Origin of the sequence: Burkholderia puraquae (genome assembly GCF_002099195.1) — a bacterium.
Lineage (GTDB): Bacteria > Pseudomonadota > Gammaproteobacteria > Burkholderiales > Burkholderiaceae > Burkholderia > Burkholderia puraquae.
The window spans coordinates 342,034-451,994 of the sequence record NZ_NBYX01000001.1; the positions used below are offsets into that span (position 1 = coordinate 342,034).

The 109,961-nt window shown below is 67.9% G+C and carries 111 protein-coding genes, 2 pseudogenes and 1 riboswitch (2 of these 114 only partly in view); of the genes and pseudogenes, 71 read left to right on the forward strand and 42 right to left on the reverse strand.

Features of this window, described 5'->3' with window-relative positions:
* Positions 1–701: the 5' portion of an SDR family oxidoreductase gene (locus B7G54_RS01495; RefSeq protein WP_085037434.1), read on the reverse strand. 76 nt of this gene lie to the left of the window's left edge; only the first 701 of its 777 coding nucleotides appear in the window; it begins with the start codon at positions 699–701; its stop codon lies beyond the left edge, outside the window.
* Positions 702–705: 4 nt separating this feature from the next.
* Positions 706–1,143 carry a GlcG/HbpS family heme-binding protein gene (locus B7G54_RS01500; protein ID WP_085037435.1) on the reverse strand — a complete coding sequence of 146 codons (438 nt, stop codon included), beginning with the start codon at positions 1,141–1,143 and terminating at the stop codon, positions 706–708.
* Between the two features lie 95 nt (positions 1,144–1,238).
* Here B7G54_RS01500 and B7G54_RS01505 point away from each other — a divergent pair, with 95 nt between their 5' ends.
* The 4 genes from B7G54_RS01505 to B7G54_RS01525 all read left to right on the forward strand — a co-directional run bounded on the left by B7G54_RS01505 (position 1,239) and on the right by B7G54_RS01525 (position 6,970).
* Positions 1,239–2,153, forward strand: coding sequence for a LysR family transcriptional regulator (locus B7G54_RS01505; RefSeq protein WP_085037927.1), 915 nt, complete (start codon positions 1,239–1,241; stop codon positions 2,151–2,153).
* Positions 2,154–2,233: 80 nt separating this feature from the next.
* Positions 2,234–2,668 (forward strand): hypothetical protein, encoded by a 435-nt coding sequence (locus B7G54_RS01510; RefSeq protein WP_085037436.1) that lies wholly within the window; start codon positions 2,234–2,236, stop codon positions 2,666–2,668.
* Between the two features lie 427 nt (positions 2,669–3,095).
* Entirely contained in the window at positions 3,096–5,690 is a 2,595-nt protein-coding gene (mprF, locus tag B7G54_RS01520) for a bifunctional lysylphosphatidylglycerol flippase/synthetase MprF (protein WP_085037437.1), read from the forward strand.
* Entirely contained in the window at positions 5,687–6,970 is a 1,284-nt protein-coding gene (locus B7G54_RS01525; RefSeq protein WP_085037438.1) for a virulence factor family protein, read from the forward strand. The genes mprF and B7G54_RS01525 overlap by 4 nt, the downstream gene beginning before the upstream one ends.
* A gap of 78 nt (positions 6,971–7,048) precedes the next feature.
* Here the strand turns inward: B7G54_RS01525 and B7G54_RS01530 are convergent, their stop codons facing one another.
* The 6 genes from B7G54_RS01530 to uxuA form a co-directional block, all read right to left on the reverse strand.
* Positions 7,049–7,480, reverse strand: a complete 432-nt coding sequence (locus tag B7G54_RS01530; RefSeq protein WP_085037439.1) for a DUF934 domain-containing protein — start codon at positions 7,478–7,480, stop codon at positions 7,049–7,051.
* Positions 7,477–9,261 (reverse strand): nitrite/sulfite reductase, encoded by a 1,785-nt coding sequence (locus B7G54_RS01535; protein ID WP_085037440.1) that lies wholly within the window; start codon positions 9,259–9,261, stop codon positions 7,477–7,479. The genes B7G54_RS01530 and B7G54_RS01535 overlap by 4 nt, the downstream gene beginning before the upstream one ends.
* Positions 9,262–9,440: 179 nt before the next feature.
* Entirely contained in the window at positions 9,441–9,836 is a 396-nt protein-coding gene (locus B7G54_RS01540) for a hypothetical protein (RefSeq protein WP_085037441.1), read from the reverse strand.
* A gap of 102 nt (positions 9,837–9,938) precedes the next feature.
* Complete coding sequence (locus B7G54_RS01545) at positions 9,939–11,372, reverse strand: aminotransferase-like domain-containing protein (protein ID WP_085037442.1); 1,434 nt, start codon at positions 11,370–11,372, stop codon at positions 9,939–9,941.
* A 129-nt stretch (positions 11,373–11,501) separates the two neighbouring features.
* The gene (locus B7G54_RS01550) at positions 11,502–12,812 is read right to left on the reverse strand and encodes an MFS transporter (RefSeq protein ID WP_085037443.1); all 1,311 of its coding nucleotides are present in this window, start codon (positions 12,810–12,812) and stop codon (positions 11,502–11,504) included.
* Positions 12,813–12,883: 71 nt separating this feature from the next.
* Positions 12,884–13,948 (reverse strand): mannonate dehydratase, encoded by a 1,065-nt coding sequence (uxuA, locus tag B7G54_RS01555; RefSeq protein WP_175130429.1) that lies wholly within the window; start codon positions 13,946–13,948, stop codon positions 12,884–12,886.
* A gap of 268 nt (positions 13,949–14,216) precedes the next feature.
* Here uxuA and B7G54_RS01560 point away from each other — a divergent pair, with 268 nt between their 5' ends.
* The 3 genes from B7G54_RS01560 (at position 14,217) to B7G54_RS01570 (ending at position 18,017) form a co-directional block, all read left to right on the forward strand.
* Entirely contained in the window at positions 14,217–14,939 is a 723-nt protein-coding gene (locus tag B7G54_RS01560; RefSeq protein WP_085037929.1) for a FadR/GntR family transcriptional regulator, read from the forward strand.
* A gap of 160 nt (positions 14,940–15,099) precedes the next feature.
* Complete coding sequence (locus B7G54_RS01565) at positions 15,100–16,230, forward strand: extracellular solute-binding protein (RefSeq protein ID WP_085037444.1); 1,131 nt, start codon at positions 15,100–15,102, stop codon at positions 16,228–16,230.
* The gene (locus B7G54_RS01570; protein WP_085037445.1) at positions 16,227–18,017 is read left to right on the forward strand and encodes a sensor domain-containing diguanylate cyclase; all 1,791 of its coding nucleotides are present in this window, start codon (positions 16,227–16,229) and stop codon (positions 18,015–18,017) included. Before B7G54_RS01565 ends, B7G54_RS01570 begins: the two co-directional genes overlap by 4 nt.
* A gap of 99 nt (positions 18,018–18,116) precedes the next feature.
* On the opposite strand, the gene B7G54_RS01575 is transcribed toward B7G54_RS01570, so the two are convergent.
* From B7G54_RS01575 to B7G54_RS01585, 3 genes are all read right to left on the reverse strand, one after another.
* Positions 18,117–18,416 (reverse strand): DUF4148 domain-containing protein, encoded by a 300-nt coding sequence (locus B7G54_RS01575; RefSeq protein WP_085037446.1) that lies wholly within the window; start codon positions 18,414–18,416, stop codon positions 18,117–18,119.
* A gap of 279 nt (positions 18,417–18,695) precedes the next feature.
* Complete coding sequence (locus B7G54_RS01580) at positions 18,696–18,950, reverse strand: hypothetical protein (protein WP_027791787.1); 255 nt, start codon at positions 18,948–18,950, stop codon at positions 18,696–18,698.
* Positions 18,951–19,003: 53 nt separating this feature from the next.
* A complete protein-coding gene (locus B7G54_RS01585; protein ID WP_425266443.1) occupies positions 19,004–20,329 on the reverse strand; it encodes a D-serine ammonia-lyase in 1,326 nt (441 codons plus the stop codon).
* Between the two features lie 103 nt (positions 20,330–20,432).
* Between B7G54_RS01585 and B7G54_RS01590 the strand changes: the two genes are divergently transcribed.
* Complete coding sequence (locus B7G54_RS01590; RefSeq protein WP_165765543.1) at positions 20,433–21,389, forward strand: LysR substrate-binding domain-containing protein; 957 nt, start codon at positions 20,433–20,435, stop codon at positions 21,387–21,389.
* Between the two features lie 380 nt (positions 21,390–21,769).
* On the opposite strand, the gene B7G54_RS01595 is transcribed toward B7G54_RS01590, so the two are convergent.
* Complete coding sequence (locus B7G54_RS01595) at positions 21,770–22,618, reverse strand: sulfite exporter TauE/SafE family protein (protein WP_085037449.1); 849 nt, start codon at positions 22,616–22,618, stop codon at positions 21,770–21,772.
* 321 nt (positions 22,619–22,939) lie between these two features.
* Between B7G54_RS01595 and B7G54_RS01600 the strand changes: the two genes are divergently transcribed.
* Together B7G54_RS01600 and B7G54_RS01605 are read left to right on the forward strand one after the other, a co-directional pair.
* Complete coding sequence (locus tag B7G54_RS01600) at positions 22,940–23,836, forward strand: LysR family transcriptional regulator (protein WP_085037450.1); 897 nt, start codon at positions 22,940–22,942, stop codon at positions 23,834–23,836.
* A gap of 135 nt (positions 23,837–23,971) precedes the next feature.
* Entirely contained in the window at positions 23,972–24,604 is a 633-nt protein-coding gene (locus B7G54_RS01605) for a LysE family translocator (protein ID WP_085037930.1), read from the forward strand.
* A gap of 72 nt (positions 24,605–24,676) precedes the next feature.
* Here the strand turns inward: B7G54_RS01605 and yddG are convergent, their stop codons facing one another.
* A complete protein-coding gene (gene yddG / locus B7G54_RS01610; RefSeq protein WP_165765529.1) occupies positions 24,677–25,621 on the reverse strand; it encodes an aromatic amino acid DMT transporter YddG in 945 nt (314 codons plus the stop codon).
* A 203-nt stretch (positions 25,622–25,824) separates the two neighbouring features.
* Positions 25,825–26,112, reverse strand: coding sequence for a hypothetical protein (locus tag B7G54_RS01615; RefSeq protein ID WP_085037452.1), 288 nt, complete (start codon positions 26,110–26,112; stop codon positions 25,825–25,827).
* Between the two features lie 159 nt (positions 26,113–26,271).
* On the opposite strand from B7G54_RS01615, the gene B7G54_RS01620 reads away from it, so the two are divergent.
* On the forward strand, positions 26,272–26,460 hold the full coding sequence (locus tag B7G54_RS01620; RefSeq protein WP_133059133.1) for a hypothetical protein: 189 nt from the start codon (positions 26,272–26,274) through the stop codon (positions 26,458–26,460).
* A 66-nt stretch (positions 26,461–26,526) separates the two neighbouring features.
* On the opposite strand, the gene B7G54_RS01625 is transcribed toward B7G54_RS01620, so the two are convergent.
* Entirely contained in the window at positions 26,527–28,212 is a 1,686-nt protein-coding gene (locus tag B7G54_RS01625; RefSeq protein ID WP_085037454.1) for a purple acid phosphatase family protein, read from the reverse strand.
* 323 nt (positions 28,213–28,535) lie between these two features.
* Here B7G54_RS01625 and B7G54_RS01635 point away from each other — a divergent pair, with 323 nt between their 5' ends.
* The 4 genes from B7G54_RS01635 (at position 28,536) to B7G54_RS01650 (ending at position 30,775) form a co-directional block, all read left to right on the forward strand.
* The gene (locus B7G54_RS01635; RefSeq protein WP_085037456.1) at positions 28,536–28,835 is read left to right on the forward strand and encodes a YXWGXW repeat-containing protein; all 300 of its coding nucleotides are present in this window, start codon (positions 28,536–28,538) and stop codon (positions 28,833–28,835) included.
* Positions 28,836–29,097: 262 nt separating this feature from the next.
* Positions 29,098–29,862: an RNA polymerase sigma factor gene (locus B7G54_RS01640; RefSeq protein ID WP_085037457.1), complete on the forward strand. Its 765-nt coding sequence runs from the start codon at positions 29,098–29,100 to the stop codon at positions 29,860–29,862.
* A complete protein-coding gene (locus B7G54_RS01645; protein WP_085037458.1) occupies positions 29,859–30,275 on the forward strand; it encodes a hypothetical protein in 417 nt (138 codons plus the stop codon). The genes B7G54_RS01640 and B7G54_RS01645 overlap by 4 nt, the downstream gene beginning before the upstream one ends.
* Positions 30,272–30,775, forward strand: coding sequence for a periplasmic heavy metal sensor (locus B7G54_RS01650; RefSeq protein ID WP_085037459.1), 504 nt, complete (start codon positions 30,272–30,274; stop codon positions 30,773–30,775). The genes B7G54_RS01645 and B7G54_RS01650 overlap by 4 nt, the downstream gene beginning before the upstream one ends.
* Before the next feature lie 146 nt (positions 30,776–30,921).
* Here the strand turns inward: B7G54_RS01650 and B7G54_RS01655 are convergent, their stop codons facing one another.
* Positions 30,922–31,779 carry an alpha/beta hydrolase gene (locus B7G54_RS01655; protein WP_244289237.1) on the reverse strand — a complete coding sequence of 286 codons (858 nt, stop codon included), beginning with the start codon at positions 31,777–31,779 and terminating at the stop codon, positions 30,922–30,924.
* A 581-nt stretch (positions 31,780–32,360) separates the two neighbouring features.
* Between B7G54_RS01655 and B7G54_RS01660 the strand changes: the two genes are divergently transcribed.
* The 4 genes from B7G54_RS01660 (at position 32,361) to B7G54_RS01675 (ending at position 35,787) form a co-directional block, all read left to right on the forward strand.
* Positions 32,361–33,755, forward strand: coding sequence for a DUF1800 domain-containing protein (locus B7G54_RS01660; protein ID WP_085037461.1), 1,395 nt, complete (start codon positions 32,361–32,363; stop codon positions 33,753–33,755).
* A gap of 2 nt (positions 33,756–33,757) precedes the next feature.
* Positions 33,758–34,915 carry a DUF1501 domain-containing protein gene (locus B7G54_RS01665; RefSeq protein ID WP_085037462.1) on the forward strand — a complete coding sequence of 386 codons (1,158 nt, stop codon included), beginning with the start codon at positions 33,758–33,760 and terminating at the stop codon, positions 34,913–34,915.
* A gap of 61 nt (positions 34,916–34,976) precedes the next feature.
* Positions 34,977–35,195 carry a YXWGXW repeat-containing protein gene (locus tag B7G54_RS01670; protein ID WP_085037931.1) on the forward strand — a complete coding sequence of 73 codons (219 nt, stop codon included), beginning with the start codon at positions 34,977–34,979 and terminating at the stop codon, positions 35,193–35,195.
* Between the two features lie 193 nt (positions 35,196–35,388).
* Complete coding sequence (locus B7G54_RS01675; protein WP_085037463.1) at positions 35,389–35,787, forward strand: lysozyme inhibitor LprI family protein; 399 nt, start codon at positions 35,389–35,391, stop codon at positions 35,785–35,787.
* A gap of 46 nt (positions 35,788–35,833) precedes the next feature.
* Here B7G54_RS01675 and B7G54_RS01680 read toward each other — a convergent pair whose 3' ends face one another.
* Together B7G54_RS01680 and B7G54_RS40175 are read right to left on the reverse strand one after the other, a co-directional pair.
* Positions 35,834–37,027 (reverse strand): tyrosine-type recombinase/integrase, encoded by a 1,194-nt coding sequence (locus tag B7G54_RS01680; RefSeq protein ID WP_085037464.1) that lies wholly within the window; start codon positions 37,025–37,027, stop codon positions 35,834–35,836.
* 139 nt (positions 37,028–37,166) lie between these two features.
* A pseudogene (locus B7G54_RS40175) lies at positions 37,167–37,317 on the reverse strand (helix-turn-helix transcriptional regulator); the annotation flags it as partial.
* 163 nt (positions 37,318–37,480) lie between these two features.
* Between B7G54_RS40175 and B7G54_RS01690 the strand changes: the two are divergent.
* Positions 37,481–37,861 (forward strand): DUF4377 domain-containing protein, encoded by a 381-nt coding sequence (locus tag B7G54_RS01690; protein WP_085037466.1) that lies wholly within the window; start codon positions 37,481–37,483, stop codon positions 37,859–37,861.
* A 9-nt stretch (positions 37,862–37,870) separates the two neighbouring features.
* Here the strand turns inward: B7G54_RS01690 and B7G54_RS01695 are convergent, their stop codons facing one another.
* Positions 37,871–39,259, reverse strand: a complete 1,389-nt coding sequence (locus tag B7G54_RS01695) for a DHA2 family efflux MFS transporter permease subunit (RefSeq protein WP_085037467.1) — start codon at positions 39,257–39,259, stop codon at positions 37,871–37,873.
* A gap of 158 nt (positions 39,260–39,417) precedes the next feature.
* Here B7G54_RS01695 and B7G54_RS01700 point away from each other — a divergent pair, with 158 nt between their 5' ends.
* A complete protein-coding gene (locus B7G54_RS01700; RefSeq protein ID WP_085037468.1) occupies positions 39,418–40,278 on the forward strand; it encodes a LysR family transcriptional regulator in 861 nt (286 codons plus the stop codon).
* Between the two features lie 51 nt (positions 40,279–40,329).
* On the opposite strand, the gene B7G54_RS01705 is transcribed toward B7G54_RS01700, so the two are convergent.
* Entirely contained in the window at positions 40,330–40,680 is a 351-nt protein-coding gene (locus tag B7G54_RS01705; protein ID WP_011355015.1) for a VOC family protein, read from the reverse strand.
* 258 nt (positions 40,681–40,938) lie between these two features.
* Between B7G54_RS01705 and B7G54_RS01710 the strand changes: the two genes are divergently transcribed.
* The 30 genes from B7G54_RS01710 to infA all read left to right on the forward strand — a co-directional run bounded on the left by B7G54_RS01710 (position 40,939) and on the right by infA (position 72,749).
* Positions 40,939–42,078 carry an LLM class flavin-dependent oxidoreductase gene (locus B7G54_RS01710; RefSeq protein ID WP_085037469.1) on the forward strand — a complete coding sequence of 380 codons (1,140 nt, stop codon included), beginning with the start codon at positions 40,939–40,941 and terminating at the stop codon, positions 42,076–42,078.
* Between the two features lie 163 nt (positions 42,079–42,241).
* Positions 42,242–43,435, forward strand: coding sequence for an acyl-CoA dehydrogenase family protein (locus B7G54_RS01720; RefSeq protein WP_085037470.1), 1,194 nt, complete (start codon positions 42,242–42,244; stop codon positions 43,433–43,435).
* Positions 43,436–43,445: 10 nt separating this feature from the next.
* The gene (locus tag B7G54_RS01725) at positions 43,446–45,203 is read left to right on the forward strand and encodes an FAD-dependent oxidoreductase (protein WP_085037471.1); all 1,758 of its coding nucleotides are present in this window, start codon (positions 43,446–43,448) and stop codon (positions 45,201–45,203) included.
* On the forward strand, positions 45,203–45,721 hold the full coding sequence (locus tag B7G54_RS01730) for a flavin reductase family protein (protein ID WP_085037932.1): 519 nt from the start codon (positions 45,203–45,205) through the stop codon (positions 45,719–45,721). The genes B7G54_RS01725 and B7G54_RS01730 overlap by 1 nt, the downstream gene beginning before the upstream one ends.
* Before the next feature lie 15 nt (positions 45,722–45,736).
* Positions 45,737–46,783, forward strand: coding sequence for a ferredoxin--NADP reductase (locus B7G54_RS01735; RefSeq protein WP_085037472.1), 1,047 nt, complete (start codon positions 45,737–45,739; stop codon positions 46,781–46,783).
* 39 nt (positions 46,784–46,822) lie between these two features.
* A complete protein-coding gene (locus B7G54_RS01740; RefSeq protein WP_085037473.1) occupies positions 46,823–48,409 on the forward strand; it encodes a FadD3 family acyl-CoA ligase in 1,587 nt (528 codons plus the stop codon).
* 32 nt (positions 48,410–48,441) lie between these two features.
* Positions 48,442–49,215 (forward strand): SDR family NAD(P)-dependent oxidoreductase, encoded by a 774-nt coding sequence (locus B7G54_RS01745; protein ID WP_085037474.1) that lies wholly within the window; start codon positions 48,442–48,444, stop codon positions 49,213–49,215.
* Positions 49,216–50,005: 790 nt separating this feature from the next.
* Positions 50,006–50,683, forward strand: a complete 678-nt coding sequence (locus tag B7G54_RS01755) for a hypothetical protein (RefSeq protein ID WP_085037933.1) — start codon at positions 50,006–50,008, stop codon at positions 50,681–50,683.
* Positions 50,684–51,094: 411 nt separating this feature from the next.
* Positions 51,095–51,331, forward strand: coding sequence for a FitA-like ribbon-helix-helix domain-containing protein (locus tag B7G54_RS01760; RefSeq protein WP_039351245.1), 237 nt, complete (start codon positions 51,095–51,097; stop codon positions 51,329–51,331).
* Positions 51,318–51,734, forward strand: coding sequence for a type II toxin-antitoxin system VapC family toxin (locus tag B7G54_RS01765; RefSeq protein ID WP_244289238.1), 417 nt, complete (start codon positions 51,318–51,320; stop codon positions 51,732–51,734). The genes B7G54_RS01760 and B7G54_RS01765 overlap by 14 nt, the downstream gene beginning before the upstream one ends.
* Before the next feature lie 190 nt (positions 51,735–51,924).
* Positions 51,925–52,821 carry a VOC family protein gene (locus B7G54_RS01770; protein ID WP_085037476.1) on the forward strand — a complete coding sequence of 299 codons (897 nt, stop codon included), beginning with the start codon at positions 51,925–51,927 and terminating at the stop codon, positions 52,819–52,821.
* A 9-nt stretch (positions 52,822–52,830) separates the two neighbouring features.
* Positions 52,831–53,724 (forward strand): CoA transferase subunit A, encoded by an 894-nt coding sequence (locus B7G54_RS01775; protein WP_085037477.1) that lies wholly within the window; start codon positions 52,831–52,833, stop codon positions 53,722–53,724.
* A gap of 10 nt (positions 53,725–53,734) precedes the next feature.
* Positions 53,735–54,532, forward strand: a complete 798-nt coding sequence (locus B7G54_RS01780; protein ID WP_085037478.1) for a CoA-transferase subunit beta — start codon at positions 53,735–53,737, stop codon at positions 54,530–54,532.
* Between the two features lie 8 nt (positions 54,533–54,540).
* Positions 54,541–55,521, forward strand: coding sequence for an enoyl-CoA hydratase (locus tag B7G54_RS01785; protein ID WP_085037479.1), 981 nt, complete (start codon positions 54,541–54,543; stop codon positions 55,519–55,521).
* Positions 55,518–56,618: an NAD(P)H-dependent flavin oxidoreductase gene (locus B7G54_RS01790; RefSeq protein ID WP_085037480.1), complete on the forward strand. Its 1,101-nt coding sequence runs from the start codon at positions 55,518–55,520 to the stop codon at positions 56,616–56,618. Before B7G54_RS01785 ends, B7G54_RS01790 begins: the two co-directional genes overlap by 4 nt.
* Before the next feature lie 25 nt (positions 56,619–56,643).
* On the forward strand, positions 56,644–57,453 hold the full coding sequence (locus B7G54_RS01795) for an enoyl-CoA hydratase family protein (RefSeq protein ID WP_085037481.1): 810 nt from the start codon (positions 56,644–56,646) through the stop codon (positions 57,451–57,453).
* Positions 57,450–58,619 (forward strand): acyl-CoA dehydrogenase family protein, encoded by a 1,170-nt coding sequence (locus tag B7G54_RS01800; protein ID WP_085037482.1) that lies wholly within the window; start codon positions 57,450–57,452, stop codon positions 58,617–58,619. The genes B7G54_RS01795 and B7G54_RS01800 overlap by 4 nt, the downstream gene beginning before the upstream one ends.
* A gap of 35 nt (positions 58,620–58,654) precedes the next feature.
* Positions 58,655–59,722 (forward strand): acyl-CoA dehydrogenase family protein, encoded by a 1,068-nt coding sequence (locus B7G54_RS01805; RefSeq protein WP_085037483.1) that lies wholly within the window; start codon positions 58,655–58,657, stop codon positions 59,720–59,722.
* Positions 59,722–60,873, forward strand: a complete 1,152-nt coding sequence (locus B7G54_RS01810) for an acetyl-CoA C-acetyltransferase (protein WP_085037484.1) — start codon at positions 59,722–59,724, stop codon at positions 60,871–60,873. Before B7G54_RS01805 ends, B7G54_RS01810 begins: the two co-directional genes overlap by 1 nt.
* A 33-nt stretch (positions 60,874–60,906) precedes the next feature.
* Complete coding sequence (locus B7G54_RS01815; RefSeq protein WP_085037485.1) at positions 60,907–61,797, forward strand: SDR family oxidoreductase; 891 nt, start codon at positions 60,907–60,909, stop codon at positions 61,795–61,797.
* A 3-nt stretch (positions 61,798–61,800) separates the two neighbouring features.
* A complete protein-coding gene (locus B7G54_RS01820; RefSeq protein ID WP_085037486.1) occupies positions 61,801–63,036 on the forward strand; it encodes an acyl-CoA dehydrogenase family protein in 1,236 nt (411 codons plus the stop codon).
* Positions 63,033–64,235, forward strand: coding sequence for an acyl-CoA dehydrogenase family protein (locus tag B7G54_RS01825; RefSeq protein ID WP_085037487.1), 1,203 nt, complete (start codon positions 63,033–63,035; stop codon positions 64,233–64,235). The genes B7G54_RS01820 and B7G54_RS01825 overlap by 4 nt, the downstream gene beginning before the upstream one ends.
* Complete coding sequence (locus B7G54_RS01830) at positions 64,232–65,032, forward strand: SDR family oxidoreductase (RefSeq protein ID WP_085037488.1); 801 nt, start codon at positions 64,232–64,234, stop codon at positions 65,030–65,032. The genes B7G54_RS01825 and B7G54_RS01830 overlap by 4 nt, the downstream gene beginning before the upstream one ends.
* Positions 65,032–65,517, forward strand: a complete 486-nt coding sequence (locus tag B7G54_RS01835; RefSeq protein WP_085037934.1) for a MaoC family dehydratase — start codon at positions 65,032–65,034, stop codon at positions 65,515–65,517. The genes B7G54_RS01830 and B7G54_RS01835 overlap by 1 nt, the downstream gene beginning before the upstream one ends.
* A gap of 18 nt (positions 65,518–65,535) precedes the next feature.
* Entirely contained in the window at positions 65,536–66,741 is a 1,206-nt protein-coding gene (locus B7G54_RS01840) for an acetyl-CoA C-acyltransferase (RefSeq protein WP_085037489.1), read from the forward strand.
* A 145-nt stretch (positions 66,742–66,886) separates the two neighbouring features.
* Complete coding sequence (locus tag B7G54_RS01845) at positions 66,887–67,858, forward strand: WD40/YVTN/BNR-like repeat-containing protein (protein WP_085037490.1); 972 nt, start codon at positions 66,887–66,889, stop codon at positions 67,856–67,858.
* A gap of 55 nt (positions 67,859–67,913) precedes the next feature.
* On the forward strand, positions 67,914–70,376 hold the full coding sequence (locus B7G54_RS01850) for an efflux RND transporter permease subunit (protein ID WP_085037491.1): 2,463 nt from the start codon (positions 67,914–67,916) through the stop codon (positions 70,374–70,376).
* 68 nt (positions 70,377–70,444) lie between these two features.
* Positions 70,445–71,524 carry a 3-ketosteroid-9-alpha-monooxygenase, oxygenase component gene (locus B7G54_RS01855; protein ID WP_085037492.1) on the forward strand — a complete coding sequence of 360 codons (1,080 nt, stop codon included), beginning with the start codon at positions 70,445–70,447 and terminating at the stop codon, positions 71,522–71,524.
* Between the two features lie 290 nt (positions 71,525–71,814).
* Complete coding sequence (locus tag B7G54_RS01860) at positions 71,815–72,018, forward strand: cold-shock protein (RefSeq protein WP_006483056.1); 204 nt, start codon at positions 71,815–71,817, stop codon at positions 72,016–72,018.
* A gap of 467 nt (positions 72,019–72,485) precedes the next feature.
* Positions 72,486–72,749, forward strand: coding sequence for a translation initiation factor IF-1 (gene infA, locus B7G54_RS01865; RefSeq protein WP_027780754.1), 264 nt, complete (start codon positions 72,486–72,488; stop codon positions 72,747–72,749).
* A gap of 179 nt (positions 72,750–72,928) precedes the next feature.
* Here the strand turns inward: infA and B7G54_RS01870 are convergent, their stop codons facing one another.
* Positions 72,929–73,726, reverse strand: a complete 798-nt coding sequence (locus B7G54_RS01870) for an alpha/beta fold hydrolase (RefSeq protein ID WP_085037493.1) — start codon at positions 73,724–73,726, stop codon at positions 72,929–72,931.
* Positions 73,727–73,839: 113 nt separating this feature from the next.
* Positions 73,840–74,619 carry an SDR family NAD(P)-dependent oxidoreductase gene (locus B7G54_RS01875; RefSeq protein ID WP_085037935.1) on the reverse strand — a complete coding sequence of 260 codons (780 nt, stop codon included), beginning with the start codon at positions 74,617–74,619 and terminating at the stop codon, positions 73,840–73,842.
* 167 nt (positions 74,620–74,786) lie between these two features.
* Here B7G54_RS01875 and B7G54_RS01880 point away from each other — a divergent pair, with 167 nt between their 5' ends.
* The 3 genes from B7G54_RS01880 to B7G54_RS01890 all read left to right on the forward strand — a co-directional run bounded on the left by B7G54_RS01880 (position 74,787) and on the right by B7G54_RS01890 (position 77,343).
* Entirely contained in the window at positions 74,787–75,683 is an 897-nt protein-coding gene (locus B7G54_RS01880; RefSeq protein WP_085037494.1) for an AraC family transcriptional regulator, read from the forward strand.
* 167 nt (positions 75,684–75,850) lie between these two features.
* Positions 75,851–77,098 carry an alkaline phosphatase family protein gene (locus B7G54_RS01885; RefSeq protein WP_085037495.1) on the forward strand — a complete coding sequence of 416 codons (1,248 nt, stop codon included), beginning with the start codon at positions 75,851–75,853 and terminating at the stop codon, positions 77,096–77,098.
* Positions 77,095–77,343 (forward strand): hypothetical protein, encoded by a 249-nt coding sequence (locus tag B7G54_RS01890; protein WP_085037496.1) that lies wholly within the window; start codon positions 77,095–77,097, stop codon positions 77,341–77,343. The genes B7G54_RS01885 and B7G54_RS01890 overlap by 4 nt, the downstream gene beginning before the upstream one ends.
* A gap of 233 nt (positions 77,344–77,576) precedes the next feature.
* Here the strand turns inward: B7G54_RS01890 and dmpG are convergent, their stop codons facing one another.
* The 6 genes from dmpG to B7G54_RS01920 all read right to left on the reverse strand — a co-directional run bounded on the left by dmpG (position 77,577) and on the right by B7G54_RS01920 (position 84,348).
* The gene (gene dmpG, locus B7G54_RS01895; RefSeq protein WP_085037497.1) at positions 77,577–78,608 is read right to left on the reverse strand and encodes a 4-hydroxy-2-oxovalerate aldolase; all 1,032 of its coding nucleotides are present in this window, start codon (positions 78,606–78,608) and stop codon (positions 77,577–77,579) included.
* A gap of 15 nt (positions 78,609–78,623) precedes the next feature.
* Complete coding sequence (locus B7G54_RS01900) at positions 78,624–79,523, reverse strand: acetaldehyde dehydrogenase (acetylating) (RefSeq protein ID WP_085037498.1); 900 nt, start codon at positions 79,521–79,523, stop codon at positions 78,624–78,626.
* A gap of 13 nt (positions 79,524–79,536) precedes the next feature.
* Positions 79,537–80,319, reverse strand: a complete 783-nt coding sequence (gene dmpE, locus B7G54_RS01905) for a 2-oxopent-4-enoate hydratase (protein ID WP_011355062.1) — start codon at positions 80,317–80,319, stop codon at positions 79,537–79,539.
* Between the two features lie 105 nt (positions 80,320–80,424).
* Positions 80,425–81,807, reverse strand: coding sequence for a DUF1329 domain-containing protein (locus tag B7G54_RS01910; protein ID WP_085037499.1), 1,383 nt, complete (start codon positions 81,805–81,807; stop codon positions 80,425–80,427).
* A gap of 40 nt (positions 81,808–81,847) precedes the next feature.
* Complete coding sequence (locus B7G54_RS01915; RefSeq protein ID WP_085037500.1) at positions 81,848–83,413, reverse strand: DUF1302 domain-containing protein; 1,566 nt, start codon at positions 83,411–83,413, stop codon at positions 81,848–81,850.
* 155 nt (positions 83,414–83,568) lie between these two features.
* Positions 83,569–84,348, reverse strand: coding sequence for an SDR family oxidoreductase (locus B7G54_RS01920; protein WP_085037501.1), 780 nt, complete (start codon positions 84,346–84,348; stop codon positions 83,569–83,571).
* Between the two features lie 138 nt (positions 84,349–84,486).
* Here B7G54_RS01920 and B7G54_RS01925 point away from each other — a divergent pair, with 138 nt between their 5' ends.
* From B7G54_RS01925 to B7G54_RS01965, 9 genes are all read left to right on the forward strand, one after another.
* Positions 84,487–85,323 (forward strand): alpha/beta fold hydrolase, encoded by an 837-nt coding sequence (locus B7G54_RS01925; RefSeq protein WP_085037502.1) that lies wholly within the window; start codon positions 84,487–84,489, stop codon positions 85,321–85,323.
* Between the two features lie 67 nt (positions 85,324–85,390).
* A complete protein-coding gene (locus B7G54_RS01930) occupies positions 85,391–86,179 on the forward strand; it encodes an SDR family NAD(P)-dependent oxidoreductase (protein ID WP_085037503.1) in 789 nt (262 codons plus the stop codon).
* Between the two features lie 38 nt (positions 86,180–86,217).
* The gene (locus B7G54_RS01935) at positions 86,218–86,967 is read left to right on the forward strand and encodes an electron transfer flavoprotein subunit beta/FixA family protein (protein WP_085037504.1); all 750 of its coding nucleotides are present in this window, start codon (positions 86,218–86,220) and stop codon (positions 86,965–86,967) included.
* A gap of 16 nt (positions 86,968–86,983) precedes the next feature.
* A complete protein-coding gene (locus tag B7G54_RS01940; protein ID WP_085037505.1) occupies positions 86,984–87,928 on the forward strand; it encodes an electron transfer flavoprotein subunit alpha/FixB family protein in 945 nt (314 codons plus the stop codon).
* A gap of 3 nt (positions 87,929–87,931) precedes the next feature.
* The gene (locus B7G54_RS01945) at positions 87,932–88,459 is read left to right on the forward strand and encodes an acyltransferase (protein ID WP_085037506.1); all 528 of its coding nucleotides are present in this window, start codon (positions 87,932–87,934) and stop codon (positions 88,457–88,459) included.
* 95 nt (positions 88,460–88,554) lie between these two features.
* Positions 88,555–88,803 (forward strand): hypothetical protein, encoded by a 249-nt coding sequence (locus tag B7G54_RS01950; protein ID WP_085037507.1) that lies wholly within the window; start codon positions 88,555–88,557, stop codon positions 88,801–88,803.
* Between the two features lie 257 nt (positions 88,804–89,060).
* The gene (locus B7G54_RS01955; protein WP_085037508.1) at positions 89,061–89,360 is read left to right on the forward strand and encodes a hypothetical protein; all 300 of its coding nucleotides are present in this window, start codon (positions 89,061–89,063) and stop codon (positions 89,358–89,360) included.
* Positions 89,361–89,550: 190 nt separating this feature from the next.
* Positions 89,551–90,195: a DUF1326 domain-containing protein gene (locus B7G54_RS01960; RefSeq protein WP_085037509.1), complete on the forward strand. Its 645-nt coding sequence runs from the start codon at positions 89,551–89,553 to the stop codon at positions 90,193–90,195.
* Complete coding sequence (locus tag B7G54_RS01965) at positions 90,192–90,983, forward strand: DUF2182 domain-containing protein (protein ID WP_085037510.1); 792 nt, start codon at positions 90,192–90,194, stop codon at positions 90,981–90,983. The genes B7G54_RS01960 and B7G54_RS01965 overlap by 4 nt, the downstream gene beginning before the upstream one ends.
* A 94-nt stretch (positions 90,984–91,077) precedes the next feature.
* On the opposite strand, the pseudogene B7G54_RS01970 reads toward B7G54_RS01965, so the two are convergent.
* A pseudogene (locus B7G54_RS01970) lies at positions 91,078–91,531 on the reverse strand (cupin domain-containing protein).
* Positions 91,532–91,843: 312 nt separating this feature from the next.
* Between B7G54_RS01970 and B7G54_RS01975 the strand changes: the two are divergent.
* Positions 91,844–93,076 carry a collagen-like triple helix repeat-containing protein gene (locus tag B7G54_RS01975; protein ID WP_085037511.1) on the forward strand — a complete coding sequence of 411 codons (1,233 nt, stop codon included), beginning with the start codon at positions 91,844–91,846 and terminating at the stop codon, positions 93,074–93,076.
* A 122-nt stretch (positions 93,077–93,198) separates the two neighbouring features.
* On the opposite strand, the gene B7G54_RS01980 is transcribed toward B7G54_RS01975, so the two are convergent.
* Positions 93,199–93,660: an Lrp/AsnC family transcriptional regulator gene (locus B7G54_RS01980; protein ID WP_085037512.1), complete on the reverse strand. Its 462-nt coding sequence runs from the start codon at positions 93,658–93,660 to the stop codon at positions 93,199–93,201.
* A 116-nt stretch (positions 93,661–93,776) separates the two neighbouring features.
* Between B7G54_RS01980 and B7G54_RS01985 the strand changes: the two genes are divergently transcribed.
* Positions 93,777–94,409 carry a LysE family translocator gene (locus B7G54_RS01985; RefSeq protein ID WP_085037513.1) on the forward strand — a complete coding sequence of 211 codons (633 nt, stop codon included), beginning with the start codon at positions 93,777–93,779 and terminating at the stop codon, positions 94,407–94,409.
* On the opposite strand, the gene B7G54_RS40180 is transcribed toward B7G54_RS01985, so the two are convergent.
* The 6 genes from B7G54_RS40180 to B7G54_RS02005 form a co-directional block, all read right to left on the reverse strand.
* Positions 94,402–94,602, reverse strand: a complete 201-nt coding sequence (locus B7G54_RS40180; protein ID WP_425266446.1) for an alpha/beta hydrolase fold domain-containing protein — start codon at positions 94,600–94,602, stop codon at positions 94,402–94,404. The genes B7G54_RS01985 and B7G54_RS40180 overlap by 8 nt on opposite strands.
* Before the next feature lie 11 nt (positions 94,603–94,613).
* Positions 94,614–95,459, reverse strand: a complete 846-nt coding sequence (locus B7G54_RS01990; protein WP_085037514.1) for a GNAT family N-acetyltransferase — start codon at positions 95,457–95,459, stop codon at positions 94,614–94,616.
* Positions 95,460–95,842: 383 nt separating this feature from the next.
* Positions 95,843–96,412 (reverse strand): YdeI/OmpD-associated family protein, encoded by a 570-nt coding sequence (locus B7G54_RS01995; protein ID WP_085037936.1) that lies wholly within the window; start codon positions 96,410–96,412, stop codon positions 95,843–95,845.
* A gap of 236 nt (positions 96,413–96,648) precedes the next feature.
* Positions 96,649–98,577, reverse strand: coding sequence for a TonB-dependent receptor domain-containing protein (locus B7G54_RS02000; RefSeq protein ID WP_085037515.1), 1,929 nt, complete (start codon positions 98,575–98,577; stop codon positions 96,649–96,651).
* An 82-nt stretch (positions 98,578–98,659) separates the two neighbouring features.
* On the reverse strand, positions 98,660–98,827 hold the full coding sequence (locus B7G54_RS38900; RefSeq protein WP_165765532.1) for a hypothetical protein: 168 nt from the start codon (positions 98,825–98,827) through the stop codon (positions 98,660–98,662).
* Between the two features lie 91 nt (positions 98,828–98,918).
* Positions 98,919–99,111, reverse strand: a riboswitch (cobalamin riboswitch).
* 89 nt (positions 99,112–99,200) lie between these two features.
* Entirely contained in the window at positions 99,201–100,259 is a 1,059-nt protein-coding gene (locus tag B7G54_RS02005) for a helix-turn-helix transcriptional regulator (RefSeq protein WP_085037516.1), read from the reverse strand.
* Positions 100,260–100,426: 167 nt separating this feature from the next.
* On the opposite strand from B7G54_RS02005, the gene B7G54_RS02010 reads away from it, so the two are divergent.
* Genes B7G54_RS02010 through B7G54_RS02030 form a run of 5 tightly spaced genes read left to right on the forward strand, consistent with a single transcriptional unit; the run spans position 100,427 to position 104,167 of the window.
* Positions 100,427–100,771: a hypothetical protein gene (locus B7G54_RS02010; protein ID WP_085037517.1), complete on the forward strand. Its 345-nt coding sequence runs from the start codon at positions 100,427–100,429 to the stop codon at positions 100,769–100,771.
* The gene (locus B7G54_RS02015; protein ID WP_085037518.1) at positions 100,761–101,393 is read left to right on the forward strand and encodes a Dabb family protein; all 633 of its coding nucleotides are present in this window, start codon (positions 100,761–100,763) and stop codon (positions 101,391–101,393) included. The genes B7G54_RS02010 and B7G54_RS02015 overlap by 11 nt, the downstream gene beginning before the upstream one ends.
* Before the next feature lie 44 nt (positions 101,394–101,437).
* Positions 101,438–102,430: an NADP-dependent oxidoreductase gene (locus B7G54_RS02020; RefSeq protein WP_085037937.1), complete on the forward strand. Its 993-nt coding sequence runs from the start codon at positions 101,438–101,440 to the stop codon at positions 102,428–102,430.
* Between the two features lie 31 nt (positions 102,431–102,461).
* On the forward strand, positions 102,462–103,337 hold the full coding sequence (locus B7G54_RS02025) for an SDR family NAD(P)-dependent oxidoreductase (RefSeq protein ID WP_085037519.1): 876 nt from the start codon (positions 102,462–102,464) through the stop codon (positions 103,335–103,337).
* Positions 103,338–103,342: 5 nt separating this feature from the next.
* Positions 103,343–104,167, forward strand: a complete 825-nt coding sequence (locus tag B7G54_RS02030; protein ID WP_085037520.1) for an SDR family NAD(P)-dependent oxidoreductase — start codon at positions 103,343–103,345, stop codon at positions 104,165–104,167.
* A 22-nt stretch (positions 104,168–104,189) separates the two neighbouring features.
* On the opposite strand, the gene B7G54_RS02035 is transcribed toward B7G54_RS02030, so the two are convergent.
* From B7G54_RS02035 to B7G54_RS02050, 4 genes are all read right to left on the reverse strand, one after another.
* Entirely contained in the window at positions 104,190–104,438 is a 249-nt protein-coding gene (locus B7G54_RS02035; protein WP_085037521.1) for a hypothetical protein, read from the reverse strand.
* A 118-nt stretch (positions 104,439–104,556) separates the two neighbouring features.
* Positions 104,557–105,531 (reverse strand): threo-3-hydroxy-L-aspartate ammonia-lyase, encoded by a 975-nt coding sequence (locus B7G54_RS02040; RefSeq protein WP_085037522.1) that lies wholly within the window; start codon positions 105,529–105,531, stop codon positions 104,557–104,559.
* A gap of 61 nt (positions 105,532–105,592) precedes the next feature.
* The gene (locus tag B7G54_RS02045) at positions 105,593–106,231 is read right to left on the reverse strand and encodes a helix-turn-helix transcriptional regulator (RefSeq protein WP_085037523.1); all 639 of its coding nucleotides are present in this window, start codon (positions 106,229–106,231) and stop codon (positions 105,593–105,595) included.
* Between the two features lie 62 nt (positions 106,232–106,293).
* Positions 106,294–106,797, reverse strand: a complete 504-nt coding sequence (locus B7G54_RS02050; protein WP_085037524.1) for a YbaK/prolyl-tRNA synthetase associated domain-containing protein — start codon at positions 106,795–106,797, stop codon at positions 106,294–106,296.
* A gap of 563 nt (positions 106,798–107,360) precedes the next feature.
* Here B7G54_RS02050 and B7G54_RS02055 point away from each other — a divergent pair.
* Positions 107,361–108,425, forward strand: coding sequence for a TetR/AcrR family transcriptional regulator (locus B7G54_RS02055; RefSeq protein ID WP_133059134.1), 1,065 nt, complete (start codon positions 107,361–107,363; stop codon positions 108,423–108,425).
* Between the two features lie 284 nt (positions 108,426–108,709).
* Here the strand turns inward: B7G54_RS02055 and B7G54_RS02060 are convergent, their stop codons facing one another.
* Both B7G54_RS02060 and B7G54_RS02065 read right to left on the reverse strand, forming a co-directional pair.
* Positions 108,710–109,426: an EthD domain-containing protein gene (locus tag B7G54_RS02060; protein WP_085037526.1), complete on the reverse strand. Its 717-nt coding sequence runs from the start codon at positions 109,424–109,426 to the stop codon at positions 108,710–108,712.
* 51 nt (positions 109,427–109,477) lie between these two features.
* A protein-coding gene (locus tag B7G54_RS02065; RefSeq protein ID WP_085037527.1) for a nuclear transport factor 2 family protein crosses the window boundary here: on the reverse strand, positions 109,478–109,961 show its 3' portion. Its footprint extends 29 nt past the window's final position; 484 of the gene's 513 nt are visible here — the last part of the coding sequence; its start codon lies off the right edge, out of view — the gene reads right to left on this strand; its stop codon occupies positions 109,478–109,480.

Sequence of the window (109,961 nt, forward strand, 5' to 3'; positions counted from 1 at the left end):
AACGCGCCGCCGTCGCTGTCGATCACGTCGACCATCTTCGCGATCATTTCCTCGGGGTCGTGCTGTTCGAGCGGGAACGTCAGCCGCTCGGGCGTCACCGTATGCACGGCCGGATCGTGCCAGCGCCGGATCGTTTCCATCATCCGGTCGTTGAAGCCCGTGCGATACGGGCCGGGGTTCACGACCGCGACGCGGATGCCGTGCGGCGCCAGTTCCGCCTGCATCGCCTCGGCCACCGATTCGACTGCGTGCTTCGACGCGCAATAGGCGCCGGTGAACGGCCCCGTGATCAACCCGGCGATCGACGACACGAACACGATCTTGCCGTGCCGGCGCGCGAGCATCCCGCGCGCAATCTGCTGCGTGAGTTCGAGCGGCCCGAACAGGTTTACATCGAACAGTTCGCGGACGATCTCGATCGGCAGGTCCACCAGCGCGCCGGCTTCACCGACGCCCGCGTTGTTCACGAGCACGTCGATCTCGAGATCGGCCGCGCGGGCGCGATCGTGAGCCGACGTGACGTCGAGCTTGATCGCACGCAGCGCGGTGCCGCGCTGCGCGGCGGCGGCCGTCAGAGCGTCGATTTCAGCGGTGACGCGTACGCCGGCCGTCACGTCGTGACCGCGTTCGGCGAGGCGCAGCGCGACTTCGCGGCCGAAGCCGGTGCCCGCGCCGGTGATGAGGATGCGTTTCTGTGCCATGTGCTTACCTTGTGGAGTGGAACGTTGCCGGAAAGCGGTCGCGGCAGTGCTGCGCGATCGCGGTGTCTTCGTCGACGCTGCCGCCCGAGATGCCGATTGCGCCGACGCAGCGCCCGTCGCCGTCGACGAGCGGTTCGCCGCCGCCGAACGTGACGAGCCCGCCGTGGCTGTGCTCGATGCCGCGCAGCGGACCGTCGCCCGACATTGCACCGAGGGCGCCGGTCGATGCGCGGAAGCGGACCGCCGTCAGTGCCTTGCGCTGCGCGAGATCGATCGCGCCGAGAAAGCAGTCGTCGGTGCGTGCGAACGCGAGCAGGTTCGCGCCGGCATCGACGATGGCGACGGCGATGCCGGCAACCTGCAGCGATGCGGCATGCGCAAGTGCCGCGTCGATCGTGCGGCGGGCGGCCGCGAGCGGCAGCGGGGCGGTAAGCGGATTCATGCGAGGCTCCGGTAGGGCGACAGTGCCAGTGTAGGCAGTTGCGGTATATGGGAGAATCCGTATTCCGCTCGAAGGAGTTTCAAGTTTTTTTAATGATGAGCAGACGCGATCCGATGGCCGGGCTGCACGTGTTCATGACCGTCGCGACGGCCGGCAACTTCACGCGTGCCGCTGCCGCGCTCGGCCTGACGCCGGCCGCCGTCAGCCTGGCGATCGGGCAGCTCGAGGGCGAGCTGAACGTGAAGCTGTTCAACCGCAGCACGCGCGGTGTGAGCCTGACGGAAGCCGGCCAGGGCTACTGGCGGCAGACGGAGCCTGCGTACCGGCAGGTCATGCAGGCACGCGACGAGCTGAAGGATGCGCGCAGCGAGCCGAACGGGCTGTTGCGCGTGACGGCGCTGCCGCTGGCGCGTGCGCGCGTGATCGCGCCGGTGCTGGCCACGTTCCGCGAACGCTATCCGAAAGTCCGGCTCGAGATCCGCTACGAGAACGAGCTGGTCGATATCGCGAAGGACGGGTTCGATGCGGGGATTCGCCTGGCCGACCGGCTGCAGCCCGGCATGATCGGCGTGCGGATCGCGCCGGCGTTGACGTGTGCGCTGGTTGCGTCGGCCGGTTACGTGGCACGGCATGGTGCACCGGCGTCGATTGCCGAGCTCGAGCGGCATGCGTGCATCCGTTTCCGGTTCTCGGAGAGCGGACGCCTGCACAAATGGCTGTTGCACGACGGGCAACGCGACGTCGATCTCGATCCGGACGGCGTGTTCGTGACGAACGATGCCGACGCGGTGATCGATGCGGCGCGCGCGGGCATCGGCATCGCGTTCGCGTTCATGCGCGAGCGGATCGAGCAGGACTTGCGCGACGGCACGCTCGTCGAGGTGCTGCCCGGTGCGTGCCGCACGCTGCCGCCGATGTGGCTTTACTACGTGAATCGAAAACACGTGCCGGCCAAGTTGCGCGCGTTCATCGACGTGCTGCGCGAGCGAGAAGGCACGGACGCGGCGTAACCGCATCGTCCGGCCGGCTGCAGCGAATTGCACGGCGGCGCATGATGGCGGCTCCAGCTACGAAGCCATGGAGTCGCGTCATGACGGTATTCCTGCATTTCCCGATTCGAACCTTTGCAATTGCCGCAGCGCTGGCCGGCGCCGCGATCTGCAGCGCACCGGCCATCGGCCAGGCGTCGACCGTGCCGGCCGGTTCGGCTGCCGCGACGCCCGACAACGCGGTACTGCTCACGGTATTCCTGAAACACGACCAGTCGCGCCCGCTGGCCGAGCTGAATGCGCAGCTCGCGAAGCAGGGGTTCTACAAGGCGTTTCCGCCGCCGGGCGTGGAGGTGGTGAGCTGGACCGTGACGATGGGGATCGGGCAGATCGTCGTGCTGCGGCTGCCGGCGTCGCGGCTGCGCGAGGTCAATCGCGTGCTCGAGGATACGGCATGGGGCGCGTACCGGACGGAGTTCTATCCGACATACGACTACAAGGCGATCGGTTTGGGGGAGCATGCGCGGGCGGAGTAACCGAGGCCATGTGTTCCTGGAGTGGGGCACGGTGGGCGCCTGTCGCGCAGTTCAATCAGTCCCCATTTCAGAAGGCTGTTCCAGTCCGTGAATTCGTCCTCGCCCGCGCCGCCCGGCCGGGAGAATTTTCCCCAATTCCGCTATTGGCTATTCATCCGATGAAAAAACCCCGCCGGTTCCCGGTATGATGCGCACCTTGCGTTTGTCGGACGCACTATTTTTTATGCGATTTTGATGTGCAAAGCGCCACAAAACCGCACAATGCGAACCCGAAAGATTCTGTAATATAAATTCCGTATACTCGTAAGTTCTGATCCAGGCGCCGCCTGCCATTTCCTTCGGCCGGCCGCCCACGCAGAACAACCAGATACGTCGCCGCCTGGCCGTCTTGCGCCGCGACACGCTATGCACCACCACTGAACAATCTATGTCTTCCCGCCACTCTGGTTCGCCCGGCCGCGCCGCGGCGGTGATCGCCCGTGTCCGGGCGCTGATCCGCAACGAGCGTGTGCTGTCGCCGCTGCTCGCGCTCGGCATCGGCCTGCTGCTGATCGTGGTTTTCCAGCACCTGTCGGAATCCGTCGACTACCGGTCGGTGATCCGCCAGTTGCGTCACATGTCCGCCGGCGAGTGGGGCGCTTCGCTGGCCGCGACGGCCCTCAGTTATCTCGCGCTCGTCGCACGCGACGCGGTCGGCCTGCGCTATGTCGGCGCGAAGGTGCCGCGCGTCGCGTTGTGGATCGGCGCGATCGCCGGGTCCGCACTCGGTAACGCGACCGGCTTCGGCGCGCTGACGGGCGGCGCGGTCCGCGCCCGCGTGTACGGCGTGTCGGGCGTCACGCCTGCGCAGATCGGCCGGATGACGGTGTTCACGAGCGGCACGCTGGCGCTCGCAATGGTGTTGATGACGGCGATCGGCATGGTTTGCGTGCCGGAGGCGCTCGCCGCGATGCTGCACGTCGCGCCCGGCGTGCTGACGTGGACCGGCGCGGCGCTGCTCGTGGTGCTGGCCGCGATGGTCGTGATGTGCGGCAATACCGCGCGCCCGGTCGTCACGCGCTTCAAGTGGCTGTCGTTCGACGTGCCGGCACGGCGCGATCTCGTCGCGCAGGTCGTCTATGCGGTGCTCGACGTCGTCGCGGCGGGCCTGACGCTCTGGGTGCTGCTGCCGGTCGCGCCGGTCGGCTTCCCGACCTTCATTACCGTTTATGCCGCGGCGTTGCTGCTCGGGATGATCGGCCATACGCCGGGCGGGATCGGCGTGTTCGAAGCCGCGATGGTCTTCACGCTTGGTCGTGAAGTGCCCCCGCACGCGATGGTCGCCGCGCTGATCGCGTATCGCGCCATCTATTTCGGCGTGCCGCTCGTGCTGTCGGCCGGCCTGCTGGCGGGCTTCGAAGGCCGCGCGCTGCGGCGCCGGCTCGTGACGCGGCAGGCCGTGCGCGTGTCGCAGCTCGCGCCGGTGTTCCTGAGCCTCGTGACGTTCGCGGTCGGCGGGATGCTGGTGATCTCGAGCGCGACGCCTGCGTTCTGGCACCGGATCGCGATCCTGCGCCACCTCGTGCCGCTGTGGGTGCTCGAAGGCTCGCAGGTGATCTGCAGTGTGCTCGGCGTCGCGCTGCTGTTCGTCGCGCGCGGGCTGCTGCGGCGCCTCGACGGCGCATGGTGGATGACTTTCGCGCTGACGCTCGCCAGCCTCGCGCTGTCGCTGGCGAAGGGCCTCGCGTTCGTCGAGGCCGGCGTGCTCGGCACGCTGCTGGTGCTGCTGCTCGTCAGCCGCCGCCGCTTCAACCGCCATTCGTCGTTGCTTGCCGAGCGCTTCACGGTGAGCTGGTTCGTGTCGGTCGCGATGGTGCTGATGCTGGCCGTGTGGGTGCTGTTCTTCGCATTCCGCGACGTGCCGTACACGCGCGAGCTGTGGTCGCATTTCTCGTTCGACGCGCGTGCGCCGCGTGCGCTGCGCGCAACGCTCGCGGCCGGCGTGTTCGTCGCGCTGTTCGCGCTGTGGCAACTGCTGCGCCCGGCGCCCGGCCGTTTCGTGAAACCCGCGGAGCAGGACCTGTCGGATGCCGAACGGATCATCCGCGCGCAGGAATGCAGCGACGCGGGCCTCGCGCTGATGGGCGACAAGTCGTTCCTGTTCTCGGAATCGCGCCAGGCGTTCCTGATGTACGCGAAGTACGGTCGCACGTGGGCCGCGCTGCACGACCCGGTCGGGCCGCGCGAGGAATGGCCGGCGCTGATCGGCAAGTTCATCGCGCTCGCGCACGCGCACAGTGGCCGAGCGGCGTTCTACCAGGTGCGTGCAAATGCGCTGCCGCTGTATCTCGACGCGGGGCTCACGCTGATGAAGCTCGGCGAGGAGGCGCATATCGCGCTCGACCAGTTCGACCTGAAGGGTTCGAACCGGTCGCACCTGCGCTACGCGCTGCGCCGTGGCGACAAGGACGCGCTGACGGTCGAGGTGATCCCGCCGAGCGACGTGCCGGCCACGCTGCCGTCGCTGCGCGACATCTCGGACGGCTGGCTCGACAGCCGCGACGCGCGCGAGAAGAGTTTCTCGGTCGCCGCGTTCCACGACGGCTATCTGGCGACGCAGTCGGTGATGCTCGTGCGGCAGGCCGACAAGCCGATCGCGTTCGTCACGTTCATGACGACCGACCTCAACACCGAGGCGACGGTCGGCGTGATGCGCCACCTGCCGGACGCATCGCCGTACGCGATGGAATATCTGTTTACGCAGCTCGCGCTGCATTTGAAGGAAGCGGGCTTCCGCAAGCTGAGCCTGGGCATCGCGCCGTTCTCGGGGATGGGGGCGGCGAAGATGCCGTCGCCGTTGCACCGGGTCGGGTTGATGGTGTGGCGCTTCGGCGGCCGCTTCTACAACTTCCGCGGCTTGCGTGCATTCAAGAGCAAGTTCGAACCGCACTGGGAGCCGCGCTACCTCGCGGCCTCGGGTTCGGTCGGCATGTTCGTCACGCTCGCGGATCTGTCATTGCTGGCTGGAGGTCGGCGTTCATGATGTTGACGAAGGGTATCGCGCGGGCGGCAGCCGCCTGCGCGGGAATGATGCTGGCCGGCGCCGCGTGCGCCGCGCAGCCGGCCGCAGTGAAGACCGAAACCGTATCGGGCGGCCGCTATGGGCCCGTGACCGTGACCCAACCCAGCGGGCCGCTGCGTGGCTTCGTCGTGCTGTTCTCGCGCGAGGCCGGCTGGAATGCGGCCGACCAGCAGGCCGCCGATGCGCTCGCCAAGGCCGGCGCGATGACGGTTGGCGTCGATTCGGAGCGTTATGCGACGAATCTCGCCGCGAAGCAGGAGACCTGCCACCACCTCGACGGCGACGCCGAAGCGGTCAGCCACCAGCTCGAACGCCTTGCGCAATCGTCGCGCTACTTCACGCCGATCGTCGCGGGCGTGGGCCAGGGCGGTGCGATCGCGAAGCAGATCCTGTCGATGGCGCCGGAGAACACGATCGCCGGCGTCGTATCGGTCCAGCCGGCGGCGAAGCTCGATGCGCGCTTCAAGCCGTGCCCGCCCGATCCGACGATCGTGCGCCGCGCGATGCCGGGCTTCGTCGAAACGGCGGCCGCGGGCGATTCCGCGAAGCTCGTGTCGCTCGTCACGTCGCATCTGCGGGACGCCACCAGCAGCGGCGACGAGCTCGACGTGTCGGACCTGCCGCTCGTCGAGCTGCCGGCCAAGGGCGGCAGCGGCCAGCTTGCGATCGTGATCTCGGGCGACGGCGGCTGGCGCGATCTCGACAAGACGATCGCCGAGGCGCTGCAGCGCGACGGCGTGTCGGTGGTCGGCATCGACAGCCTGCGCTATTTCTGGAGCGAGAAGCCGCCGGCTCAGGTGAGCCGCGATCTCGCGCGCGTGATGCGCACCTACATGGCGCGCTGGCATGCGAATCGCGTGGCGCTGGTCGGCTACTCGTTCGGCGCCGACGTGATGCCGTTCGCGTACAACCGGCTGCCGGCCGACCTGCGCGACAAGGTCGCCGTGATGTCGCTGCTCGGCTTCGCGCCGTCCGCCGATTTCCAGATCCGGGTGACGGGCTGGCTCGGCATGCCCGCAAGCGACAAGGCGCTGAAGGTCGCGCCGGAAATCGCGAAGGTGCCGCCGCAGCTCGTGCAGTGCTTCTATGGCGCGGAAGAGAAGGACACGATGTGCCCGGCACTCGTGAATACGGGTGCGGACGTGATCAAGACGCAGGGCGATCACCACTTCGGCCGCGACTACATCGCGCTCGAGAAGAAGATTCTCGGCGCGTTCGGCAAGCCGGTGGCGGCGCGCTGAACGCCGGCGCCCGCTTCGCGGCGGGCGCCGGCCGGCAGCTTCCGGATCATCTTGCGGGCGGCCTGCGGGCCGCCCGTTTCATTTTCCGGCTGGCGTTGCCGCGTTCGGCTGCGGCATCGCCGTTCGTGCATCGTGCTGATAGAAGCCCGGGAACCGGTCGAGCTGCCGCCGCGCGGCAGCGATGTCCGTGCCGTCACCGAGCACCGCGCTCGAAAAGCCCGTGCGCTCCATCAGCAGCAACTGGTCGACCAGCACGTCGCCGGTCGCGCGCAGGTCGCCGGCGAAGCCGTAGCGCTTGCGCAGCAGGTACGCCTGACTGTACGCGCGGCCATCGGTGAACGACGGAAACGCCAGATCGATGCGCGCCGCCTGCGCGATTCGAGCAGCGAGCGGCGGCAGTTCCTCGTCGTTGCCGATCGTCAGCGTCGCGGCATCTTGCTGCTGTGTGTCGCCGGTGTGTTCGGCCGGCGTCAGCAGCCGGATGCGTGCGGTCGGGTGCGCTTGGTTCATGCGTGCTCCATCTGATGGCGCGCGTCGTTCGCGGCGGCCTTGAAGGGTTCCGTGCCGATGCGGCGGACGGTGTCGATGAATCGCTCGCTGCGGCCGTCGTCGTCGATCCGTGCGTCGAGATACGCGTTGACGATCGCATCGACGACATCGACGATCTCGTCCGCCGAAAACGACGGGCCGATCACCTTGCCCGGCCGCGCGGGGCCGCTTGCGGTCGAGCCGTCCGAGCCGCCGAGCGTGACCTGGTACCACTCCGCGCCGTCCTTGTCGACGCCGAGGATGCCGAGGTGGCCGCTGTGATGGTGGCCGCACGAGTTGATGCAGCCGCTGATGTGCAGGTCGATGTCGCCGACGTCGTGCAGCATGTCGAGATCCTGGAAGCGCTCGGCGATCGCATCGGCGATCGGGATCGAGCGTGCATTCGCGAGCGCGCAGAAGTCGCCGCCCGGGCACGCGATCATGTCCGTCAGGAGTCCGACGTTCGCGCTGGCCAGCCCGATCGCACGCGCGTTTTCCCACAGCAGGAACAGGTCGTCGACATGCACCCACGGCAGCACGACGTTCTGCGTATGCGTGACGCGCGCCTCGCCGGCCGAGAAGCGGTCGGCGAGATCGGCGAGCGCGTCGAGCTGGTCGGGCGATGCGTCGCCCGGTGCCTGCAAGCGGCGCTTGAACGACAGCGTGACGATGCGCAGCGCCGGGTCGCGGTGGCCGGCGACATTGCGTGCGAGCCAGCGCGCGAAAGCCGGATGGCGGGCCGCCTGGGCGGACATGCGCTGGTTCGCATCGCGCAGGCTGGCCGTGCGCGGCTTGAGCCGCGGCGGGACGAACGACGCGGCGACGCGGTCGAATTCGACCTGCGGAATCGTGTGCAGCCCGCCGTCGTGATCGACGATCTGGCGGAACTCCTCCTCGACGTCGTCGATGTAGCGCTGCCCCTCGGTCTTCACGAGGATCTTGATGCGCGCCTTGTACTTGTTGTCGCGCCGTCCGTAGCGGTTGTACACGCGGACGATCGCCTCGATGTAGTTCATCACGTGCTGCCAGGGCAGGAACGCGCGCAGCAGTGTCGCGATCATCGGCGTGCGGCCCATCCCGCCGCCGACGCTCACGCGAAAGCCGAGTTCGCCCGCGTCGTTGCGCACGAGCTTCAGCCCGACGTCGTGCCAGTCGGTGGCCGCGCGGTCTTCGGCCGCGCCGGTGATCGCGATCTTGAACTTGCGCGGCAGGAACGCGAACTCGGGATGCAGCGTCGTCCACTGGCGCATCACTTCGGCGAACGGGCGCGGATCGGCGATCTCGTCCGGCGCGACGCCCGCGCGTTCGTCGCACGAGATATTGCGAATGCAGTTGCCGCTCGTCTGGATCCCGTGCATGTCGACGGTCGCGAGCAGGTCCATCACATCGGCCGCTTTCGTGAGCGGAATCCAGTTGAACTGCACGTTGGTGCGCGTCGTGAAGTGCGCGCTGCGGGTCGGCAGGCGCAGCGTGCCGAGCAAGGCCTGCGCGTCGGATGCGGCGCGGTAGGTGGCGTCGTCCGGCACGTCGTAGTCGCGGGCGATCCGCGCGAGCACGCGCAGCTGCGCGCTCGACAGTTCCCCGTACGGTACGGCGACGCGCAGCATCGGCGCGTGGCGCTGCACGTACCAGCCGTTCTGCAGGCGCAGCGGCCGGAACGCGTCTTCGCTCAGCGTGCCGTGCTGCCAGCGTTCGAGCTGGTCGCGAAACTGGGCGGCGCGGCTGTGCACGAGCGCCCGGTCGAAAACGGTATATCGATACATGACGTGATACGCGAGAGGAGCCGCGGCTGAAGCGCGCGGCTCGGGAGAGACGTTGCGACGGATGTCAGGCAACCGGAGACAGCGTAGGGAACGCGGTGCGGCGGGACAAGCAGCAGATCGGGACGAAAAAGGCGCAGCAGATGGCCAGCGTGACGCCGGCGCGGGTGCGTGGCGGGTGTTTATGCGTCGGCGTCGACGACGAGCGCCGGATCGAGCGCGCGGATGCGCTGGTCGATGAAGTAGCCGCCGCCTTCCTGGTAGCGCAGGAACAGGCGGCCGCACGAGCGGCAGCGGTTGACGGTGCAGCGGTTGTACGGGAAATGGCGCAGTGCGATCGGCGCATCGTCCGACGCGTAGCGCGTGCCGCCCGGATGATATTCGGCGTAGGTCGGCTCCGTTTCGCCGGGCGGCGCGAGCGTGGCGATTTCGGTCAGTTGCGCGTCCTGCAGCGACAGCGGCAGGGTCGTCCATCCGGCGAGCGGCGTTTTCGTGCAGGTGCACGGCTGCGTGACGTGCGCGGCTTCAGCCGTCAGTTTCAGCAGCGCGTCGTGATCGAGGTAGGGCAGTTGACTCATGGGAAACCGTGAAGGGGCGGCGGGATCCGCACTGTAACCCGCGCGTGGATTGCGTGCATCGCCGCAACGCAGGCAGTGCACACCATCGACATCGTGCGCGATTCAACCGCCCTTGCGGACCGAAGGCTGCGCGACGAGTTCGCCGAGCACGCGGATCGCGCGCTCGATGTCGCCGCTCCACGGATGGCCGAAGTTCACGCGCACGCACCGCTCGAAGCCGTGCGCGGCCGAAAACAGCGGCCCCGGCGCGAAGCTGATCCCGCGTGCGATCGCCTGGCGATGCAGCTCCATCGCGTCGATCGCGTCGGGAAACGCGAGCCACAGGAAGTAGCCGCCTTCGGGCCGCACCCACTCGACGCCGGCCGGCAGCCAGCGCCGCAGCGCGTCGTCCATCCGGTCGAGCTGCGTGTGCAGCGCACCGCGCAGCTTGCGCAAATGCCGGTCGTAGCCGCCGTGCTCGAGATAGTTCGCGATGCCGGCCTGCGCGGGAACGCTGGCCGACAGCGTCGTCATCAGCTTGAGCCGCTGCACCTTCTCCGCGAACCTGCCGGCGGCGGCCCAGCCGATCCGGTAGCCGGGCGCGAGCGTCTTCGAGAACGAACTGCAGTGCATCACGAGGCCGTGCCGGTCGAACGCGCGCGCGGGCAGCGGATAGTCGGGGCCGAAGTGCAGCTCGCCGTACACGTCGTCCTCGATCAGCGGCACGTCGCGCGCCGCGAGCAACTCGACGAGCGCGCACTTTTTTTCGGTGGATAGCGTGACGCCGGTCGGATTCTGGAAATTGGTCATGAACCAGCACGCGCGGATGTCGTGCCGGTCGAGTGCGTTCGCGAGCGCATCGAGATCGAGGCCCGTGCGTGGGTCGACGGGAATCTCCACCGCGCGCAGGTCGAGCCGCTCGATCGCCTGCAGCGCCGCATAGAAGCCGGGCGCTTCGACGGCCACGACGTCGCCGGGCCGCGTGACGGCCATCAGGCACAGGTTCAGCGCTTCGAGCGCGCCGTTCGTGACGACGATCTCGTCGATCGGCTGCGAGATGCCCGTCGCGAGATAGCGCCGTGCGATCTGCTGGCGCAGCGCCTCGTTGCCGGGCGGCAGGTCGACGACCGTGCTCCACGGGTTGACGAGCCGCGTGGCCTGCGCGAGCGATTTCGCGAGACGCGGCAGCGGAAACAGTTGCGGCGACGGGAAGGCGGAGCCGAGCGGCACGATGCCGGGTTGCGTGGCCGCGTCGAGGACGGAGAACACGAGGCTGCTGATGTCGACCTTGCGCGTGGCGCCGGCCTGTCCCGCGCGGCGCCTGGCAGCCGGGCTCGCCTCCGGCGTTGCGCCCGGCGCGACGTAGTAGCCCGAGCGTTCGCGTGCGCGGATCAGCCCCCACTGTTCGAGCAGGTAGTACGCGCGAAACACCGTCGACTGGCTCACACCGTGCTGCGCGATGATCTGCCGCAGCGACGGCAGGCGCGTGCCGACGGCAAGGTTGCCGTTGCGGATGTCGTCGGCGATCGTGTGGGCGAGGGTTTCGTAGCGTTTCATCGGCGAGGGTGGCGCGTGCCGTCGCCACGCGCGGGCCGGAGTGGCGCCGCGCCGGCGGGCGCGGCTCATTGTCCGATGCGCGGCCCGAAAAGGAAAGCGCAGGCGCGTCGGCCGCGCTTTCCTGCTGCGTCAGGCCGCGTTCGGCTCGACGTTCTGCGGGTTCGCACCGCCGCGCAGCGGCGGCAACGGCTCGACCTTGCCGACGATGAACAGGTACGACAGCGCGCCGACCACGCACAACGCGCCGGCCACCGCGAGCGGCACGACGAACGAGCCCTTCGTGATCGACAGCATCACGCCCGTGAACGTCGTGATGAAGATCCCCGCGAGATTGCCCGCGAAGTTCTGGATGCCGCCGAGCGACGCGACATGCGCCGGTGTCGGCGCGACTTCGCCGACGAGCGTCCACACGTTGGCGCCCGCGAACGACAGGCTCGCATAAGCCAGCGCGAACAGGCCGAGGCAGGCCCACACGTTCTCGACGAACGCGGACAGCGCGATCGACGAAGACAGCAGCATGCCGATCACGAGGCAGGTCTTGCGCGCGGCGGTCGCGCTCCAGCCGCGGCGGAACAGGCTGTCCGACACGTAGCCGCCGAGCCAGCCGCCCGGAATCGCGAGCAGCGCGGGCAGCATGCCCCACGTGCCGAGCGACGTGAGCGAGAAGCCGCGCGACTGCAGCAGGTAGCTCGGGAACCACGTGATGAAGAAGTAGATCGCGAAGTTCAGGCAGAACAGGCCGATCATCATGCCCCACACGGTGCGGTAGCGGAACAGGTCGAGCCACGACACCTTCGGGCCATCGGTTGCGGCCGCAACGGTCGGCACGCCGCGCTGTGCGAGCAGTGCATCGACGGCATCGGGCGCGATCGCGCGATAGCGTTCCGGGTCGCGATAGATGAACCACCATGCCAGTGCCCACACGATGCCGATGCCGCCCGTGATCACGAACGACCCGCGCCAGCCGACGATCGAGATCAGCCATGCGACGAGCGGCAGCGACAGCGCGGAGCCGACCCGCGAGCCGCTGTCGAAGATGCTGCTCGCGAGCCCGCGTTCGCTGCGCGGGAACCAGTTGAACGCGACCTTCGCGAACGACGGGATCGCCGCCGCTTCGCCGACGCCGAGCATCAGGCGCACGCCGACGAGCTGCGTGAGGCCGCGCGCGGCGCCCGTCGCGACGGTGAACACCGACCACCAGCCGACCGCGAGCGCGAGGCTCACGCGCACGCCGACCTTGTCGATGAACCAGCCGGCCGGCAACTGCAGGAACGCGTAGGTCCAGAAGAACGCGCTCAGCACGAGCCCCATGCCGACCGCGTCGAGGCCGAGGTCGGCGCGGATGCTGGGTGCTGCGATCGCGAGGTTCGCGCGGTCGATGAAGTTGATGACGTTGGCCAGGAAGCACATCAGGATCATGGCCCATCGGATGCGTGGCATGGAGGGTCTCCGCGCGGAATGTCGTGACGGGCGGCCGGCGATCCGCTGCGCCGGCCGCCGCGATGGGCGGGTTATCGCGTGGCTTGCGACGGCGTACGGTCGAACCTTGCGAGCGCTTCCCACAGGCCGTTCAGGTAGACCGCGCCGAGCGCGCGGTCGTAGAGGCCGTAGCCGGGCTTGCCCGTCTCGCCCCAGATCATGCGGCCGTGGTCGGGGCGCACGTAGCCGGTGAAGCCGGTGTCGTGGTACGCCTTCACGATCGCGGCGATGTCGAGCGAGCCGCAGCTCGACAGGTGGGCGGTTTCCTCGAAATCGCCGTTCGGGTCGACCTTCACGTTGCGGATGTGCGCGAAGTGGATGCGGCCCATCGCGCCGAATTCGCGCACGAGTGCCTCGACGTCGTTCTGCGGGCCCGCGCCGAGCGAGCCCGAGCACAGCGTCAGCCCGTTCGCGGGCGTGTCGACGATGCGCACGATCCGCGCGAGATCGTCGCGGTTCTTCACGATGCGCGGCAGCCCGAAGATCGGGCGCGGCGGATCGTCGGGGTGGATCGCCATCTTCACGCCGGCTTCCTCGGCGACGGGGATGATCGCCTTCAGGAAGTATTCGAGGTTCGCCCACAGCGCCGCTTCGTCGACGTTGCGATACTCGGCGAGCAGCGCCTGCAACTGTTCGGGCCGGTAGCTCGAATCCCAGCCCGGCAGCGCGATGCCGTCGTTCGGATCGATCCGGTCGACGGCGTCGGTGCTGAACGCGAGGCAGGTCGAGCCGTCGTCGAGCGTCTTCGACAGCTCGGTGCGCGTCCAGTCGAACACGGGCATGAAGTTGTAGCAGATGACGCGGACGCCGGCCGCGCCGAGATGGCGAATCGTCTGACGGTAGTTGTCGATCAGGCGGTCGCGTCCCGGCTTGCCGAGCTTGATGTCCTCGTGGACGGGCACCGATTCGACGACTTCGAACTGCAGGCCGGCGCGTTCGATCGTCGCCTTCAGCGCGTCGATCTTGTGCGCGGGCCAGACTTCGCCCACCGGTTCGTCGTAGATCGCGGACACGACATGCGTGATGCCCGGGATCTGGCGGATGTATTGCAGCGAGACCGGATCGGACTCGCCGTACCAACGGAAAGACATCTTCACTGGAGCGGCTCCTGGCTGGCGGTTGATGCATCGGGCGGACGGGCAGCGGCGTGCCGGCCCGTCTCCGGTGTGCGGATTATGATTGGTATGCCAGTTGCGCGGGATAGTGGTTTACCAGTTGTCCGGATTGGAGCCGGCCGGCCTGATGAATCAGGAAACACCACGCCACGCTGGCCCACACGCCGAATCGGACGCGGGTCGGAATTGGTGTACCATTTTGGCGATCCGGCGCCGCGACGGCGCCGGCCAGCCTGTTGCGAGCCTTTCGATGACCGATCTTTCCAGCCTGCCTGCCAGCCGCGATACCGATGCCGCGGACCGCTCCTATATCGGCCTTGCGCGGCAGATTCACGCGATGGTGGCCGCCGGCGCGTTCGAGGCCGGCGCGCGGCTGCCGTCCGAGCGCAGCCTGGCCGACCAGTTCGGCGTGAGCCGCACGCAGGTGCGCGAGGCGATCATCGCGCTCGAAGTGCAGGGGATCGTCGAGGTGCGGATCGGTTCGGGTATCTATGTATCGGCGGCCGATGCCGCGCGGCCGGTGACGTTCGAGGTGCCGCGCGGCCCGGGGCCGATCGAGACGCTGCGCGCACGCGGGCTGATCGAGGCGGAAGTCGCGGCGCTCGCGGCGACCGAACGCAAGGATGCGGATCTCGACCGGCTGTTTTTTTCGCTGACGACGATGCGCGAGCAGATGGACGACAAGGCCGCGTACGACGCGGCCGATCGCCAGTTTCATCTGCGGATTGCCGAATCGACCGGCAACACGGTGCTGCTGCACATGGTCACTGCGATGTGGGACTGCGCACGCAGCGATCCGCTGTGGGACAAGATCGAGGAGCATTTTCACTCGACCGCGCTGCGCGAGGCGTCGCAGGAGGATCACCAGCGGATCTTCGCGGCGATCATGGCGGGCGACGCGGCCGCTGCACGCGATGCGATGCGTGCGCACCTGTCGCGCGTGATCGCGGAGTTCACGCAGGCGTGGCGCTGACGTTCGTTCCGGCAAACGTAAGCGGGCCGGCGTAACGGCGCCCGCATGCGGCGTCGATGATGCGGGCGCGTGCGCCGTATACGGCTTCTTCCGATTGCGCGACCATAGGTTTTATGGTCTCGTTGCGGGATATCGCATCGACTCGAAAAAGGACAGTCGAATGCAGCCGGGCGATTCACACGGGGATCGATTAATCAGGGGAATCGGCGCACGTACACGCGTACGTATCGCCGTGCGCAGGCTGCTCATCATTTTGACAGTGGGCTTGCTTGCCGCTGCGCTTCCGGTTTTCTCCGCTTCTCCCGAAGCCGTCAACGACAACGTGCTGCGCGTGCTCGCATGGCCCGGCTATGCGGACAGCGACGTCGTCAACGCGTTCGAGTCGCACTTTCACACACGTGTCGAAGTGACCTTCGTCGACTCCGACGAAGCACTGTGGACGCGGATGCACAGCGCGGCGCCGCCGCCCTTCGACGTACTGGCCGCGAACACTGCCGAGATCCAGCGCTACGAGCACGAGCGTTTGCTCGCGCCGATCGACTTGGCGCGCATCCCGAACCGGCGGCGGCAGTTGCCGAACTTCCAGCAACTCGCGACGATCGATGGGCTCGTCGAAGATGGCGCCACGTATGCGATTCCGTTCACGTATTCGTCGATGGGGCTGATCTACGACCGCAAGCAGGTTGCGGCCGCGCCGCGCTCGATGCGGGAGCTGTGGAATCCGCGCTACCGCGGCAAGGTGCTCGACTTCAACAGCGCGCAGCACAATTTTTCGTTCACGGCGCTGGCGCTCGGCTATCCCGATCCGTTTCGACTGTCGCCCGCGCAGACGCTCGCCGTCGCGCACAAGCTGATCGACCTGCGCCGCAACCTGCTGACGTACTACACGCTTCCTGAAGAGGCGACCGCGCTGTTCGTCCAGCATCGCGCGGCGCTGATGTTCGGCAACTACGGCACGCAGCAGGTGGAACTGCTGCGGCGTGCCGGCGCGGACGTCGGCTACGTGATCCCGGATGAGGGCGCGCTCGCGTGGCTCGACTGCTGGGCCGTCACGCGTGGCACGCAACATGCCGAGCTCGCGTTCGCATGGATCAACTACATGCTCGAGCCGGCGATCGGTGCGCTGCTGACCGAACGCCAGGGCCTCGCGAACACGCTCGCGCCGTCGCCGGGCCTCGACACCGGGCACCAGCATCTCGTCTGGCTCCAGCCCGTCGAAGACATCGCGCGGCGCGAATCGCTGTGGAGCCGCATCGTGTCGGGCGACCGTCCGGAGCGGTTCGGAAAATGATCCGGCTCGGGCTCACGTCGAAACTGTCGATGCTGTTCGCGTGCATCGGCGTGATCGCGTCCGGCACGACCGGCTATTACACGTATCGCGCGAACCGCGCGATGCTCGTGCAGGAAGCGCAGCACAGCCTGCTGATGTCGACGCAACTGCTCGGGCAGCGCTTCACCACCGCGCTGTCCGACGTCGCGGACGATGCGCTGGTGCTCGCGCAGTTGCCGTCGTCCGCGCTGGTCTCGGGCGGCGGCAACCGGGATGGCGCGCCACGCGCGCGGCTCGAGCAGGTGTTCTGCAGCTTCATGAGAAACCACCCGGAATACCTGCAGGTCCGGCTGATCGCGCGCGGGGATTTCGGGCTCGAACGCATTCGCGTCGATCGCGATGCGCACGGCATCGTCGTGCTGCCGGACAGCGTGTTCCAGGAGAAAGGACAGTTTTCCTACGTATTCGATACGCTCGCGACGGCGCCCGGCCATATCTACCTGTCGCCGATCGTGATCAACCACGAGACGGGGTCGCACGCAGCCGAAGGGCTGCCGATCCTGCGCGTGGGCACGCCGGTGGTCGATGCGTCGGGCCAGACGGTTGGGGCGCTGGTCGTCGACGTCGAACTGTCGCGCGTGTTCGACCGGCTCGAACGCGATCTGCCGGACGACTATGCGGTGTATCTCGCGAACGAGTGGGGCGACTTCCTCGTGCATCCCGATCCGTCGCAGACGTTCGGCTTCGATCGCGGGCGGCGCGTACTGATGCAGGATCGCTTTGCCGTCACGCGCGCACTGTTCGACAGTACACGCTCCAACGTGACGCTCAATGGCCTCGCGGAGCCCGACGCAGCGCCGGGCCAGATGTTCGCATTCGCGCGCACGCCGTTCGGGCACGACGAGGGCAACCGTTTCGTCGTGCTCGGGATGGCGCGCCCGCTGGCGGACGTGCTGGCACCGGCCGGCATGCTCGGCGAACGGATCGTCCGGATGGTGCTCGTGTCGAGCTTGCTGGCGGTGATTCTCGCGATCCTGTTCGCGCGCGCGATTACACGGCCGCTGCAGATGCTCGCGCGCGCCGCGACGCACGTGTTCGACGATCCGGTCGCCGAGCAGTTGCCGGTCGGGCGCGCCGACGAGATCGGCGTCCTTGCGCGCTGTTTCGACAGCATGCGCGTCGAGATCCGCACGCAGGTCGCGATGCTGCGCGCGAAGCAGCTGGAGCTCACGCACCTCGCCGGCCACGATGCACTGACCGCGCTGCCGAATCGCCTGCTGTTCATGGAGCATCTCGATGCCGCGATCCGGCGTGCGGCCGCGATGCACGAAGGGCTGGCCGTGATGTTCGTCGATCTCGACCGTTTCAAGCAGATCAACGACCAGCACGGGCACTCGGCCGGCGACCGCACGCTCGTCGCGGTCGCCAAGCGGCTGAGCCTCGCGCTGCGCAGCGGCGACATGGTCGCGCGGCTCGGCGGCGATGAATTCATCGTGCTGATTTCCGACGTGCGTTCGCCGTCGGTGATCAGTGACGTGGCGTCGCGCATCCAGCTCGTAATGGCCGAGGAACTGGAGTTCGGCGACCGGCGCGTGGCCGTCGGTGCGAGCATCGGCGTCAGCGAGTTTCCGGCCGACGGCGCGTCGGCCGAGGAACTGCTCGTCAAGGCCGACGCGGCGATGTACGCGGCGAAGGCGGCCGAGCAATGTGCGTACGTGCGCTACCAGGAACTGGTTGGCAGCGGGAGTGGCAGCGGCAGCGGTACGGACGAAGCCGCCGGCCGTGTCGCGTCGGGCGGCAGCCGGTGACGGCCGGCCGCCGATACGCGCGGCGCAAACGCAACGAGCCCGTCGCGGGACGGGCTCGTTGCCGGTGCTGACTGCGCGCGAAGGCGCGCAGCGGCAGGCTTAGTGGCCGAAGTAGATCGAGTCGCGCGGGTTTTGCACCTTGGCGGCAGGTGCGCCACCCTGGACGGACGCGGCCGGTTGCGCACCGTAGCCGCTGTTGTCGGCGGCGTGCACGCGGGCTTGCGCGGCCTGGATGTCGGCCGGGTAGTACGGGCTCGACTGGCTCGGCTTGTAGCCGGCGTTTTCGAGCTGGACCAGCTCGCTGCGTACTTGAGCGCGGGTCACGGTGCTTTGGGCGAATGCGCCGAACGAGGCGGACAGGGCGACAGCGGCAACGACTGCGGAAACGAGCGATTTCATGATGACCTCCGATGTTTATTGGCTTTCCGCGTTCGACACCATGTCGTAAGCGGTTGATTACATCGTAGGCGTCGGTCGACCTAGGGTAAACGTGAGTTTTGGCGAAAGATCGTTGCGGCCTGGACAATAATTTCCCGGGAAATACCTTCTGTCCCTATTCGGTCTTGCCGGATTTGCAAGGGTGACGGGGGCGGATACGCGCGACGGGGGGGCACGACCGGGCACCCGGCGGCGAAGGCGCGGGCGGAGGGGGGCGGACTGGGCTGCGACGCTGCCGGCTCAGACGTCGTCGTCGATTTCCTTGCGCTCCCGGCGTTCCTCGTTGCCGCGGCGCGCACGCAGGCGCTGGCGCGACAGCACGGCGATCACCTGCTGGGTCGGCGCGCCGGACGGCAGTTCGTTGCGGATACGATCGGGCACCATCGGCAGGCCCGCGCGCTGCCGGCGCAGCGCCTTGGCGATTGCCCGGCGGCATTCGTCACCGTGGCAATCCCATTCATCGCGGATTCTCTGGCAATAACGGCATTGTTCCATCCGGACAGTCTAACGCGTCTTCGGGAACGGGGCCGGACGCCGGCCCCGACCTGTCATGCGCCGGCTGCGGCACCGGCGAGCGCGTGCGCATGGGACTGGAAGCGGCGGTGTTCTTCCGGCGGCACGAGTGAGCCGCCCGTCGCCCAGATGACGTGCGTCGACCGGCGCAGGTCGAGCGCGTGGCGATGTACGTAGTCGTGGCCGGCCGGGGACTGCGTCAGCCAGCCGGGACCGCCGACGGCAGCAGCGGCCGACGGCTCGAGCTCCACGCCCGTCGCGCGCTGAACCGCGAGCAACTGGGCATAGAGCTGCATGTCGCTGACGGTGAAGACGCCCGACAGCAGCGACGCCATCAGCGGGCTGACGAGGTGCGATGCCTGTGCGACTGCCAGGCCATCGGCCTCTGTCCGGTTGTCGAGCCCTGCGTCGTAAACGGACACGGGCTTCCCGGGGCCGGCGGCCAGCTGGACCAGCATGCACGGCGAAGCGACGGGTTCGGCGAAGAAGCAATGCACGTGCTCGCCGAAAAGCGCCTTGAGACCATACGCGATGCCGCCCGGTGCACCGCCGACGCCGCACGGGATATGGACGAACAGTGGATGTGCCGCGTCCACGCTGCAGCCCGCCGCGGCGAGCTGCGCGGCGAGATGCCGGGCGCTGGCCGCGTAGCCCAGGAACAGCATCAGCGAGCCTTCGTCGTCGACGAAGTGGCTGCGCGGCCGATTGCGGGCCTGCGCGCGCCCGGCCGCGACGGCTTGCGCGTAGTCGCCGTCGTGTTCGATCACGCGAACGCCGCGCTTTCTCAGGCGCGCCTTCTTCCACGGCTTCGCGTCGGTCGACATGTGGACGACCGACTCGAACCCCAGCGCGGCGGCCATCACGCCGATGCTCAGGCCGAGATTGCCGGTGCTGCCCACGATGACGGTGTGCGCGGCAAACAGTTCGCGTGCGGCGGTCGATGCGAGGGTCCGCCGGTCGCCCGCGGGTGCGAGCAGCCCGTGTTCGATCGCGATCGACTCCGCGAGCGCGAGCACCTCATGAAAGCCGCCGCGCGCCTTGATCGAACCGGCGACCGGCAATGCATCGTCGCGCTTGATGAACCACGCGCCGTGTGCGTCTGCCGGGAGCGACAACAGGCGTTGCAGGCTGTCTGCCGGCATCAGCGGCGACTCGATTTTTCCCGCGCTCGCCGCGAGTTCGGGAAACAGCTCGGCCATCAGCGGTTCGCAGCGCGCCAGCCGCGCTTCGGCCGTCGCAATGGCGTCGAACGCCGGCGCGTCGCGCGGCAACGGGCTGCCGGCATGGGGGTTCAGCCACAGCAGCGGGTGGCGGGATTGCAGTCTGGCTAATAGATCGGCAGGCTGGAGCGTGAGGGTCATGGGTTGGCCTTGCATCGGATAATCGGAAAATCCGGCTGGAATGCTACGATTCCGGAAGTCCGCGCAAAAGCGCCGATTTCTAATGAATGCATTAGCCTGACTTATATCTATGCGACTCGACGGTTCGATCCTTGGGGCGTTGCTCTGCTTTGAAACGGCCGGCCGGTTGCTGAGCTTCACGAAGACGGCACAGGCGTTCAACCTGACGCAAAGCGCCGTGAGCCAGCAGATCCGGCACCTGGAGGACCGGCTGGGTTATCCGCTGTTCGTGCGCCAGGCGCGCGGGCTGAAGTTGACCGAGAAGGGCGGGATCCTGCTCGGGACGATGTCGAGCGCGTTCGTCGACATCAATCGCACGCTTCAGGTGCTTGGCATGTCGGGCGCGCCGCTGCAGGTAAGCTGCCTGCCGTCGCTTGCGCTGCAATGGCTGATGCCGCGCCTGTCCGAATTTCACCGGCAACAACCGAACGTGCCGGTTCGCGTGAAGGCCGAGTTTCAGGTGCTGGATCGTCAGGCCATGGACACCGACGACATCGATGTGGCCGTGCGTTACGACCCGGTGCAATACGATCGGCTGCATGCCGAGGCCATTCTCGACGAAATCCTGTTTCCGGTCGCCACGCCGGCGTATCTGGCGCAGCATCCGTTCTTTGCCAGCGGGGAATCGCTCGACGGCGTCGTCCTGCTGCACGACGCCGCTCCGTGGGGCGGCGCACCCGAGTTCGTGGAGTGGCGCACCTGGCTGGATGACGTCTGCCCCGCGTGGACGTCGCATCTTGACGGCCCGCAGTTCAATTTTTCCAGCCTTGCCATCACGGCCGCACTGAATCATCAGGGTGTCGCGATGGGGCGCGCCGCGCTGGTGCATGACGAGATCGCGAGCGGACGGCTCGTGGATGTCTTCGGCCGGCATGTGCGTGCGCCGGCGCGCTACATGCTGTTGTCACGCAACCCCGACGATCCACGCACCACGGTTTTTGCGGACTGGCTCAAGGCCGAGTGCGCACGCTTCGATGCGGCTCGATCGCGCTTGCTTTCGAATGGAAGCCGGCACGGATAGCCGACGATGCCGGATGGATGAATCGGAATGCGAAGTAGTTTGGCGGCGAGTTGGGCGACGAATGCAGCCGCAAATGACAAATCCCGGTCCGTCCCCATACGGATTGCTTGCAAGCGGCCCGGCCGGCGAGCGTTACTTGAGCTGCCAGATGCCCCAGACGGCGATCAACAGGCCGAGGCCGAATCCGCAGCCGAGCAATACGTAGGTTTCCATGTCATGCCTCTGAAAGCGTGGCTGCGCCGATGTCGGCATCGGCGTGCAAGCAGCAATGTCGGTGGCGTATCGTCCACCCCGTCGCGCGGGGCGGTACGCCGGGTCCGCGAATACTACGCCTGGCAGCTTTCAGAACGCATGCGCGATCGACGGCGGTGCGCCGCCTGCTAGTTCTTGCCCGCGGGTACGTTATTCATCCGGGTTACGTGCGATTCATCGTGGCGGAACACACCCGATTTCCAGATCATCTGCGACGCCGCGACGAGCACGAACAGCAGCACGACCATCCTGAAGACGCGGGGCGACATCTTGTCCCGCAGCGGGCGAACGAGCCACATGCCGGCAATGGCCGGCAGGCTGGCCGCCGCCGAGATCGCGAGGTCGGCGCCGCTCGCGTGCGCGGCGCCGCTGAACGTCGTGATCAGCGTGACGATCGATACCACGAGGATGATCGCGATCTGCTTCGTGAAGACGCGCCCGGTCGCGCCGGACGAAATCAGGTAGGTGGCGAGCAGCGGGCCGGGAACCGACGCGATGCTCTCCATCAGCGCCGCACCAAAGCCGAGTGCGAAGCCGACGGGCTTCTGCCACGCGTTCGGCAGATTGAGTTTCGGCGCGGCGAGCATCAGCGCCGCGGCCACGATCAGCAGCGCACCGGATGCCGCCTGCGCATGGCCCGGATTGAGCGAGAGCAGGATCGCGACACCGACGATATTGCCGATCACGGTGCCCGCGATCGGCGCGGCGATCTTGCGTGCCGTCGCCAGCACCTGGCCGCCTTCGAGCGCCTGCGGAATGTTGCCGAGGATGATCGGCATCGACAGCAGCAGCACCGCATGCCGGATCGGCAGGAACTGGCTGAGTATCGGCATCGCGATCAGCGGCACGCCGATGCCCGTGATCCCCTTGGCCATGCCGCCCAGCAATAGCGCGACGGCGATGCCGGCCAGATCGAACGCGCTGAGCCCCTGCAGGCTGGAGACCAGCACACCTTCAGTCAGATTGAAATGCATCATGGAATGGCATGTCGCGGCATATCGGCAGGCAGCGAGCGCTGTCGATGGAGCCCGTTGCGGTCGCGTGCGTGTGGCACGCGTGTTCTGGATCGGCATGGACCGGAAGTCGATCGCATGGCGCCGCACCGTCGTGCGGCCGGGGCCGCAGGCAATCGGCACGCGGTTCGAGGATGCATCTTACCTGAGCGTTGCGGCGGACATTCGACGCTGGCCGCGGTGCGTCAGCGGTATCGTCGGCGTGAGCATTTCCACGGTTCAATATAATTCATGCCAGTGTGCCGCCTCATGTACGACATACATACTCTGGAACAAGGAAACTCCATGACGCTTGCCCAGTTGCAGGCCCTGGCGGCCGTGGTCGAACTCGGCTCGCTCACGGCCGCGGCCGACCGGTTGAGCCGCAGCCAATCCGCGATCAGTCATGCACTGACCGAGCTGGAAGACATCACGGCGGTCAAGCTGCTCTGGCGCGACCGGCAGCCGGTCGTCCTGACGGCGGCGGGCGAACGCCTGTGGCCGTACATCCAGAGCGTGGTGCGCGAAGCGCAGCTGCTGCGCCAGCAGTTCAGCCTGTCGCGCGGCAAGCTCGAAGGGAAGCTGGTGGTCGCGTCGCTGCCGAGCGTGTCGCTCGCGTTCGTCGTGCCTGCACTCGAGGCGTTGAAGGAGATGCACCAGGGCGTATCGGCGGTGCTGCTCGAAGGCACGGACAGCGAAGTCGAAGGGTGGATCGACGACGGTACGGCCGACGTCGGCGTGGTGGCCGGCACGAAGACGTTCGCGCACAATCTGCCGCTGCTCGACGAGGATTTTGTCGCGGTGGCGGCGGACGGCATGTTCGCCGGCCGCAAGAGCGTGTCGGCGAAGCAGTTGTCCGCGGCGCCCTTCATTTTCTCGAAGGCAGGATGCGGGCCGGTGATCGCGGATTACTTCGCGCGCGGCGGCACGCCGCTGCGCGCCGCGTTCAACGTGGTCGAGATGCGCACCATTCTGTCGATGGCGGAGGCCGGCATGGGCGTGTCGATCGTTCCGCGCATCACGCTCACGTACACGCCGTTCGGCGGCCGCGTGCTGGAGCTGTCGCCGCGGTTGCGTCGTTCGGTGCGGCTGTCGTGGAGCGCGGCCGGCAACGCGATCACCGACGCGTTCGTGCGGCTCGTCGATGCGCAACGCGCGAAGGCGGCGAAGGCGATTCATACGCGTGCGAGAAAGGGCCGGTAACGAACGGCGGGTGGAACGGCCGGTGCGATGAATCGTGCTCATGGGCAGCTTGCAGTTTATTCATGCTGACGGCGGTGAAGATGCAATACATTGTTCGAACCCGCCCTTTATCGCTTCACCTCGCAGGAGATTGCCGTGCCGGCCTTGCCCACCTTGCTTGCTTTCGGACTCGTGTCGCTCGGCATGGTGCTGACGCCCGGGCCGAACATGATCTACCTCGTTTCCCGCTCGATCTGCCAGGGTCGCGGTGCTGGGCTGGTGTCGCTCGGCGGCGTCGCGCTGGGGTTCGTCTTCTACATGGTGTGCGCGGCGCTGGGCATCACCGCGCTGGTGATGGCCGTGCCGTTTGCGTACGATGCGTTGCGCTTTGCCGGCGCGTTTTATCTGGCGTACCTGGCGTGGCAGGCGCTGAAGCCGGGCGGCCGATCTGCGTTTCAGGTCAGGCAGTTGCCGCACGACAGTCGCACCCGGCTCTTCACGATGGGCTTCATCACGAACCTCGCGAATCCGAAGATCGCGGTGATGTACCTGTCGCTTCTGCCGCAGTTCATTTTGCCGGGGCATGGCAGTGTGCTCGCGCAATCGCTGGCGCTCGGCTGCGTGCAGATTGCGGTGAGCGTCAGCGTGAATGCGCTGATTGCCTGCATGGCCGGCGCCATCGCGGGCTTCCTGGCGGGGCGGCCGGTCTGGGCGTCGGTCCAGCGCTGGTTGATGGGCACGGTGCTGGCCGGGCTCGCCGTGCGTATTGCGCTGGCGTCGCGCAGCTAGCGCGAGTCGTTGACGGTTTGCAGGAGCGTTGGGTGCTTTCGATCTGCGTCACGACGAAAGCGGCCGGCATCGTCAGCCCTGGCAATTGCCCCGCGCTTCGTTGCCGACCCGAACCGGCGCGGCTTTTCCGCTGCGCCGGCTGCGCGTCGCGAGCCAGCACAGGATCGACCCGCCGCATACCATCGATGCACCTTGCCAGAACTCGATCGACAGCGGCGCACGCAGCAGCGTCGCGGCAAGCAGGGCGGCGAGCACCGGGGTGAAGTACGACGCGCCGACGATGACCGTCACGTTGCCGTGCATGATGCCGGTGTTCCAGGCCGCATAGCCGAACCCCAGCGCCGATGCCGCCAGCACGATGTAGATGACCGCATGCAGGCTGAACGTCATGCCGCTGCCGCCTTCGATCGCGAACTTGATCCAGAGTGCCAGGGCCACCAGCATGAAGAACGGCGTGACGCCGTTCTTGCCGTCGGCGATGCGCGCCGTCACCGTGCAATAGCCGGCCCAGATCAGCGCGCCGAAGAACGCGAGGCCGTAGCTCAGCGGATTGTCCGCGACGTTGTGCAGCATGCCGGCCGGATCGAGGCCCCGGTCGCCGCCGAGCACCCGGCAGATCCCGAGCATCGACAGCAGGACGCCGGGCACCACCAGCAGGTTGGCGCGCTGCTTGTTGAACACGATCGCCGCGACCAGCGTGAAGCTCGGCCACAGATAGTTGACCATCGCGACTTCGATCGCCTGTTGGCCGTTGCTTGCATAGCCGATCGACAGCGACAGGCACAGCTCGTACGCGACGAACAGCAGCCCGCCCCAGAGCAGGTAGTTTTTCGGAAACCGGCTCAGATCGGGGAAGCCGATCGTAAACAGCAGAAGCACGGATGCCACCGTATAGATCATCGCGGCGCCGCCGGTTGCGCCGAGGCTTTCGCTGACTCCGCGAACGAGGGCGACCACGGAGGCCCACAACAACACCGCGCCGAGCCCGGCGAGCGTTGCCTTGTTCTTGTGCTTCATGCGTCCTGCCAGTTTCAACATTCAAATTCGATTTCAGATGATTCGGTTCCGTCCGCACGAGCCGCGCTCGCGATCCCCATGCGATACGGCCATTGCCGACGGAAACGCGTAGTTTATCGGAGCGAGGGCGGGCACCGGTGTTGGCGGCGATCGGCCCGGCGCTTGCGGCCGATCAGGGAGAGCGGGTGTCACGTGGCAGCCGGTCATGCGTCGACGATGCGCCATGCCGCGCCGATTGCCGACAATGCGCGCCCGATCGAGTCGAGCATCGCGTCCCGCGTGGGTCCGAGCGTCGTGACAACGAAGAAACCGTCTTCGTCGGTCGACAGGCCGATCAGTGGCCAGCCGCCGGCGTCGCCACGGACTTCAAGGTGCCGCATGACGGGATCGATATCGATGTCGTCATGCGCTTGCCGCAACGCATTCGCGATGGCATCGAATGCGTCGGCCGACGGGATCGTGTGGATACGGTATTCGAAACTCATCTTCATGGGCCGGCGTGCGAGGCGGGCAGTCTAACGCGTGTCATGGCGCAATGCCACGCGATGAGGGGGCAGGCGCCTGCGTGCCGTCGCGGTATGGTCACGCAGCCGTCGTCGCATGCATCGAATTCCGGAAGAGCTATGAGAGGGCCGACGTTGAATCGCTCGATGCGCGTATTGTCGGCCGCTGCCTTCACCGTGCTTGCCGGCGTCGCGCGCGCCGACGCGCCCTACGTCAATGCACAAGGAGTCGCGCGCTGTACGCGGCTCGACGTGCGCACCCAGCAGAGCGTGGCGATGCCGCGCGCGACGTTCGACCGCTATTTCGCGAACCGCGGCATCCTGATTGCCCCGTAACGTTGCGTATGCAACGAGTCGTGCGCGTGCAGCATCAGGCGCCCGTCGCAACGGGCGCCTGCCCGATCACCGGTCGTTCCGCTTCTTGCTCAGCTCGATCGTCTCGAACAGCGCGTAGTCGGCGGTCGGGTGCTGGTCGGCGCCCGGCGCGTGGTAATAGCGCATCGTGATCGTCGTGTGCCCGCCCGCCTCGCCCGGGTCGTGGTCGAACACCGCGATCCCGTAGCCGGTGCCCGTATCGCGGCGCGCGGACCAGATCGCATCCTCGAGCGCATCGGCCGGCTGGCGCACGAACGTATTGGGCGCCGTGCCCGGTACCGGCCGGTTCGGCTTCGTGAACACCTTCGCCCGCGCAAAGCCGGTCGCCGGGTTCTCGCCGTACACGTCGAGCGGCGCGCTGGTGCCGCCGCCGCCGAGGATCAGGTGGATCGTGCCGTGGCTCGTGTCGAACTTCGTGCGGTCCGGGTCGTTCGAGCCGACCGGGCGCGGCTGCAGCGTCTCCACGACTTCGCCGGTGGTCGCATCGACACCCGCGCGGTGATTGCAGCCGCGCACCGGGTAGCTGCGCTCGTAGTCGTGATCGTGGCCGCACAGCACGAGGTCGACGCCGTAACGGTCGAACAGCGGCAGCCACGCTTCGCGGATGCCCTTGTCGGAACCGTTGCCCGTCTTTGACGAACTGAGCGCGTCCTGGTGCATCTGCACGACGATCCAGTCGATGTCGTCGTCATGCGCGGCATGACGCAGCGTGTGTTCGAGCCAGCGCGTCTGCTCGCCGTTGCTGTAGCCGCGCACGTAGAACGACGTGCCGGGCTCGATCGGCGGGCGGCCCGTGCTCGCGGCCGGCACGAGCGGCGCGGGGCCGCCGACGAACGCGGCGGCGTCCTGGTACACGACATCGTCGGCGTCGAGCGAGATGAACAGCACCGAGCTCACGCGGAAGCTGTACCAGCGGCCCGGGAAGCGCGTGCCGTTCTCCGGCAGCGTATAGCGCGCGAGATACGAGTCGAGCCCCTGCGGGCCGTTGTTGAACTCGATCTCGTGATTGCCGGGGCACGGCATCCACGGACGATTGGCGGCTGACGTCTGGTTGTTGTTGCCGAAATCGCGCCACACCTCGGGCTGGTGCGCGGGGTTCAGGTTCGCGTAGCAGAGGTCGCCGTTCAGCAGGTGGAACAGCGGCTGGAACTGCTCGACGGCCTGCACCGCGAAGCGGCTCTGCGGCGACGACAGCACCCACGCGCCGTTCGGCGTCGCGAGATCGCCATAGCTCGTGAAGCGGAACGGCGCGCGGCCCCGCGGCGCGGTCGAGAAATTCGCGGCGAACGGCTGCGCGGCATTGCTGTCGTTGTCGGCCGTGATCTCGTAGCGGTAGCGCGTGTTCGGCTTCAGCCCGTGCACGCGCGCGTGGTACGCGAACACGGTCTCGCCGTTCAGGCCGTCGGTGTACAGGCGCTGGACGCCGTGCACGGTGCGCGGCGGCTCGCCGTCGGCGACGATGCGCGCGCGCGGATTGACGGCCGACGCGAGCGAAGCCCACGAGATCACGACTTCCGACGCCGGGTCGTTGCCCCACGTCAGGTGGACCTGTTCGGGCGTGCCGTCCGGGTTCGGCGCGGCGGCCCTGGCTGCCGCGAGGCCGCCGGCGGCGGTGGCGAGGCCGGATACGCCGGCGAGTTTCAGGAAGCCGCGACGCGAGACGGACGCGGCCGGCTCGTTCGGCTGGATCGGGGAGTTGTCCTGGTTCGACATGGTCGGTGTTTTCGTGGGTGGAGACGCGAAATGCGGAACCGCCCGGCCGTGCGTGTGCGCGGCCGGGGCGTGGGCCGGAAACGAGCGGGATCCCGGTGGCAAGCATTGTCGGAGGGCAGTTTTGCCGGGTTGTGACAGCACGGCGACCCCGCGCGAGCGTTGGCATATGCCCGGGCTTGCGCATCGCGGCACCCGGACTGCGCGGACGCGCATCCGAGGCGGCTGAAATTTATTTGCCGGCATCGCGACGGATTCGGTTCTCCCGCGCCGTTTAACGCATGAACGGCCGCCTCCGGTCGATACTTGCTACTTCGGAGTCTTTCATGAAGCTTTCCACTCCATTGCGGTTTGCCGCGGCATGCGTGGCCGCGCTGGCTGCGTCCGCCGCCTTTGCGCAGGCCGTCATCGTCGCGCCTTACGCGCCGCCGGCGCCTCGCGTCGAAGTGATGCCGGCGCCGCGCGCGGGCTACGTGTGGGACCAGGGCCACTGGCACTGGCGGCAGGGCCGCTACGTCTGGATTCCGGGCCACTGGCAAGTGGTTCGCGTCGGTTATCACTGGGTGCCCGGCCACTGGGCCGCGCGCGGCCCGGCCTGGCGCTGGGTTCCGGGCCACTGGGCCTGATGCGCACGCCGCCGCACGGCACGCGGTGCCGGCGCGGCGGCGCCTTTCCGCAACGTCATGAGTCGCAGCCATGCCTTTTCGAACCGTGGTGATACTGGCGGCCGCAGCCATCGTGCTGGCCGGCTGTGTCGTGGTGCCGGCGCGTCCGGTGTATTACCGGCCCGCGCCGGTCGTCGTATATTGAGCGCGCCGGCTGCCGGTCACGCGAACGCGAACGCGAGCGGGCAGCCGGCACCCTACCGAAACGATCGACACGATCGCCATGCGGCCTGAAACGGATGCCGATGAAACGGACCTTGCCGAGGCCGTGCGCGATGCGTGCGGCAATCCCGAACCGCCGGTGCGGCGGGGCCGGGTAATGGCGCGGCGCATGCAAGGAGAGCACGACGATGAGCTTCAGTCTGCCGGCGGGCGCATCAACGATCGCGCCGCGGCACAGACGCGCGATGCGCTGGAGCGCCCCGCGTTGAGCGAAGGCGATCCGGACGCGGCACTGGTCGCACGGGTCGGCGCGCGCGACGCGTCGGCCGTGCGCATGCTCGTCGCGCGCAAGCTGCCGCGGCTGCTCGCACTCGCGACACGCATGCTCGGCGACCGCACGGAAGCCGAGGACGTCGCACAGGAGACGTTCTTGCGGATCTGGAAACAGGCGCCGGGCTGGCGTGAAGGCGAGGCACGGTTCGACACGTGGCTGCATCGCGTCGTGCTGAACCTGTGCTACGACCGCTTGCGCGGCCGCCGCGAGGAACCGGTCGACGTGTTGCCCGACGTGCCCGATCCGCAACCGGAGCCGGCCACCCGTGCGGAGGCCCGCTCGCGCGACGCGCGCGTGCGGCAGGCGCTCGCGGCGTTGCCGGCGCGGCAGCGCGAAGCGCTCGTGCTCCAGTACTATCAGGAAATGTCGAACGTGGAAGCGGCCAACCTGATGGGCATTACCGTCGACGCGCTGGAAAGCCTGCTCGCGCGTGCGCGGCGAAACTTGCGCGCGCAACTGGCTGGCGACTCACCTAGCGAGGACATCCGATGACACCCGAACGATTTCGTACCATCGTCGCCGCGTACGGCTCGGATGCGCGGCGCTGGCCGGACGGCGAGCGCGCGGCCGCCGAGGCATGGGCGCGTGCGCATCCGGGCGATGCATTGGCAGCGCTGGACGATGCCGCCGAACTCGATGCGTGGCTCGCCAACGATACGGTCGCACCGCCCGCACCGGCGCTCGTCGAGCGCATCGTCGCGACGGCGCCCGCACCGCGGCGTGCGCGGCGGCGGGGCGCCGTGTGGTGGTCGGGCGCGGCATTCGCGGGCGTGGGCCTGGCCGGCGCGCTCGCGGGCGCGGTGGCCGTGTCGATGCTGATGCTCGGCAGCGTGCCGCCTTCGCACGAGCCGGGCTATCTGACAACGACGTTCGGCGGACCGAGCGTGGACTGGAGTGATGAATGAGTGAGCGTGGCTGGAAATTCATCCTCGTCGGTTCGGTCGTGCTGAACGTATTCATGCTCGGCGCGATCGGCGGCGGCGCGTATCAATGGTTCTCGACGCATCGTGACCTGCGGGCCGCGGGCGGACCTGCGTCGCACACCGCGTTGCGTTTCGCCGCGGACGAATTGCCGGACGCGCGACAGCAGGAATTCGTCGCGGCACTGAAGGCGGCGCGCAAGGACGGCCGCGATTTCGTGCGGGAAGCGCGCGACGACCGGATCACCGTGCTGGATCTGCTCGCCGCGCCGCAATTCGATCGTGCGGCGATCGACGCCGCGCTTGACCGCACGCGCGCGGCCGATACCGCGCTGCGTGCGCAGGTCGAGCGCAGCGTCGTCGATTTCGCGGCGACGCTGACGCCGGACGAACGTGCGAAGTTCGTCGACGGGTTGCGGCGCAGCGGTAACTGGCGGCTGCCGCCGAAGTGGCAGAAGAAGCAGGGCGACACCGGGCGTCAGTAGGCAAACGCCGCGTGGGCGACGCGCGGCAGCGTGGCTTTTCAGCGATGCGCAACGCATACGCTGAAGGCTGATCGATTACGCTTGCAGGCAGGCTTCAGCGAGGGATCGCAAGGGGCAACCGCGACTGCGTTACGCGGCGGGCAGGTTCAACGTGCAAGCATCCACGCGGAGATCGCGTCGACCACGCCGTTCTCCAGGCCATTGAAGCCGTGATAGGCAAACGCTTCGCATGGATCGCCTCGCGACGTGCCACCCGACACGATCATCAGGTCGGCCTTCGGCGACTGGTCGAGCTTCTTCATCAGCGTATCCGTTTCGGATACCGGACAATGCCTGCAGCCGTCTTTCTCGTGATGAACGACGAGTACCGGAATCCTGAGGCTGGCAAGGTTCATGTCCGTGACCGCGGTCCCCCCTCGATCTTCGCGGAGGATGGTGGATGTCAGCACGATACCGTCGGGCCCGCCGCCACCGGCCAGCGCAATGGCGATTGCAGCGGCGGACTGGGTGCCGCGGCTCGTCCCGACCAGCCAGACCGGTACGTGCAGTTGCTCCCTCAACCACGCGATCACGGCACGTGCATCGTCGGCATGTTCCTTCGAGAGCCGAAAGCCGTTGAGATAGGGCGCGGATTGCCGGTCGCTCGGTGCGTCGACGACCGCGACGGCGATGCCGTCATTCACGAACTGCTGTCGGGTGCGGACGAGAAAGTTGCCGGCGCCCCATCCGAATTGTCCGGACGGGGCCAGTTGCAGCCCGCCGTGTCCGCCGGCATAAAGAATGGCCGCGACCTTCGGCGCATCCGGCGCGATGAAGAGAAACCGCTGAGTGACCCCGGGACGGGTCGGAATGTCGACGATCCTGGGCTGACGCTGCGCGTGAGCGGGATAGCCGTGCAGCGTCAACGCGACGGCAAGCAGCCACGCGGTTGTCCAGCGCGAAGGCGGGCGCATCGAACGGAAGAATCGAAATCGCGCGCGCAAGCTGACGGGAGGATGGGTCATCGTAGCGGTGGCCGGCGCATTCCACGGTGGCAGGCCGGAATGCGGCAGCTTCTCCTGGTCATGGTAGTGGCGCCACGTCGACGCGATGCGTGACGAGCGATGGCCGCCCGAACGGTCGTCTTCCTGCCGGCGCAGCGCTCAATGCGATTCGACGAACTGAACGATTTCGCCGTGGTCCCGCATGAGGTTGAGCGCGTCGCCCTTCAGGCGAACGTCGTTACACGAGTCTAGATCGCTTTCCGGGAAGGGCAAGGTCGTGGCGGCGTCGTTGCAGCAAGCAGGGATTCACCGATTCCGGGTTTCCGTCGGCGATCGTGCTCGATCCGGGCCGGTCAGGTTGGCGAAAGCCTTTCATCTGGATTTCGACGCATGCCCGGCCTCCGGCAACGCACGAGGCCGCGATACGGCGGCGGAGCGATCCTCCGATTCGCTGCATTCGCCGGTCGAATTCGCGATGGACGTTCAAACGACAACACGCAGGCATTCAAGGCCGCGCGAAACCCCCGAAATATTTGCCTTCCCGGCGACGGATTTTCCGCCGACCGACGTTAAACACGGGTACGCATCGCGAGAGCCCCGTCATGGACCACCCGAACGACATCACACCGGCCGCCATCGCACTGAACCGCTTCGGCCTCGGCGCGCGGGCCGACGAAGCGCCGCCTGCCGACCCGAAGGCGGCGCTCGTCGCGCAATTCGACCGTTACGACGCGCGGCCGGCCGCGTGGGCCGGCGAGCCCGACGCGGTGGCGCTCGCAACGCGCTTCGCGGACATACGCAACGCGATGACCGGCAACGATCCGGCAACGAAGCGCGCGACCGGGCAGTCGATCCGGCGTGACGGCAACGACACGTATCGCAGTGCCGTCGTCGCGCGGCTGAACAGTGCGCTGAACACGCCCGCGCCGTTCGTCGAGCGTCTCGTGCATTTCTGGGCGAACCATTTCGCCGTGTCGGTCGACAAGGGGCCGGTGGCCGCTTACGCAGGCGCGTTCGAACGCGACGCGATCCGTCCGCACGTGCTCGGCCGTTTCGAGGACATGCTGGTTGCCGTCGAGCAGCATCCCGCGATGCAGTTCTTCCTCGACCAGGCGCGCTCGGTCGGCCCCGACAGCCCGGCCGCGCTGCGTGCCGAAGCACGCAATCCGTCGGCCAGGCGCGGGCTCAACGAGAATCTCGCGCGCGAAATCATGGAACTGCACACGCTCGGCGTACGCACGGGTTACACGCAGGCCGACGTGACGGAATTCGCGCGCGCGCTGACCGGCTGGAGCATCGCCGGCGGGCGCGGCCCGCAGCCCGGCGATGCGGCGCCCGGCGCGTTCGTGTTCCGCCCGAAACTGCACGAGCCCGGCGTGCGAACCGTGATGGGGCGCAGCTACGATCAGCCCGGCGAAGCGCAGGCGCGCGCGATCCTGCACGACCTCGCGCGTTCGGATGCGACCGGCCGGCATATCGCGTTCCAGCTTGCCCGTCATTTCGTCGCCGACAATCCGCCGCCCGCGCTGACCGACCGGCTGGCCCGCGCGTTCGACGCAAGCGGCGGCGATTTGCCGACCGTCTATCGCGCGCTCGTCGATGCGCCCGATGCGTGGTCGCCGGTCAACCGCAAGTTCAAGACGCCGTGGGAGTGGGCCGTGTCGTCGCTGCGCGGACTCGGCTGGCACGACACGGGGGACCTGAAGGCCGCGCCGCTGCTTGCGCAGCTCGGCCAGCCGGTGTGGCGGCCCGGCTCGCCGGCCGGTTACGACGACGTTGCCGCGAGCTGGGCCGCGCCCGACGCGCTCGTGCGCCGCGTCGAGCTTGCGCAGCGGCTGGCCGCGCGCACGGGCGACCGGCTCGACCCGCGCACGCTCGGCAACACGCTGCTCGCCGGCTCGTTGAGCGCACCGACGGCGACCGCGCTGTCGCGCGCCGAAAGCGCGACCACGTCGCTCGCGCTGCTGCTCATATCGCCCGATTTCCAACGGAGATGACCATGGCCCTGTCCCGCCGACAATTCCTGAGCGTGGCCGCCGCCGGCGCAGGCGCGATCCTCGTCGCGCCGCGGATCGTGTTCGCGAACGTCGAGACCGATCGGCGCTTCGTGTTCGTGATCCAGCGCGGCGCGGCCGACGGCCTGAACATCGTCGTCCCGTATGCCGAGCCCGCGTATGCGTCGCTGCGCGGTTCGCTCGCGATCGACACGGCGGCTGCCACGCGGCTCGACGGCACGTTCGCGCTGCATCCGTCGCTCGTGCAGACCGCGCAGTTGTACCGCGACGGGCAGGCGCTGTTCGTCCACGCGATCGCGTCGCCGTATCGCGACCGCTCGCATTTCGACGGCCAGAACGTGCTCGAGACGGGCGGCCGCACGCCGTACCAGGTGAAGGACGGCTGGCTGAACCGGCTCGCCGCGCTGCTGCCGGCCACGCGCGAAAGCGCGATCGCGTTCGCGCCGACCGTGCCGCTCGCGTTGCGCGGCACCGTGCAGGCCGCGTCGTACGCGCCGTCCGGTTTGCCGGCCGCGCCCGACGACCTGCTCGCGCGTGTGTCGGCGCTCTACGAGGCCGACGCGCAGCTCGGCCCGCTATGGCAATCGGCGATGGACGCGCGCGGCCTCGCCGGCGATGCGCATGCGCGGCAGGATCCGGCGGGCGTCGGCAAGCTCGCTGCGACGTTTCTCGCGCGCGCCGACGGCCCGCGCATCGCGATGATCGAGACGGGCGGCTGGGACACGCACAGTGCGCAGAATGCACGGCTCACGAATCAGCTGAAGGCGCTCGACACGATGCTCGCCGCGTTGCGCGACGGCCTCGGGCCCGCATGGCAGCAGACCACGGTCCTGGTCGCGACCGAGTTCGGCCGCACGGCCGCCGCGAACGGCACGGGCGGCACCGATCACGGGCAGGCGTCGGTCGCGATGCTCGCGGGCGGCGCGGTCGCCGGCGGCCGCGTGATTGCCGACTGGCCCGGGTTGCGGCCGGGCGACCTGTACGAAGGGCGCGACCTGAAACCGACCGCGTCGCTCGACGCGCTGATCGCGGGCGCTGCCGCCGAGAGCCTGCGGCTCGATCCGCACCGCACCGCGTCCGCGCTGTTCGCGGAAAGCGGGGCGACGCGGCCGATGAGCGGTTTGATTCGCGGCGCCGCATGACGTGAAGCGTTGCCGCATCGGCAGGGACCCATCCATTACACAAAAGGGAGGATGCAACATGATGAAGATCCGCTCCGTTTCGCTCGCCGTGCTGGTCGCGGCCAGTGCGACGCTGATGTCCGCGTGCGTGGTCGAACCCGTGCGGCCGCCGCAGCCGGCGCCGGTCGTCGAGACGCCGCCTCCGATGCCGGCGCCAGGCTATCGCTGGGCGAAGGGGCATTACCGGTGGGCCGGCAATCACTGGGCGTGGGTGCCCGGGCACTGGGTGGCCGTGTACTGATCGGGCTTGATGTGCCGTGCCGTGCCGTGCCGTGCGGCGCGGGTGCCGGGACGCGGAGCAGCGTATTGAATTGCGATGCGCGTTGACCTAAGCTGCGGGGTCCCGGCGACGGGCGTCCGGCAACGGGCGTTCCCGTTCGACCATTACGGCGAGCCGATCCGCGGCCGCCGTTTTCTTCGTTACGGCACCCCCCATGAAAGCATGGCTCGTTGCGCTGGCCGTCGCGGCCGGCATCACTGGCGCACACGCTGCGTCGTTCAATTGCGCGAAGGCGTCCACGTTCGTGGAGCACGAAATCTGCGCCAATCCGACGTTGTCGCGTCTCGACGATGCGCTCAACGCGGATTACCAGCACATGCTCGACGATTTCAGCAACTATCCGGTCGAGGATCCGCCCGAATATCACCAGTTCATGGCGACCCAGAAGGCGTGGCTGAAGACGCGCAACCGCTGCACCACGACGCAGTGCCTGATCGACAGTTATCGCAAGCGCATCGACGTGTTGTGCAGCCAGATCGACGTGCCCGTGCAAAGCGACCGCGCGAAATGCCGCAGCAATGGCGGCCTGGGCGGGCTCGAGCTCGCTCGCTGAGCGCGGGCGCGTTGCGCGAGCCGGTATCTGTCAGGCCGGTGCGCGCCTACCACCCGATCCGGTGCTTTTCCTCCGTCTCGCGATGCCGCCAGTCGTCGTCCGCGTGCAGGTACTGGCTCGTCGTCGTGAGCGACACGTGGCCGAGGTTGTCGCGCACGAGCCGCAGGTCGACGCGGCCGTCGGCCATGTGCGAGCCCGCGCTGTGGCGCAGCCAGTGCGCGGACGCCTGTTCGAGCACACGCGCCTGCTGTTCGCCGGCTTCGCCGTTCGCGCGCAGCCGGTCGGCTGCGTGCCGGAACACCTGCTTCACGATCCGGTGCAGCGCCGCGCGCGTGAGCGGCTTGCGCGCCTGGCCGACCGGCAGCACGAGCGGCGTGGGTTCGCCGTCGGACGGCAATGCAGGCAGGCCATGCGCACGCCGGTAGCGCGACAGCTCGGCCATCATTTCGTCGGTGGCCGGCACGAGCCGCTGCCGGCCGCCTTTGCCCGTCACGTCGAGCCACCAGCGGTCGCGCCCGTCCGCGTCGCGCCGGCAGAAGAACTGGCCCATCGTCGTGTCGGCCGCTTCGGTGATACGCAGCCCGCCGAGATACAGCAGCGTGAACAGCCAGCGCGCGCGATCCGCATGGAAGCGCGTACGCGCATCGTCGCGCGGCATCGCGGCGATCGCATCCTTGACCGACTGCCACAGCGGTTGCCCGAGATGGCGCGTGACGCGCGGCGCGGGCCGGCGCTGCCGCTGTCGCGACAACGCGAGCGGATTGCCGGCCAGGTAGCCGGCCTGCACGAGCCACGAAAACATCACGTTCAGGATCACCAATGCCTGCCGCTGGCTGGCCGCCGACAGCGGCCCGTAGAACGGCCGCCAGCGCGGATCGTCACGCGGATGCTTGCGCCCGCCGTTCGCGCACCACAGCTCGGCCGGCGCGGGCGCGAGCAGGAACTGCCGGTAGACGACCAGATCCTCGTGCGTGAGCGACGACAGCGGCTTGCCGCACGCGATCACGGCCCACAGCAGCAGGCGTTCGGCTTCCTTGCGATAGTTCTGGAACGTGGTCGGCGTATCGACGAAGCGTGCGAGCCATGCGCGCACCGCGTCGAGGTCGTTGGTCGCGGCAATCTGCGGATGCACGCTGTTCGAACGGTTGGTGCCCGTGCGTCCGTCGAGCGCGGCCGGCACGGTCAGCGCATCGATCGGCAGCGGGCGCAGCGCGGTGTCGGACGGAACGGATGAGGTCATGTGAAGCGGGGTGCGCTGCGCGGATCGTACGCGTGGAGCCGGGCGGACGAACGGAGCGCGACCAGGCAGATCGGGAAGCGCCGATGGTACACGATCACGATGCGGTGAATTCGCCGTCGTGACGACGGCAATGCGGACCTCACCCCGGCGACAGCACGCTGTTCAGCACCATCCGGACGAGCGTCGCCCGCCCCGTGACACCCGTCTTCGAAAAAATCGCGCGCAGGTGCGAGCGCGGGGTTCTTGCTGATGGCGAGCTCGTCGGCCGCTTCCTCGAGCATCTGACCGTTGACGAACGCGATGCGCGCGGCCGAACCGGATCACGGTAACGTACCGGCTCGCGCGCGACGTCCCACGAATGAACGTGGCGGATCGCATTCTGTAAGCTATTTGTGAACTTTCCTGCCGTGCGGGTTTCTAATCGGCCCTCCAACGCTTCCTGAGGAACACCCGATGATTCGCCAATCCAGAACGCTGCTCGGCGCGGCCGTCATTGCCGGCAGCACGCTCCTCGCCGGATGCCAGACCGACGCAGTCGCCACGGCGCCGAACGCAGTGCGTCCGGCCGATGCCAAGCCGGTGACCAGGACCGTCTATGTCGCACCGCAATCCGCGCGCTGCACGGGCGTCGCGCCGATGGAATGCCTGCAGGTGCGCAACGGCCCGAACGAGCCGTGGAGCCTGTGGTACGCGGGCATCGAAGGCTTCGCGTACCAGCCCGGTTACCTGTACACGCTCGAAATCGACGAATACCGCGTCGCGCAGCCGCCGGCCGACGGATCCTCGATCCGCTGGGTGCTCAAGCGCGTTGTGGAGCGGCGGCAGGCGAACTGACGGCCGCGCTCACGCGGACGGGCGCGCGGCCGCACCGGCCGGCGGCGCGGCCGTATCGATCCGCCGGAACACGACGGACGACAGCAGCGTCACCGCACCCATGCACGCGAAAGACAGCATGAACCCGTGCGCCATCGAGCCCCGATAGGCGGCAAACAGGTTGACGAGGCCGCCGCCGATCGACACGCCGAGCCCCATCGCCAGCATCTGCATCATTGTGAACAGGCTGTTGCCGCTGCCGGCATCGGCATGCGACAGCCCCTTGAGCGTCACGCCGTTCATCGCCGCGAACTGCATCGAGTTCGCGGCGCCGAACACGATCAGCAGCACGCCTTCCAGCACCGGCGCGGGCCGCGCCGACACCAGCGCGAACCCCGCGATCGCGCACCCGACGATCCCCGTGTTCACGACCAGGAACGCCGCGTAGCCGAAGCGCTTCACGAGCGGCGCGATCCAGCGTTTCGCGATGACGCCTGCGATCGCCGCCGGCAGCATCATCAGCCCCGACTGCAGCGGCGTGTAGCCGAGCTGCACCTGCATCAGCAGCGGCAGCATGAACGGCACCGAGCTCGTGCCGATCCGGCACAGCAGGTTGCCGAGCAGCCCCGAACCGAAGTTCGGCTCGCGGAACAGCCCGAGCCGGAACAGCGGCTGTGCGCGCCGCCGCGCGTGCGGCAGGTACGCCAGCGCGCTTGCCAGGCCGAGTACGGCGAGCCCGGCCGCCCACGCGGTGCGATGCGCGGGCATCGGCGGGTCGATCGCGAGCGACAGCGCGATCATCGCGACCGACAGCAGCGTACAGCCGACGAAGTCGAACGGCGGCGGCTGTTGCGCCTGGTCGTGCGGCAGGTAGCGCTGCACGGCGAGGAAGCCGACCACGCCGACCGGCACGTTGACGATGAACACCCAGTGCCACGAAATCGCCTGCGTGAGCCAGCCGCCGAGCGTCGGCCCGACGATCGGGCCGAGCTGGCCGGCGATCGACACGAACGCGATCGCCGCGACGTACTGTTCGCCCGGCACGCGGCGCAGCACGGCGAGCCGCCCGATCGGCAGCAGCATCGAGCCGCCGATACCCTGCAGCGCGCGCGCGGCGACGAGCTGGCCGAGCGTATGCGACGCCGCGCAGCCGATCGAGGCAAGCACGAACACGAGAATCGCGAGCGAGAACACGCGGCGCGTGCCGAACCGGTCGGCCAGCCAGCCGGACGCCGGCGTGAGCATCGCCATCGTCAGCGTGTAGACGACCACGACGGGCTGCATTGCGAGCGGCGACGCGTGCAGGCTTTGCGCGATCGAAGGCAGGGCGGTGTTGACGATCGTCGTGTCGAGCGACTGCATGAAGAACGCAGCGGCGACGATCCAGAGCAGTGCGGAGTGTGTGGGTTCCCGGGACATGGCGAAATCGGTGGTGCAAAGGCCGGCGCGGGCGGCGCCGTTGCGCGGTCGCGCGGCGCCTGCCGATTCTCAAGCGCACGATGGTACCGATTCCGATGGTCATCGGGAAGCCGCCTCAAGGCGTTGACTGTCATCGGCAACGTCGATGACAATGCGGGATGCTCAATCCCGTCTGGCTCAAGACGTTCGCGACCGTCACGAACTGCCGCAGCTTCACCGAAGCGGGCCGGCAGCTCGGGCTCAACCAGTCGAGCGTCAGCGAACACATCCGGCGCCTCGAGGAGAGCGTCGGCCGGCGGCTGTTCGTGCGCGATACGCATTCGATCGCGATGACGGCCGACGGCGAGGCGCTGCTCGTGCACGCGAACGTGATCCTGCAGGCGCTGAACCGCGCGGAATCGCAGTTCCGCAAGCCGCGGCTGCAGGGGCTGGTACGGCTCGGCGCGCCGGACGATCTTGCGCTCGTCGCGCTGCCGGATGTGCTCGCCGGGTTTCGCGCTGCGCACCCGGACGTCGCCCTGGAGATCACCACCGGCATGACGAGCCGGCTCTGCGAAGGGCTGGACGCGGGCGCGCTCGACCTGATGATCGGCAAGCGGCGGCTCGGCGAGCGGCGCGGCACGCCGCTCTTGCGCACGCGGCTCGAATGGGTCGCGCGGCCCGGCACCGTCGTCGATCCGGAGCGGCCGCTGCCGCTCGTGCTGGTCGCCGAGCCGAGCGTCACGCGCTCGATCGTCCTGAACGCGCTTGCGGAGAAGGGGATCGGCTGGGAAGTCGTGTGTTCGAGCAGCAGCCAGCCGGGCTGCATCGCGGCCGCGCGCGCCGGGCTCGGCCTGACCGCGACGTCGCACTATCTGTCGACGCGCGGGCTTGCGCCGCTGGTCAATGGCGGCGCGCTGCCCGTGCTGCCCGACATCGAGTTCATCGCGCTGGCCGCGAAGCGGCTCAGCCAGCCAGCGCGCACGCTGCTCGAATTGCTGGAAGCGAGCGACCTGAGCACGCCGGGCGCGGATGCGTAACTGGCTCGCCGCGCGGGCGGCACCCGCATCCAGCACCCGCGCGGCGCGCTGTCACGCGGCCCGTTTCTGCGAAATCACGAGCAGCGCACCGTTCTTGTCCTCCAGCACTGCGCGGTATTCGTGCGGCCCGGCCTGCACGGGCACGCGCACCGACGCGCCGGCCTTCACGACCCGCGCCATCGCCGCATACAGGTCGTCGTCCTCGTCGACGCGCAGCGTGAGCGCCGCGCGCTCGACGATCTGCTCGTCGCCCGCGACCAGCGCGATCGTCAGCGGGCCGCCGTCGAGCGCGCAATAGCGGTCGCCGTCGCGGAACTTCACGTTCAGGCCCAGCCCGTCGACGAACAGCGGCAGCGCCGTGTCGATGTCGTCGACCGGATACAGCAGCATCGATACCTTCATTCCCTCTCTCCCTTGTCGTTGGTCGGCGAGCGCAACGTGCCGCCGTTCGATGCTAGCGCGCCGTTCGCGCGCTCACGCAGTCCGATCGGATGACGGTGAAACCCCTCTGTCCCCGCAGGCGCGCCGGTACTCCGAACAGACGATGCCCGCGTCCGTCCGCGCGCCGACACTCCCAATCGTGGACCGTCGCGCTTCGTCCGTATCGTGCGGGCGGGCTGCACGACCCGGACTCGTCCAACATACATGGAGACGCACGCAATGAAGTTTTCCCTCATCTACGAAGCCCAGACTACCGACGCATCGCGCGAGGGCGACCACCGGGTATTCAAGGAGACGGTCGAACAGGCGCTGCTCGCCGAGCAGGTCGGCTTCGACACGATCTGGTGCGTGGAGCACACGTCGCTGACCAACTATGCGCACATGAGCGCGCCGGAAACCTTCCTTGCGTACCTGGCCGGCCGCACGACGCGCATCGGCCTCGGCCACGGCGTCGTGTGCCTGCCGCCCGCGATGAACCACCCGATCAAGGTCGCCGAGCGCGTCGCGCTGCTCGACATCCTGTCCGGCGGCCGTGTGCATTTCGGCGTCGGCAAGGGCGGCAGCCAGCAGGAAGCCGGCGCGTTCGGCTACGACCTCAACGAACTGCAGCCGATGATCGACGAATCGATGTACCTCGTGCCGAAGATGTTCGTGCAGGACGAGATCGAGCACGACGGCAAGTACATCAAGATTCCAAAGCGCCCGATCCACCCGAAGCCGTTCCAGGATCCGCACCCGCCGATGTACCTCGCGTGCACCAACACCGACGCGCTGCTGCGTGCCGGCCAGCGCGGGATGGGCGCGCTGGTGCTCGGTTTCGGCGGCCCGGACGAAGTCGCGAAGAAGAACGCCGTGTATCGCGAAGCCTGGGCGAACCGCAAGCCGGAAGACCAGGTCGGCTTCCGCCCGACCCAGCACCTCGCGGCACTGTGCCCGACGGTCGTGATGGCCGACGGCCAGGCCGCCCGCAAGATCGGCATCCGCGGCCAGCGCTATTTCATGGAATCGCTCGCGTACTGGTACACGGGCGGCGAGCGTCCGGACCCGGCGAAGTGGGGCGACGATCTCGTGCAGGCCGAGAGCGGCGAGATGGTGATCCGCTCGCGCTTTGCATCGGAGGAAGTCGTCGTGAACTTCGCCGATCCGGCGCTCGCGATGATGAACCCGAACCACGCGTACGGCACGGTGGACGATTGCATCGGCTATGTCGGCCGCCTGCAGGAAGCGGGCGTCGACGAAGTGCTGTTCCTGTGCCAGATGGGCACGGTGCCGCATGAAGCGCAGATGGAGACGATCCGCAACATCGGCGAACACGTGATCCCGTTCTTCAACAACGAGAAGGCGCGCGCCTGCGCGTGATGCACCGGGCCGCGCCCGTCGTCCGGTCGGACGATGCGGCGCGGTCGCGCGAAGCCGACCATCGACGATGGCGAGCATCGCCCGCGGCCAGGCCGCGCCGAACAACTTTGAACGAGAGCGGGGCAGGCGCCGCGGCGCATCACCCGCTTCACAGGAGACATTCGTGCATCGCGACAACGATTCGAACGCACTGGCCGCCACGCTGATCGCCCGGGCCGAGGCGCTGGCGCCGACGCTGGCCGGCCGCGCCGCGCAGGCGGAAGCGCAGGGCCGCATCCCGGCCGAGACGATCGCCGACATGCAGGCCGCGGGCTTCTTCAAGGTGCTGCAGCCGAAACGCTACGGCGGCTACGAGCTCGATCCGCAGGCCTTCTTCGACATCCAGATGGCGCTTGCGCGCGGCTGCATGTCGACGGCGTGGGTGTATGGCGTCGTCGGCGTGCACAACTGGCAGCTCGCGCTGTTCGACGAACGCGCGCAGCAGGACGTGTGGGGCAAGGACCCGGCGACGCTGATTGCGTCGACCTACATGCCGGTCGGCCGCGTGAGCCCGGTCGACGGCGGTTTTCGCCTGTCGGGCCACTGGAAGTTCTCGAGCGGCAGCGAACTGTGCGAATGGGTGTTCCTCGGCGCATTGGTGCCGCCGGCCGAAGCCGGCCAGCCGCCCGAATACCGCACCTTCCTGCTGCCGAAATCCGATTACCGGATTCAGCAGGACTGGGACGTGCTCGGCCTGCGCGCGACGGGCAGCCACGACATCGTCGTCGACGACGTGTTCGTGCCCGCATACCGCACGCACAAGGCAATCGACGGGATGATGGGCACGAGCCCGGGCCTCGCCGTCAACGACGCGCCGCTGTTCAAGCTGCCGTTCGCGCAGATCTTCGTGCGTGCCGTGTGCACGTCGTGCATCGGTGCGCTGCAGGGGGCGCTCGACGATTTCACCGGTTATGCGGCCACGCGCGTGTCGGCCAACAGCGGCGCGAAGACGACCGACGATCCGGGCGCGCAGAACGCGTGCGCGAACGCGGCCGTCGCGATCGACGAGATGAAAGTGCTGCTCAAGCGCAATTTCGCGGAACTGATGGCGTCGGTCACCGGCGGCCCGGCCGTGTCGATCGAGCGCCGCGTGCATTTCCGCTACCAGTCCGCCCAGGTCGCCGAACGCTGCGCGCAGGCCGCGAACGCGCTGCTGCGCTACGCGGGCGGCAACGGCATCTATCACCGCAACCCGCTGGTGCGCCGCTTCCTCGACCTGCATGCGGCCCGTGCGCACTACGCGAACAACGTGGACCGTTTCGGCCAGAACCTCGGCGCCGTGATGCTCGGCCGCGAGAACACCGACTTCTTCATTTGACGAGGCCGCGATGAACGACCCTCAAGCACAGCAATACGTGTTCGACGTGGTGGTCGTCGGTTCGGGCGCGGGCGCGCTGCTCGCGGCGTGCCGCGCGGCCGACCGCGGCCTGTCCGTCGTCGTGATCGAGAAGACGGCGCTGTACGGCGGCACGTCGGCTGTTTCAGGCGGCGGCATCTGGGTGCCGTGCAACCACCATATCGCCGAACTGGGCGCGACCGATTCGCGCGCGGCCGCGCGCGGCTACATCGAAGCCTGCGTGGCCGGCGCATCGACACCCGAGAAGCTCGATACGTATCTCGACCGCGCGCCGGAGATGCTGCGCTACCTGGAATCGAAGACGCCCGTGCGTTACCAGTCGCTGCCGAAGTACGCGGACTATTTCCAGAAGGTGCCGGGCGCGATGCCGGGCTATCGCGCGCTCGATCCGCTGCCGTTCGACGGCGGGCTGCTCGGCGACGAGTTCGACCGGCTGCGGCCGCCGTCGCCCGGCACGCTGATCGGCGGGCGCGTCGCGGTGACGTCGAAGGAAGCGCACACGCTGTTCTCGCGCGGGCCCGGCTTCATGAAGCTCGCGATCGCGCAGTTCGGCCGCTACTGGCTCGATATCGGGATGCGCCGCCGTACGCGGCGCGACCGGCGCCTGACGCTCGGCAATGCGCTGATCGGCGGGCTGCGCCGTGCGCTGCTCGACCGCAACGTGCCCGTGTGGCTCGATACGCCGATGCGCGACCTGCTCGACGTGGACGGCCGCGTGACGGGCGTGCGTGCGCAGCGCTTCGGGCAGCCCGTGACGATCGCCGCGCGGCGCGGCGTGATCCTCGGCGCGGGCGGCTTCGAGCGCAACCAGCCGATGCGCGAGCGCTACCTGCCGCAGCCGACGCAGGCGCAGTGGAGTGCGACGCCGCCCGCCAACACCGGCGACGCGATCGCCGAAGGCCATCGGCTCGGCGGCGCGCTGGCGCTGATGGAGCATGTGTGGGGCGCGCCGACGGTCGGAGTCGCCGGAGAGGAAAAGCAGCGCGCGCTGTTCGTCGAACGCAACCTGCCGGGCTGCGTGATCGTCAATAGCCGCGGCAAGCGCTTCGTCAACGAAGCCGCACCGTATTCCGAATTCGTGCCGGCAATGTATCGCGACCACGCGCGCACCGGCGCGAGCGTGCCCGCATGGATGGTGTTCGACGCGCGGTTTCGCCGCAAGTATCCGTGCGGGCCGATCATGCCCGCGTCGATGATGCCCGATTCGCGGATTCCGGCCGCGTTCCGGGACGTGATCGTGAAGGCCGACACGATCGACGCGCTGGCCGCACGCATCGGCGTCGACGCGGCCGGCCTGCACGGCACGCTGCGCGACATGGCGCGCTATGCGGTCACCGGGATCGACGAAGCATTCGGCAAGGGTGACAACCTGTTCGACACGTACTACGGCGATCCGCAGAACAAGCCGAACCCGTGCCTCGGGCCGGTCGACCAGGCGCCGTTCTACGCGGTGCGGATCGACGCGGGCGACATCGGCACGAAGGGCGGGCTCGTCACCGACGTGCACGCCCGCGTGCTGCGCGCCGACGGCGAGCCGATCGACGGCCTCTACGCGATCGGCAACACCAGTGCATCGATGATGGGCGCGAGCTACCCCGGCGCGGGCTCGACGCTCGGCCCGGCGATGACCTTCGGGTATCTCGCCGCCGACCACCTGGCCGCGCAGGCGGCCGACGCCGGCGGCCGGCCAGCCCGGCCATCCACGACTGAACTTGACGGAGTCCAATGATGAGCGATCTCACCACCCATCCGCTGCGCACCGACATGCTGCTCGCGATGCGCCGCCTCGCGCGCTCCGTCACGGTCATCAGCAGCGCGCACGACGGCCGGCGCTACTCGATGTCCGCGACGGCGGTCGATTCGCTGTCGACCGATCCGCCGTCGCTGCTGATCTGCATCAACCGCACCGCGTCGCTGTATCCGCCGCTCGACGCGGGCGCCGGATTCTGCGTGAACGTGTTGTCGGCCGCCCACGAAGGCATTGCGATCGACTGCAGCGGCCGGCTGAAGGGCGAGGCGCGCTTCACGACCGGCGACTGGCATACGTCGCCGCACGGTGTCCCGTATCTGCGCGACGCGCAGGCGAGCCTCGTGTGCGAGCAGGACGGCCGCTTCGAGTACGGCACGCATACGGTGTTCATCGGGCGCATCCGCGAGGTGCTGATGAGCGGCGACGTCGATCCGCTCGTCTATCTCGACGGTGCCTATACGACGCCCGGCGCACCGGTGGCCCGTGCGGCCGCGTGACGTGAGGAGCCGGCCATGAGCGATTCGCGCTTCCATCGGCTGACCGTTGCCGAAGTGATTGCCGAAAGCGACGATGCATGCTCGTTCGTGTTCGACGTGCCGGCCGCGTTGCGCGACGCATTCGCGTACCGGCCCGGGCAGTTCCTGACGCTGAACGTGCCGTGCGCGGACGCAACCGTCGCGCGCTGCTATTCGCTGTCGAGCGCGCCCGGCATCGACGCTGCGCCGAAGATCACCGTCAAGCGCGTGCGCGACGGCCGGGCGTCGAACTGGCTGTGCGACCGCGTGCAGGCGGGCGACACGCTCGACGTGCTGCCGCCGGCCGGCGTGTTCACGCCGCGCACGCTCGACGGCGACCTGCTGCTGTTCGCGGGCGGCAGCGGCATCACGCCCGTGCTGTCGATCCTGAAATCGGCGCTCGTGCACGGGCGCGGGATGCTGACGCTGGTCTATGCGAACCGCGACGAACGCTCGGTGATTTTCCGCGACGAGCTGCAGCAGCTCGCGCAGCGCCATCCGGGCCGTGTGCGCGTGATCCACTGGCTCGACAGCGTGCAGGGCATCCCGCAGCAGCGCCATCTCGAGGAACTCGCGCGGCCGTTCAGCCGGCAGGAGACGTTCATCTGCGGGCCCGCGCTGTTCATGGAGAACGCGCTGGCCGCGATGCTCGGCCTCGGGCTGCCGCGCGCGCGCGTGCACGTCGAGCGGTTCGCGTCGCTGCCCGATGCGCCGGCGCAGGCCGATACGGCGGCGTCAAGCGCAGCGGCGGCGGCTGCATCGGGCGACGGCGCGGCGATCGAGACGGTGCTCGACGGCGACGCGTTCGCATTCGACAGCGCCCCCGGCGAAACGCTGCTCGACGCGATGCTGCGCGCAGGCGTGCCGGCGCCGAATTCCTGCCGGATGGGGCAATGCGGCGCGTGCATGTGCCGGATCGAGCGCGGCGCGGTCGCGCTCGACAGCAACCACGTGCTCGACGACGACGAAATCGCGGCCGGCTGGACGCTCGCCTGTTGCGCCCGGCCCGCGAGCGATGCGCTGCGCGTGGTGTTTCCCGACTGAGCCGCGGCGCGCCGGCGGCGCGCACGGCCACCCTGATCTATGACGATGGACAACGAAATCCTCACCACGCCCGCGCTGATCGCACGGGCAGCCGCGCGCCACGGCGCGCATCCGGCGATCGAGTCGGCGCATGGCCGGCTGACCTACGCGGAACTCGACGCGGCACGGCTCGACGCGGCCCGCGCGCTGCTCGCAAGCGGCATCGAGGCCGGCGACCGCATAGCGATCTGGGCGCCGAACCTGCCGCAATGGATCGTCGCGGCGCTGGCGATCCACACCGTCGGTGCAATCCTCGTGCCGGTCAATACACGGATGAAGGGGATGGAGGTGGGCGGCATCCTGCACGACGGCGGCGCACGGCTGCTGTTCTGCTGCGGCACCTTCCTCGGCGAATCCTATCCGGCGATGCTCGCGCCGCACCGGCCCGCGACGCTCGAGCGCGTCGTCGTGTTCGACGGCGAGCCGCCTTCAAGCGCGTGCGACGAGACCTGGAACGCGTTCCTCGCACGCGGCGCCGGGGTGCCGCTGGCCGCGGTGCGCGAACGCGAGGCACAGGTGACGCCCGACACCGTGATGGACCTGATGTTCACGTCCGGCACGACGGGCCGGCCGAAGGGCGTGATGACCGCGCACGGCCAGAACCTGCGCGCCGCGCAGGCGTGGGCGGCGATTGCCGGCGTGCGCGCCGACGACCGCTACCTGATCGTCAATCCGTTCTTCCACACGTTCGGCTACAAGGCCGGCTGGCTCGCCGCGCTGTCGAGCGGCGCGACCGTGCTGCCGCATCTCGTGTTCCAGCCGGACGACGTGCTGCGGCGCGTTGCCGACGATCGCGTGTCGGTGCTGCCCGGGCCGCCGACGCTGTATTACGCGCTGCTCGACGCGCCCGACCGCGCGACGCGCGACCTGTCGTCGTTGCGGATCGCGGTGACGGGCGCAGCGGCGATCGCGCCGAGCCTGATCGAGCGGATGCGCGCGGAGCTCGGCTTCGAGACGGTGCTGACCGGCTACGGGCTGACCGAATCGTGCGGCTTCGCGACGCTGTGCCGTCGGGGCGACGAAGCGGAAACGGTTGCCTGTACGTCCGGCCGGCCGATGCCCGATGTCGAATTGCGCATCGCGGGGGCGGGGGGCGAGGCGCTCGGGCCGGACGAGACCGGCGAGATCTGGGTGCGCGGCTACAACGTGATGCGCGGCTACTTCAACCTGCCGGACGCGACGCGCGAGACCGTCGATGCCGATGGCTGGCTGCATACGGGCGATCTCGGCTGCGTCGACGCGAACGGCAACCTGAAGATCACCGATCGCATCAAGGACATGTTCATCGTCGGCGGCTTCAACTGCTATCCGGCCGAGATCGAGCGGCTGCTCGCCGCGCATCCGGCGATCGCACAGGTTGCGCTGGTCGGCGTGCCCGATACGCGGCTCGGGGAGGTCGGGCACGCGTATGTCGTGCTGCGGCCGGGCGCGCATGCCGACGCCGACGAACTGAACGACTGGGCCCGCCGCAACATGGCGAACTACAAGGTGCCGCGGCATTTCACGTTCGTCGAGCAGCTGCCGACGAGTGCCGCGGGGAAGGTGCTGAAGTACCGCCTGCGGGCGGGGACCGAGGCGGCAGCCTGAGTGCAGCCGCATCACACGAGCGGGATGAACGCATGAACGACAACGGGTTTCCGCAGGGCGCGGTGCTGGTATTCGGCGGCAGCGGCGGGATCGGGCAGGGTGTCGCGCTCGAGTTTGCGCGTGCCGGCGTGCCGGTCGCGGTGGGCTACCGCAGCAAGGCCGATGTTGCCGAGCGTGTCGCGCGCGACATTCGCGGCGAAGGTGTCGCGGCCAGCACGCACTGCGTCGACGTGACCGATTCCGCACAGGTCGACGCCGCGCTCGCGGCGGCGATCGACGTGCATGGCCGTGTGCATACGGTCGTCTGGGCGGCCGGGCCGTTCGTGAACCAGCGCCATATCGGCGACATGACGCACGACGACTGGCGCCGCGCGATCGACGTCGAGACGATCGGCTTTTTCGCGGCAGCGAAGGCCGCGTTGCCGCACTTCCGCGCGTCGGGCGGCGGATCGTTCGTGACGCTCGGGTCGGCCGGGCACCTGCGCTGGCCCGACCGCGACGGGCTGTCGGTCGCGCCGAAGGCGGCGAACGAGGCGCTGGTCAAGGGGCTGGCACGCGAGGAGGGACGTTACGACATTCGCGCGAATTCGATCCTGGTTGGCGTGATCGAGGCCGGGATGTTTCCGGTGCTGCTCGAACAGGGGCAGTTCGACCAGACGTGGATCGACGAGACGCAGAAGATGCTCGCGCTCAAGCGCTGGGGGAAGGCGCACGATGTCGGGCGGGCGGCGGTGTTTCTGGCGTCGGACCGGGCCAATTACATTACGGGGCAGCAGTTGAATGTTTCCGGGGGATATGGGTTGTAGCGGGGTGCAGAAAAGCCTGTTCGGGCGAGCGCGCTCGAGCGCCGGTCGTCATCGGCGCTGACATCGCCCGCCTTAACTCCCTCGTCAGATCGTCGACGATGCCGGTCGACATGCCGATCGGTTCTCGACAATCGCTTCGGCTTGCATAACGCGCCCGGTGCGCAACGCGGACAAGATGCATGCGCACGCATCGGTATTCACCCTGCATCGCCACGCGCGATCGTGCATCGGCCTCGCGCTCGACCGGCGCGAGGTCACATCCTTGCAACGCATTCTTCAATGCATTGCGCCGCACACCCTTGATGGCAACGACGACTCTCAAGCGCTGAAGGCCGTCCCGTCTCGTTCGACGCGCGTTGCGGCATCGATGCCGACACATCGGATCGCGTGCCCCGGCCTCGTCTGCCGAATAACGATGCGTTCCTGAAACATTTCCTCCGATTACAACCCGCGTAAGCGCCCGTGTTTTGCGGTGACGCTTGTCCCGCTTCGGTTTGCGCCGCATGGCATGCGCTTTGCGGTTGACCCGGTGCCGCCGGTGCAAACGAAACGTGCAAGAACGATGGACGCATCGACGGCATGCAACGACATCGAAACAAACGGGGAATCGGATCGGGCCGTGGGCGCCGCCTGGAGCGGCGTATATGCCGCGCATGTCGTATCGGTCATGCGCACGGGGCAACGCGTGCCCGATCCGTCGAACAGCAAGCGTGCTTGCAAGGTGTCGTGCCGGGGTTCGCATCACGCAGGGCGGCGCAGGCCGCATGCGGTGGCGAGGCGCACCCGGCACATGTCGGGGGAGGCGCCCGTGAAAATGACGGTGAACCAATGGGCCGCGGTCGCGGTGATGTGCGCCGCGAGCGCGCATGCGCAGGAAATCTACCTGCAGGGCGGCACGCAGGGCGTCGGCATCGGCGCGGCCGTGAGCTTCAATTCGATGCTGGGCGCGCACGCGGACTTCAATGCGATCGATCTTTCGCATGACTTCACGGTGGCCGGCAATCGCTATCAGGACGACCTGAAGCTGCGCCAGGGCGGCCTGTACGCGGACATCTTTCCGTGGCGAGGGAGCGGCTTCCGGGCGACGCTCGGCCTGCGTTTCAACGATGACACGCTCCGCGGCGTATCGGTGCCGACCAATGGCACCTATGTGTTCGGCGGCAAGCGCTTTCCGGCGATGCCGGGGATGTATGCGGTGGCGGAAGCGCGCTATCCGACCGTGATGCCGTACTTCGGGATCGGCTACGGGCATCGGCCGGCGTCGAAAGGGCTGGGATTCGTCGCCGACCTCGGCGTGGCGTACGGGATACCGAAATGTTCGTACACGCTGTCGCCGGAACTGGCGGCCGCGGCGGGGCCGGCGAAGAGCCAGATCCTGGCCGCGAGCGGGCTGGATTCGCTGCGGCAGGTGATGTCGCGCTATCGGTGGTATCCGGTTTTGCAGATCGGGATTTCGTATCGGTTCTGAGCGGCCGGGCTGTCGTGAAGTGTGCCGGGCGGGGGATTGCCGGTAGCGCCGATACGGGCGTGACAACGGGTGTTGGCACGGGCGCCGGCTGACGAGCGTCGCGAGCACCGTCGCGAGCATCGTGCACGGCGGCGGTGACTGCAGTCGCCCCGCTTCGATCGGGGCGCGCCCGCGCAGGCCGTTCAGCGGTGAATGGCCGATTGGCTGTCTTTTCCGCCGTTCCGATCCGGCTTACCTTGCAGGCAGCAATTCGACGTGTCGGGCGAGCGGCGCATGCCGACAGGATTCATGCGGCCCGCTGCCGTTCGCCGACGCCAACCACCGTCCTCCTTCCGTCAATGGCGATGATAGCAATGATTGCAATTTGCGGTCATGGCGCTATCATTGATATCAACCTGGATGGAGGGAATCATGGCAAATCTACTGGTGCGTAACGTGGATGACAGTATCGTTCAGAGCCTGCGCGAGCAGGCGGCGGCAAATGGCAGGAGTGCCGAGGCCGAACATCGGGCCATTCTGGCCGATGCGCTCGGCCGGCCGAAGCGAAAGACCTTTGCACAAGTGCTGATGAGCATGCCTGATGTTGGCGACGACGCGGATTTTCAACGTGTTCAGGATTCGGGCGAGGCCAGGCGTGTATTTGATTGATACGAACGTCATCAGCGAAATCAGGAAGGGCAAGCGAACCAACCGTGGCGTGCGGGCGTTCTTCAGGCAGGCAGCGGCGGACGCAAGCCCGCTTTACCTGTCCGTCGTGACGGTTGCTGAACTTCGCCGCGGCGTCGACCTGATCCGTCATCGCGGCGATCATTCGCAGGCGTCGGCGCTCGAGGCATGGATGGCGACGATCCTGTCCGGCTATGCACCGAATATCCTGTCGGCCGACATCGAGATCAGCCAGATGTGGGGGCATTTGCGCGTGCCCGATCCGACGCACGAACTCGACAAGCTGATCGCGGCCACTGCGCTGATCAACGATCTCACCGTGGTGACGCGCAACGTCGCGGATTTCGCGCGCACCGGTGTCAGGTTGCTGAACCCGTTCGACTGATCCGGGTTGCCGCGCCGCGGCAACTTGCACCGGCTCCCCGTCTCCTCCCGCACGCTCGGTCCCTCCGGCCGGGCTTCCCGCGTCGCTTGATTTCCCCGCCGCCTCTCGTCCCAACAGACGATGTAACACCACCCCCGACCGGCCAGAATCCTTTCACGAACAACGGATTCTGAACCAGGAGGAGGCCGACATGATCGATGTCCGTGCGCTTGGCTATGTCGTCGTCGAGGCGACGCGCGTCGATGCGTGGCGCCGCTACGCGGAAGACGTGCTGGGCATGCAGGCGCTCGACGCGCCCGACGGCGCGCTGTACCTGAAGATGGACGAGCGCGATTTCCGCTACGTGATCGTCCCCGGCTCGATCGACCGCTATTTCGCGTCGGGCTGGGAACTGCCCGACGGCGCCGCGTTCGACGCCGCGCTTGCGGCACTGCAGCGTGCGGGCGTCGAGCCGGTGCGCGCCACCCGCGACGAAGCCGCGCTGCGCCGCGTGCAGGCAATGGCATGGTGCACCGACCCGTCCGGCAACCGCCACGAACTGTACTGGGGCGCGCGCTGCGACTTCCGCCGCTTCGTGTCGCCGCTGGGCGTCTCGCACTTCATTACCGGCGACATGGGGCTCGGCCACGCAGTGCTGCCCGCGCCGCAGTTCGACGCGACCGACGCATTCGTGCGTGGCGTGCTCGGCTTCGAGCTGTCCGACATCTATCGCGTGAAGTTCACGCCCGATCCGGCGGAACCCGAGAAGCGCATCCATTTCATGCACTGCCGCAACGCACGCCATCACAGCCTCGCGCTGTTCGAGATGGCCGTGCCGTCGGGCTGCGTGCACGTGATGGCCGAAGTCGATTCGATGGACGAAGTCGGCCGCGCGCTCGACCGCGTGGCCGCGCACGACGTGAAGCTGTCGGCGACGCTCGGCCGTCACTGCAACGACCAGATGATCTCTTTCTACATGAAGACCCCCGGCGGCTTCGATCTCGAATACGGCTTCGGCGGCCTCACGGTCGACTGGTCGAAGCACGCGGTGTTCGAGGCCACCCAGGTGAGCCAGTGGGGCCACGATTTCAGCATCGGATACCGGTAAGCCAGCACGATGACGATGAAACCTCTCGACAAGACGATGTCCGCGCGCGACGTGGTCGCGCAACTCGCCGACGGCATGACGATCGGCATCGGTGGATGGGGGCCCCGGCGCAAGCCGATGGCACTGGTGCGCGAGATCGCGCGCTCGAACCTGAAGGACCTGACGGTGGTCGCGTACGGCGGCGCCGATGTCGGCCTGCTGTGCGCGGCCGGCAAGGTGCGCAAGGTGGTGTTCGGCTTCGTGTCGCTCGACGTGATTCCGCTCGAACCGCATTTCCGCCGGGCTCGCGAGCAGGGCCGCGTCGACGTGCTCGAACTCGACGAAGGGATGCTGCAGCTCGGCCTGCGCGCGGCTGCCGCCCGCCTGCCGTTCCTGCCGACCCGTGCCGGGCTCGGCACCGCGCTGCTCGATCACGCGCCGGAACTGCGCACGGTGAGATCGCCGTACGACGACGGCGAAATGCTGCTCGCGATGCCCGCGATCGAACTCGACGTCGCGCTGCTGCACGTGAACGCGGCCGACCGGATGGGCAACACGCGCATCGACGGCCCCGATCCGTTCTTCGATGCGTGGATGGCGCGTGCCGCGAAGCGTTGCTATGTGTCGGCGGAAACGGTCGACGCGTCGCTCGCGAGCGAAGACCTCGACGCCGCCAAACGCAACCCGTTCGAGCGCTCGCTCGTCACCGGCGTCGTGCATGCGCCGGGCGGCGCGCACCCGACGTCGTGCGGGCCGGCCTATGGCTGGGACCTGCCGCACCTGCGCGCGTACTGCGCGAGCGCGGAAGACGATACGAAGACGGCGGCATACCTGCGCGACGTGGTCGGCCAGGACGAACGCCAGTACCTCGAAGGCGTCGGCGGCCTGTCGCATGTGACAACGCTGCCGTTGCCGATTCTGTAAAGGAGCGCCTGTGAGCGAATCTCTCGACCATTCCCTCGCGGAACTGATGATCGTCGCGTCCGCGCGACTCTGGCGCGACGACGGCGAAGTGCTGGCGACCGGCATCGGCACGGGCCCGCGGCTCGCGGCCGGCCTCGCACGGCTTGCGTACAACAACGGGCTGATGCTGACCGACGGCGAAGCGTATCTCGTCGAGGAGCCGGTGCCGCTCGGCTCGCGCCCCGACGGCTATCGCGTGAAGGCGAGCGGCTGGATGACCTACGAGCGCGTGTTCGACTGCCTGTGGCACGGCCGTCGCCATGCGCTCGTGATGCCGACGCAGATCGACCGTTTCGGCCAGGCCAACATCTCGTGGCTCGGCGACGACTACGCGCGGCCAAAGACACAACTGCTCGGCGCACGCGGCTTCCCCGGCAACTCGACGAACCATGCGAACTCGTTCTTCGTCAGCGGCCACGGCAAACGCACGTTCGTCGACGGCGAAGTCGACATGGTGTGCACGGTCGGCTACAACCCGGCGCGCCGGCTGCCCGGCATGAAGACCTTCGTCGACCTGCGCTGCATCGTCACCGATCTGTGCGTGATGGATTTCGGCGGCCCGGACCACGCAATCCGCGTGCGTTCGCTGCATCCGGGCGTGAGCTTCGACGAGGTGCAGGACGCGACGGGCTTCCCGCTGGTCGCTGCGCCGGACCTCGGCACGACGGCCGCGCCGAACGCGGAAGACCTGCGCATCGTGCGCGCGCTCGATCCGCACAACCTGCGCGCGACGATCGTGCGCAACAATCCGGCGCCGCGCCGGGGATGAGGTCCGACATGGAAGCGACCCAGGTGACCTTCGGCGACGGTGTCGTCGGCTACGCGGTTGACGGCGGCATCGCGACGATCACGATGAACCGCCCCGAGTATCACAACGCGCAGAACTCGAAGATGACGTATGCGCTCGACGCGGCGTTCCGGCGCGCCGCACACGACGACGCGGTGAAGGCGATCGTGCTCGCGGGCGCCGGCAAGCATTTCTCGGCGGGCCACGACATTGGCACGCCGGGCCGCGACATCCACGAGTCGTTCGACCGCGCGTCGCTGTGGTACGACCACGCCGACAAGGAAGGCGGCGAATTCCTCTATGCGCGCGAGCAGGAGGTGTATCTCGGGATGTGCCGGCGCTGGCGCGATTTGCCGAAGCCGACGATCGCGATGGTGCAGGGTGCCTGCATCGCCGGCGGGCTGATGCTCGCGTGGGTGTGCGACCTGATCGTCGCGTCGGAGGATGCGTTCTTCGCCGATCCGGTCGTGCGGATGGGCATTCCGGGCGTCGAGTATTTCGCGCATGCGTACGAGCTGAACCCGCGTATCGCGAAGGAGTTCCTGTTCCTCGGCGAGCGGATGCCGGCCGAGCGCGCGTACCAGATGGGGATGGTCAACCGCGTGGTGCCGCGCGAGCGGCTGCACGACGCGACCTACGCGATCGCCGCGAAGATCGCGACGATGCCGCGCCTCGGGCTCACGCTGACCAAGCAGGCGCTGAACCATGTCGAGGAACTGCAGGGCAAGCGTGCGGCGATGGACGCGGCATTCGCGTGGCATCACTTCGCGCATGCACACAACGAATTGGTGAGCGGCGATCGCCTCGGCGGCTACGACGCACGCAGCATGGCCAGTTCGCAGCGTCAACCGAACGGCGCGGAGGCACAGACGGCGGGCAGTGGCGCGGCCGTGTCCGTCAATGGCACTTCGTCGGCCGCGCCTGCGCTGGACGTGCTCAAGCCGGCCGCCGTGAACGGAGCCGCCGTATGAGCACGACGCATCAACGCACGCTGCATACGCCGCTCTGCGACCTGCTCGGCTGTCGCTATCCGATCGTGCAGACCGCGATGGGCTGGGTGGCCGACGCGCGGCTCGTCGCGGCCACGAGCAATGCCGGCGGCTTCGGCTTCCTGGCCGGCGCGACGCTCGAACCCGAGCAGGTCGAGGCCGAGATCCTGAAGGTGAAGTCGCTGACCGGCCAGCCGTTCGGCATCAACTTCCACATGTTCCAGAAGAACGCGCAGCAGGTCGTCGAGCTGGCGATCGAGCACAAGCTGCGCGCGGTGAGCTACGGCCGCGGGCCCGATGCGAAGACGATCCGCCGCTTCAAGGATGCCGGCATCGTCTGCATGCCGACCGTCGGCGCGCCGAAGCACGCGGCGAAGGCGGTCGAACTTGGCGCCGATATCGTCACCGTGCAGGGCGCGGAAGGCGGCGGCCACACGGGCTCGGTGCCGACCACGCTGCTGCTGCCGAAGGTGCTCGACGCGGTGCGGGTGCCGGTGGTCGCGGCCGGCGGGTTCTTCGACGGGCGCGGGCTGGCTGCCGCGCTCGCGTACGGCGCGGCCGGCATCGCGATGGGCACGCGCTTCCTGATGAGCGCCGAATCGCCGGTGCCGCGCGAGACGCTCGACCGCTATGTCGCGGTCGGCGACCCGGCGCGGATCCGCGTGTCGGATGCGCTCGACGGGCTGCCGCAACGGATGATCGACAACCCGTACCTGCTGAAGCTCGAACGCTTCGGCCCGCTGCGCCGCACGTGGTTTGCGTTGAAGACCGCCGAAGCGTGGCGGCGCCAGAACGGGCTGAGCACGGGCGACATGCTCGGCCTCGCGATCAAGGCGCTGCGCTCGCACGACTACACCGCGAGCCAGACGTTGATGGCCGCGAACGCGCCGTTCCTGATCCAGCGCGCGATCGTCGAGGGCCGCCCGGATGAAGGCGTGCTGCCGAGCGGCCAGGCGGCCGCGATGATCGGCGCGATCGAATCGTGCGATGCATTGATCGCGCGGATCGTCGTGGAAGCGAGCGAGCGGCTCGACGCACTGGCCGCGCTGCGCGGCGCGCCGGCAGCACAGGCCGCGTGAACACAATCACAGGGAGGCAACGGACATGACAGCATCCACCCAGCCGGCCGGCGCGACGCCGTTCCGGATCGATCGCGCCGACGGCATCGCCGAACTGGTGATCGCCCATCCGCCCGTGAACGCGCTCGACGCGCAGGGCTGGCACGCGCTCTCTCGCGCGCTCGACGCGCTCGGCGAGGACGACGACGTGCGCGTGATCGTCGTGCGCGGCGAAGGCCGCGGCTTCTGCGCGGGCGTCGACATCAAGGAACTGGCTGCGCATCCGGAGCGGATCGTGGCAGTCAACGCGGGCAACTACGAGACGTTTCGCGCGGTGCACCGCAACCCGAAGCCGGTGATCGCGGCCGTGCACGGTTTCGTGCTCGGCGGCGGGATCGGCATCTGCGGCGCGGCGGACATCGTCGTTGCGGCCGACTGTGCGCGCTTCGGCGTGCCCGAGATCGACCGTGGCGCGATGGGCGGCGGTGCGCATCTGCAGCGGCTGTTCGGCGTGCAGAAGGTGCGTGCGATGTATTTCACCGGCGACATGATCGACGCGGCCGAAGCGTACCGGCTCGGCGCGGTCGAGCAGGTCGCGACGCGCGACACGCTGCGCGACGCGGCGCTGGCGATCGCCCGCAAGATCGCGGCGAAGAGCCCGGCGATGGTGCGGCTCGCGAAGGAGGCGCTGAACGGCGTCGAGGACGGCGATCTCGAGGGCAAGTACCGCTGGGAGCAAGGCTTCACGCTGCAGGCGTACATGACGAACGACTCGACGGAAGCGCGCGCTGCGTTCGTCGAGAAGCGCGACGCGCGTTTCGACGCGCCGGCAACCGCCGAGGAGGCACGCGCATGAACCTGACCTATACGCCGCAACAGCAGGCGTTCCGCGCGGAGATCCGCGAATGGCTCGCCGCGCACGTGCCGCGCGAGCGGCTGCCGAGCTTCGATACCGGGGAAGGCTTCGCCGCGCACCGCGAATGGGAGCGCACGCTGCACTCGGGCCGCTGGAGCATGGTCACGTGGCCGCGCGAGCTGGGCGGGCGCGGCTGCGACCTGATCGAGTGGCTGATCTTCGAGGAAGAGTACTGGCGTGCCGATGCGCCGATGCGCGTGAACCAGAACGGCATCTTCCTGCTCGGCCCGACGCTGATGGATTTCGGCACCGCGGAGCAGAAAGCGCGCTTCCTGCCCGCGATGGCGGCCGGCGAACACGTGTGGGCGCAGGGCTGGTCGGAGCCGAATGCAGGTTCCGACATGGCCGCGATCCGCACGACGGCCGCCCGCATCGGCGACGAATACGTGCTGAACGGCCAGAAGATCTGGTCGACACGCGCGGTGTGGGCCGACTGGCTGTTCGGCCTGTTCCGCAGCGATCCCGAATCGTCGCGCCACCACGGGCTCACATTCCTGATGGTGCCGCTGTCCGCGCCGGGCATCACGGTGCGGCCGATCCGCCAGCTGAACGGGCAAACCGGTTTCGCGGAGATCTTCTTCGACGACGTGCGCGTGCCGGTCGAGAACCGGCTCGCGGCCGAAGGCGCGGGCTGGCAGGTCGCGATGGCGACGGCCGGCTTCGAGCGCGGGCTGATGCTGCGTTCGCCGGCACGGTTCCAGCGCACCGCGCAGGCGCTGCGCGACCTGTATCTCGCACACCGCGACAGTGCCGACCGCGACCCGACGCTGCGCGAGCGCGTGGTGCAGGCGTGGATGGATGCGCAGGCCTATGCGCTGTCGACCTACGCGACCGCGAGCCGGCTGCTGAAGGGCGGCCATATCGGCGCGGAGTCGAGCACCAACAAGGTGTTCTGGTCGGAACTCGACCTGCGCATGCACCAGACCGCGCTCGACATCCTCGGCGCGCACGGCGAGGTCGTCCCGCAGACGGCCGCGCAGCACGCGGCGCTTGGCCACTGGCTCGACGGTTTCCTGTTCGCGCAGGCCGGCACGATCTACGCGGGCACCAACGAGATCCAGCGCAACATCGTCGCCGAACGGATGCTCGGCATGCCGCGCGCGTAAGCGCGCCGGCGCCACCCTTACAGAACGGACATCGTATGGATTTCGTATTCGATGAAGACCAGGAAGCGCTCGCGGACAGCGTGAAGCGCCTGCTGATGACCGAGATGACGCCCGAGCTGATCCGCGAGCTCTGGGCCACGCCGACCGGGCGCTCGGACGACCTGTGGGCGCTGTTTGCGTCGCAGGGGCTGACGGCCGTGTCGGTGCCCGAGGCGGATGGCGGCCTCGGCCTGACCGAGGCGGAATGGGCGCTGCTCGCGCAGGCCTACGGTTATTTCGGCAGCCCCGAGCCGCTGCTCGACACGGCGCTCGTGTCGGCCGGCGTGCTCGCGCGGCTGCCGGCGAGCGGCTGGCGCGACGCGCTGCTGCGCGACATCGCCGAAGGGCGCGCGCGCGTCGCGCTCGTGCATCCGGTGAACCCATATGCGGCCGACGTTCACGTCGCGCAGACACTCCTGTGCGAGCACCGCGGCGAGCTGCACCGCGTCGATCCCGCGCAGTGCGCATGGCGCGCGGTCGACAGCGTCGACCCGTCGCGGCGCCTGTTCACGCTCGACTGGGAGCCGTCGGCGGCCACCCGCATCGCGAGCGCCGACGAAGCCGCGCCGCTGCTGAACCGCGCGCTCGACCACGGCGCGTTCGCGGTGGCCGCGCAGTTGCTTGGCCTGACGCAGCGCGTGCTCGACGTCGCGATCGACTACAGCGCGCAGCGCAAGCAGTTCGGCAAGGCGATCGGCTCGTACCAGGCGCTCAAGCATCTGCTCGCGGATGTCGCGATCCACTACGAGTTCGCGCGGCCGGTGGTCGCGCGCGCCGCGCAGGCGATCGCCGACGATCACCCGCAGCGCGCGGTGTTCGTGTCGCACGCGAAACTCGCGGCCACCGCCGCCGCACAGCTCGCCGCACGCCATTCGATGCAGGTGCACGGCGCGATCGGCTACACGTGGGAACTCGACCTGCAGATCTTCATGAAACGCATCTGGGCGCTTTCCGGCAGCTGGGGCGACAGCGCGTTCCACAAGGCCCGCGTGGCCGACGCGATCCTCGGCGACGCGTTGCCGATCGGCCCCGCGCAGACCTTCGACCTCGAGGAATCCAACTGATGAAACAAGCCTATATCGTCGACGCGCTGCGCACACCGACCGGCCGCCGCAAGGGCGGGCTCGCGCACGTGCATGCGGCGGACCTCGGCGGCTTCGTGCTGAAGACGCTCGTCGAACGCAATGCGATTCCCGCCGACGAATACGACGACGTGGTGTTCGGCTGCGTCGACACGATCGGCCCGCTCGCGGGCAACATCGCGCGCACCTGCTGGCTCGCGGCCGGGTTGCCGCTGCAGGTGCCGGGCGTGACGGTCGATCGCCAGTGCGGCTCGTCGCAGCAGGCCGTCCACTTTGCTGCGCAGGCCGTGATGAGCGGCGTGCAGGACGTGGTGGTGGCAGGCGGCGTGCAGACGATGACGCAGATCCCGATCTCGTCCGCGATGACTTGCGCGGCGCCGCTCGGCTTCAACGACCCGTTCTCGGGCAGCGCCGGCTGGCGTGCGCGCTTCGGCGATGCGCCGGTGTCGCAGTTCGTCGCCGCGCAGCGGATCGCCGATCACTGGAACCTGTCGCGCGACGCGATGGAGCGCTATGCGCTCGAAAGCCACCGCCGCGCGGTTGCGGCCATCGAGGCCGGGCATTTCAAGCGGGAAATCGTGCCGCTCGCAGGCGTGATGCACGACGAGACGCCGCGCCACGACACGTCGCTCGAAAAAATGGCGACGCTCGAACCGCTCACGCCGGGCGGTTCGCTGACGGCAGCCGTCGCGAGCCAGACCTGCGATGCGGCCGCGGCGCTGCTGATCGTGTCGGAGGATGCGTTGAAGCGCTACGGGCTCACGCCGCGCGCACGCATCCATCACCTGAGCGTGCTCGGCGACGATCCGCTGTGGATGCTCACCGCGCCGATTCCGGCGACCAAGGCCGCGCTCGGGAAGGCCGGCCTCGACTGGTCGCAGATCGACGTCGTCGAGATGAACGAGGCATTCGCATCGGTTGCACTGGCATGGCTCGCCGACACGCGTTTCCCGCACGAAAGGACCAACCCGAACGGCGGCGGCATCGCGCTCGGCCATCCGCTCGGCGCGACCGGTGCGCGGCTGATGACGACGCTGCTGCACGAACTGGAACGCACGGGCGGCCGCTACGGGCTGCAGACGATGTGCGAAGGCGGCGGCCTCGCGAACGTCACGATCATCGAGCGCCTGTGAGCGCGTCACCTTCACGATCCACGAGGCACCAGCATGGGAATCTGTAACGGACGCACCGTCATCATCACCGGCGCGGGCGGCGGGCTCGGGCGCGAATATGCGCTCGCGTTCGCGGCCGAAGGCGCGGCGGTCGTCGTCAACGACATCCGGCGCGACGCTGCGCAGGCCGTATGCGACGAGATCGCCAGTCGAGGCAAAAGCGGCGGCGGCCGCGCGCTCGCGAATGCGGACGACATCACGCGCGTCGAAACGGCGCAGCGGATCGTCGATGCGGCACGCGAAGCGTTCGGCGACGTGCACGTGCTCGTCAACAACGCGGGCATCTGCCGCGACAAGATGTTCACGAGCATGACCGAAGCCGACTGGGACGACGTGATGCGCGTGCACCTGCGCGGCCACTTCTGCCTGTCGAGCGTGCTGGCGCGCGTGTGGCGCGATGCGGCGAAAGCGGGCCACCCGGTCGACGCGCGGATCGTCAACACGAGTTCGGGCGCCGGGCTGCAAGGCTCGATCGGCCAGTCGAACTACGGCGCGGCGAAGGCCGGCATCGCCGCGCTCACGCTGATGCAGGCGGCCGAGCTGCAGCGCTACGGTGTGCGCGTGAATGCGCTCGCGCCGGCCGCGCGCACGTCGATGACCGAAGGCGTGTTCGCCGACATGATGAGGAAGCCCGAGGACGGCGGCTTCGACTATTTCGATCCGGCCAACGTCGCGCCGCTGGTCGTATGGCTTGGCAGCGCACTGTCGGCCGACGTGACGGGCCAGGTGTTCGAGGTCGCGGGCGGGATGATCGCGGTCGCGGAAGGCTGGCGCACAGGGCCGCGCGTCGATCGGGGCGCGCGCTGGGCGGCGGCCGAGGTCGGCCCGGCGGTCGCGCAACTGCTCGCCGATGCGCGCCCCGCGCAGCGCGTGTACGGGAGCTAGGTGATGGATCTGGCGCTCACCGACGAACAGGCGATGATCCGCGACGCGGCGGCCGATGTGCTTGCCGAACGCAGCGCGTCCGCCGACGTGCGCCGCGCGCTCGAGCAGTCGGCCGGCCGCGACGACGCGCTGTGGGCCGCGCTCGCGGGCGAACTCGGCTGGAATGCACTCGCGCTGCCCGAGGCGGCCGGCGGGCTGGGGCTCGGCGCGGTCGAGCAGACGGTGCTGATGGAGCAGCTCGGCCGGCGCGTCGCATGCGTGCCGTACTTTTCGACGGCGTGCCTCGCTGCGACCGCGCTCGCGGGCTGCGCCGGCATGCCGCCGGCAAACGGCTGGCTCGAGAAGATCGCCGAAGGCGCGTGCAGTGCGACGCTGGCGCTGCCGTTCGACCTGCCGGCCGGTGCGTGGCAATTGCCGGTCGCGGCGGAAGAAACGGCGGGCGGCTATGCACTGTCCGGCATGATCGAGCAGGTGATCGACGGCGTGCGTGCCGACCTGCTGCTGGTGCCCGCACGGATCGCAAACGAAGGGCAGTCGATCGGGCTGTTCGCGATCGACGTCGCCACGGCATCGGGGCTCGAAGTCACGCCGCTCGACACGCTCGACGCCACGCGGCCGATCGCACGCGTGGTGCTCGACGACACACGCGTGAGCCGCGACGCACTGCTGGCCGGCCGCCGCGCCATACAGGTGCTGGAACGCACCGCCTGGTTCGCCGCACTCGCGCTGGCGGCCGAACAGCTCGGCGGCGCACAGCAATGCCTCGACCTGACGCTCGACTACACGAGCCAGCGCGTGCAGTTCGGCCGTGCGATCGCCTCGTTCCAGGCCGTCAAGCACCGCTGCGCACAGATGATGGTGCTGATCGAGTCGGCGCGCTCGGCCGTGCTCGGTGCCGCGCATGCGTGGGACGCGGAAGCCGGCAATGTGGTGCCGAGCGACGCATTGTGCGCCGACATCGCCGCCGCGAAATCTGCTGCGAACGACGCGTATGCGTTCTGCGCACAGGAGGCGATCCAGTTGCACGGCGGCGTCGGCTTTACGTGGGAATACGACCCGCATCTCTATTTCAAGCGCGCACAGGCGTCGGGTGCGCAGTTCGGCAGCACGCCGCAACTGCTCGAATGGATCGCAGCCCATGCGATCGGCGGCGGCGCATCGCATCGCGGTGAAGCGTTCTCGCCATCCGCTGCGGCGGCATCTCGTCCATCGGCCGCACGCGCAGGAGCCCTGCAATGAACAGCGAAACGCGCGAACAGCAATTGCGGCACGAAGTGGCCGACTGGGTGCAGTCGCATCTGACCGGCGAATTCGCCTGCCTGAAATACCGCGGCGGCCCCGGCGACGAGGAAGCGTGGCCCGCGCTGCGCAAGGCGTGGGAGCAGGAGCTGGCGAAGGGCGGCTGGACCGGGCTCGGCTGGCCGACGGACGCCGGCGGGCGCGGCTTCTCGGTCGCCGAGCAGGTGATTTTCCACGAGGAATATGCACGCGCGGGTGGCCCCGGGCGAATGGGCCATATCGGCGAAGGGCTGCTCGGGCCGACGCTCGTCGCATGCGGCACCGACGACCAGCGCGCGCGCTTCCTGCCCGGCATCCTGGCCGGTACGCAGTTCTGGTGCCAGGGCTATTCGGAGCCCGGCGCGGGTTCCGACCTGGCCAATGTGCGCACGCGCGCCGAACAGGATGCGGACGGCACGTGGCGGGTGGTCGGCCAGAAGGTCTGGACGTCGCTCGCGCACGATTCCGACTGGATCTTCGTGCTCGCGCGTACCGATCCCGCGTCGAAGGGTAGCAAGGGGCTGTCGTTCCTGCTGATGCCGCTCGACCAGCCGGGCATCGAGATCCGGCCGATCAAGCAACTCAACGGCAGCGCCGAATTCAACGAAGTGTTCTTCGACGGTGCGCGTGCGGAAGCCCGCGACTTGGTCGGTGCACCGGGCGACGGCTGGCGGATCGCGATGACGCTGCTCGGCTTCGAGCGCGGGATGTCGACGCTCGGCCAGCAGATGCAGTTCGTCCGCGAGCTCGAATGGGTGATCGACGCCGCGCGCGAATCGGGCGCGGACCGCGACCCCGTGCTGCGCCAGCGGATCGGCCGCGCGTGGGCCGGGCTGCGCGTGATGCGCTACAACGCGCTGCGGATGCTGTCCGGCGCGGACGATACGGATGCCGGCGCCGGCGCGCCGCTGCGCCGCGAGGCGCTGATCTACAAGTATTTCTGGTCGAACTGGCACCGCGACCTCGGCCAGCTCGCGATGGATGCACTCGGGCCCCGTGCGAACGTGATCGATCCGGCCGACGAAAAGCTCACCCATCTGCAGCGCGTATTCCTGTTCTCCCGTGCGGACACGATCTACGCCGGCACCAACGAAATCCAGCTCAACATCATGGCCGAGCGCGGGCTCGGCATGCCACGGGAAGCACGAGGAACCGCATGACCGAACCCCATATCCAGAAAGCGCCGGCCTACGTGCCGGGCCACCAGCTGCTCGCCGGCAAATCGGTGCTGATCACGGCCGCCGCCGGCGCCGGCATCGGCTTCGCGGCCGCACGCCGCTGCGCGGAGGAAGGCTGCCGCGCGCTGTTCATCTCCGACATCCACGAAAAGCGCCTCGAACAGGCCGTCGAGACGCTGCGCGCCGAAACGGGGCTGCAACAGGTCTACGGCCGCCTGTGCAACGTCGCGGTCGAGGCCGACGTGCAGGCGCTCGTCGCCGGCGCCCAGGACACGCTCGACGGCGTCGACGTGCTGATCAACAACGCCGGGCTCGGCGGGGCGAAGCGCATCGTCGATATGGACGATGCCGAATGGTCGCGCGTGATCGACATTAGCCTGACCGGGACGTTCCGGATGACGCGCGCGATACTGCCGCACATGCAGGCCCGCGGCCGCGGCGCGATCGTCAACAACGCATCGGTGCTCGGCTGGCGCGCGCAGGCGGAACAGGCGCACTACGCGGCGGCGAAGGCGGGCGTGATGGCGCTCACGCGCTGTGCGGCGCTCGAGGCGTCGCCGTACGGCGTGCGCATCAACGCGGTCGCGCCGAGCATCGCGATGCACGATTTTCTGAAGAAGTCGGCCCCGGCCGACTTGCTGAATCAACTGGCGTCGCGCGAAGCCTTCGGGCGCGCCGCCGAAGTCTGGGAGGTCGCAAACGTGATGGTGTTCCTTGCAAGCGATTATGCGTCGTACATGACGGGCGAAGTGCTGTCGGTCAGCAGCCAGCACGCATGATGAGCGCAACCCTCGACCCCGTGTGCGCGACGCCTCGCGTGTTCGCGCATCCCGGCGAACTGGCGGCGGCCGTCGGCGACACGCTCGGCGCGAGCGCGTGGCTCGCGATCGACCAGATCCGCATCGACGGCTTCGCCGATGCGACGGGCGACCACCAGTGGGTGCATGTCGATCCGCTGCGCGCGAAGGAGGGCCCGTTCGGCGCGTGCATCGCGCACGGCTACCTCACTTTGTCGCTCGTGAATTACTTCCTGCCGCAGATCGTGCGGATCGACGGCGCGCGGCTCGGCGTCAACTACGGCTGCGACAAGATCCGTTTCCCGGCGCCGGTGAAGGTCGGCGCGCGCGTGCGCGGCGTCGGCGAGCTGCTGCGCGTCGAGCCGCTCGAAGGCGGCGTGCAGGCCTGGATTCGCGTGACCGTCGAGATCGAAGGCGAAGCCAAGCCAGGCTGTGTGGCCGACACGATCAGCCGGTACTACTTCTAGATTCGGAGAGCCAGACACATGGAAGACGCAGTCATCGTTTCCGTCGCACGCACGCCGATCGGCAAGGCGTTTCGCGGCATGTTCAACGACACCGAGGCGCCCGCGCTGGGCGGCCACGTCGTGCGCACCGCGCTCGAACGCGCGGGCGTCGCGCCGGCCGACGTCGACGACGTATTGATCGGCTGCGCCGCGCAGCAGGGCACGCAGGGTTACAACATCGGCCGCCTGTCGGCCGCGGCGGCCGGGCTGCCGGCAGCGGTGCCCGGCATGGCGATCGACCGCATGTGCTCGTCGGGCCTGATGTCGATCGCGAGCGCCGCGCGCAGCATCGGCGCGGGCGACGCGCGGATCGTCGTCGCGGGCGGGGTCGAGTCGATCTCGCTCACGCAGAACAAGCACAAGAACGCGTATCGCGCGCGCTCGCAGGCCGTGCTCGACCACCAGCCGGCCGCGTACATGGCGATGATGGAAACCGCCGAGATCGTGTCGCGCCGCTACGGGATTTCGCGCGCCGCCCAGGATGAATTTGCACTGCAGAGCCACCAGCGCACGGCCGAAGCGCAGGCGGCCGGCCGCTTCGACGCGGAAATCGCGCCGCTCGACGTGCGGCGCGCGCTGTTCGACAAGGAGGGCAACCCGGCCGGTTACGAGGACGTGAACGCCGCGCGCGACGAAGGCGTGCGCGCCGACACGACGGCCGAGCGGCTCGCCGGGCTGAAACCGTCGTGGAGCGGCGGCAAGGCCGTCGAGCAGGGCGAGTTCGTGACGGCGGGCAATGCGTCGCAGCTGTCGGACGGCGCGGCGGCCGTGGTCGTGATGTCGCGCAGCGAGGCGGTACGCCGCGGGCTGACGCCGCTCGGTGCGTTTCGCGGCCTCGCGGTGGCCGGCTGCGAGCCGGACGAGATGGGCATCGGCCCGGTGTTCGCGATTCCGAAGCTGCTGGCGCGCTTCGGGATGACCGTCGGCGACATCGGGCTGTGGGAGCTGAACGAGGCGTTCGCGTGCCAGGCGCTGTATTGCCGCGACACGCTCGGCATTCCCGACGACCGGCTGAATGTCGATGGCGGTGCGATCGCGCTTGGCCATCCGTTCGGGATGTCCGGTACGCGGATGACGATGCACGCGCTGCTCGAAGGCGCCCGGCGCGGCGTGCGGCATGCGGTCGTGACGATGTGCATCGGCGGCGGGATGGGTGCCGCCGCGCTGTTCGAAGTCGGCGCATAGCGGCACGCGGACGGCCCGCGTAAGCGGCCAGCCATTCAGGACCATTCGAGGCCGCGGCAACGACCGACGGCCCGGAGACTTGCAGGCGACGGCGGTGGGTGCCATGGCGCGAACCGTCGTCGAACGCAGACACAGGAGACAAGCGATGAAACGAACTTTGCCCGGACTCGCGATGTCGGCGCTCGTGCTCGGCGCCGCGCTGTTCGCATTTTCGCCGCGCCCGCTGCCGGCGTTCCCGGTCACTGCGATCCATGCGGACCGGCTGCAGATCAACGGGCTCGCCCGCGCCGGCGCGCGCATCGTCGCGGTCGGCGAACGCGGCGTGATCCTGCTGAGCGATGACGCGGGCGCCCGCTGGCGGCCGGCATCGATCACACCCGGCCAGGCGTCGACGCTTACGCAGGTGCGCTTCATCACGCCGACGCTCGGTATCGCGGTCGGCCACGACGGCCGGATCGTGCGCAGCGACGACGCCGGCATGCACTGGCGCGAAGTGCACATGGACCACGCGCATTCCGATCCGCTGCTGTCCGTGTGGGGCACGGCCTACGGCCCGCTGTTCGCGGCCGGCAGCTTCGGCCAGCTGCTGCGCTCGGACGACGCGGGCCTGAACTGGCAGGCCGTGAAGACTCCGGCGGGCGACCGTCACCTGAACGCGATCGTCGGCGACGGCCACGGCAACCTGCTGATCGCGGGCGAGAGCGGCACGCTGCTGCGCTCGACCGACAACGGCGTCACGTGGGACAAGCTGCCGTCGCCGTACGCCGGTTCGCTGTTCGGTGCGCTGATGCTCGCGAACGGCGACTGGGTCGCGTACGGGATGCGCGGCAACGTGGTGCGCAGCACCGATCGCGGCGCGACCTGGACGCACGTCGACAGCCACGTGCCGGTGTCGTACTTCGGCGCGACCCAGCTCGCCGGTGGCGAACTCGTACTGGTGGGCCAGGGCGGCGCGATCGTCGCGTCGCGCGACGGCGGGCTGACTTTCGACGTGCGCAAGCTCGGCGGCGTGCAGAGCCTCGCGGCCGTGCTCGACATGGGCCACGGCGCGCTGCTGCTCGGCGGCGAGGCCGGCGTCGCACCGCTCGCCGGCTCGCTTGCGTCAACGCCGTCCTGACGCGCGGCGGTCTTGCTGCCTGCTCCCGTTCGTTTCGCATCGACAAGAGAATTCCATGAACGACCTGTCACGCCCCCCTGAAGCCGTTCCCGCGTCGCGCCTTGCTGCGTTCGTCGAGCGCTGCGCCAACACGATCATCCGCCAGCGCCGGCTGCTGATGCTGCTGTGCGTCGCGGTGACGCTCGCGCTCGGGCTGTCGGCGACGCGCCTGAAGCTCGATCCGGGCTTCAACAAGATGATTCCGATGCAGCACCCGTACATGCAGGTGTTCGAGCGCTACGCGGGCGCGTTCCCCGGCGCGAACACGATCCTCGTGAGCCTGCGCTGGAAGGGCGACGGCGACATCTACAACCAGGCGTTCATGGACGCGCTGCGCCACGCGACCGACGACGTGTTCTTCATCCCCGGCGTGAACCGCTCGCGCGTGTTCTCGCTGTTCACGCCGAACGTCCACTACACCGAGGTGACCGAGGCCGGCTTTCGCGGCGACGTGGTCGTGCCGGGCCAGTTCTCGAGCGCGAACCCGGACGATCTCGCGAAGGTGCGCCGCAACGTCGCGCGTTCCGGGCAGATCGGCCGCCTCGTCGGCAACGACCTGAAGTCGGCGCTGATCCGCGCGGAGCTGCGCGAGACCGACCCGGCCACCGGCAAGCGGCTCGATTACAGCGCGGTCGCGCGCCAGCTCGAGGAGATTCGCGCGAAGTACGCGAAGCAGGGCATCGACGTGAACATCATCGGCTTCGCGAAGCTGGTCGGCGACGTCGAGAGCGGCATCGCGGGCGTGATGGCGTTCTTCGCGCTCGCATTCCTCGTGACGGCTGCGCTGCTGTTCGCCTATACGCGCTCGCTGAAGACCACCGTGCTCGCGCTCGTCGTCGCGCTGCTGCCGGTGGTGTGGCTGCTCGGCGCGCTGCCGCTGCTCGGCCTCGGCATCGACCCGATGTCGATCCTCGTGCCGTTCCTGATCTTCTCGATCGGCGTGTCGCACGCGGTGCAGATGACCAACGCGTGGAAGCAGGCGCTGGTGCGCGGCGCGTCGTCGGCCGACGCTGCGCGCGACGCGTTCCGCAAGCTGTTCGTGCCCGGCACGGTCGCACTGCTGACCAACGCGCTCGGTTTCATGGTGATCATGCGGATCAGGATCGACATCGTGCGCGAGCTCGGCATTACCGCGTGCCTTGGCGTGCTGCTGATGATCGTGACGAACAAGGTGTTCCTGCCGATCCTGCTGTCGTACACGCGCCTCGAGCGCGGCACGCTGGCGCGCGCGCAGCGCTCGGCGGCGGCCGGCGGCAGCCGCATGTGGTCGCGTTTCGCGGTATTCGCGCGGCCGGCGCCGGCGTTCGGGGTGTTCGCGGTCGCGCTCGCGCTGCTCGCGTACGGCACGCTCGAATCGCGCAAGCTGGAGATCGGCGACATCGGCACCGGCGCGCCCGAGCTGCGCGCGAACTCGCGCTACAACGTCGACAACGCGGCGATCACGCACCAGTACAACATCGGCGTGGATGTGCTGTCGGTGATCGTCGAGACGACCGGCTTCGACGACGCGTGCCTGCATTACCCGGTGATGAGCGCGATCGAGAAGTTCGAGATGACCATGCGCGGCGTGGCCGGCGTGCAGTCGGTGACGAGCGTCGCGTCGCAGGGCAAGGTGTTCATCGCCGCGTTCAACGAGGGCAATCCGCGCTGGGCCGCGCTGCCGCGCTCCAGCGACGGGCTCACGCAGGGCTCCAACGCGTTCGACCCCGACAACGGGATGAACACCGCGAACTGCAAGGCGATCCAGGTGCTGATCTACACGAAGAACCACGAAGGCACGACGATCGCGCACATCGTCGACGAGATCAAGCGCTTCGCGGCCGAGAACCCGACGCCGAACGTCGCGTTCCGGCTCGCGGGCGGCAACGTCGGCGTGATGGCCGCGACCAACGAGGCCGTCGGCGACGCGGAGATCGCGATGCTGCTGTCGATCTTCGGCGCGATCGCGCTGCTCTGCGCGGTCACGTTCCGCTCGTGGCGCGCGGTGCTGTGCATCATCGTGCCGCTCACGCTCGTGTCGATCCTGTGCAATGCGGTGATGGCGCGGCTCGGCATCGGGCTGAAGGTCGCGACGCTGCCGGTGATCACGCTCGGCGTGGGCGTGGGCGTCGACTACGGGATCTACCTGTACGAGCGCCTGCAGCACGACATCCGCCACGGCGCGACGCTGCCGGACGCCTTCGCCGACGCGATGCGCCAGCGCGGCACGGCGGCGCTGTTCACGGCCGTCACGATGTTCATCGGGGTCGGCACGTGGGCGTTCTCCGCGCTGAAGTTCCAGGTCGACATGGGCGTGCTGCTCGCGTTCATGTTCCTCGTGAACCTGTTCGGCGCCGTGTTCCTGCTGCCCGCGCTCGCTGCGTGGCTCGGCGTCGAGCGCGCCGAGCGCCGCGTGCCGCACAAGCAGCAGCCGTCGCCGGCGGCCCCGGCGCCGCTGAAGCCGTCGCCCGCGCTCGAACCCGGCAACCCGATGCGCTGACCGGCGCCCCCATTTCCCCGGGCGCGCGGCGGGCCGCCGCGCGCTCTCCACAAGAGGAGTCAACCCGCATGTCCGCACGCCCTTACAAGATCGAAGCCCAGCCGCTCGCGCAGCGCTATGCGCGCGGCTGGCACTGCCTCGGGCTCGCCCGCGACTTCAAGGACGGCAAGCCGCACACGCTGAACGTCTTCGGCCGCAAGCTCGCCGCGTTCGCCGATTCGACCGGCAAGGTCAACATCGTCGACGCGTACTGCCCGCACATGGGCGCCGACCTGAGCCTCGGCACGGTGCAGGGCGACAACCTCGTATGCCCGTTCCACGGCTGGGCGTGGAGCGGCGCAGGGCAGTGCGCATCGATCCCGTACTGCAAGCGGATCCCGCCGAAGGCGCGCATCGGCGCGTGGCCGACCTGCGAGGAAAACAACCTGCTGTTCGTGTGGAACGACCCGGAAGGCAACGCGCCGCCCGCGGACGTCGCGATTCCGCGCCTCGACGTGTGCTTCTCCGACGAATGGTCGGACTGGGTGGTCGACAAGATGGTGATCCAGGCCAACTGCCGCGAGCTGGTCGACAACATCTCGGACGTCGCGCACTTCGCGACCGTGCACCACGCGCCGATCGACTATTTCGCGAACCTGTTCGAGGATCACAAGGCGACGCAGTTGATGGTCGGCCGCAGCGAGAAGCTCGGCGGCGACGCCCTGACCGCGCTGTCGACGTATTTCGGGCCGGCCGTGCACATCACGCAGATGACGGGGCAGAGCGGCGGGCAGCCGATCCATTCGGTGCTGCTGAACTGCCACGTGCCGATCGACATGAACAGCTTCGAGCTGCGGTATGGCGTGATCGTGAAGAAGGTGGCCGGGCTGACCGACGCGCAGAACATGGAGATCGCGAACGCGTACGTGAAGGAAGCGCAGCGCGCGTTCTACGAGGACGTCGACATCTGGCACAGCAAGACGCGGATCGACAACCCGCTGCTGTGCGAAGGCGACGGGCCGCTGTACCAGATGCGCGACTGGTATTCGCAGTTCTATCTGGACGTGGCGGACGTGCGGCCGGCGAGCGTCGCGCGCAAGGCGTTCGAGATGCGGATTCGCGAAGGCGACGCACCACCGGCACTGCATCACGTGTTCGAGCCGCAGTAAAAAACCGGCGGGCCGGCCGAAAAAAGGGGCGCATCGAAATACGTCCCGTCGGCCGGCAACACCCGCTGCACAAGGCGCACGCGGCGGGCGCGCTTGTGCGTCGCATCAAAATCACTTGACGAAACGGCCACTACCGCGTAGTGTCCATGACCGAAGTGTTCAAGAAGTTCGATTGCTCATCATTGGCCGCACTCCGTGCGGCGGTCGTTGGTCTCTCCCTCTTTTGATTCTTTCTGTGCCCGTTGCGGGCGCATGTTCAATTATTCGTCATTTGTATTAAGGAAGTAATTGTGGATACCGGTACCGTCAAGTGGTTCAACGAAACCAAGGGCTTTGGTTTCATCTCCCCTGACAACGGCGGCGACGATCTGTTCGCCCATTTCTCTGAAATTCGCGGCACGGGCTTCAAGACCCTGGCCGAAGGCCAGAAGGTCAGCTTCGAAGTGAAGCGCGGCCCGAAGGGTCTGCAAGCGTCGAACATCACGCCGCAGTAAGCCGCATCGGCAGCGGTCGCCGATTGGCGGCCGGTGCCGGATGGAGTATCGCGCGGGGCGCCGCATGACGGCGGCCTGCGCGTTCCGATGCGCACGACCGATGCATCGCGTCATTCACGATGCATCGGTCGTGACGCCTCCCTCATCGCATGCGTGACCCGCGTGCGACGCAACGCCTTCGCGAAGTGCCCGCCGCTTCGCGAACGCATCACCGCTTCAATGCATCAACCCGAGCAGATCGCCGCCATGCCTTAGCTGGCGCGGTCCCGACTTGCGCGGCGCTCAATGCGCCGCCGCCACCGACCGCCTGGGCGCCGCAACGCGCCGGGCCCCGATCGCAAGACAGGCCCATGGCCCGTCTGAACGAACCGATCCCCGGCCGCCTGCCGGCCGCCGTCCCGTTGAGGGGCACGGCGCCGGGCAGATCGCCGCGGCTGCGGTCAATTACCTTGTCTGGAGGAATTGGTTTGGCAAAAGAAGAACTGCTGGAACTGGACGGAATCGTCGACGAAGTGCTGCCGGACAGCAAATACCGTGTCACGCTGGAAAACGGCGTGGTGGTCGGCGCATACGCGTCGGGCCGCATGCGCAAGAACCACATCCGCATTCTCGCGGGTGACCGAGTGACCCTGGAACTGTCGATGTACGACCTGACCAAGGGCCGCATCAACTTCCGGCACAAGGACGCGAATTCCCCGCGTCCGCCGCGAAGCGGGCAGCCGCGCCGTTAATCGGCAACGATCGGCGCGGCCACGCAGCACCGCCCCGCTGATCGAATCCCGTCCGGCCGACGCGGCCGGACGAGCCGGGTGAACGACACATCGCGTGCCGTTCACCGGTCGCCGGCGGCGTCGCCGTCATGCCGTGGCGGCCAACTCCGCCTTCACCGGCCGCCGCGCGTGCGCAACGCTCAGGCGGCCGCGTCCCGCAGGAAATCCTCGACGATCATCGCGAAATACGGCGGACATTCCTGCATCGGGTAATGCCCGCAATTCGGTATCGTCGCGAGCCGCGCGTTCGGATGCCACGCCAGGAACGTCGCCTGCATCGCCGCTTCGTCGAGCCCCGGATCCTTGTCGCCGACGATCACCAGAAAGCGTGTGTCGAGTCCGCGGATGTCGTCGACGAAATCCGTTTCGCACAGCATGTCGAGATACGCGAGCCGGCAATCGGGCGCCACGCGCTCGCGGTTCTGCCGCAACTTCAAATCGGCCCAGCGCGCCGACAATCCACCCGTCACGAATCGCACGAGCCGGCGAAACGCATCGTCATGGACGGCCGTGCTCGCGAAGAATGCGCGCGCGTCGTCGTTCAGGCGATTGCCGGCCGCCGACACCGGGCACACGGCGATCGCGCTCTTGATGCGCGATCGCGCGTCGGCGGCGAGCCGTTGTGTCGCCATGCCGGTCATCGAGTGGCCGATCACGTGAAAGCGCTGCCAGCCGAGACGATCCGCGAGCGCGAGGCAGTCGGCCGAAATCTCGTCGACGGTACAGGCACCGGTCAGATGGATGGATTCGCCGTAGCCGCGCAGGTCGGCGAACACGTACGTGAACGCCGCTTCGTCGAGATACGGCAGCAGCGCCGCGTAGTTCGTATGGTCGCCGAGCCAGTCGTGCATGACCATCACGCATTCGGGGCCCGTGCCGTGCTGCAGGTAGCCCAGGCCGCTGCCCGGACGGCAGGCGTGGGTGTCGATACGGTTCATTTCAAGGGGTTTCCTTTTGGTTGGGGAACCAAAACGAAACGCCCTCCCGGCGGACCGGGAGGGCGTCTTGAAAGTGCATCGATCGTATCGGGCCGATCGGCGAAAGTCAACGCTCAGAGCGCCATTCCACCCGACACCTCGATGCGCTGCGCGTTGACCCAGCGGTTGTCGTCCGACAGCAGCGACGCGATCATCGGCCCGATGTCGTCGGGCTCGCCCACGCGGCCGAGCGCCGTCCATTCCGCGACGCGCCGGTTGACCTCCGGATTGTCGCGCACCATCCCGCCGCTGAAGTCGGTTGCCACCGCGCCCGGCGCGACGACGTTCACCGCGATGCGGCGCGGGCCGAGTTCCTTGGCCAGGTAGCGCGTCAGCACCTCGACCGCCCCCTTCATCGACCCGTAAGCCGCGCTGCCTGGCACGGCGACGCGCGTGAGGCCCGACGACACGTTCACGATGCGGCCGCCGTCGCGGATCAGCGGCAGCAGCGTCTGCGTGAGGAAGAACACGCCTTTGAAGTGCACGCGATAGAGCGCGTCGAGATCGGCTTCGGTCGTCTCGGCGATCGGCGCGTGATGCGACGTGCCTGCATTGTTGACGAGGAAGTCGAACCGGTCGGCGCCCCAACTGGCCAGCGCTTCGCGGAGCTGCCCGGCAAAGCGGTCGAACGTCGTGCTGTCGCCCGTATCGAGCGGCAGCGCGATCGCCGCTTGCCCGGCTTCGGCAGCCAGCGCGACGACGCGATCGGCCTCGGCGCGGTTCGAGCGGTACGTGAAGATCGAGCGCACGCCTCGCTGCGCGAGATGAAGCACGGTATTGCGGCCGAGGCCGCGGCTGCCGCCGGTGACGACGGCGATTGTCGGGTGTGAACCGTTGATGTGTGCTGCAGTCATGCTGGGCTCCTGATCGAAGTCGGTGACGAACCGTTGCAAGCGTACGGCGGCGGCCGGGCCGCCTGAATGCCGGAACCGGCCGCGTTCTTGCCTGATCCTGCCCGACGGCCCCGGTGCGCACCGCGCCGCGTGTACCATCCGGACATCGGGATACGGAGGGTTGCAGCATGTCGGACGAACTGGTCGAGCGTGTCGCGCGCCTGACGGGTGCGCCGGGCGAAGAGCGCCCGTTCGCGACGGCGATCGACGGGCTGATCCTGCTGCGCTCCAATCGCGAGAAGCTGCCCGCGCCGCTGATCATGAAGCCGGCGCTGTGCGTCGTCGTGCAGGGCGCGAAGTGGACGACGTTCGGCGGGCGGCGCTACGACTACGGGCCCGGCCGCGCACTCGTCGTCAGCGTCGAGATGCCGGCGACGAGCCGGATCGTCAAGGCGAGCGAGACCGAGCCGTTCCTCGGCATCGTGCTCGAGTTCGATCTCGCGATGATGCGCGACGTGCTCGAGCGTCTTGATACGCCGCCGCAACCGCCTGGCGCGATCGGTCATGGCGTGTGCGTGACCGATTTCGGCGGGCCGCTCGCCGATTGCGTGCTGCGCATGATGCGGCTGCTCGATACGCCGGCCGCGATCCCGGTCGTCGCGCCGCTCGTGATGCGGGAGATCTGCTACTGGCTGCTCGCGGGGCCGCACGGCGGCGAAGTCTCGCGCGTCGTGTTCGCCAACGGCCATGCCCAGCGCGTCGTCGCGGCGATCCATGTGCTGCGCGGCCAGTTTGCCGAAGCGATCCGCGTCGAGGATCTCGCGGCCGTCGCGCAGATGAGCCCGTCGACGTTCCATCGGCAATTCAAGGCGCTGACGTCGATGACGCCGCTGCAGTACCAGAAGCAGTTGCGCCTGCTGGAAGCGCGGCACCTGATGGTGACGGGCGCGGCGAACGCGGAAACGGCTGCGTATCGCGTCGGCTACGAAAGCCCGTCGCAGTTCAGCCGCGAATACGCGCGGATGTTCGGTGCGCCGCCGCGGCGCGATGTCGTCACGCTGAAAACCGCGCCGGCCGACGGCTGAACGCACGCTGCAATGCGGTTCGCTTGCGGCTTTACGCGCGGGCCGGCGCGGTCGTACACTCGACGGCAATGCGCGGCCCGCGCCGTGGCTTTCAATCCCTTCAGTGGCTTTCAGCGGGCCGACGACCGTGCCAGCAGGACTATCGTCGCGCGACGCCAGGAGGCGCCATGAGTGCAGACGCAGCGCCCGCATCCCCTTCGGTTCAGGACCGCATCCAGCACGTGTTCGTGCTGATGCTCGAGAACCGTTCCTTCGATCACCTGTTCGCGCTGTCGGGCTATCCCGACATCGTCGCCGCGTCGCCGGGCAACAGCAACGCGTATGGCGGTGTGGTCTATCCGTTCGGCGGCGGCGCGCCCGACCGGATGCCGACCGATCCGTGCCACGAATTCACCGACGTGCTCGAGCAGCTTTGCGGCGCGGGTGTGCCGTTCGTGAAAGGGCAGGGCTACCCGCCAGTCAGCAATACAGGGTTCGTGTCGAACTATGCGACGTCGCATTCCGAAGGCACGCCGCCGCAGCGGGCCGATGCGGGCAAGATCATGCAGGGCGTCAATCTCGCGTCGCAGGCGCCGTCGCTGTATGCGCTCGCGAATGCTTTCGTGCTGTGCGACGCGTGGCATGCGTCGATGCCGGGGCCGACCTGGCCGAACCGCTTCTTCCTGCACGGCGCATCGTCGGCCGGCCTCGACCATTCTCCGACCAAGGAAGAAATGAGCGGGTGGGATGCGTTCGACGGCTTTCCCTATCCGAAGGGTTCGATCTTCGCCGCACTCGGCGACGACCACTGGCGCATCTACCAGGACCAGACGGGCAATCCGCTCGGCCACGTCCCGCAGGTTGCGTCGCTGAAGGGCATCAGCTTCTTCGACATCGACGACCTCGCGCATTTCGAGACCGATCTCGCGGCCGGCTATACGGCGCGCTATACGTTCATCGAGCCTGGTTACGGCGACATCGTGCACGGCACCTACCAGAACGGCAGCTCGCAACACCCGATGGACGGCCTCGCCGGCGGCGACCAGCTCGCCGCGCGCGTGTACAACGCGATCCGCAGTTCGCCGGTGTGGAACAGCAGCCTGCTCGTGATCTGCTACGACGAGCACGGCGGCTTCTACGATTCGGTCAGGCCGGGCGCCGCGCCGCCGCCGAACGATGGCGCGGCGGAGACGCTGAACACGAGCGGCTTCGGGTTCGACGTGTACGGCGTGCGGGTGCCGGCGATCGTGATTTCGCCGTGGGTCACGGCCGGGCAGGTCGATCACACGCCGTACGATCATGCGTCGGTCGCCGCAACGCTCGAGCGGCTGTTCGGCCTGGCGCCGCTGACCGATCGCGACCGTCTCGCGAACGACCTGCTGGCGCTCGTCACCCCGACGTGTCGCGCCGACTGCCCGCAAAGGATCGGATCATGAGTACAACACCGGCCCCCGACCCGCGCGATGCGCTGCCCGTGCGCGACGGCACGAGCCTGATCGCGTACCTGCACATCCTGAAGAAAGCGCATGCGGCGCTGGTCGGTCATGACAAGGCCCATCAGCGCTTCAGCGAAATCGTGACGCGCGGGCAGGCGCGGCAATACATCGAGGAACTGATGCCGTCGCTGCTGCAGGCGCGCGACGTGCATCGGCACAAGCGGCACGGCGGGAAGCATCGCTGACGGCGGGCGGCACGGGGCGGCACGTTGCATTTCCCGATTTCCCGCCGCGTGCGTCGACCGTCGATATCGCCACGCCGGCGAGCCACCCGATAGCGTGCTGCAACGCGCATTCGGGATGCCGCCGGTGTCACAATCGGATTCAAGCATGAAAAGAGCACGGGGCGCATTGCGCCCCGTTCCGCATGATCGCCGCCGTATCGGGCGACGCCGCCCGATACGGTCGGGTCGGTCGATTACGCTGCCACTTCCCGCGCCCGAACCATCGTCAGCGCCGCGTCCTCGATCATGTCTTCCTGCCCGCCGACGAGCCGTTGCCGGCCCAGCTCGACGAGGATGTCGCGCGCGGGAATCCCGTACTTCGCTTCCGCGCGCTTCGCGAACAGCAGGAACGACGAGTAGACGCCCGCATAGCCGAGCGTCAGCGCGTCGCGATCGAGACGGATCGGCGTGTCCATGATCGGCACGACGAGATCCTCGGCGACGTCCGAGATCGCGAACACATCGACGCCCGTCTCGATCCCCATCCGGTCGCACACGGCGACGAACACTTCCATCGGCGTGTTGCCGGCCCCTGCGCCGAGGCCGGCCGCGGCCGCATCGATCCGGTTCGCGCCGGCAGCAACGGCCGCGACCGAGTTCGCGACACCCATCGCGAGGTTGTGGTGGCCGTGGAAGCCGAGCTCCGTCTCCGGCTTCAGCGCGTCGCGCACCTGGCCGATCCGGGCGGTCACGTCGTCTGGCAGCATGTGACCGGCCGAATCGGTGATGTAGATGCAGTTCGCGCCGTACGATTCCATCAGCTTCGCCTGCACGACGAGCTGCTCGGGCGTCGACATGTGCGCCATCATCAAAAAGCCGACCGTGTCGAGCCCGAGCGTGCGCGCGAGGCCGATGTGCTGCTCCGACACGTCCGCCTCGGTGCAGTGCGTTGCGACGCGGATCGTGCCGACACCGAGCGCGTGCGCCATGCGCAGGTGCTCGACGGTGCCGATGCCGGGCAGCAGCAGCGCCGACACCTTCGCCTGCTTCAACTCCGGAATCACGGCGCTCAGGTACGCCTCGTCGGTATGCGCGGGGAAGCCGTAGTTGACCGATGCGCCGCCGAGCCCGTCGCCGTGCGTGACCTCGATCAGCGGCACGCCGGCCGCATCGAGCCCGCGCGCGATGTTGCGCATCTGGTCGAGCGTGATCTGGTGGCGCTTCGGGTGCATCCCGTCGCGCAGCGACATGTCGTGGACGGTGATCTTCTTGCCTGCAAGTGACATCGCGTGCTCCTCAACTCAAGCGGTGGCGGCCGTCGCGGCCAGCATCTGTTCGGCGAAACGCTCGGCCGTGGCGGCCGCGGCGGCGGTCATGATGTCGAGGTTGCCCGCGTACTTCGGCAGGTAGTCGCCGAGCCCTTCGACTTCCATGAAGACCGACACGCGGTTGCCGTCGAACACCGGCCCGTTCTTCAGCGTGTAGCCCGGCACGTAGCGCTGCACTTCCTTGACCATCGCATGCACGGACGCCGTGATCGCGTCGACGTCGGGCGGGCCGTCGGTCAGGCAGTGGATCGTGTCGCGCATGATCAGCGGCGGCTCGGCCGGGTTGATCACGATGATCGCCTTGCCCTTGCGCGCACCGCCGACCTGTTCGATCGCGCCGGACGTCGTGCGCGTGAATTCGTCGATGTTCTTGCGCGTACCGGGGCCGACCGAGCGCGACGACACCGTCGCGACGATCTCGCCGTACGCGACCGGCTGCACGCGCGATACCGCGTACACCATCGGAATGGTCGCCTGGCCGCCGCAGGTCACCATGTTCACGTTCGTCTGTGCGCTATCAAGGTGAGCGTCGAGGTTCACGGGCGGCACGCAGTACGGCCCGATCGCGGCGGGCGTCAGGTCGATCATCTTCACGCCGAGCGCGGTGAGCTTGTCGGAGTTGTCGCGGTGCACGTACGCCGATGTCGCGTCGAACGCGATGCGGATGCCGTCGGCGGCCACGTGCGGCAGCAGCCCGTCGACGCCCTTGTCGGTCGTCTTCAGCCCGAACTCGCGCGCCCGCGCGAGGCCGTCGGACGCCGGGTCGACGCCGACCATCCACACGGGGTCGAGCACCGAAGAGCGGCGCAGCTTGTAGAGCAGGTCGGTGCCGATGTTGCCGGGCCCGATCAGTGCGCATTTGATTTTCTTCATCAGGATGGTTCCTTTAGATAAAGCGGACGTCGCAGCTGCCGATGCCGGAGATATGCATCGACAGCGCATCGCCGGCCGTGACCGGAATCAGTTTCGCGAGCGAGCCGGACAGCACGATCTCGCCGGCGAGCAGCGGTACGTCGTACGCGGCGAGCGTGTTCGCGAGCCACGCGACCGCGTCGGCGGGATGGCCGAGCGCCGCGTCGCCGCGGCCTTGCGCGACGGGCTCGCCGTTCTTCTCGATGGTCATCTCGCACGCGGCGAGATCGAGCGTGCGCGGATCGACGCGCGCGTCGCCGAGGACGTACACGCCGCACGATGCGTTGTCGGCGACGGTGTCCTCGATGCGGATCGCCCAGTCGCGGATGCGCGAATCGACGATCTCGAAGCAGGGCGCGACGGCGGCCGTCGCGGCAATCACGTCGGTGCGGTCGATACCGGGGCCGCGGAGGTCGCGCGCGAGGATGAACGCGATCTCGCCCTCGGCGCGCGGCGCGATCAGCGAATCGGCGGCAATCGCCTCGCCGGCCGCGTAGTGCATGCCGGACAGCAGGATGCCGAAATCGGGCTGGCGCACGTTCAGCATGTCCTGCACGGCCTGGCTCGTCACGCCGATCTTCTTGCCGACCACGGCCTCGCCGTGTTCGACGCGGCGTTCGATGAAGCGCTGCTGGATGCGGTAGGCGTCGTCGAGCGACAGGCGGCGCGGGCGGCTCGACAGCGGCGCGACCGGCGCACGCGCGTGCCACGCGGCGTACAGCTCGTCGCCGAGCGTCGTATGCAGGCGGGAAGACATGAAAGGGCCCTCGAATCTCGAATGGAAAAGGCCGCCGTCGCGGGCGGCGTCGGGCGCCGGAGCGGGGCTCTGGCGCGTTTGTTGCGAGTATGTCGCGCGGATTGCTTAGTTACCCGAACTGCGGATCGCGTCCGGCGAGAAATATGCCTCGTTGAACTGCGGGCTGTTGTCGAGCTTCGGCATCGGGCCTTCGTTCGTCAGGCGGTCGGCCATGTACGCGCCGGAGATCAGGTCGTGGTAGAACACGGCGCCCGGATAGAACACCTTCGCGTCGTACGCGTACAGCGTCGTCGCGACGTTGGTGCGCCACAGCTGGCCGCGCGCGTCGTAGTTGTCGGCGAGCAGCGTCATCCACGAATCCTCGTCGATGTACAGCACGCGCTTCGCATACTGGTGACGATAGTTGCTCTTCAGCGTCGCCTGCAGCACCCACACGCGATGCAGCTCGTAGCGGAGGTACGACGGATTCTCGTGGCCCTTGGTCAGCAGGTCGGCGTACTTCACCGAGCTGTCCATCGCCTTGTAGTTGTCGTACGGCACGTAGATCTCGCGCTTGCCGACGATCTTCCAGTCGTAGCGATCGCCGGGGCCGTTGTACAGGCGGTCGTCGTCGACGGTGCGGAAGCCGCCCGGGCCCTGCGGCTGGTCATAGCCGTACTCGGGCGCCTGGCGCACGCGCCGCGTGCCGGGGTTGTACATCCACGTGCGCGACGAGTTGTCCGCGCCGGCCTTGTCCCAGTTCGTGAAGCCGACGATCAGCGAGCCGCGGTCGGACAGCGGCAGCTCGGTCGCGTTGCGGTAGTACGTGCGGTTGTTCAGGTCGCTCTTCACGTCGAACTTGCCGGAGTTGCGCGGCGAGTAGATGTCGTAGCGCACCTTGCCCCACGCGATGTTGCCGTCGGAGTAGACCACCGCCTGGTCGTAGGTCGCCTGCTCGGCGCCGATCGCCGACGAAAAGCGCTGGTTCCACAGCAGCTCGGCGGCCGTCTTCGGGATCGGGTAGGGCACCGTCGGCGGCGCGTTCGTGAGGCCGTTCGCGTCGGGCGTCATCGTCGAATCCGGCGCGTACGCACGGATGTCCTTATAGACGGAATCGCCGTAGCGGAAGTCGCGATGGCTCGGGTAGACATTGATCTTGAACGTGGCCGGGTAGCGCTTGAACATCGCCTTCTGGCCGTCGGTCAGGTGCTCGGCATACTGCGCCATGTTTTCCGCGGTGATCGTCGCGACCGGCTTTTCGTTCGCGAACGGATCGGGGTAGCGGCTGCCGCGCTTGTACTGCACGTCCGGCGGCGTGCCGAGCCACTTGCCCGACCACTCGGGCACGCCGCTGTCCTTGCTCGCGGCGCGCACCGCGCCCATCGGCGTCAGCGGGCCGTCGAGCGCCTTCAGGTCGTCCGGCGTGACCTTCGGGAACGACGCCGTCGCGACAACCGCGCACGCGGCCATCACCGACGCGCGCAGGAGGGGGAGATGAATGCGTTTCATATCAATCCTCATGTTGCTGAGTGACGAGCGGCCGGGCCGCTCAGAAGTGGTAGGTCGCCGTGGCCAGCACGTAGTCGCGATCCGCGAGCGCGCGCGTGACCGGGTTCGGCGATCCGAGGAACTTCGCGTAGACGAGCGACAGCTGCAGGTTGCTCAGGCGCGTGAAGGTCACGCCGGCCGTCACGCGGTGGTCGCCCTGGCCCGTCAGCGAGCCGAGCGCACCGGCGAGCGGCGACGTCCCCGTCAGGTCGTGCGTGTAGGTCAGCGGCACGTCGAGATCCCAGCCGTTGAACACGTTCTTGTAGCTGAGCGTCCACGCGATCTCCATCGCGAGCGCGTTGCGCGAATTCGCGAGCGTGGTCGAGCCGTCGAGCTCGGAGATGCTGCCCGCATGCACGTACGTGAGTTCGCCGATCAGCGATTGCGAGTTCGCAAGGAAGCTCGGCCCGATCGAGTAGATGCCGGACAGGTTCGTCTGCAGCACGTTCGCGCGCGTCGATTGCGGGCCGGTCGGCGTGTTGACGAGCACGGCCGCGCCCTGGCGGTACGACACTTCGCCCGCGACGTTCACGGGGCCAACCTGCGTCGAGAAGCTCGCGCCGGTCAGCTTGATGTTGCTGAAATACTTTTGCTGGTACTGGAGCGTCGGGAAATACGTCGTGACGACGCTCGGGTTCATGTCGTTGTAGTGCAGGTGGTACAGGCCGAGCTCGGTGTCGCCCAGCACGCGAAAGCGCGCGCCGATCCCCCACTGGTTGCGCGCGCTCGGCTTGTCGTCGGGGCCGCGCGGAATGATCATCCCGCCCGGGCCGATGATGAACTGCGCGCCGGGGCCCGTGACGTCGGAATAGCTCCAGTACGTGCCGGGCGCGGTCAGGCGGTTCTGCTGGTACGAGAACTGGTAGTAGCCGAGCAGGCTGAAGTTCGGCGTGATCTGCCACTGCGTCGAGATCTGCGGCACCGGCAGCAGGATGTCCTTCACTTCGGCACCGGCCATGTACGACTTGGTCGCGTCGGACGGGCCCTGTGCGCCCGCGATGTTCGGGAAGAACAGGCTTTCGCCCCAGGCGACGACCTGGTCGCCGACCTTCACGTTCAGGCGCGTCGAGCCGATCTTGAACGTGTTGTACGCATACGCGGCAAGCAGCGTCGTGTGGCCGCCCGACCAGTAGCGCGCGTCGCTCGTGAAGTTGTTGTACTGGCCCGACTGGTTCACGGTGCCCGGCGCGTCGTTGTAGTTCGGGCGGTGATACGCCTGGTCGTAGAACGTATCGGCGCGCACGAACACGCCCCAGTCGTCGTGCTTCAGGTTCACTTCGCCGAGCAGGCTGACCTGGTTCTCGATCAGCTTGTTCTTCGCGAAGTTGCGGTCGCCGTCGTCGCCGTTGATGTTCGCCGGTGTGAGGAGATTGCCGCTCGGTGCACGCGTACGCATACCGAGGCCGTAACTGAGCGTGAACGTGTAGTCCAGCGTCGTGTCGGCGCCCAGCTCGATCGTGCTGCCCGCGTGTGCGCCGGGTACCGCGCACGTCAGCAGCGCGGCGGCCAGCGTCGACAGCGTGGCGGTTGCCCGCTTGTCGGTACGGCGCGAAATCCGTTGATGCATGGTGTCTCCTCTTTGGGTATCGACGACGGTCGACTGTGTGTGTTGTCGTGAGAGGCAGAGTAGGGAGATCGCGGTAGCAGGGAATCGTCAAAATGAACTAGATGACTTCCCTAGGACTGGCAACGATTCGTGCCGCGCCGGTTGCCATGCGCGCATCAGCGCGCGGCCGCCTGCGCCGCCGACAGGAACGCGGGCCGTTCGCCGCCGCCGTCGAGCCGCAGGTTCGCGCCCGACGTGTACGACGCGTCGGGCGATGCGAGGAACAGGCACGCGGACGCGACGTCGTCGGGTGTCGCGAGCCGTCCGGCGGGAATCGTCGCGCGGATGGCGTCGAGCGCATCGTCGTCGCCGTAGTGGCCTTCGGTGGCCGATTCCGTCTGCACGAGGCTCGGGCTGATCGCGCACACGCGCACGCGCGGCGCCCACTCGACCGCGAGCGACGTGACCGCGTTGACGAGGCCCGCTTTCGCGGCGCCATACGCGGCCGTGCCGGGCGATGGCCGCGACGCGCTGACGCTCGCGATGAACAGCATCACGCCGCCTTCGGGCTGCGGTTGCATGATCGCGTTCACGCGCTGCGCGAGCTGCAGCGGCGCGATCAGGTTCAGCCGCACGATCGATTCGGTGAAGCGCGGCGACGCATCGGCCGCGAGCGCGAACGGCGAGCCGCCCGCGTTGTTGACGAGCACGTCGAGGCCGCCCGCCGCAGCGCGGATCGTCGCGAGCATCGCGTCGACCTGTTCGATGTCGCGCAGGTCGGCCGCGACGAACGCCGCCGTGCGGCCGCCGGCCGAAGGCGGCGTGTCGGGCACGCTGCGTCCGCAGACGAACACGCGCGCTCCCGCCGAGAGAAACCGTTCGGCGATGCGCCGCCCGATGCCCTTGGTGCCGCCCGTTACGAGCACCGTCTTGCCGCTGTAGTCGAATCCGTTCATCGTCAGCCTCCGTTTCGGTGGGCCGATGATAGGAACAAGCGCGCGCGGCTTCGTAGTCTGAAAGGATGATGCCGGCCGGCGCCGGCAGCGCAATCATCGTGGCAGGCATCCATCGAACGACGAAGGAGACAACCCGCGATGACGATCCCCACGACGCCGCCGGCCGGCATCTTCACCGACGTGCCGGGCGGCCTGCGCCTGCACCACTACGAGGCGGGTGAAGGCCGGCCCGTGGTGTTCATCCACGGTAGCGGCCCGGGCGCCAGCGGCTTCAGCAACTTCAAGCACAACGTGCCCGCCTTCGCGGCGGCCGGCTATCGCGCGATCGTCGTCGACCTGCCTGGTTACGGGCAGTCGTCGAAGCCGTCCGACGTCGCCTATACGCTCGATTTCTTCGTCGGCGCGCTGCATGCGCAACTGAACGCGCTCGGAATCGGACCCGCCGTGCTGCTCGGCAACTCGCTCGGCGGCGCGATCGCACTCAAGTACGCGCTCGACTATCCGGAAGAAGTCGACAGGCTGATCATGATGGCGCCTGGCGGTGTCGAGGATCGCGACACTTATTTCCGGATGGAAGGCATCCAGCGGATGGTGAAGCTGTTCACCAATCGCCAGATGAATGACGACACGATGCGCGAATTGCTGACGCTGCTCGTGCACGACCCGGCGATCGTCACCGACGCGCTTGTCGCGGAGCGGATGAAGGTATGCGTCGAACAGCCGACCGAAGTGCTGTCGACGATGAGCGTGCCGAACCTGACCGACGCGCTCGGCGACCTGCGCAGCCCGCTGCTCGGTTTCTGGGGCACGGACGACCGCTTCAATCCGGTCGGCGGCGCACTGAAATTCCTCGAACGCTGCCGCGACGCACGCTTCGTGCTGCTGAACCGTTGCGGCCACTGGGTGATGGTGGAACACGCCGGCTATTTCAATCGGGAATGCCTCGATTTTCTGGCGACGCGGAATACGCGATAACGCCGGATGCCCTTGAAGGCCGGCCCCGATGCGGGCGGGCCCGTCCGAACAAAACCATGGAGACGACATGAAACTCATCGAAGACCTGTTCGACCTGCGCGGCAAGGTGGCCGCGATTACCGGCGGCGCGCGCGGCATCGGTGCGGAGACGGCGCGCACGCTGGCTGCCGCCGGCGCGAGCGTCGCGATTCTCGACGTGCTGTCGCAACCGGCGCAAGCACTGGTCGAGGAAATCCGCGGGCAGGGCGGCCAGGCCGCGTTCTGGTCGCTCGACGTGACGCACGAGGCCGATGTGGCGCGCGTGTTCGGCGAGATCGTCGCGCGCTTCGGGCGCCTCGACGTGCTCGTGAACAACGCGGGCATCGAAGGCCACAACGTGCCGACGCACGAGCTCACGCTTGCGCAATGGCAGCGCGTGCAGGACGTGAACGTGAACGGCGTGTTCCTGTGCACGCGTGCCGCGATTCCGCATATCGACGCGGCCGGCGGCGGCTCGATCGTGAACCTGTCGTCGATGTACGGGATCGTCGGCGGGCCCGACGTGCCCGCGTATCACGCGTCGAAGGCGGCGGTACGGATGATGGCGAAGGTCGACGCGATGCTGTACGCGGCGAAGAACATCCGGGCGAACTCGGTGCATCCCGGCTATATCCGCACGCCGATGCTCGAGGACGCGTTCCGCCAGATGGGGCAGGACCCCGATCGTGCATTCGAGTACATGCAGACCAACGTGCCGATGGCGAAGATCGGCAGCCCGCGCGACATCGCAGCCGGGATCCTGTATCTCGTGTCGCCGGCAGGCCGCTACGTGACGGGGGCGGAGCTTGTGATCGACGGCGGGTTTACGGCGCGCTGACGCGGCGCGGCGCACGCAATGGAACAGGAGACAGGCAGTTGAAAGCGCTCGTGGCGGTAAAACGCGTGGTCGACGCAAACGTGAAGGTCGGCGTGAAATCCGACCGGACGGGCGTCGACATCGCGAACGTGAAGATGTCGATGAACCCGTTCGACGAGATCGCGGTGGAAGAAGCCGTACGGTTGAAGGAGGCCGGCGTCGTGACCGAAGTGATCGCGGTGTCGGTCGGCGTTGCGCAGGCGCAGGAAACGCTGCGTACGGCGCTGGCGATCGGCGCGGATCGCGCGATCCTCGTCGAAGCGAATGAAGGCGTCGAGCCGCTGGCCGTCGCGAAGATCCTGAAGGCGCTGGTCGACAAGGAACAGCCGCAACTGGTGATCCTCGGCAAGCAGGCCATCGACGACGATTCGAACCAGACGGGCCAGATGCTGGCTGCGCTGGCAGGTCTGCCGCAGGCGACGTTTGCATCGAAGGTGACGGTGGCCGACGGTAAGGCAACGGTCGCACGTGAAGTCGACGGCGGCGCGGAAACGCTGTCGCTTCAACTGCCCGCAGTCGTCACCGCCGACCTGCGCCTGAACGAGCCGCGCTACGTGACGCTGCCGAACATCATGAAGGCGAAGAAAAAGCCGCTGGAAATCGTGAAACCCGACGACCTCGGCGTGGAGGTGACGCCGCGCCTGAAGACGCTGAAGGTGGTCGAGCCGCCGAAGCGCGCAGCCGGCATGAAGGTGCCGGACGTGCAGACGCTGGTCGGGAAACTGAAGACCGAAGCCAAGGTGCTGTAAGAGGGAGCGGAAAGAAATGACGATTCTGGTGATGGCGGAACACGGCAACGCGTCGATCAAGGCCGTGACGCTGAATGCCGTCGCTGCCGCACAGGCGCTCAAGGCTGCGGGCGGCGGCGACGTTCATGTGCTCGTCGCAGGACATGACGCGCAGGCAGCGGCCGATGCAGCGGCGAAGATCGCCGGTGTGTCGAAGGTGCTGCTGGCCGATGCGCCGCAGCTGGCTGACGGTCTGGCCGAGAACGTCGAAGCGACGGTGATGAACGTCGCGAACGGCTACTCGCACATCGTTGCGCCGGCCACGGCCTACGGCAAGAACCTCGCGCCGCGCATCGCCGCGAAGCTGGATGTCGCACAGATCTCCGAGATCACGGCGGTTGTGTCGGCCGATACGTTCGAGCGCCCGATCTACGCGGGCAACGCGATCGCGACGGTGCAGTCGAGTGACCAGGTCAAGGTGATCACGGTGCGTGCGACGGCGTTCGATCCGGTCGCGGCCGAAGGCGGCAGCGCGGCGGTCGAGAAGATCGAAGCGGCAGCCGACGCAGGCAAGTCGCAATTCGTGAGCCGTGAAGTGACGAAGCTGGACCGTCCGGAACTCACCAGCGCGAAGATCATCGTGTCAGGCGGCCGTGGTCTCGGCAGCGGCGAGAACTACACGAAGGTGCTGGAACCGCTGGCCGACAAGCTGAACGCAGCACTGGGCGCTTCGCGCGCGGCGGTCGACGCAGGCTTCGTGCCGAATGACTACCAGGTCGGCCAGACCGGCAAGATCGTCGCACCGCAGCTGTATATCGCAGTCGGCATCTCGGGCGCAATTCAGCACCTGGCCGGCATGAAGGATTCGAAGGTGATCGTCGCGATCAACAAGGATCCGGAAGCGCCGATCTTCAGCGTGGCCGACTACGGTATCGTCGGCGACCTGTTCACGCTCGTGCCGGAAGCGGCCGCGGCGCTCTGACCGATGCCGTTGTTCGAATTCAACGGGATGCGGCCGCGCGTCGATCCGTCCGCGTATGTCGATCCGAGCGCGGTCGTGATCGGCGACGTGGCGATCGGCGCGCGCTGCTACATCGGCCCGCATGCGAGCCTGCGCGGCGACTTCGGCGCGATCGTCGTCGAAGACGGCAGCAACGTGCAGGACGGCTGCGTGCTGCACGTCGGGATCGGCGAGACGTGCCGGCTCGGCGTCAACAGCCACGTCGGCCACGGCGCGATCGTGCATGGCGCGACGCTCGAACCCGACACGATGATCGGGATGAATGCGGTCGTGATGGACGGCGCGACGATCGGCGCCACGACGATCGTCGCTGCGTGCGCGTTCGTGAAGGCCGGCTACGCCGTGCCGCGCGGCGTGCTGCTCGCAGGCATGCCGGGGCGCGTCGTGCGGCGGCTGAGCGGCGCGGAGATCGACGCGAAGGCGAACGGCACGCGGATCTATCAGCAGCTGGCGGCGGACTGCCTGAGAACGATCAGGCAGGTCGACGGGTGAGCAGGCATCCGGGCGCCCCAGGATGCGACGGATTGCCGGGCAGGTTGCCGTTGCCGTAAGATCGGCACAGGCTTTTCCACCGGCATCCGCGTCACATGAAAAAGAACGTCCGTTTTCGGCTTACAGTCATTGCGTCGGCTTTTGCCGTCTACAGCGTTTACATGCACATCCAGCAGTTCATCAGCGGCTGCGTGTGGGTCAGGGGCCATCAGCGCTGCAGTTTCGAAAACAGCACGAATTTCGAAGGCTGGATGGATCTCGATCTGATGATCGCCTGTTGCTGGGTCGCCGCGGCGGTGGTGGGCTGGATTTCCGTCGTGCAGGCCGCGAAGAAGCCGGGTTGACGGTTGGGCGGCGACGCGAAATCGATCGCTGTCAATCCGTGACAACGATCATCCGGGAAGCGTCGCCGGGATCTCCTGCACCGCAGGGGCAGCCGGCCAACAGGTTCGGGATCCGGTCGACCGTCGGGGCATTGGCCGGCGCAGACACCGGCACGCGTCTCGCCATCGATCCTCCGCCATCGGCTGTCGTTGTGCTTTTTCCTCCCGTGCCGGGATAATGATCCGGCGTCGCGCACGCTGCGCGAGGGGAGGCTCCCATGCAATTTCCGACGGGATCGGTCGTCGCGCTCAGTTCGGCCGCCGCGACGATGTTTTCGATGGGCATGCTGTTTCTCGGCTACTGGGGTTGGCACGAGCCGCTGCCGTGGCGGTTCGGCGACTACATCGTGATCCTGCCGGCGCTGGCCGGGTTCGCGTGCCTCGTCAGCGTGCCGTTTCTCGCGACATCGCCGATGAAGACACCCGACGACGAGTCGCGGATGTTCGTCGCGCGGCGCGTGTTTCTGTGCGGCGCGAGCGCGTTATGGTGCGCGATCGTCGCGTCGCTGGTCGTGTGAGATCCGTGCAGGATGCGCATGAGCCGGCGCCCGCCGGTGCGCTCTTGCTCGAGCATGTCGAAACGTCTTCCGCGCGTGCGTGACAGACGGTTTTCATGCGTCGATTCGGGCCGCCATGACGGCTTTGATTTCCCCGGTGCCGTGCACTAGATTCGAAACATTCTTGTGTCGCCGAGCGCGAGGTGGAGCCATGACGCCGTGGGAGATTCAGGGCACCGAATTGATGAATTGCAATTGTTCATACGGTTGTCCGTGCCAGTTCAATGCGCTGCCGACCAACGGCAATTGCGCCGCGATGGGGGCGATTTCGATCGACAGCGGCCACTACGGCGACGTGGTGCTCGACGGCGTCAGGATCGCGGTCGTGTTCGAGTGGCCGGGGGCGGTCCACGAGGGCCGGGGCCGGTGCCAGCCGATCGTCGACGAGCGCGCCAGCCCGGCACAGCGCGAGGCGGTGCTGAAGATCATGACTGGTCAGGATACCGATCCGTTTGCGACGATGTTCTCGGTATACGCCGCGACGCTCGAGCACGCGTTCGATCCGATCTTCGCGAAGATCGATTTCGATGTCGACGTCGATGCCCGGCGCGGCCGGATTCACGTCGACGGCGTATTCGACGTCGCGGGCGATCCCATCCTCAATCCGGTGACGGGCGCCGAGCATCGTGCGCGGATCGACCTGCCGCACGGTTTCGAATACGAGCTGGCCGAAATCGGCTCGGGCACGTCGCGCTCGCAAGGCCACATTCCGCTGACCCTCGACGGCAGCTATGCGCAGTTCGCGCGGCTGCACCTGAACAACCACGGGGTGGTCAGGCATCGCGTCGCGGCATGACTCCCGTCGACCCCTGGCTCGGGCGCGAGCGCGTCGTCACGCTGCTCGGCATCGCGGGGCTCGTCGGACTGTGCTGGTTCTATCTTTGGACGGGCGCGGGAACCGGCATGTCGGCGCTGGAGATGACCGCCGTTGCGCTCTTTCCGCATCGCCTGAAGGGCGCCATGGGCAGCATGGATCCGTCGCTGCCCACCGTGATCGTGATGTGGTGGGTGATGATGATCGCGATGATGACACCCAGCGCGGCGCCGCTCTTGATGCTGTACCGGCGGGTGCTGCGGCAGCACGGCGCGGGCGGGGCCGGTTCCGCGTTCACGTCGATGTCGCTGCTGGCCGGCTACCTGGCCGCGTGGCTCGCCTTCTCGATCGGCGCGGCGCTGCTTCAGGCGATGCTGCAGCCGGCCGGGCTGATCTCCGCGTTGATGCTGTGGTCGAAGAGCGCCATCCTTTCCGCGATCGTGCTGGCGCTCGCCGGGCTCTATCAATTCTCGTCGCTGAAACGCGCGTGCCTTCGGCAATGCCGGGCGCCGGCCGGGTTCCTGGTTGCGCACTGGCGTCCGGGCGTCGCCGGCAGTTTCCTGCTCGGCGCGCGGCACGGCATGTATTGCGTGGGCTGCTGCTGGCTGCTGATGGCGCTGCTGTTCGTCGGCGGCGTGATGAATGTCGTGTGGATCGCCGCGCTGTCGTTCTTCGTGTTTGCGGAGAAGATCCTGCCCGGCGGCGAACGTGTCGGGCGTGTGCTGGGTGTCGTGCTGATTGCGTGGGCCGGTGTGACGTTGATCGTGTGACGGCCCGTAATGGCCAGCCCGTGCGAACGCGCGGAATCGCCGTGTGCCGGGTGATGTCCGGCTGCGGCCGCTCTTGCATCGAACGAGGCGCGCATCACGCAGGGCCGGTGCCGAGATCCACGAAGACCTTGTCGGCTCCGGCCTTGTACAGCCGCTTGCCGAGCTTCGGATAGTCGCACACGTCGTGTTCCGGCCGGTCGCCCGCCACGAGATAGACCAGCGGCAGTGAGCATCGTATGCGCGCTGCCGCCGCGCGGAAATCCCATGAAGTCCCCCGCGCCGATCGCATGGGTTTGGCCATCGATGATTGCTTCGCCGGTTCCCGAAAGGATATAGACGCATTCCTCCGCGTAGCGATGCCGGTGGTATTCGGTGGACTCGTGTCCGGGCATCAAGGTCATCAGGTGGAAGCCGAGTTGCGTCAGCCCGGTCGCGTCGCCAAGCGACCGCTTCAGGCGTACGGCATTCTCGTTCAACGGATGGACGGAATGTTCCGGTTCCATTGCCGCGATGTCGGCGGCTTTCAGCACTTCACGCGGGGTATGCATCGTCTGTCCTTTCCGGGAATCGGGGCGCCAGTGGCGCGGCGAGTATGCATGATGGGGGCGGCGACAGGGGCAGGTCGGCGTCTTTCGCCGCGCGATGCTACGTAACGCAGGGCCCGTGTTACGCACGCGTTACCCGGGACGCAAGGCTTGATCGCCGCTGTGGAGGCGAGCCCGGATGCCATGTGTCGCGCCCCGGACGGCCGTTGGGGCGCGGCGGTCCGGCGTGGGTGTGAAGCCGTCGTTGATGCCGATCGCAATGGCACGATAGATGCTTGTCGGGATGATTGAGCTGAAAAGCGAACGGGGGCTTCCATGCAAAATCATTTCATCAAGACGAACGTTGCGCTTGCCGCCATTGCCGCGGCTTGTGCACTGGCTGCATGTGGCGGCAGCGATGTCACGGCGCCGAAGCCGGGCGGTAACAACATCGGAACGAGTACGAGTGGGACTAGCGGAACGAGCGGCACGAGTGGAACCAGTGGCACGAGCGGAACCAGYGGCACGAGCGGAACSAGCGGTACGAGCGGAACCAGTGGCACGAGTGGAACCAGCGGTACGAGCGGAACCAGTGGCACGAGTGGAACCAGYGGCACGAGTGGAACSAGCGGCACGAGTGGCACAAGCGGCACAAGCGGCACAAGCGGCACGAGCGGAATCGGCGGCACGAGCGGAACCAGCGGTACCCCCGGCACGAACGGCATCATCAGCTCCGTCGGCGCGGTCGTCATGGACGCCGGCGTCACGATCAGCAGCATGAGCCCGCCGGGAGTGAGCAAGGGCGTGACCACCGGCCTCGGCAACTCGGTCACCGGCGCGGGCACGATCATCCGCGACACGACGAACGCCGTGAGCAACGGCATCGGCCAGATCGGCTTTACGGCGAACCCCGTCGGCACGACGGTCGCCGGGCTTGGCTCCATCGTCGCTTCGACCAGCAACCCGGTCACCGGCCTCAGCGACACCGTGAAGGCGCTCGGCGCCGGCCCGCTGTCGCCGTTGGCGCCGCTCACGACGCCGGTCGGCGGCCTGCTCGACACCGTGGCCGGTGGCATCAAGACGGGCGGCACCATGCTCGGCTCGGCGCTTTCGTCGGGCCCGGTCCAGCAGGCGACGCAGGCGATCAGCACGGCGATCACGCCGCTCGTCACGACCGTCGGCCAGGTCACGCAGCAGGTCGGCACGGCGTCCGGCCTCGGGCAGCCCGTCGCGGGCCTGCTCGGGCAGATCGGCGGCGCGATCACGTCGGCGGGATGGAAGGTGACGTCCACGTCGCCCCAGCCGCTGGTCAGTGGCGTCGGCGAACTCGTTCGCGCGGTCGGCAACACCGTGACCAATGCGGGCGGCCTCGTGAACCCGAGCGGTGCGAACGGCGCGGTGCCGGTCGCGGGCCTGGTGACGAGCGTGGTCGGCGGCATGCCGGCGGCCGTCCACAACGGTTCCGCAACCGGCACGGGCGGCGGCTCGCCGCTGGGGGGGCTGTCCAATCCGCTCGCGCCCGTTACGGGGCTGGTGGGCGGCCTGCTTGGCGGCTTGGCCGGCAAGTAGTCGATCGGCTCCGATCGTCGTGGCGGTAACCGGCCAAACGAAAACTGGCCTCCGGTTACCGCCGACCCTGATTCCTCGATGGTTTCCGGCGCGAAGCGGGTCGAACGGGGCTTCTCGCTGCGTCAATCGCGGATGACGTCGCGCTGCGACGGCGGCCGCGCCAACCCGCGTGCGGGCAGCGGCGTCGACATCACGATCGACGTGCGCGTTTCGCCGTACAGGTTGATGCGTTCGATCAACTGTTCGAGATGGGTCATGCCGATCGCGACGAGTCGCATGACATACGAGTCCGCCCCCGTCACGTGATGGCATTCGACGACTTCGGGAATCGTCTCCAGCAACCGGAGGAATTTTGCTTTTGCCGGTTGCGGCACCGTGATGCCGATCAGCGCGCTGACCGGATAGCCGGCCGCGGCAGGATTGATCCGGGCCGTGTAGCCTTCGACGACGCCGGCCGCCTCAAGGCGCTTCACGCGCTCCGTCACCGCCGGCACCGACAGGTGCACCTGGCGCGCCAGCTCCGTATAGCTGATGCGGCCGTTGGCCTGCAACAGCGCCAGTATCTTCCAGTCCAGATCGTCCATTGCGGCGGTATTTTTTAAGGTGGAGCGGCCATTTTTCCTTAAAAGCTGCCTTTAGCGATGACCGGACTTTCCCTACGATGCCTGTTCCACTCGTTACATGTCGCAAGGAGCAGGCGATGCTGTTCATCAAGTCCGTCGTGATGGGGCTGTCGATCGCGGTGCCGGTCGGGCCGATCGGCATGCTGTGCATTCAGCGCAGCCTGAGCCGCGGTTTTCGGGCGGGTTTCGCGACGGGCGTCGGCGCCGCGTGCGCCGATGCGATCTATGGCCTGCTCGGTGCGCTCGGCATCGCGGGTATCGTCACGGCGTTCCCGATGCTGACCGTCGGCCTGAAAATCGGTGGCGGCGCGTTCCTCGTGTGGCTGGCGTGGAGCATCGCGCGCCAGGCGCCGGCCGCGCCGACGGCGCAACGCGATCTGCCTCGCACGACCGTCCTGCGCGATTTCCTGACAACATTCGGCCTGACGCTGTCGAACCCGATGACGATCCTGTCGTTCGTCGGGATTTTTGCGGCGCTCGGCCCGCTGTCGGGGGCGCGGGAGGGCGCGATGTGGCCGGCCGTGGCGCTGATGGTCGCCGGTGTGTTCATCGGCTCCGCGACGTGGTGGCTGTGCCTGAGCGGTACGACTGCCGCGCTGCGCACGAGGGTGTCGTTCGCGTTCATGCACGGGCTGTCGCGCGTGTCGGCTGCGGTCATCGCGGTATTCGGCGTGATTCAGGTGGTCGCAGGCGTGAGCGGCGTCATCTAGATCGATGCGTCGCGCGCATGGCGTTGCGACCGTCGAGCGCAGTTGGATACGGGTGTTCGGGCGGCAGGCGATAGTCGACGCCGTAGCATCGAATGCCGAGCCGGTCGGCCTGCATCTGCGCGCCGGCGCGGCAGCGGCGCCGCCGCCGAGAACCAGCGGGCTTTCGTGCGTGCCGGTTGTTCCGATGCGTCATTGGGGGGACGATCACCCCAACTCGAACGACGTCACCCCGAACACGCGATCGATCGCAATCGCCGGGGCATCGTTCGTGTACATCCGTGCGGTTTCGAAGATGCGCGTCATGCCGTGCCGTTCGGCCAGCGCGACGGCCGCAGCGTTCGTTTCCGGCACGTCGAGCACGATGATCTCGCCGGGCATGCGCGCTGCCAGCGCGCGAAACAGCCCGGTGGCAACGCCTGCGTCATCGGCGAAGAGCGGGCCGATCTTGCAGCCGGTCCTGCAGCGGCGCACGACACCATATCCGGCGACACGGCCATCGTCGACCGTTGCGAGCGCAACGGCATCCGGCTGCGCGATCCACGCGGAGACGAACCGATCGCGCGCCGCGGGAAAGCACGCGCGATCGTAGGCGAGCAACTGCTCGAACGGCACGTCGGCCGCTGCCGCCACGTGCGCGCACCCGATGCCGTCCACGCGCCCCGCATAGCGGATGTTGCGGTACGCGAGCTTGAATCCCGACTTCCGATAGTTTGCCTGCTGCGCCACGACACCATCGAGCCCGATGTTGCGATCGGCAAGGTAACGCATGCCGTGCTGCCAGATTCGCATGCCGAAGCCTTGGCCGCGAAACCCGGGTTTCACGATGTAGAGGCCGATGAAGCCAAAGCGTTCGCCGTAGGCGACAGCGGCGAGGCACGCGACCGGCTCGCCGCGCCAGATGCCGACGAAGAACCCGGCCGGGTCCGCCTCCCTGAAACAGGAGGGATCGTGCAGGCCGGGGTTCCAGCCTTCCGCAGCCGCCCATTCGACCGACATGGCCACCTCGCCGGCCGACATGGTGCGTACGATGAAGTCTCCGCCTTGATCCATGGTTCACCCCGGTCGCTGCGCTCAGGATGGCGCGTTGCGTTACGTTGCGGTCGATGCATCTGGGAAGCGCGGGCAGGCAGTTCGGTGGCGCCCGATTGGGCCATCATAATCCCAAGAGCCGGTATGAGCGTGAGGTGGTCACGCCGTGCTTTCAATGAATGGACACGCGGTCGGTCGAAGCGGATGGCGTGGTTGCGCTCGGCGCGTGTTCGAAGTTTGTGAGGGAAGGGCGCGCGATTGTTCCGGCCCGAGGCGCACCGCAATTGACTCGTATCGGCTGGTAAGCACCCCTCGGGCGTGTCCCGCGCTTGACGGCCGCCGAGCCGAAGCAGCCATGGCAGGTTACAGGCCCGCGTTTGGCACATGCTCCGTCAGCGAAATATCTATGGATGGAAGGTTTCGCCGCGGTTCAGCATGTCGATGAATTCCCCGATCTTGCGCGCCCTCGTTTCCGGCTTTTTGGCATTCTGTATCCGAAACAGGATCGCATAACGGTTACGGCCGTTCAGGGTTGCGAAGAACTTCCTGGCTCCCGGATTGGCGTCCAAAGCCGCCTGCAGGTCGTCCGGCACGGTCGAGTTGCTGGCCGACGTATAAGCAGCCTTCCAGCGGCCGTCCTTCCGGGCCTTCTCGATTTCGTACAAGCCGGGCGGGCGCATTCTGCCTGCCGCGATCAGCGCTTCAGCCCTGTCTTTGTTGAGTTTGGACCAGATGCTTTTTGCGGAGCGCGGAGTGAAGCGCTGTAACCAGTATTGCTCGCTTTCAGCCCGCTTTTGACCATCGATCCAGCCGTAGCAGAGGGCGCTTTCCAACGCCTGATCGTAGGTGACGGTTCGCTGCCCTGTGCCTTTTTTCGCCAGACGCAGCCATGCTTCGGTCGAAGTGCTGCCGTTTTGCCCTAACCAGCTTTCCCATTCGATCTGACTGGCAAATGTGAGAACGCATTCGGTCATGTCACTGTCCTGAATGGTGGCGTACATGTGCGGGGACGGCGTCCGCAGTCTAACAGCGTTGATGCCGACGGCAACGTCCGTGGTGCGACCGAAGGCCGGCCGCTCGATGGTCATGCGCCCGTCGGCTGGTTTGGGGCGGAGTCCCCCGTTTCAACAGTCCGGCGGCGCAGGGCCAGGGCACGGCTTTCCGATGAAAGGCCTCGCCGCACACCGCGCCAGGGCCTCCCGGTCGGCCGTCAGAACGTATAGCTCACCTTCCCGAACGCCGTCCGTCCCAGCGTGTTGTATCCATACGCGGTCATGTACTGCCGATCGAACAGATTCGACACCGTCGCCGACACCGTCAGGTGCGAATTGATCCGGTACGACGCACGCAGGCCCACCGTCAGGTACGAAGGCAGATAGGTCGAGTTCGCCGGATCGTCGAACGTCGTGCCGCCGTAGAGCAACGACGCACCCGTGCTCAATGCATGCAGGTGCAGTTCATCCCACGTGTGATCGATGTTGAGGCTGACCGTCTGGCGCGGCCGGCGGTTGAGCCACGAGTCGTTGGTCTCGTCCTGCGGATTCAGGATCCCGACCGCGAGGCTCACCGGCGTCGAGCGGCCGATCGTCCCCTTGTACGACAGGTCGATGCCGCGAATATGCGCGCGACCGATGTTCATCGGCGAGAACGTCGCGGGGTTGTACGCGATCAGGTTGGTGACCCGCGTGTCGTAGATCGCGGCCGTGAACGTGCCGTACGACGTGTTCGCATCGACCGCAGCCTCGACCGACGTATTGCGTTCCGGGCTGAGATTCGGATTGCCGTAGCCGGGGTAATACAGATCGTTGAACGACGGCAGCTTGAATGCATTGCCGTACGACACGCGCGCCGTATACACCGGCGTGATCGCCCAGGACAGCGCCGCGTTGCCCGTATTGACCGACTTCCCGGCGATGATTTCGTGACGCCCCGCGACGAACATCGTCACGCTGCCGAGCGTCGCCGACTGATGCAGCGAGAACGCGGAGTCGTTACGCGTCGGCACGCCGCCCGGATTGTCGACCGGCAGGAAGGCCTGCTCACGCGTGAAGTCGTACGCGAGCTTGGTCTCTCCCGACAGCGGCAGCCCGAACAGCTGGAACCCGCGCTCCTGATGCGTCAACGACGTCGACGTGCTGATGCGCTGCGAATCGATCCGGTCGGTCGGGATGGTCGGGTCGCTCGCATAGAGAAACTGGCGATCGTTCGAATAGCCGAAGGACTGGTCGAACTGCGTGTCCGGCGTGATGTCGAGGTGGAACGCGATACCGGTCGTCAGCTGATGATCGAGCTGGCGGTTCGCATAGCCGCGATTGTCGTAGGACAGATCGGACCGGTGATACAGCGCGAACGTCGAGACCGACCAGTTGTCGCGCGCGTAGCCGAGGCGTGCATCGAGATCCTGCGCGTGGTACGGGTTGCGGCCGTCCTCGTGGTACGGCAACACGGGCCGCGTTGAATCGATGCCGGCCGTATTGTAGGAGTGCAGACCAAGCGAGTAGGTGAGCCCGCCGAGCGCGGCGAGCGGCCCGGTCGACGGCACCGTGCCCGATGTGCGGAGCTGCGTGTCGAACGTCTTGTTCGACCCGCCGCCGAACGACACGGTCGTCTGGTTCGGCTGGTTGGCCGCGCGGCGCGTGAAGAGTTGCACGACGCCGCCCATCGCATTGGCGCCGAACGATGCGGCGGCCGGCCCCGAAATTACTTCCACACGCTCGAACGCTTCGGTCGGCAGGTCGGCCCACGGCGCGATGCCGGTGGTCGGCGAGCCGATCCGGATGCCGTCGATGAACACGGCGACCTGGCTTGCCGACGAGCCGCGGATGCTGACCGACGCGGACGAACCGGGGCCGCCGTTCTGCGAGACGGTCACGCCGGGCAGCGTCGCGAGCGCTTGCGTGATGCTCGGGTCGCTCGGCGACAGCCGGTCGAGATCGGTGCGCGTGAGCACCTGGGTCGTCGCATAGCGCTGGTCGAACGATTCGGGCAGCCGACGCGTGTCGGTTACGTTGATCGTCGGCAGGTCGGTGCCGGCGGCGGCCGGAGCCGGTTGCGAGGCCGCAGTGTCGCCGGCGGCGTGGGCGAGGGGCGAGAGGAGCGCGGTCGTGGCGGACGTGGCGAGGAGGTGTCGAATCTTCATGAGGCTGTCGTTGTCGTCGGGCTGCGCATGCGTGGATCGTGAACGGGCGGCGGCAGCGCCGGTCTTGTTATCGGTGATCGGGTTATCGTGCGACCGGGTCGAGCGGGCTGTCGCCGCGGGCGTCGGCGCGGCGCATGCCGGCGGACGCGATCGATATGAAGCGGCACGCGTGTGCGGGCGGGCCGTGCATGCCGGCGGCGTGCCGGCGCGACGCTTCCAGTGCGCAAGTGGATGCGGTAACAGTGGACATCGGGCGGATCCTGAGGTCGGGCCGTCCATGCAACGGGCGACCGCCAACGGCGGTGCCTGGCGCTCCGGGACACCCCGCCCGGTGCGGCTGCTTGGACCTCGGGTCGATGGCAGGTCTCCTGGCTCGCGGGTCGTCATTCGTGCCGGCCTTCCCGGTTTCCCAGTGGCATGCAGTGGCACGGATTCGCCGCTCACAGTTGCGGGGGCAGCCGCAGATTCGAGGCGCGGCCTCTCCTGCGTTCCCTTTTGATCCCATCCCTGGGAACCATCAGCGCGCAAGGGTAATGGCGTGCGCTCCGGCGCGTCAATTGTCCGGCTGCGCAGGGATGCGAAAAAACGTCATCGACGCGCAAAAACTTTCGAAATCCTTTCTTTCATGCGTCGGCACTGCATTTCATGTCTGACGAAACGGACGGGTTCGCTGCCATGCAATTGCGCCTGAACCGGCTCGGCGCGACGCCTGTCCATCTGACGAACGCGCGGCGAAATGCCTCCTCGCCGCCGAACCCGAGATGCGCGGCAATTCGCGCGACCGGCCAGTCCGACTCGCGCAGCCAGCGTTGCGCGACCTCGGCCAGACACTGCTCCCGCAGCGCGTGATAACCGGTGCGTTCGGCCACCAGCCGGCGCCGCAACGTTGCCTCGCTGACACCGAGCCACGCAGCCAGCTCGGCGAGCGCCGGCAACGCCTGCTCGTGCGCGAGCGCTGCCTCGAGAAAGCCGCGCACCTGCTGCGCCCACGACACGACGGCCGGCGCCGCATCGATCAGGCGAAACGGAAAATCGACGAGAAACGCGTCGAGCTCGGCCGGCTGCCGGATGACGCGGCAATCGAGCCGTGCCGCATCGAAGGCGAAGCCGTAGGTTTTGCGGCCGACCTCGACCGGCGCATTGAAGAGCCCGAGCAGCGGCATCGCGTCGTCGCGGCGCGGATGGCCGAGCCACACGCCGGTCGGCCGCAACGGCTGCCCGATCAGCCAGCCGAACAGCTGCAGATAGCAGAACAACCCCGTCAGGTCGACGAGGCACGCGGCCGGACTGCGCGTACGGCGCAGCGAATCCATCCGGAACGTCGCGCGCCTGTCTCGCACCGCGAGCGACAGCGCGCCGGCGCGCGGCGTCAGCATCTCGCAGAATTCGCGCGCACAGCGGATCGCGTCGGCGAGCGTCGCACAACTCGACAGGCAGCGGCACATCAGGTCGACTTCGCGTTTGCGCATCGGCGGGTGGCCGTCGCCGCGCGCGACCTGCGCCTCGAGGCGTTCGATTGCGTCGCGGTACAGCGCGACGAAATCGCCCGGCGTCGTCGCCGGTTGCGGTGGCGGCGCATCGCGGTCGGCCGGCGGCGCGCCGCTGCGCGTGAGTTCGCTCAGCAGGCGCGCGCCGAGGCCCGGCAGGACGCGACCGCGGGCCGGCAGGGCGCGCTGTTTCATGAGTCTCCCGATCTGATCGTTGTGACAGGGGCCGGTGAGCGGGCCGGTAGGGGTCTGCGAACCGTCGCCACGCAAGAATGCTATCCACGCCGACCGCCTTCGGCCTCGCCGGAACGGCGTAGGCCGGCCGCGCATCCCTGTCACGAACGACCACGGACGACACGCGAATGATCCAGATCGTAGACGAAATCACGCTCGCGCCCGAGCGCATTCCCGACGTGCTTGCACTGCTGCGCGACCGTTACCTGCCGGGCCATGCGGCACGCGGGCTGACGGCGGCCGGCCGCTGGGTGTCGCCGCCCGTCGCGGTGCCGGGGCAGCCGAGCACGCTGTGGCTGACCTGGCAGGTGGCGGATGCGCCGGCCTACTACCGGATGCGCGCGTTGACGGATGCCGGCGTGGTCGGCTTCTGGATCGCCGTCGACGCGTTGTGCGACGTGCGCCGCCGGCATGTGATGACGGACGCCGATGCGCCGCTGCCCGCGCTGACGGAGGTCGACCGTGCGGCATGACACGGCACAGGTATTCGTGGCGGCGGATTGCAACGCAGGCGCGATCGAACCTGCAATGCACGAGGCCGCGCACGCGCTGGCTGGTGCGAAACGCGTGGCATTGGCACGCAATCTGGACGGCAGCTGGGGCGCGGGCGATTACACGCTCGACGTGCTGCGCGACGAGTCGGCGGCCGAAGGCACGGCGGATTTCGCCGCATTGGCGCAACTGCCGGGCATCGAGCGCATCGACGGCGCCAGGTGCCGTGCGATCGGCGGCGGCCTGCGCGAACCGGCGCTGCGCGACGGCGTGTGGCGCACGCTGATGCTGCGCGTGCGGCCGCAGGCCAGCGCAGCACAGATCGCCGCGCTCGAACGCGAACTGCTGCAGATGCCCGCATTCATGCCCCGCATCCGCAACTGGCGCCTGAGCCGGATCGTGACGTCAGGCACGTGGACACACGTGTGGCAACAGGAATTCGCGCACGTCGGCGATCTGCTCGGCGAATACCTGATGCATCCGTATCACTGGGGCTGGGTCGACCGCCGGTTCGATGCCGAAAGCCCCGACTGGACGGTCGACGCGATCTCGCATGCGTTCTGTCCGCTGGCGTCGAGCCTGCTGGCCGATACGGCGGCGTGACGCGCAGCACCCATCAAGTGGACAACTACCCTGGAGACATGAAGATGCGAGCCCTGTTGATCGACCGCGTCGGTCATTCCGACGCATTACGGATGGCCGATGTGCCGGCACCGATGCCGGGCCCCGGCGACGTGCTGATCCGCGTTGCCTACGCGGGCGTCAATCCTGCCGACTGGAAATGCCGCGAAGGCTACCTCGGCGCATTCATCCAATACACGTTTCCGTTCGTGATCGGCTTCGACGCGGCGGGCGTGGTCGAAGCGGTCGGCGAAGGCGTCGACGGTTTCGCACCCGGCATGCGCGTGTTCGCGCAGACCGACGTCGGCGCGGGGCGCTGGGGCGCGTTTGCGGAATACGTGGCGGTGCGCCACGACTCGGTCGTGCGCGTGCCCGACGTGGTGAGCCTGGCGGAAGCCGCTACGGTGCCGACGCCTGCGCTCGCCGCATGGGCCGGCCTGTTCGACGACGGCGGGCTGCAGGCGGGCCAGGTCGTGCTGGTGCACGGCGGCGCGGGCGCGGTCGGCACGTTCGCGATCCAGCTTGCGGTGCAGGCCGGCGCGCGCGTCGCGGCGACGTGCTCGGCGCGCAACCGCGAGACGGTCGAATCGCTGGGCGCGGCGGCAAGCATCGACTATCGCGCGCAAGACATCGCCGCGGCGTTGCTCGCATGGGCGCCGGGCGGCGCCGACCTCGTGCTCGACGCGGTCGGCGGCGACACGCTGCCCGATGCGCTCGACCTGCTGGCACCGGGCGGCACGCTGGTGAACATCATGACGCTCGCGGCCGGCGATGCGGAGCGGCTGGCTGCGACGGCCGCCGAAGCCGCACGGCGCGGCCTGCGCACCGCGATGACCTATAGCCGGATGCCGAGCGGCGGCACGCTCGGCCGGATCGCGGGGCAACTCGAAAGGCGCGCGCTGCGCGTGCCGCGTTTCGACCGTTTCCCGCTCGAACAGGCGGCCCGCGCACTCGATCTCGTTCAAACGGGCGAGGCGCAAACGAAGCTGGTGCTTCATGTTGCGGATATCGCCGGCTGAGCGGCCCGCACGCACCTCACAGGAGACAACGATGACCGATACCCGAACAGGTGTACTGGCCGGCAAGTGCGCGCTCGTGACGGGCGCCAGCCGCGGCATTGGCCGCGCGATCGCGCAGCGCCTCGCATCCGAAGGCGCGACCGTCGTCGTGACGGCGCGCAGCCTCGCGCAATCGGCGACGACCGCCGGTACGCTCGCCGAAACGGTTGCGTTGATCGAGCAGGCCGGCGGCCGCGCGCTCGCGCTCGCGGCGGACCTGTCGAACGCAGCCGAGCGCGATGCGCTCGTCGGGCGCGCGGCGCAAGCCGCCGGCGGCCTCGACATCCTCGTCAACAACGCGGGCGTGGCCGACTATGCCTGCGTCGACGCGATGCCGATGACGATGTTCGACACGACGATCGAACACTATCTGCGCATCCCGTTCGCGCTCGCGCAGGCCGCGATCCCGCTGATGCGGGCACGCGGCGCCGGCTGGATCGTGAACGTCGGCTCGGTGACGGCGCTGCCGCCGCTGCGGCCGTTCGACGATTTCTCGCGTGCGGGCGGCGCAACCGTCTATGCGGCGGTGAAGGCGGCACTGTCGCGCTTCACGCAGGGGCTTGCGGCGGAACTCGAAGCCGACGGCATCGCAGTGAATCTCGTTGCGCCGAGCACGGCGATCCGCACGCCGGGCGCCGCGCGCTACATCCCCGAAGGCTATCCGACCGAGGACGTCGCGTATCTCGCCGAAACCGCGCTCGCGCTGTGCCGCCTGCCGGCGCGCGAACGCACGGGCCTCGTCACGCACAGCCTGCATTTCCCGCTCGCGCAGCAACTCGCGGTGCGCTCGCTCGACGGCCGCACGGCGTTGCCGCCGCCGGTGATTCCCGCGTATGCGCATCCTCACATCGACCCGACAGGACTCTGATTGACATGACGAACACGATTCGCTTCGACGGCGGCACCGCCGTGATCACCGGCGCGGCCAGCGGCATCGGCAGCGGGCTCGCGCGCCACGCCGCCGGGCTCGGCATGCGCGTCGTGCTGGCCGATCTCGACCCGGCAAAGCTCGACGCATTCGCCGCGACGCTCGACACCGACGTCCTGTGCGTGCCGACCGACGTCAGCCGGCCGGACGCCGTCGACGCGCTGGCGGAAGCCGCCTGGCAACGTTTCGGCGGCGTCGACCTGCTGTTCAACAACGCGGGCGTGATGGCGACCGGCTTCAGCTGGGAAATCACGCCGGAACGCTTCGAGCGCAGCTTCGCGATCAACGTGCACGGCGTGCTGAACGGGATCCGCAGCTTCGTGCCGCGGATGCTCGAGCGCAACGTGCCGGCGCGGGTCGTGAATACCGCATCGGTCGGCGGGTTCCTGCCGAGCCCGCTGATGTCGCCTTATTCGGCGACGAAATTCGCGGTGGTCGCGCTGACCGAATCGCTGTATGGAGAACTGAAGATGCTCGGTGCACCGGTCGGCGTGTCGTTGCTCGCCCCGGGCCCCGTGCACTCGGGCATCTTCAACGACCCATTCGGCGCGGCGCAGGATCGGCCCGAGGTGCGCGGCTTCGTCGACACGATGCGCTCGATGCTGAACGCACACGGGCTCACACCCGACGCGTTTGCCGAGCGGGTGTTCGACGGCATCCGTGAGGGGCGCTACTGGCTGATTCCGCAACCGGAGACGATCGACGGCGCGCTGCAGCGGCGCACCGACGACATCCTCGCTTCACGCGATCCGTCGCTGCCGTCGTTCTGAGGGCCGCGCCCGGCGCGCGCCGTCACATGTGCGTGCCGGCGTGCGTGCGGCCGCTCGGGTCGCCGCCGCGATCGGGTGGCGTATTGTTCTGATCGATCTTCGCGAGTACGAAGCCGGCGTGCGGCAACGCGCCGGGCGGGCGGTGCATCGCTTGCGCGACGGTGTCGTGCGGCGACGCGGCAGGAAAACCGGATGACGTCACGCCCGGTTGAGCGAACGCCGAAAGGGAAGCGGCCGCCAGGGCGGCGGTGACGATCGCGTGCGATTTCATGGTGGCTCCTTCACGACTGACTGCGGGACAACGTAATCAGTCTAGGGCGCGAAACTTAACGCGCGGTGAAGGAGCGGTGCGGCGCGGATGACGAAATGTTCATGTGCGCCGCGCGCGGTCATGCCGACCCCGACACCAGCGCGCAGAAGTTCTCGAGATCGACATTGCCGCCGCTGATCACCACGCCCACGCGCTTGCCTTGCAGCGCGTCCTTCATCCGTCGCACGGCGGCGAACGACAGGCAGCCGGTCGGTTCGACCACAATTTTCATACGCGTGGCGAAGAAGCGCATGCAGTCGACCAATTCCGCGTCCGTCGCGGTCAGGATGTCGTCGACGTCGCGGCGGATGATCGGGAACGTCAGGTTGCCGAGGTGCTGCGTCTGCGCGCCGTCGGCGATCGTGCGCGGCGTGTCGATATGCACGATCGCGCCGGAACGGAACGATTGCTGGCCGTCGTTGCCGGCTTCCGGCTCGACGCCGTACAGCGTCGCGTGCGGCGACAGCGCGCGCGTGGCGAGCGCGGTGCCCGACAGCAGCCCGCCGCCGCCGAGCGGCGTGAATACTGCGTCGAGCGGGCCGACTTCGTCGAACAGTTCCTTGGCCGCCGTGCCCTGGCCGGCGATCACGTCCGGGTGGTCGTAGGGCGGGATCAGCGTGAGCCCGTGCTGCGCCGCGAGATCGCGCCCGATCTGTTCGCGATCCTCGGTGTAGCGGTCGTAGGTCACGACCTTGCCGCCGTAGCCGCGCGTCGCGGCGATCTTCGCGGCCGGCGCATCCTGCGGCATCACGATCGTCGCGGGAATGCCGAGCATGCGCGCCGACAGCGCAATGGCCTGCGCATGGTTGCCGGACGAGAACGCGACGACGCCGTTGCGGCGCTGCGCTGCGTCGAAGCGCGACAGCGCGTTGAACGCACCGCGAAACTTGAATGCGCCCATGCGCTGCAGGTTCTCGCACTTGAAGAACACCTGCGCGCCGAGCGCTTCGTCGATCGTCCGGGACGTCATGACCGGCGTGCGGTGCGCGTGGCCGTCGAGCCGGGCCGCGGCGGCGGCAACGTCGTCGTACGTGGGGAGAGTCGGAGAGTTCATGGGTTGCCCGGTGGTCGTAAAAATCGGTCGGCAGGAACGCCGCGCGGGTATCGCGCTTGCGTCATTTCGCATCGTTATAGACGGTCGCGCGCGAGACGCCGAGATGCTGCGACACGATCTCCATCGCGCGTCGCACCTCGAGGAAGCCGTCGGCTTTCAGCGTCTGCATCAGCTCGCGGCGCTGGTCGGTCTTCAGTTCGCGCGGTGTCGTCGCGAGGCGCATCGCGAACGCATCGATCCGTTGCCGGATCGCGTCCGCGCCGGCCGGGTCGAGCGTTTCGGCGACGGCTTCGCCATCCGTGCTGCAGAACTGGTTCAGCATGCCCTGGAAGCCGCGGAACAGCGTGACGTCGGCATTCAGGCACAGCGCGGCCACGTAGCGGCCGGTCGAATCCTTGATGCCGATCGACGTGCTTTTCGCGGTGCGGCCGTCGGCGAAGCGGTTCGGGTAGTTCGCGAGCACTGGCGGGAAATCGTCGTCCGCGATGCGGGCGAGCCCGAGCTCGGTCGCGGGATCGCCGACTGCGCGCCCGGACAGGTTGTTGTGGATCGCGAGGATCGCGTGCTTCGGCGTGCGCAGGTCGTGGACCACGACCTCGGTGAACGGCGCGAACATTGCGCCGAGCCCTTCGGCAATGTGCTGCACCTGTTCGATCAGCGATGCCTGCTCGGACAGCGTTTTTTTCCGGGCGGTGGTCATGATGGTTTCGCGTTCAGGTTTCGGATCGATGCGACGGCTTCGGGAAAGGGGCAACCGGCGTGTTATTCGCCGTCCGCGGCTTCCGGCCGCGTGATGTCGGCGAGCAGCGGCTGCGCGATCCGCACGTAGTCGGCCGCGTCGAGCACGACGGAGCGGTCGAGGCGCCCCGCGTTGAAGGCGATCTCGGCGTTGCGCTCGACCAGTGCGGGATCGACGACGAGCGTCACGCTGGCGTCGAACACGAACGGCGGCACGGCACCCATCACGCAGCGCGTGACGGTAGCCGCGAGGTCGGGCGACGCGAGTGTTGCCTTGCGCCGGCCGACCGCATCGGCGACCTTGCGGAAATCGATCTTCCGGTGGCCGGGAATCACGGCGAGCGCGGTGGTGTCGCCGCCATCCTTGAACGTGCAGAGCATCGCCTTCGCGCCCTGTTCGGGGCGTGTGCCGCGTAGCGCGGCGATCGCGTCGGATTTGCCTTCGGCCGGATGCGCCAGCACGCGGAATCGCGCGCCGGAAGTGTTCAGCAGATCGCAAAGCGTGTCGAAAACGGGGTAGTCGCTCATGTCGCTCCGGGCAGGTGAGGCCGGGGGATCGGGGCGCGCGCGGGTTCGAATGCTTCAGCGTGCCGCTCGATGGATTGTCCAATTATAGACGTTTTGTAATAGGCGTGGCAAAGGTGCGGGAACGTGGGGAGTGGAGTGTGTTGCGCGCGGAAAGGGGATCGTCGAAAAATGGGGGGGCGTCGCGGAATGGGGCAGCGCGTGGGGGGAATGACCGGCGTTCGGCCAGCGGGTAATAGGTGGATCGATTCGGTAAATCACAAAGCAATCCGAATAATTGAGATCTGGCAGCCGGCAATGATCGGGACAATGGGCGACGTATTCAATCGCTGGAACCGCAGTCAGTCCCGCGCTCGACAGCTCCCGTACCGCTTCGCGAGAGGAACGCGATCGTCGCAAGCGTCGCTTCGAATGATGCCGGGCAATCTGCCCCGTATGCCGTCGCCGGTGCGTACCGGCAATAATGTGTCGAATGACCCATTTTCGCAACATCAGCGATGAGCACGTAACGTGGATCGCGGAACCCGGTTGTAGCCATTCAGCTCGGCGTTACGAGGCCCGGGGGCGTGGATCTTCAGTCTCGTGAAAAACACGAGCGGGCGCACTCGTCGCCATGCCGGACAGTTTTGCCGGGGATGCTTGCGCAAGCGGAAGACAAGCAAAGATATCGCTTGCAGGTGGACGCCGAACACGTTATGTGTACGCTCGCCGATGGATACCGTCTCGTCGCTCCAGGTTCCGAAACCTGCGTAGAATGTCGCCGTCAGGTTCGGTATCTCGGCTCTCACAGCGGCACCAGCGCCTGGAAGCCGACGGCAAATGCGAATCGACCGACACGACCCAATATCAGCTATCGATGTTTTGAAAAATCCGGTCGACCAACCTATATTACTGCTCCCGGAACACCGAGCGGGCATGGCGCGGTCGGTATGCGACCGGGCATGAGCGGCGCCGACGCGTCATCAGCACCATCGCCCGGGCATTCGCTCACAGGGCAGCAGGAGAAATTCTTGAAGAGGGCGGCTCTCGATAACGGACGCGTCTTGACCGAGCGCGGCAAGAACGCTGTGAACAAAATTATGGCCAGTGCGATCGAGATCTTCGTCGTCGAAGGCTACGGCGGGCTGACCATGCGGAAGGTCGCGGCAAAAGCCGGATTGGCGCTGTCGAACCTGCAGCACTACTTTCCCACTCGCGAAGACATCTTCGAGGCCATCCTTTCCGCGACGCGGGACGCGTATGCCAATACGTACGACAGCGTGCGCGCGGACACGTCGCTGACACCGGAGGGCCGCCTGGAGAAAGTGATCAGATTGTTGCTTGAAGACGGAAAGCAGCCCAAGACCCAAAGCCTGTTCGTGAACTTCTGGGCACTGGCCCAGACCCAGGAGTTCGCGCGGAAAATGCTTGAAGAGGGATACGGATTTCAACGCAGCGTGATCGCCGGATTCCTCGAGGCCGTGAATCCGGCGCTGTCACAGGCAGTGCTCATGAGGCGAGCCGCACTGATTACGGCACAGATCGAAGGGCTCATCGTGTTGATACTGCAAAGGAATCGGTTCCCGTCGGATATCAAGGGAATCGAGGACGATGCGGTGATGGCCATTCTGGCCTTGGCCAAGGCGCCATGAGCTGAATTGCTGCGGCGGCCCGGTGTCGCCTGGGTAGGGGGAGCTTCAGAACACCGAAAATACTGCGCGACAAGGTTGGCTAAGACGCGGCGCGTTTCGTCGATATCGCATCAATTGGAACCGTATCCATGTCTGACGCTTCTTGGCGATCGCACAAAGATGGCGTAGAGAAGATGCATTCGGGATCGAAAACGGCCAGCGATATGCAATGCATACCGCCGGCCGGCAAAGGTACACAGCACTAAATCTCGCCAAAGGCGACCGCACCACGCGATCGCCTGACCTCACCCCCGCACAGCCTTCACCACATACTGACTCGTCGGCACCACATCGATTTTGTCGAAGTCGATGAAGCGCCCACAGCTATCCATCATCTCCGCCACATTCCGCTGGAATTTCTCGTCATCGCCAACCGCATCGAAGAACGCATGCGGATCGGTCATCGCCGCAGCGGGAAAGCACTCCTCGACGATTGCGTCGTACCCCGGCGCCGCATGCGTGAGCGCACGCACGACGACGTTCTGCACGTACAGGAAATTGTCCTGCGTATCGATAGCAACGCGCGTGTGATGCCCGTGCCATACGTCGAGCCACGCTTCGTGCGTCAGCCGCGGCGGCCGCTTCAGGAACGCGAGCTGCGAGAAGCCCGTGGTCCGCTCGCCCGGTCGTGCCGGAAAGCGTGTATTCGGAATCGGCTGCGACTCGGTGACGAGATACGCAGCCATGTGCGGGACCACTGCACGCACCGCATCGTCGAACGGCTGGCGGAACATCGCGTTGGCGCTGTCGATCCACACCGCGACGGTCCCGTCGATGCCCGGGTGCGTGTTGGTCTGCTTCAGGCCGGCGGCCGGCGCGACATCCGCATCGGCGACGTTCATCTGCACGCCGTGCGCACCGAGCGACACCAGCTTGTCGGCGAGCTGCCCGCGCATCGTGCGGCTCCACTGATCGGGCGCGGCCTGTGCGTCGCGCCACAACACGTAAATGACTTTCTCCATTGCTCCGGCTCCAGGGTGAAATGACGGGGTTGGCGGCGAGGCCGCCGGGGTTCAGGAAGCGGTTTCAGGCGATCCGGCCGCGTGGTGCGCGCCCGGTGCGAACCGGTTCGCTGTCAGCGTGAACGACGGCGGGATCGGCGACGTGACGGTTTCGAACAGCCGTTCGTGGCGCGTCGCATGAATGCGCCACACGCCATCGCGTTTTACGTACTGGTCGTCGTAGAACGCGGTGCCGTGCAGCAGGTAGTTATCCTCAAGATTGATCGCGTGATCCTCGAGAAACCACACGCCGCACGCGTGATCGGACGAGACCAGCGTGAGCTCGGGGTGATGGCCGTGATGCATCGTCAGGAAGGTCGGCTTGCCGATCAGTGCGCGCAGGCTGGACACGAACGCGTCGCGGCCGTCGTACGCATAGCGGCCGCCATACAACCGCGCGTCGCAGTCTTCGGTCAGGCAATCGGCGAGCAGAGCCCAGTCGTGCGTGTCGACCGCGCGGAAATACCGGTACTTCAACTGTCGGATCTGCTCGTAC

What these genes read in the sequence shown, in the direction of transcription:
- B7G54_RS01915 (WP_085037500.1), bottom strand. Translation starts at nt 83,413, where the DNA reads ATGCATCAACGGATTTCGCGCCGTACCGACAAGCGGGCAACCGCCACG.
- B7G54_RS01570 (WP_085037445.1), top strand. Translation starts at nt 16,227, where the DNA reads ATGATCCGGCTCGGGCTCACGTCGAAACTGTCGATGCTGTTCGCGTGC.
- B7G54_RS02035 (WP_085037521.1), bottom strand. Translation starts at nt 104,438, where the DNA reads ATGAAATCGCACGCGATCGTCACCGCCGCCCTGGCGGCCGCTTCCCTT.
- B7G54_RS01580 (WP_027791787.1), bottom strand. Translation starts at nt 18,950, where the DNA reads ATGGAACAATGCCGTTATTGCCAGAGAATCCGCGATGAATGGGATTGC.
- B7G54_RS01800 (WP_085037482.1), top strand. Translation starts at nt 57,450, where the DNA reads ATGAACCTGACCTATACGCCGCAACAGCAGGCGTTCCGCGCGGAGATC.
- B7G54_RS01845 (WP_085037490.1), top strand. Translation starts at nt 66,887, where the DNA reads ATGAAACGAACTTTGCCCGGACTCGCGATGTCGGCGCTCGTGCTCGGC.
- B7G54_RS01670 (WP_085037931.1), top strand. Translation starts at nt 34,977, where the DNA reads ATGAAGATCCGCTCCGTTTCGCTCGCCGTGCTGGTCGCGGCCAGTGCG.
- B7G54_RS01710 (WP_085037469.1), top strand. Translation starts at nt 40,939, where the DNA reads ATGAAGTTTTCCCTCATCTACGAAGCCCAGACTACCGACGCATCGCGC.
- B7G54_RS01735 (WP_085037472.1), top strand. Translation starts at nt 45,737, where the DNA reads ATGAGCGATTCGCGCTTCCATCGGCTGACCGTTGCCGAAGTGATTGCC.
- B7G54_RS01620 (WP_133059133.1), top strand. Translation starts at nt 26,272, where the DNA reads ATGCGCGTATTGTCGGCCGCTGCCTTCACCGTGCTTGCCGGCGTCGCG.
- B7G54_RS01560 (WP_085037929.1), top strand. Translation starts at nt 14,217, where the DNA reads ATGACCGATCTTTCCAGCCTGCCTGCCAGCCGCGATACCGATGCCGCG.
- B7G54_RS01775 (WP_085037477.1), top strand. Translation starts at nt 52,831, where the DNA reads ATGACGATGAAACCTCTCGACAAGACGATGTCCGCGCGCGACGTGGTC.
- B7G54_RS01830 (WP_085037488.1), top strand. Translation starts at nt 64,232, where the DNA reads ATGACCGAACCCCATATCCAGAAAGCGCCGGCCTACGTGCCGGGCCAC.
- B7G54_RS01890 (WP_085037496.1), top strand. Translation starts at nt 77,095, where the DNA reads ATGAGTACAACACCGGCCCCCGACCCGCGCGATGCGCTGCCCGTGCGC.
- B7G54_RS01930 (WP_085037503.1), top strand. Translation starts at nt 85,391, where the DNA reads ATGAAACTCATCGAAGACCTGTTCGACCTGCGCGGCAAGGTGGCCGCG.
- mprF (WP_085037437.1), top strand. Translation starts at nt 3,096, where the DNA reads ATGTCTTCCCGCCACTCTGGTTCGCCCGGCCGCGCCGCGGCGGTGATC.
- B7G54_RS02040 (WP_085037522.1), bottom strand. Translation starts at nt 105,531, where the DNA reads ATGAACTCTCCGACTCTCCCCACGTACGACGACGTTGCCGCCGCCGCG.
- B7G54_RS02060 (WP_085037526.1), bottom strand. Translation starts at nt 109,426, where the DNA reads ATGGAGAAAGTCATTTACGTGTTGTGGCGCGACGCACAGGCCGCGCCC.
- B7G54_RS01835 (WP_085037934.1), top strand. Translation starts at nt 65,032, where the DNA reads ATGAGCGCAACCCTCGACCCCGTGTGCGCGACGCCTCGCGTGTTCGCG.
- B7G54_RS01525 (WP_085037438.1), top strand. Translation starts at nt 5,687, where the DNA reads ATGATGTTGACGAAGGGTATCGCGCGGGCGGCAGCCGCCTGCGCGGGA.
- B7G54_RS01995 (WP_085037936.1), bottom strand. Translation starts at nt 96,412, where the DNA reads ATGACCGAATGCGTTCTCACATTTGCCAGTCAGATCGAATGGGAAAGC.
- B7G54_RS01920 (WP_085037501.1), bottom strand. Translation starts at nt 84,348, where the DNA reads ATGAACGGATTCGACTACAGCGGCAAGACGGTGCTCGTAACGGGCGGC.
- B7G54_RS02005 (WP_085037516.1), bottom strand. Translation starts at nt 100,259, where the DNA reads ATGAAACAGCGCGCCCTGCCGGCCCGCGGTCGCGTCCTGCCGGGCCTC.
- B7G54_RS01705 (WP_011355015.1), bottom strand. Translation starts at nt 40,680, where the DNA reads ATGAAGGTATCGATGCTGCTGTATCCGGTCGACGACATCGACACGGCG.
- B7G54_RS01535 (WP_085037440.1), bottom strand. Translation starts at nt 9,261, where the DNA reads ATGTATCGATATACCGTTTTCGACCGGGCGCTCGTGCACAGCCGCGCC.
- B7G54_RS01690 (WP_085037466.1), top strand. Translation starts at nt 37,481, where the DNA reads ATGATTCGCCAATCCAGAACGCTGCTCGGCGCGGCCGTCATTGCCGGC.
- B7G54_RS01870 (WP_085037493.1), bottom strand. Translation starts at nt 73,726, where the DNA reads ATGAACCGTATCGACACCCACGCCTGCCGTCCGGGCAGCGGCCTGGGC.
- B7G54_RS01980 (WP_085037512.1), bottom strand. Translation starts at nt 93,660, where the DNA reads ATGGACGATCTGGACTGGAAGATACTGGCGCTGTTGCAGGCCAACGGC.
- B7G54_RS38900 (WP_165765532.1), bottom strand. Translation starts at nt 98,827, where the DNA reads ATGTCCACTGTTACCGCATCCACTTGCGCACTGGAAGCGTCGCGCCGG.
- B7G54_RS01505 (WP_085037927.1), top strand. Translation starts at nt 1,239, where the DNA reads ATGAGCAGACGCGATCCGATGGCCGGGCTGCACGTGTTCATGACCGTC.
- B7G54_RS01660 (WP_085037461.1), top strand. Translation starts at nt 32,361, where the DNA reads ATGGACCACCCGAACGACATCACACCGGCCGCCATCGCACTGAACCGC.
- B7G54_RS02010 (WP_085037517.1), top strand. Translation starts at nt 100,427, where the DNA reads ATGATCCAGATCGTAGACGAAATCACGCTCGCGCCCGAGCGCATTCCC.
- yddG (WP_165765529.1), bottom strand. Translation starts at nt 25,621, where the DNA reads ATGAAGCACAAGAACAAGGCAACGCTCGCCGGGCTCGGCGCGGTGTTG.
- B7G54_RS01925 (WP_085037502.1), top strand. Translation starts at nt 84,487, where the DNA reads ATGACGATCCCCACGACGCCGCCGGCCGGCATCTTCACCGACGTGCCG.
- B7G54_RS01875 (WP_085037935.1), bottom strand. Translation starts at nt 74,619, where the DNA reads ATGACTGCAGCACACATCAACGGTTCACACCCGACAATCGCCGTCGTC.
- B7G54_RS01665 (WP_085037462.1), top strand. Translation starts at nt 33,758, where the DNA reads ATGGCCCTGTCCCGCCGACAATTCCTGAGCGTGGCCGCCGCCGGCGCA.
- B7G54_RS01510 (WP_085037436.1), top strand. Translation starts at nt 2,234, where the DNA reads ATGACGGTATTCCTGCATTTCCCGATTCGAACCTTTGCAATTGCCGCA.
- B7G54_RS40180 (WP_425266446.1), bottom strand. Translation starts at nt 94,602, where the DNA reads ATGACGCATCGGAACAACCGGCACGCACGAAAGCCCGCTGGTTCTCGG.
- B7G54_RS01880 (WP_085037494.1), top strand. Translation starts at nt 74,787, where the DNA reads ATGTCGGACGAACTGGTCGAGCGTGTCGCGCGCCTGACGGGTGCGCCG.
- B7G54_RS01755 (WP_085037933.1), top strand. Translation starts at nt 50,006, where the DNA reads ATGTCGGGGGAGGCGCCCGTGAAAATGACGGTGAACCAATGGGCCGCG.
- B7G54_RS01550 (WP_085037443.1), bottom strand. Translation starts at nt 12,812, where the DNA reads ATGCCACGCATCCGATGGGCCATGATCCTGATGTGCTTCCTGGCCAAC.
- B7G54_RS01945 (WP_085037506.1), top strand. Translation starts at nt 87,932, where the DNA reads ATGCCGTTGTTCGAATTCAACGGGATGCGGCCGCGCGTCGATCCGTCC.
- B7G54_RS01740 (WP_085037473.1), top strand. Translation starts at nt 46,823, where the DNA reads ATGACGATGGACAACGAAATCCTCACCACGCCCGCGCTGATCGCACGG.
- B7G54_RS01785 (WP_085037479.1), top strand. Translation starts at nt 54,541, where the DNA reads ATGGAAGCGACCCAGGTGACCTTCGGCGACGGTGTCGTCGGCTACGCG.
- dmpE (WP_011355062.1), bottom strand. Translation starts at nt 80,319, where the DNA reads ATGTCTTCCCGCCTGCATACGACGCTCGGCGACGAGCTGTACGCCGCG.
- dmpG (WP_085037497.1), bottom strand. Translation starts at nt 78,608, where the DNA reads ATGTCACTTGCAGGCAAGAAGATCACCGTCCACGACATGTCGCTGCGC.
- B7G54_RS01680 (WP_085037464.1), bottom strand. Translation starts at nt 37,027, where the DNA reads ATGACCTCATCCGTTCCGTCCGACACCGCGCTGCGCCCGCTGCCGATC.
- B7G54_RS01595 (WP_085037449.1), bottom strand. Translation starts at nt 22,618, where the DNA reads ATGATGCATTTCAATCTGACTGAAGGTGTGCTGGTCTCCAGCCTGCAG.
- B7G54_RS01885 (WP_085037495.1), top strand. Translation starts at nt 75,851, where the DNA reads ATGAGTGCAGACGCAGCGCCCGCATCCCCTTCGGTTCAGGACCGCATC.
- B7G54_RS02025 (WP_085037519.1), top strand. Translation starts at nt 102,462, where the DNA reads ATGACCGATACCCGAACAGGTGTACTGGCCGGCAAGTGCGCGCTCGTG.
- B7G54_RS01855 (WP_085037492.1), top strand. Translation starts at nt 70,445, where the DNA reads ATGTCCGCACGCCCTTACAAGATCGAAGCCCAGCCGCTCGCGCAGCGC.
- B7G54_RS01840 (WP_085037489.1), top strand. Translation starts at nt 65,536, where the DNA reads ATGGAAGACGCAGTCATCGTTTCCGTCGCACGCACGCCGATCGGCAAG.
- B7G54_RS01810 (WP_085037484.1), top strand. Translation starts at nt 59,722, where the DNA reads ATGAAACAAGCCTATATCGTCGACGCGCTGCGCACACCGACCGGCCGC.
- B7G54_RS01745 (WP_085037474.1), top strand. Translation starts at nt 48,442, where the DNA reads ATGAACGACAACGGGTTTCCGCAGGGCGCGGTGCTGGTATTCGGCGGC.
- B7G54_RS01940 (WP_085037505.1), top strand. Translation starts at nt 86,984, where the DNA reads ATGACGATTCTGGTGATGGCGGAACACGGCAACGCGTCGATCAAGGCC.
- B7G54_RS01615 (WP_085037452.1), bottom strand. Translation starts at nt 26,112, where the DNA reads ATGAAGATGAGTTTCGAATACCGTATCCACACGATCCCGTCGGCCGAC.
- B7G54_RS01910 (WP_085037499.1), bottom strand. Translation starts at nt 81,807, where the DNA reads ATGAAACGCATTCATCTCCCCCTCCTGCGCGCGTCGGTGATGGCCGCG.
- B7G54_RS02020 (WP_085037937.1), top strand. Translation starts at nt 101,438, where the DNA reads ATGCGAGCCCTGTTGATCGACCGCGTCGGTCATTCCGACGCATTACGG.
- B7G54_RS01950 (WP_085037507.1), top strand. Translation starts at nt 88,555, where the DNA reads ATGAAAAAGAACGTCCGTTTTCGGCTTACAGTCATTGCGTCGGCTTTT.
- B7G54_RS02000 (WP_085037515.1), bottom strand. Translation starts at nt 98,577, where the DNA reads ATGAAGATTCGACACCTCCTCGCCACGTCCGCCACGACCGCGCTCCTC.
- B7G54_RS01600 (WP_085037450.1), top strand. Translation starts at nt 22,940, where the DNA reads ATGACGCTTGCCCAGTTGCAGGCCCTGGCGGCCGTGGTCGAACTCGGC.
- B7G54_RS01650 (WP_085037459.1), top strand. Translation starts at nt 30,272, where the DNA reads ATGAGTGAGCGTGGCTGGAAATTCATCCTCGTCGGTTCGGTCGTGCTG.
- B7G54_RS01760 (WP_039351245.1), top strand. Translation starts at nt 51,095, where the DNA reads ATGGCAAATCTACTGGTGCGTAACGTGGATGACAGTATCGTTCAGAGC.
- B7G54_RS02050 (WP_085037524.1), bottom strand. Translation starts at nt 106,797, where the DNA reads ATGAGCGACTACCCCGTTTTCGACACGCTTTGCGATCTGCTGAACACT.
- B7G54_RS01825 (WP_085037487.1), top strand. Translation starts at nt 63,033, where the DNA reads ATGAACAGCGAAACGCGCGAACAGCAATTGCGGCACGAAGTGGCCGAC.
- B7G54_RS01770 (WP_085037476.1), top strand. Translation starts at nt 51,925, where the DNA reads ATGATCGATGTCCGTGCGCTTGGCTATGTCGTCGTCGAGGCGACGCGC.
- B7G54_RS01990 (WP_085037514.1), bottom strand. Translation starts at nt 95,459, where the DNA reads ATGGATCAAGGCGGAGACTTCATCGTACGCACCATGTCGGCCGGCGAG.
- B7G54_RS01540 (WP_085037441.1), bottom strand. Translation starts at nt 9,836, where the DNA reads ATGAGTCAACTGCCCTACCTCGATCACGACGCGCTGCTGAAACTGACG.
- B7G54_RS01700 (WP_085037468.1), top strand. Translation starts at nt 39,418, where the DNA reads ATGCTCAATCCCGTCTGGCTCAAGACGTTCGCGACCGTCACGAACTGC.
- B7G54_RS01655 (WP_244289237.1), bottom strand. Translation starts at nt 31,779, where the DNA reads ATGACCCATCCTCCCGTCAGCTTGCGCGCGCGATTTCGATTCTTCCGT.
- B7G54_RS01695 (WP_085037467.1), bottom strand. Translation starts at nt 39,259, where the DNA reads ATGTCCCGGGAACCCACACACTCCGCACTGCTCTGGATCGTCGCCGCT.
- B7G54_RS01625 (WP_085037454.1), bottom strand. Translation starts at nt 28,212, where the DNA reads ATGTCGAACCAGGACAACTCCCCGATCCAGCCGAACGAGCCGGCCGCG.
- B7G54_RS01575 (WP_085037446.1), bottom strand. Translation starts at nt 18,416, where the DNA reads ATGAAATCGCTCGTTTCCGCAGTCGTTGCCGCTGTCGCCCTGTCCGCC.
- B7G54_RS02030 (WP_085037520.1), top strand. Translation starts at nt 103,343, where the DNA reads ATGACGAACACGATTCGCTTCGACGGCGGCACCGCCGTGATCACCGGC.
- B7G54_RS01530 (WP_085037439.1), bottom strand. Translation starts at nt 7,480, where the DNA reads ATGAACCAAGCGCACCCGACCGCACGCATCCGGCTGCTGACGCCGGCC.
- B7G54_RS02045 (WP_085037523.1), bottom strand. Translation starts at nt 106,231, where the DNA reads ATGACCACCGCCCGGAAAAAAACGCTGTCCGAGCAGGCATCGCTGATC.
- B7G54_RS01640 (WP_085037457.1), top strand. Translation starts at nt 29,098, where the DNA reads ATGCGGCCTGAAACGGATGCCGATGAAACGGACCTTGCCGAGGCCGTG.
- B7G54_RS01790 (WP_085037480.1), top strand. Translation starts at nt 55,518, where the DNA reads ATGAGCACGACGCATCAACGCACGCTGCATACGCCGCTCTGCGACCTG.
- B7G54_RS01815 (WP_085037485.1), top strand. Translation starts at nt 60,907, where the DNA reads ATGGGAATCTGTAACGGACGCACCGTCATCATCACCGGCGCGGGCGGC.
- B7G54_RS01960 (WP_085037509.1), top strand. Translation starts at nt 89,551, where the DNA reads ATGACGCCGTGGGAGATTCAGGGCACCGAATTGATGAATTGCAATTGT.
- B7G54_RS01645 (WP_085037458.1), top strand. Translation starts at nt 29,859, where the DNA reads ATGACACCCGAACGATTTCGTACCATCGTCGCCGCGTACGGCTCGGAT.
- B7G54_RS01955 (WP_085037508.1), top strand. Translation starts at nt 89,061, where the DNA reads ATGCAATTTCCGACGGGATCGGTCGTCGCGCTCAGTTCGGCCGCCGCG.
- B7G54_RS01805 (WP_085037483.1), top strand. Translation starts at nt 58,655, where the DNA reads ATGGATTTCGTATTCGATGAAGACCAGGAAGCGCTCGCGGACAGCGTG.
- B7G54_RS01500 (WP_085037435.1), bottom strand. Translation starts at nt 1,143, where the DNA reads ATGAATCCGCTTACCGCCCCGCTGCCGCTCGCGGCCGCCCGCCGCACG.
- B7G54_RS01850 (WP_085037491.1), top strand. Translation starts at nt 67,914, where the DNA reads ATGAACGACCTGTCACGCCCCCCTGAAGCCGTTCCCGCGTCGCGCCTT.
- B7G54_RS01545 (WP_085037442.1), bottom strand. Translation starts at nt 11,372, where the DNA reads ATGAAACGCTACGAAACCCTCGCCCACACGATCGCCGACGACATCCGC.
- B7G54_RS01730 (WP_085037932.1), top strand. Translation starts at nt 45,203, where the DNA reads ATGAGCGATCTCACCACCCATCCGCTGCGCACCGACATGCTGCTCGCG.
- B7G54_RS01965 (WP_085037510.1), top strand. Translation starts at nt 90,192, where the DNA reads ATGACTCCCGTCGACCCCTGGCTCGGGCGCGAGCGCGTCGTCACGCTG.
- B7G54_RS01635 (WP_085037456.1), top strand. Translation starts at nt 28,536, where the DNA reads ATGAAGCTTTCCACTCCATTGCGGTTTGCCGCGGCATGCGTGGCCGCG.
- B7G54_RS01820 (WP_085037486.1), top strand. Translation starts at nt 61,801, where the DNA reads ATGGATCTGGCGCTCACCGACGAACAGGCGATGATCCGCGACGCGGCG.
- B7G54_RS01900 (WP_085037498.1), bottom strand. Translation starts at nt 79,523, where the DNA reads ATGAAGAAAATCAAATGCGCACTGATCGGGCCCGGCAACATCGGCACC.
- B7G54_RS01675 (WP_085037463.1), top strand. Translation starts at nt 35,389, where the DNA reads ATGAAAGCATGGCTCGTTGCGCTGGCCGTCGCGGCCGGCATCACTGGC.
- B7G54_RS01725 (WP_085037471.1), top strand. Translation starts at nt 43,446, where the DNA reads ATGAACGACCCTCAAGCACAGCAATACGTGTTCGACGTGGTGGTCGTC.
- B7G54_RS01565 (WP_085037444.1), top strand. Translation starts at nt 15,100, where the DNA reads ATGCAGCCGGGCGATTCACACGGGGATCGATTAATCAGGGGAATCGGC.
- B7G54_RS01795 (WP_085037481.1), top strand. Translation starts at nt 56,644, where the DNA reads ATGACAGCATCCACCCAGCCGGCCGGCGCGACGCCGTTCCGGATCGAT.
- B7G54_RS01585 (WP_425266443.1), bottom strand. Translation starts at nt 20,329, where the DNA reads ATGACCCTCACGCTCCAGCCTGCCGATCTATTAGCCAGACTGCAATCC.
- B7G54_RS01985 (WP_085037513.1), top strand. Translation starts at nt 93,777, where the DNA reads ATGCTGTTCATCAAGTCCGTCGTGATGGGGCTGTCGATCGCGGTGCCG.